93 protein-coding genes and 8 pseudogenes (1 of these 101 only partly in view) are annotated in these 115343 nt (G+C 70.5%); 51 read left to right on the top strand and 50 right to left on the bottom strand.

Annotated elements, in window-relative coordinates; all coding sequences use genetic code 11:
• Both ACIGXJ_RS18695 and ACIGXJ_RS18690 read right to left on the bottom strand, forming a co-directional pair.
• Positions 1-88 carry the start of a hypothetical protein gene (locus ACIGXJ_RS18695; RefSeq protein ID WP_399646358.1) on the bottom strand. Its footprint begins 302 nt before the window's first position, so the window shows 88 of its 390 coding nt (coding positions 1-88); it begins with the start codon at positions 86-88; the stop codon falls past the left edge of the window.
• A 90-nt stretch (positions 89-178) separates the two neighbouring features.
• Entirely contained in the window at positions 179-940 is a 762-nt protein-coding gene (locus ACIGXJ_RS18690) for an aminoglycoside adenylyltransferase family protein (protein ID WP_399646356.1), read from the bottom strand.
• A gap of 432 nt (positions 941-1372) precedes the next feature.
• Here ACIGXJ_RS18690 and ACIGXJ_RS18685 point away from each other — a divergent pair, with 432 nt between their 5' ends.
• Positions 1373-1843 (top strand): protein kilB, encoded by a 471-nt coding sequence (locus ACIGXJ_RS18685; RefSeq protein ID WP_399646353.1) that lies wholly within the window; start codon positions 1373-1375, stop codon positions 1841-1843.
• Positions 1844-1962: 119 nt separating this feature from the next.
• On the opposite strand, the gene ACIGXJ_RS18680 is transcribed toward ACIGXJ_RS18685, so the two are convergent.
• The 5 genes and pseudogenes from ACIGXJ_RS18680 to ACIGXJ_RS18660 all read right to left on the bottom strand — a co-directional run bounded on the left by ACIGXJ_RS18680 (position 1963) and on the right by ACIGXJ_RS18660 (position 4362).
• Complete coding sequence (locus ACIGXJ_RS18680; RefSeq protein WP_399646351.1) at positions 1963-2415, bottom strand: hypothetical protein; 453 nt, start codon at positions 2413-2415, stop codon at positions 1963-1965.
• Positions 2416-2562: 147 nt separating this feature from the next.
• Positions 2563-2706, bottom strand: a complete 144-nt coding sequence (locus ACIGXJ_RS18675) for a hypothetical protein (RefSeq protein WP_399646348.1) — start codon at positions 2704-2706, stop codon at positions 2563-2565.
• Positions 2707-2728: 22 nt separating this feature from the next.
• Positions 2729-3016, bottom strand: a pseudogene (locus tag ACIGXJ_RS18670) (M23 family metallopeptidase); the annotation flags it as partial.
• A gap of 114 nt (positions 3017-3130) precedes the next feature.
• Positions 3131-3403, bottom strand: a pseudogene (locus ACIGXJ_RS18665) (peptidoglycan-binding protein); the annotation flags it as partial.
• An 86-nt stretch (positions 3404-3489) separates the two neighbouring features.
• On the bottom strand, positions 3490-4362 hold the full coding sequence (locus tag ACIGXJ_RS18660) for a peptidoglycan-binding protein (RefSeq protein ID WP_399646346.1): 873 nt from the start codon (positions 4360-4362) through the stop codon (positions 3490-3492).
• 1321 nt (positions 4363-5683) lie between these two features.
• Here ACIGXJ_RS18660 and ACIGXJ_RS18655 point away from each other — a divergent pair.
• On the top strand, positions 5684-6016 hold the full coding sequence (locus ACIGXJ_RS18655; protein ID WP_399646343.1) for a plasmid stabilization protein: 333 nt from the start codon (positions 5684-5686) through the stop codon (positions 6014-6016).
• Positions 6017-6280: 264 nt separating this feature from the next.
• On the opposite strand, the gene ACIGXJ_RS18650 is transcribed toward ACIGXJ_RS18655, so the two are convergent.
• Positions 6281-7561: a zinc-dependent alcohol dehydrogenase gene (locus ACIGXJ_RS18650; RefSeq protein ID WP_399646340.1), complete on the bottom strand. Its 1281-nt coding sequence runs from the start codon at positions 7559-7561 to the stop codon at positions 6281-6283.
• 265 nt (positions 7562-7826) lie between these two features.
• Positions 7827-8195: pseudogene (locus ACIGXJ_RS18645) on the bottom strand (RNA-guided endonuclease InsQ/TnpB family protein); the annotation flags it as partial.
• On the opposite strand from ACIGXJ_RS18645, the gene ACIGXJ_RS18640 reads away from it, so the two are divergent.
• A complete protein-coding gene (locus tag ACIGXJ_RS18640) occupies positions 8101-8319 on the top strand; it encodes a hypothetical protein (RefSeq protein WP_399646991.1) in 219 nt (72 codons plus the stop codon). The pseudogene ACIGXJ_RS18645 and the gene ACIGXJ_RS18640 sit on opposite strands and share 95 nt — an antisense overlap.
• Positions 8320-8323: 4 nt before the next feature.
• Positions 8324-8968: a glyoxalase gene (locus ACIGXJ_RS18635; RefSeq protein ID WP_399646337.1), complete on the top strand. Its 645-nt coding sequence runs from the start codon at positions 8324-8326 to the stop codon at positions 8966-8968.
• 226 nt (positions 8969-9194) lie between these two features.
• Here the strand turns inward: ACIGXJ_RS18635 and ACIGXJ_RS18630 are convergent.
• The 4 genes and pseudogenes from ACIGXJ_RS18630 to ACIGXJ_RS18615 all read right to left on the bottom strand — a co-directional run bounded on the left by ACIGXJ_RS18630 (position 9195) and on the right by ACIGXJ_RS18615 (position 12630).
• A pseudogene (locus tag ACIGXJ_RS18630) lies at positions 9195-9673 on the bottom strand (hypothetical protein).
• 338 nt (positions 9674-10011) lie between these two features.
• Entirely contained in the window at positions 10012-10182 is a 171-nt protein-coding gene (locus ACIGXJ_RS18625; protein WP_067230685.1) for a hydrophobic protein, read from the bottom strand.
• 502 nt (positions 10183-10684) lie between these two features.
• A complete protein-coding gene (locus ACIGXJ_RS18620) occupies positions 10685-11362 on the bottom strand; it encodes a response regulator (protein ID WP_399646334.1) in 678 nt (225 codons plus the stop codon).
• Positions 11359-12630, bottom strand: coding sequence for a sensor histidine kinase (locus tag ACIGXJ_RS18615; RefSeq protein WP_399646331.1), 1272 nt, complete (start codon positions 12628-12630; stop codon positions 11359-11361). Before ACIGXJ_RS18615 ends, ACIGXJ_RS18620 begins: the two co-directional genes overlap by 4 nt.
• Positions 12631-12970: 340 nt before the next feature.
• On the opposite strand from ACIGXJ_RS18615, the gene ACIGXJ_RS18610 reads away from it, so the two are divergent.
• Together ACIGXJ_RS18610 and ACIGXJ_RS18605 are read left to right on the top strand one after the other, a co-directional pair.
• Positions 12971-15202 carry an MMPL family transporter gene (locus tag ACIGXJ_RS18610; RefSeq protein ID WP_399646329.1) on the top strand — a complete coding sequence of 744 codons (2232 nt, stop codon included), beginning with the start codon at positions 12971-12973 and terminating at the stop codon, positions 15200-15202.
• A gap of 297 nt (positions 15203-15499) precedes the next feature.
• Positions 15500-16120 carry a DUF5707 domain-containing protein gene (locus tag ACIGXJ_RS18605; RefSeq protein WP_399646327.1) on the top strand — a complete coding sequence of 207 codons (621 nt, stop codon included), beginning with the start codon at positions 15500-15502 and terminating at the stop codon, positions 16118-16120.
• A 777-nt stretch (positions 16121-16897) separates the two neighbouring features.
• Here the strand turns inward: ACIGXJ_RS18605 and ACIGXJ_RS18600 are convergent.
• On the bottom strand, positions 16898-18121 hold the full coding sequence (locus tag ACIGXJ_RS18600) for a saccharopine dehydrogenase family protein (RefSeq protein ID WP_399646325.1): 1224 nt from the start codon (positions 18119-18121) through the stop codon (positions 16898-16900).
• Between the two features lie 125 nt (positions 18122-18246).
• On the opposite strand from ACIGXJ_RS18600, the gene ACIGXJ_RS18595 reads away from it, so the two are divergent.
• The 3 genes from ACIGXJ_RS18595 to ACIGXJ_RS18585 all read left to right on the top strand — a co-directional run bounded on the left by ACIGXJ_RS18595 (position 18247) and on the right by ACIGXJ_RS18585 (position 20793).
• Positions 18247-18972 (top strand): TetR/AcrR family transcriptional regulator, encoded by a 726-nt coding sequence (locus ACIGXJ_RS18595; protein ID WP_399646323.1) that lies wholly within the window; start codon positions 18247-18249, stop codon positions 18970-18972.
• A gap of 494 nt (positions 18973-19466) precedes the next feature.
• Positions 19467-19952, top strand: coding sequence for a hypothetical protein (locus tag ACIGXJ_RS18590; RefSeq protein WP_399646321.1), 486 nt, complete (start codon positions 19467-19469; stop codon positions 19950-19952).
• Between the two features lie 244 nt (positions 19953-20196).
• Positions 20197-20793 carry a dihydrofolate reductase family protein gene (locus ACIGXJ_RS18585; protein WP_399646318.1) on the top strand — a complete coding sequence of 199 codons (597 nt, stop codon included), beginning with the start codon at positions 20197-20199 and terminating at the stop codon, positions 20791-20793.
• A gap of 135 nt (positions 20794-20928) precedes the next feature.
• On the opposite strand, the gene ACIGXJ_RS18580 is transcribed toward ACIGXJ_RS18585, so the two are convergent.
• A complete protein-coding gene (locus ACIGXJ_RS18580) occupies positions 20929-22998 on the bottom strand; it encodes a carbohydrate-binding module family 20 domain-containing protein (RefSeq protein ID WP_399646316.1) in 2070 nt (689 codons plus the stop codon).
• A gap of 932 nt (positions 22999-23930) precedes the next feature.
• A complete protein-coding gene (locus tag ACIGXJ_RS18575; protein ID WP_399646314.1) occupies positions 23931-24455 on the bottom strand; it encodes a hypothetical protein in 525 nt (174 codons plus the stop codon).
• Positions 24456-24644: 189 nt separating this feature from the next.
• Here ACIGXJ_RS18575 and ACIGXJ_RS18570 point away from each other — a divergent pair, with 189 nt between their 5' ends.
• Positions 24645-25604 carry an expansin EXLX1 family cellulose-binding protein gene (locus tag ACIGXJ_RS18570; RefSeq protein WP_399646312.1) on the top strand — a complete coding sequence of 320 codons (960 nt, stop codon included), beginning with the start codon at positions 24645-24647 and terminating at the stop codon, positions 25602-25604.
• Between the two features lie 119 nt (positions 25605-25723).
• On the opposite strand, the gene ACIGXJ_RS18565 is transcribed toward ACIGXJ_RS18570, so the two are convergent.
• A complete protein-coding gene (locus tag ACIGXJ_RS18565) occupies positions 25724-26575 on the bottom strand; it encodes a LysR family transcriptional regulator (RefSeq protein ID WP_399646310.1) in 852 nt (283 codons plus the stop codon).
• Positions 26576-26679: 104 nt separating this feature from the next.
• On the opposite strand from ACIGXJ_RS18565, the gene ACIGXJ_RS18560 reads away from it, so the two are divergent.
• Entirely contained in the window at positions 26680-27423 is a 744-nt protein-coding gene (locus tag ACIGXJ_RS18560) for an SDR family oxidoreductase (protein ID WP_399646307.1), read from the top strand.
• Positions 27424-27503: 80 nt separating this feature from the next.
• Here ACIGXJ_RS18560 and ACIGXJ_RS18555 read toward each other — a convergent pair whose 3' ends face one another.
• The 3 genes from ACIGXJ_RS18555 to ACIGXJ_RS18545 form a co-directional block, all read right to left on the bottom strand.
• Positions 27504-28469 carry an alpha/beta hydrolase gene (locus ACIGXJ_RS18555; protein WP_399646304.1) on the bottom strand — a complete coding sequence of 322 codons (966 nt, stop codon included), beginning with the start codon at positions 28467-28469 and terminating at the stop codon, positions 27504-27506.
• Positions 28470-28698: 229 nt separating this feature from the next.
• Positions 28699-29232: a 2'-5' RNA ligase family protein gene (locus ACIGXJ_RS18550; RefSeq protein WP_399646301.1), complete on the bottom strand. Its 534-nt coding sequence runs from the start codon at positions 29230-29232 to the stop codon at positions 28699-28701.
• 144 nt (positions 29233-29376) lie between these two features.
• Positions 29377-29718: a hypothetical protein gene (locus ACIGXJ_RS18545; RefSeq protein ID WP_399646298.1), complete on the bottom strand. Its 342-nt coding sequence runs from the start codon at positions 29716-29718 to the stop codon at positions 29377-29379.
• Between the two features lie 147 nt (positions 29719-29865).
• Here ACIGXJ_RS18545 and ACIGXJ_RS18540 point away from each other — a divergent pair, with 147 nt between their 5' ends.
• Positions 29866-30396, top strand: coding sequence for a DUF488 family protein (locus ACIGXJ_RS18540; protein ID WP_399646295.1), 531 nt, complete (start codon positions 29866-29868; stop codon positions 30394-30396).
• A gap of 334 nt (positions 30397-30730) precedes the next feature.
• On the top strand, positions 30731-32134 hold the full coding sequence (locus tag ACIGXJ_RS18535; RefSeq protein ID WP_399646956.1) for an MFS transporter: 1404 nt from the start codon (positions 30731-30733) through the stop codon (positions 32132-32134).
• A 10-nt stretch (positions 32135-32144) separates the two neighbouring features.
• Here ACIGXJ_RS18535 and ACIGXJ_RS18530 read toward each other — a convergent pair whose 3' ends face one another.
• Complete coding sequence (locus ACIGXJ_RS18530) at positions 32145-33752, bottom strand: ABC transporter permease (protein WP_399646293.1); 1608 nt, start codon at positions 33750-33752, stop codon at positions 32145-32147.
• Complete coding sequence (locus tag ACIGXJ_RS18525) at positions 33749-34651, bottom strand: ATP-binding cassette domain-containing protein (protein WP_399646290.1); 903 nt, start codon at positions 34649-34651, stop codon at positions 33749-33751. The genes ACIGXJ_RS18530 and ACIGXJ_RS18525 overlap by 4 nt, the downstream gene beginning before the upstream one ends.
• A gap of 73 nt (positions 34652-34724) precedes the next feature.
• On the opposite strand from ACIGXJ_RS18525, the gene ACIGXJ_RS18520 reads away from it, so the two are divergent.
• On the top strand, positions 34725-35213 hold the full coding sequence (locus ACIGXJ_RS18520) for a GbsR/MarR family transcriptional regulator (protein ID WP_399646287.1): 489 nt from the start codon (positions 34725-34727) through the stop codon (positions 35211-35213).
• Positions 35214-35623: 410 nt separating this feature from the next.
• On the opposite strand, the gene ACIGXJ_RS18515 is transcribed toward ACIGXJ_RS18520, so the two are convergent.
• The gene (locus ACIGXJ_RS18515; protein WP_399646285.1) at positions 35624-36397 is read right to left on the bottom strand and encodes a maleylpyruvate isomerase N-terminal domain-containing protein; all 774 of its coding nucleotides are present in this window, start codon (positions 36395-36397) and stop codon (positions 35624-35626) included.
• 131 nt (positions 36398-36528) lie between these two features.
• On the opposite strand from ACIGXJ_RS18515, the gene ACIGXJ_RS18510 reads away from it, so the two are divergent.
• The gene (locus ACIGXJ_RS18510) at positions 36529-36861 is read left to right on the top strand and encodes a hypothetical protein (RefSeq protein ID WP_399646282.1); all 333 of its coding nucleotides are present in this window, start codon (positions 36529-36531) and stop codon (positions 36859-36861) included.
• A gap of 97 nt (positions 36862-36958) precedes the next feature.
• On the opposite strand, the gene ACIGXJ_RS18505 is transcribed toward ACIGXJ_RS18510, so the two are convergent.
• Positions 36959-37510 carry a hypothetical protein gene (locus tag ACIGXJ_RS18505; protein WP_399646280.1) on the bottom strand — a complete coding sequence of 184 codons (552 nt, stop codon included), beginning with the start codon at positions 37508-37510 and terminating at the stop codon, positions 36959-36961.
• A 371-nt stretch (positions 37511-37881) separates the two neighbouring features.
• Between ACIGXJ_RS18505 and ACIGXJ_RS18500 the strand changes: the two genes are divergently transcribed.
• The 3 genes from ACIGXJ_RS18500 (at position 37882) to ACIGXJ_RS18490 (ending at position 40393) form a co-directional block, all read left to right on the top strand.
• A complete protein-coding gene (locus ACIGXJ_RS18500; RefSeq protein WP_399646277.1) occupies positions 37882-38514 on the top strand; it encodes a LysE family transporter in 633 nt (210 codons plus the stop codon).
• 151 nt (positions 38515-38665) lie between these two features.
• Positions 38666-39388 (top strand): 3-keto-5-aminohexanoate cleavage protein, encoded by a 723-nt coding sequence (locus tag ACIGXJ_RS18495; protein WP_399646274.1) that lies wholly within the window; start codon positions 38666-38668, stop codon positions 39386-39388.
• 588 nt (positions 39389-39976) lie between these two features.
• Complete coding sequence (locus ACIGXJ_RS18490; protein ID WP_399646271.1) at positions 39977-40393, top strand: CBS domain-containing protein; 417 nt, start codon at positions 39977-39979, stop codon at positions 40391-40393.
• Between the two features lie 622 nt (positions 40394-41015).
• On the opposite strand, the gene ACIGXJ_RS18485 is transcribed toward ACIGXJ_RS18490, so the two are convergent.
• Positions 41016-41711: an alpha/beta hydrolase gene (locus tag ACIGXJ_RS18485; RefSeq protein ID WP_399646269.1), complete on the bottom strand. Its 696-nt coding sequence runs from the start codon at positions 41709-41711 to the stop codon at positions 41016-41018.
• A gap of 654 nt (positions 41712-42365) precedes the next feature.
• Positions 42366-44390 (bottom strand): zinc-ribbon domain-containing protein, encoded by a 2025-nt coding sequence (locus tag ACIGXJ_RS18480; protein ID WP_399646267.1) that lies wholly within the window; start codon positions 44388-44390, stop codon positions 42366-42368.
• Between the two features lie 246 nt (positions 44391-44636).
• Between ACIGXJ_RS18480 and ACIGXJ_RS18475 the strand changes: the two are divergent.
• A pseudogene (locus ACIGXJ_RS18475) lies at positions 44637-44891 on the top strand (acyl-CoA dehydrogenase family protein); the annotation flags it as partial.
• Positions 44892-45219: 328 nt separating this feature from the next.
• Here the strand turns inward: ACIGXJ_RS18475 and ACIGXJ_RS18470 are convergent.
• From ACIGXJ_RS18470 to ACIGXJ_RS18445, 6 genes are all read right to left on the bottom strand, one after another.
• On the bottom strand, positions 45220-45660 hold the full coding sequence (locus tag ACIGXJ_RS18470; protein ID WP_399646265.1) for an ATP-binding protein: 441 nt from the start codon (positions 45658-45660) through the stop codon (positions 45220-45222).
• Between the two features lie 158 nt (positions 45661-45818).
• Positions 45819-46748, bottom strand: coding sequence for a carbohydrate ABC transporter permease (locus ACIGXJ_RS18465; protein ID WP_399646954.1), 930 nt, complete (start codon positions 46746-46748; stop codon positions 45819-45821).
• Positions 46749-46750: 2 nt separating this feature from the next.
• Positions 46751-47644, bottom strand: a complete 894-nt coding sequence (locus ACIGXJ_RS18460) for a carbohydrate ABC transporter permease (RefSeq protein WP_399646262.1) — start codon at positions 47642-47644, stop codon at positions 46751-46753.
• 151 nt (positions 47645-47795) lie between these two features.
• Positions 47796-49109 (bottom strand): ABC transporter substrate-binding protein, encoded by a 1314-nt coding sequence (locus ACIGXJ_RS18455; protein WP_399646260.1) that lies wholly within the window; start codon positions 49107-49109, stop codon positions 47796-47798.
• A 38-nt stretch (positions 49110-49147) separates the two neighbouring features.
• Positions 49148-50887, bottom strand: coding sequence for an alpha-glucosidase (locus tag ACIGXJ_RS18450; protein ID WP_399646258.1), 1740 nt, complete (start codon positions 50885-50887; stop codon positions 49148-49150).
• A gap of 86 nt (positions 50888-50973) precedes the next feature.
• The gene (locus tag ACIGXJ_RS18445) at positions 50974-52155 is read right to left on the bottom strand and encodes an ROK family protein (RefSeq protein WP_399646255.1); all 1182 of its coding nucleotides are present in this window, start codon (positions 52153-52155) and stop codon (positions 50974-50976) included.
• Between the two features lie 774 nt (positions 52156-52929).
• Between ACIGXJ_RS18445 and ACIGXJ_RS18440 the strand changes: the two genes are divergently transcribed.
• The 6 genes from ACIGXJ_RS18440 (at position 52930) to ACIGXJ_RS18415 (ending at position 61387) form a co-directional block, all read left to right on the top strand.
• Positions 52930-55260: a family 49 glycosyl hydrolase gene (locus ACIGXJ_RS18440; protein ID WP_399646253.1), complete on the top strand. Its 2331-nt coding sequence runs from the start codon at positions 52930-52932 to the stop codon at positions 55258-55260.
• 79 nt (positions 55261-55339) lie between these two features.
• On the top strand, positions 55340-55789 hold the full coding sequence (locus ACIGXJ_RS18435; RefSeq protein ID WP_399646250.1) for a DoxX family protein: 450 nt from the start codon (positions 55340-55342) through the stop codon (positions 55787-55789).
• An 85-nt stretch (positions 55790-55874) separates the two neighbouring features.
• Positions 55875-56531, top strand: a complete 657-nt coding sequence (locus tag ACIGXJ_RS18430; RefSeq protein ID WP_399646247.1) for a lytic polysaccharide monooxygenase — start codon at positions 55875-55877, stop codon at positions 56529-56531.
• 128 nt (positions 56532-56659) lie between these two features.
• Positions 56660-57160, top strand: coding sequence for a DoxX family membrane protein (locus ACIGXJ_RS18425; protein ID WP_399646245.1), 501 nt, complete (start codon positions 56660-56662; stop codon positions 57158-57160).
• Between the two features lie 81 nt (positions 57161-57241).
• The gene (locus ACIGXJ_RS18420) at positions 57242-57826 is read left to right on the top strand and encodes an ATP-binding cassette domain-containing protein (RefSeq protein ID WP_399646243.1); all 585 of its coding nucleotides are present in this window, start codon (positions 57242-57244) and stop codon (positions 57824-57826) included.
• Between the two features lie 192 nt (positions 57827-58018).
• Complete coding sequence (locus tag ACIGXJ_RS18415) at positions 58019-61387, top strand: CHAT domain-containing protein (protein WP_399646241.1); 3369 nt, start codon at positions 58019-58021, stop codon at positions 61385-61387.
• Between the two features lie 20 nt (positions 61388-61407).
• On the opposite strand, the pseudogene ACIGXJ_RS18410 reads toward ACIGXJ_RS18415, so the two are convergent.
• A pseudogene (locus ACIGXJ_RS18410) lies at positions 61408-61882 on the bottom strand (pyridoxamine 5'-phosphate oxidase).
• A 208-nt stretch (positions 61883-62090) separates the two neighbouring features.
• Between ACIGXJ_RS18410 and ACIGXJ_RS18405 the strand changes: the two are divergent.
• A complete protein-coding gene (locus ACIGXJ_RS18405) occupies positions 62091-62696 on the top strand; it encodes a dihydrofolate reductase family protein (protein ID WP_399646238.1) in 606 nt (201 codons plus the stop codon).
• Positions 62697-62895: 199 nt separating this feature from the next.
• Here ACIGXJ_RS18405 and ACIGXJ_RS18400 read toward each other — a convergent pair whose 3' ends face one another.
• The 4 genes from ACIGXJ_RS18400 to ACIGXJ_RS18385 form a co-directional block, all read right to left on the bottom strand.
• Positions 62896-63519, bottom strand: coding sequence for a hypothetical protein (locus ACIGXJ_RS18400; RefSeq protein WP_399646236.1), 624 nt, complete (start codon positions 63517-63519; stop codon positions 62896-62898).
• A gap of 447 nt (positions 63520-63966) precedes the next feature.
• Positions 63967-65475 carry a DUF4246 domain-containing protein gene (locus ACIGXJ_RS18395; protein ID WP_399646233.1) on the bottom strand — a complete coding sequence of 503 codons (1509 nt, stop codon included), beginning with the start codon at positions 65473-65475 and terminating at the stop codon, positions 63967-63969.
• A gap of 280 nt (positions 65476-65755) precedes the next feature.
• Positions 65756-66577, bottom strand: a complete 822-nt coding sequence (locus tag ACIGXJ_RS18390) for an SDR family oxidoreductase (RefSeq protein WP_399646231.1) — start codon at positions 66575-66577, stop codon at positions 65756-65758.
• Positions 66578-67327: 750 nt separating this feature from the next.
• Complete coding sequence (locus ACIGXJ_RS18385; protein WP_399646229.1) at positions 67328-67711, bottom strand: STAS domain-containing protein; 384 nt, start codon at positions 67709-67711, stop codon at positions 67328-67330.
• Between the two features lie 130 nt (positions 67712-67841).
• Here ACIGXJ_RS18385 and ACIGXJ_RS18380 point away from each other — a divergent pair, with 130 nt between their 5' ends.
• The 5 genes from ACIGXJ_RS18380 to ACIGXJ_RS18360 all read left to right on the top strand — a co-directional run bounded on the left by ACIGXJ_RS18380 (position 67842) and on the right by ACIGXJ_RS18360 (position 72136).
• Entirely contained in the window at positions 67842-68195 is a 354-nt protein-coding gene (locus tag ACIGXJ_RS18380) for a helix-turn-helix transcriptional regulator (protein ID WP_399646227.1), read from the top strand.
• Positions 68196-68315: 120 nt separating this feature from the next.
• On the top strand, positions 68316-68816 hold the full coding sequence (locus ACIGXJ_RS18375; protein WP_399646224.1) for a GNAT family N-acetyltransferase: 501 nt from the start codon (positions 68316-68318) through the stop codon (positions 68814-68816).
• Between the two features lie 289 nt (positions 68817-69105).
• Complete coding sequence (locus ACIGXJ_RS18370; RefSeq protein ID WP_399646221.1) at positions 69106-69663, top strand: PadR family transcriptional regulator; 558 nt, start codon at positions 69106-69108, stop codon at positions 69661-69663.
• A gap of 69 nt (positions 69664-69732) precedes the next feature.
• Positions 69733-71457 carry an acyl-CoA dehydrogenase family protein gene (locus ACIGXJ_RS18365; RefSeq protein ID WP_399646218.1) on the top strand — a complete coding sequence of 575 codons (1725 nt, stop codon included), beginning with the start codon at positions 69733-69735 and terminating at the stop codon, positions 71455-71457.
• A 121-nt stretch (positions 71458-71578) separates the two neighbouring features.
• Positions 71579-72136 carry an AAA family ATPase gene (locus tag ACIGXJ_RS18360; protein ID WP_399646215.1) on the top strand — a complete coding sequence of 186 codons (558 nt, stop codon included), beginning with the start codon at positions 71579-71581 and terminating at the stop codon, positions 72134-72136.
• 157 nt (positions 72137-72293) lie between these two features.
• Here ACIGXJ_RS18360 and ACIGXJ_RS18355 read toward each other — a convergent pair whose 3' ends face one another.
• A complete protein-coding gene (locus tag ACIGXJ_RS18355) occupies positions 72294-72869 on the bottom strand; it encodes a GNAT family N-acetyltransferase (RefSeq protein ID WP_399646213.1) in 576 nt (191 codons plus the stop codon).
• 730 nt (positions 72870-73599) lie between these two features.
• On the opposite strand from ACIGXJ_RS18355, the pseudogene ACIGXJ_RS18350 reads away from it, so the two are divergent.
• The 3 genes and pseudogenes from ACIGXJ_RS18350 to ACIGXJ_RS18340 all read left to right on the top strand — a co-directional run.
• Positions 73600-74361, top strand: a pseudogene (locus ACIGXJ_RS18350) (collagenase); the annotation flags it as partial.
• Between the two features lie 235 nt (positions 74362-74596).
• A complete protein-coding gene (gene uppS / locus ACIGXJ_RS18345; RefSeq protein ID WP_399646210.1) occupies positions 74597-75388 on the top strand; it encodes a polyprenyl diphosphate synthase in 792 nt (263 codons plus the stop codon).
• Between the two features lie 93 nt (positions 75389-75481).
• Positions 75482-76900, top strand: coding sequence for an oxygenase MpaB family protein (locus ACIGXJ_RS18340; RefSeq protein ID WP_399646951.1), 1419 nt, complete (start codon positions 75482-75484; stop codon positions 76898-76900).
• 55 nt (positions 76901-76955) lie between these two features.
• Here the strand turns inward: ACIGXJ_RS18340 and ACIGXJ_RS18335 are convergent, their stop codons facing one another.
• Together ACIGXJ_RS18335 and ACIGXJ_RS18330 are read right to left on the bottom strand one after the other, a co-directional pair.
• Positions 76956-78233, bottom strand: coding sequence for a glycoside hydrolase family 6 protein (locus ACIGXJ_RS18335; RefSeq protein ID WP_399646207.1), 1278 nt, complete (start codon positions 78231-78233; stop codon positions 76956-76958).
• Positions 78234-78323: 90 nt separating this feature from the next.
• Positions 78324-79289: a glycoside hydrolase family 6 protein gene (locus ACIGXJ_RS18330; protein WP_399646204.1), complete on the bottom strand. Its 966-nt coding sequence runs from the start codon at positions 79287-79289 to the stop codon at positions 78324-78326.
• 269 nt (positions 79290-79558) lie between these two features.
• Between ACIGXJ_RS18330 and ACIGXJ_RS18325 the strand changes: the two genes are divergently transcribed.
• The gene (locus tag ACIGXJ_RS18325; protein WP_399646202.1) at positions 79559-80572 is read left to right on the top strand and encodes a LacI family DNA-binding transcriptional regulator; all 1014 of its coding nucleotides are present in this window, start codon (positions 79559-79561) and stop codon (positions 80570-80572) included.
• A gap of 192 nt (positions 80573-80764) precedes the next feature.
• Here the strand turns inward: ACIGXJ_RS18325 and ACIGXJ_RS18320 are convergent, their stop codons facing one another.
• Positions 80765-82375, bottom strand: a complete 1611-nt coding sequence (locus ACIGXJ_RS18320; protein ID WP_399646199.1) for a glycoside hydrolase 43 family protein — start codon at positions 82373-82375, stop codon at positions 80765-80767.
• 312 nt (positions 82376-82687) lie between these two features.
• Here ACIGXJ_RS18320 and ACIGXJ_RS18315 point away from each other — a divergent pair, with 312 nt between their 5' ends.
• From ACIGXJ_RS18315 to ACIGXJ_RS18300, 4 genes are all read left to right on the top strand, one after another.
• Positions 82688-84334, top strand: coding sequence for a glycoside hydrolase family 27 protein (locus tag ACIGXJ_RS18315; RefSeq protein WP_399646196.1), 1647 nt, complete (start codon positions 82688-82690; stop codon positions 84332-84334).
• 59 nt (positions 84335-84393) lie between these two features.
• On the top strand, positions 84394-85848 hold the full coding sequence (locus tag ACIGXJ_RS18310) for a cellulose binding domain-containing protein (protein WP_399646193.1): 1455 nt from the start codon (positions 84394-84396) through the stop codon (positions 85846-85848).
• Between the two features lie 335 nt (positions 85849-86183).
• Positions 86184-86834: a hypothetical protein gene (locus ACIGXJ_RS18305; RefSeq protein ID WP_399646191.1), complete on the top strand. Its 651-nt coding sequence runs from the start codon at positions 86184-86186 to the stop codon at positions 86832-86834.
• A 337-nt stretch (positions 86835-87171) separates the two neighbouring features.
• Positions 87172-87660, top strand: a complete 489-nt coding sequence (locus ACIGXJ_RS18300; protein WP_399646189.1) for a hypothetical protein — start codon at positions 87172-87174, stop codon at positions 87658-87660.
• 6 nt (positions 87661-87666) lie between these two features.
• Here ACIGXJ_RS18300 and ACIGXJ_RS18295 read toward each other — a convergent pair whose 3' ends face one another.
• From ACIGXJ_RS18295 to ACIGXJ_RS18280, 4 genes are all read right to left on the bottom strand, one after another.
• Positions 87667-88749 carry an endo-1,4-beta-xylanase gene (locus tag ACIGXJ_RS18295; RefSeq protein ID WP_399646187.1) on the bottom strand — a complete coding sequence of 361 codons (1083 nt, stop codon included), beginning with the start codon at positions 88747-88749 and terminating at the stop codon, positions 87667-87669.
• 199 nt (positions 88750-88948) lie between these two features.
• Positions 88949-90010, bottom strand: a complete 1062-nt coding sequence (locus ACIGXJ_RS18290; protein ID WP_399646185.1) for a LacI family DNA-binding transcriptional regulator — start codon at positions 90008-90010, stop codon at positions 88949-88951.
• Positions 90011-90481: 471 nt separating this feature from the next.
• Positions 90482-91054, bottom strand: coding sequence for an SMI1/KNR4 family protein (locus ACIGXJ_RS18285; protein ID WP_399646183.1), 573 nt, complete (start codon positions 91052-91054; stop codon positions 90482-90484).
• 80 nt (positions 91055-91134) lie between these two features.
• Positions 91135-92112 (bottom strand): SDR family oxidoreductase, encoded by a 978-nt coding sequence (locus ACIGXJ_RS18280; RefSeq protein ID WP_399646180.1) that lies wholly within the window; start codon positions 92110-92112, stop codon positions 91135-91137.
• 324 nt (positions 92113-92436) lie between these two features.
• Between ACIGXJ_RS18280 and ACIGXJ_RS18275 the strand changes: the two genes are divergently transcribed.
• From ACIGXJ_RS18275 to ACIGXJ_RS18260, 4 genes are all read left to right on the top strand, one after another.
• On the top strand, positions 92437-92844 hold the full coding sequence (locus ACIGXJ_RS18275) for a hypothetical protein (protein ID WP_399646178.1): 408 nt from the start codon (positions 92437-92439) through the stop codon (positions 92842-92844).
• A gap of 336 nt (positions 92845-93180) precedes the next feature.
• A complete protein-coding gene (locus ACIGXJ_RS18270) occupies positions 93181-93861 on the top strand; it encodes a polysaccharide deacetylase family protein (protein ID WP_399646175.1) in 681 nt (226 codons plus the stop codon).
• A gap of 243 nt (positions 93862-94104) precedes the next feature.
• Positions 94105-94794: a GAF and ANTAR domain-containing protein gene (locus ACIGXJ_RS18265; RefSeq protein WP_399646173.1), complete on the top strand. Its 690-nt coding sequence runs from the start codon at positions 94105-94107 to the stop codon at positions 94792-94794.
• A gap of 337 nt (positions 94795-95131) precedes the next feature.
• Positions 95132-95320: a hypothetical protein gene (locus tag ACIGXJ_RS18260; protein WP_399646169.1), complete on the top strand. Its 189-nt coding sequence runs from the start codon at positions 95132-95134 to the stop codon at positions 95318-95320.
• A gap of 320 nt (positions 95321-95640) precedes the next feature.
• On the opposite strand, the gene htpG is transcribed toward ACIGXJ_RS18260, so the two are convergent.
• From htpG to ACIGXJ_RS18245, 3 genes are all read right to left on the bottom strand, one after another.
• Positions 95641-97539 (bottom strand): molecular chaperone HtpG, encoded by a 1899-nt coding sequence (gene htpG, locus ACIGXJ_RS18255; protein WP_399646166.1) that lies wholly within the window; start codon positions 97537-97539, stop codon positions 95641-95643.
• A gap of 107 nt (positions 97540-97646) precedes the next feature.
• A complete protein-coding gene (locus ACIGXJ_RS18250; protein WP_399646164.1) occupies positions 97647-97871 on the bottom strand; it encodes a hypothetical protein in 225 nt (74 codons plus the stop codon).
• Positions 97872-98049: 178 nt separating this feature from the next.
• Complete coding sequence (locus tag ACIGXJ_RS18245) at positions 98050-98445, bottom strand: VOC family protein (protein WP_399646162.1); 396 nt, start codon at positions 98443-98445, stop codon at positions 98050-98052.
• A 490-nt stretch (positions 98446-98935) separates the two neighbouring features.
• Between ACIGXJ_RS18245 and ACIGXJ_RS18240 the strand changes: the two genes are divergently transcribed.
• The 6 genes and pseudogenes from ACIGXJ_RS18240 (at position 98936) to ACIGXJ_RS18215 (ending at position 105069) form a co-directional block, all read left to right on the top strand.
• On the top strand, positions 98936-100927 hold the full coding sequence (locus ACIGXJ_RS18240) for an amino acid transporter (protein ID WP_399646160.1): 1992 nt from the start codon (positions 98936-98938) through the stop codon (positions 100925-100927).
• A 24-nt stretch (positions 100928-100951) separates the two neighbouring features.
• A pseudogene (locus tag ACIGXJ_RS18235) lies at positions 100952-101346 on the top strand (hypothetical protein); the annotation flags it as partial.
• A 37-nt stretch (positions 101347-101383) separates the two neighbouring features.
• Positions 101384-101593 (top strand): hypothetical protein, encoded by a 210-nt coding sequence (locus ACIGXJ_RS18230; protein ID WP_399646157.1) that lies wholly within the window; start codon positions 101384-101386, stop codon positions 101591-101593.
• Between the two features lie 260 nt (positions 101594-101853).
• A complete protein-coding gene (locus tag ACIGXJ_RS18225) occupies positions 101854-102432 on the top strand; it encodes a Type-2Aa cytolytic delta-endotoxin (RefSeq protein WP_399646154.1) in 579 nt (192 codons plus the stop codon).
• A gap of 405 nt (positions 102433-102837) precedes the next feature.
• On the top strand, positions 102838-103050 hold the full coding sequence (locus tag ACIGXJ_RS18220; RefSeq protein WP_399646151.1) for a hypothetical protein: 213 nt from the start codon (positions 102838-102840) through the stop codon (positions 103048-103050).
• A 114-nt stretch (positions 103051-103164) separates the two neighbouring features.
• Positions 103165-105069 carry a protein-arginine deiminase domain-containing protein gene (locus tag ACIGXJ_RS18215; RefSeq protein ID WP_399646149.1) on the top strand — a complete coding sequence of 635 codons (1905 nt, stop codon included), beginning with the start codon at positions 103165-103167 and terminating at the stop codon, positions 105067-105069.
• Positions 105070-105085: 16 nt separating this feature from the next.
• Here the strand turns inward: ACIGXJ_RS18215 and ACIGXJ_RS18210 are convergent, their stop codons facing one another.
• Positions 105086-105655, bottom strand: coding sequence for a hypothetical protein (locus ACIGXJ_RS18210; RefSeq protein ID WP_399646146.1), 570 nt, complete (start codon positions 105653-105655; stop codon positions 105086-105088).
• Positions 105656-105839: 184 nt separating this feature from the next.
• Positions 105840-112067, bottom strand: coding sequence for a DNRLRE domain-containing protein (locus ACIGXJ_RS18205; protein WP_399646144.1), 6228 nt, complete (start codon positions 112065-112067; stop codon positions 105840-105842).
• Between the two features lie 542 nt (positions 112068-112609).
• On the opposite strand from ACIGXJ_RS18205, the gene ACIGXJ_RS18200 reads away from it, so the two are divergent.
• Both ACIGXJ_RS18200 and ACIGXJ_RS18195 read left to right on the top strand, forming a co-directional pair.
• Positions 112610-113005: a nuclear transport factor 2 family protein gene (locus ACIGXJ_RS18200; RefSeq protein WP_399646142.1), complete on the top strand. Its 396-nt coding sequence runs from the start codon at positions 112610-112612 to the stop codon at positions 113003-113005.
• A gap of 214 nt (positions 113006-113219) precedes the next feature.
• Positions 113220-115052, top strand: coding sequence for a cholesterol oxidase substrate-binding domain-containing protein (locus ACIGXJ_RS18195; RefSeq protein ID WP_399646140.1), 1833 nt, complete (start codon positions 113220-113222; stop codon positions 115050-115052).
• Positions 115053-115343: the final 291 nt, after the last annotated feature.

Raw genomic sequence — 115343 nt, 5'->3', positions numbered from 1 at the left:
CGCAGATCACGACGATACGCGGGAGGCTCAGCTGCTTCTTCGCGTCGGCGAGCTTCTCCTCGGGGGTGAGCAGTTGTGGGTGTGACACTGGTTCCTCCTGGTGGTGTGGTCCTGCGCCTTGTGATGGCTACTGGAGCGGCTTGGTCGTATGCGAGCTGCGACGTCGTCGCCGAGCTGTTCACTCCGGGGTGAGGAGCCGGTCGATCTCGGCGAGCACGCGGTACACATGCGGACGCACCTGTGTCAGCAATGCATCGCTCCAGGTCTCCTCGGAGTAATGGCAGTTGAGATAGAGCTGTCTCGCGTGCTCGAGGGCGGCGCGATGCTCGGGCGGGAGGTGGGCGAGGGCCCAGTCGGCGGAGGCGTCCTTCGACTTGATCTGGCCGGTGGCGAGCGTGGTCCAGATGCGGGCGAAGGTCAACAGGACGTTGCGGGTGTCGCTGTCCAGGTCGTCGAGGAGGCCGGGGATGCCCGCCACGCTCGCCCGGACCAGGTCGGCCTGCGGAACCGGGTCGAGGACCTGCGCCGGGCGCGGGCCGGTGAGAGGGTGGTCACCGGCCAGCGCCATGCTGATCAGCAGGGCCAGATCGGGCATCGGTTCCGGTCGGGGGACCTCCCCGGCCTCGTACTCGGCGCGCAGCCACTCGCCGTAGAGGAAGTCGCCGGTCGGTGGGTACCGCCACGGCCTGACCTCGGACTGGACGATCACGGTGAGCTCGACCGGGCGGGCCTTGTTCCGGGAGCCGGAGATCCGCAGCAGTCCACCGAGGAGGGTCCGTCGCTCCTGCTCGTCCATTCGCCGCCGGGAGACAACCAGCACGTCCACGTCGCTGGCCGGCCTGAGTCCACCGAGCACGGAGGAGCCGTGGAGGTAGGTGCCGATGACATCTTGGCCCAGCACACGGCCGACCAGCCCCATGATCTCCTGAACCTGATTCACCGCGCCAGCGTCTCTTGTCATCCGGCCCACAGCACCGCATTTTCTGACTTCGGCTCGTCAAGGAGATGTGGGAATGCCGAGGGCGAGGCCGGGTCGGGTGGTACAGCCGTCGAGGATGTCTGGACGGTACTGGAGACCTTCGAGCCGGTTGCGGACATGCGTTTCCCGGGCGGTCGAGGGCTACGACGGCGGGATTGCCCAGGCTGTGTCCGCAGCAGAGATGACCCTGACAAGCCGAAGCCAGTAGAGGTCTGCCCATGGCCTTCGTCCTGACCGGGGCCGGCCAAGGCCGACGAACGCGAGACCAAGGACATCATGTGAAGATGCAGCCGGGACGTCTTCGCCACTGTCCAAGTTCCCGATGCGGCCCCCTCAGTGCTCGACCGGCCGCGCCGCGGCTTCGAACTGACTGACCGAAAGGAACCTGATCCGATGTCCATATGGCCATCGATCGTCGCCGTACTCGGCACCCTCGCAGGTGCGCTGACCGCCGGTCTCCTCCAGCACCGCTCGGCACTCACCGCACGCGCCGAGGAGCGCGCCGACAGGCATCGTCAGGACCAGCTCGGCGCCGTCACCGACTTCGCGGCCGCTCTGGACGCACATCGCTCGGCAATGTTCCACAGGGAACGTCTGGCCCTGAGCGCAGCAGGTGCCGAGCATCAGCTCGAGGCCCAGACCCGATCACACGACACCCGCGCAGCCGTCACCGCACCCCACATCCGCCTCCAGATCCTGGTCCCCGAGCTGGCAGGCCCCGCCCAGCAGGCCGCAGACGCCACCTACGCGCTGCGCAAGGCGACCGACCGGACCGACCTGGACGCCCGGCGGCACGCCGCCAAGGAAGCATCGACCGCCTTCATCGCCGCAGCCGCCGCGCTGCTGAGCCCCGACATCCACTGACCGGCCGGCGACACCGGACCACCAATCCGCCGGCGACTCCCTACGGCGTCCCGCCGGGCTCGGACGACCAACCAGGGCCGCACATTTCGGCTTCGGTCCCGCCGCCTACCTGGACGGCCTCAGCGCGCGCTGCGCGCCAGCCATGGTGTGAGGTTGGGCTCCACGATCAGTTCCTTGTAGGTCTCGTCCCCCGGGAGCGGCACGATGAGCCACTGGCCGGGCGGGAACAGCCGGCCCTTGGTCCGGGCGAGACCGCCGTAGACGGATCTCAGGAACCCGGGCACGGAATCCCGCGGCACATCGTTGAACTCCACCCCGTCGACGATGATCTGGGCATCGCCCTCGGGGAAGAACCGGATGCTGACGGAGGGCGACCCGCCCAGCTCCACGAAGGCCTCGTGCGGCAGCGAGCCATCTGGGTCGAACACGGTGAACAGCTCGGCCGAGCTGCGGCGAGAGGTCTGGTCGGCACCGACGTCATCGGTGACGCTCATGCTCACCCCGAACTCCGTCGCGAGCTCACGAACCGCCACGACAGCTGACTCGGTGGTCGGCAGATGCGCTCTCTCCATGGCACCGATCATGCCCGACGAGCCCCACGGAGGTCTAGACAACTCTGGCAGGCGAAGACATCCCGTTCACCGGCTTCTCGACATCTCCGTTGTCGACTTCACCGTCTTGTACGGCTCTCATCGGCGGCTCTCATCGACGGCACAGCCCTACGCCGAGCGGGACGGCCAGTCGCGCAGGGCGGCGCGCAGGGCGGCGTCGTCCAGCGCGCGTCGGCCGAAGGGGCGGGCCACGCTGGTGGGCAGGGCTTCGGCCCCGGAGCGACGCGCCTTCCACTGCGTGGCGCGCACCACTTCCCCAGGCTTCTTCGAGGGGCTACCAGGTGGGTCTCACGTCCGACCGGAAGCCGCCGCCGGCCGGGCGCTTCTCGAAGTGGAGGTGAGGGCCGGTGGCGTTCCCGGTCTTGCCGACTTCCCCGATCTTCTGGCCGGCGGTGACCGGACCTCGTTTGACGGTCTGTTCGGAGAGATGGCAGTACCAGTAGTCGAAATGGTGGGAACGCAGCACCAGGAAGTTCCCGAAGCTGGGGTCGGTTCCGCTGCGGACTATGGAACCGTTGAGCACCGCGACGCAAGGGGTGCCCTTCGGGGCCGCGTAGTCCGCGCCGGTGTGATAGCCCAGGCTCCAGCGAGGTCCCTTGACCCGGTAGGCGGTGGTGACGCCGTGATGCGGCACGGGAGACGCGACGCGGCCACCATGGGGAACGGGCGACGGCGCCGGGACGTGGAGCCGGTCCCAGGAGGTCTTGCCCGGCATGCCGTTGGCGTCGGCACCCTTGAATCCGATCTTGCGCTGCCAGGCGGCGTACGACTCCCGGTCCGCTTCGGACCACTCGGGTCCGGGACCCGACTGGTACTTTCCGCACCCCTCCGCCACCAGGCGTTTGCCCATCGAGGTGATCAGCTGGCTGCGCTGTCCCTTGTGGAAGAAGGCCGATCCTGGAAATGGTGCCAGGGCAGGCATGTCCTTTTCCCTTCGGTAGGGGGCCGGATCACTCTCGGTCCCGCCGGTGGACGAGTCCGTCGACGGTCGGGGCGGCAGAACCCCGCAACTCCGGCCGCGTCACTTGGAGTGCCTCAGATGCTGGGGACCTCCAGCCTGTCCCAGCTGACCCGGCCGGGGACCCCGTCGGCGGCGTCTCCCGTAAGACCCAGCTTCTGCTGCCAGGCGGCGTACGACCTCACATCGCCCGTTCCCCACACGTCGACGGCGGCGCCGGACGTGTAGCGGTCGCAGTCCTCGGCGACGAGCCGGCCGTGCATCGCCCCGATGACGGGCGACTTACGCCCCTTCTGGAAGAACGACGCACCGGGGAACGGCTCGAATTGGGGCTCGGCCGGGGACGGCCCGGTCGGCTGGGACACGAATTCCGGCCAGGAACCAGGGTCTACGTGGTCGTTCTCGGGGACATGCGCATGGGCGTACCACCCTCCTCGCGTCCTCCACTTGTCGGCCGGACATGTATTGCGGGACAGGGAGGTCGGGCGGCCCATGGGCCAGACGTCCGGTACGTCCCACGAGCTGATCCATGCGTGGAGCTCGTCCCAGCCCTTGCAGGGAGTGTCGACCAGTCTCGCGAACACCTTGCCGTTCACACGGCAGTGCGGGAAGAACAAAGCCTCGACCTGGATGACCACCTTGCCGGCCCGGTTGGTACGCGTACCACCGGCCTCGTCGAATACGCCTTTGCTGCGGGATGTGGCGGGGAAGAACTGGGCGAACGCTCCGGTGAATGGATCCCAGAGGATGTGCGGCGCCTGGCCTCTGCCGTCGCCGGTGAAGAAGCCCTGGAGATTGGCGAACGGAAGCAGATCCAGAGGAGCCTCGGCGGTGGCCTCCTTCCTGTCCCCCGTGAAGTGCGCTATCGCCTTCGGAGGGAATCCGGGGTCGCACGGGGCGTGGTCACCGAGGTCCACCTTGAGGGCTTGGGGCATCCATGGATGAGGCATGATCGAATCCTTCCTGCCGGCCGGGCGGCGACGATCCGGGACATCGGCTCGAAGGGAGGTCCGGCAGCAGGGTCGTGACCTGCGCGGCCGGAGCATGAGCATGCTGGATCGGGCACACCGTCCCGGCCTGCCCTGTTGCGTCAGGTGCCCACCGGTCCGTGATCGGCTTCCGGTCGGGCCCGATCCGGACGGACGACGAGTCCAGCCCTACGGCCGACCTCCGCACGCCCTCGTCGGCGCCGCCGAAGATCCCGGCGTCGGAGGCGTGCCTGATGAAGTACCGCGGGCGGAACCGACGTCGTTCGGGTGTGCCGCTCATGGGGATTCTCCGTCCCACGCCTGGTCCGACCATACGGAAGCGGTGTCATTGCGGCGTTATTCCGACGTCACCGGCAGGCTCGGCGTGACAGACGGGCGCAGTGGATCCGCGGGGCAGGATCCTAGGCGGACCGTTCACACACGACCGGCTCGTCGGCCGAGGCAAGACCTCGCCTGCACAGCGTCTACGTCCACGGCGGGAGCGCCGACCCGGCGGTCAGCTGCTCACCCGTCGGAGCCTCGTGAGGGGGCAACGCTGAGCGTGCCCCTGAATCGGAGGACTGGCCAAGCTCTCGGCCTGTCGGCGGCAGCTCCCCCGATGACAAGCGACCACGTGAGCGTCACCAAGACGGCCGCACCCCGGCGGCGCGCGGCTCCCCTGGCAGCGAAGGTGGAGACAACAGCGCTTTCGACGATGGGGGAACTGGAATGTATGAGATGCACGTCGGCGCCGCCGCCACCGGTGCCGGCCTGGTGTGGCACGTCGTTGCCCCCGGCCACTCCGCGACCCTGTGCGGGCAGTCCCTGCGCCGTGAGGAGCCCTCGGACACGGACCGTCACTGCACCCCATGTATGACCCGCTTCCAGGATCTCCTGCAAGGCGACGCGCGCAGCTGAACACATGGGCGGTCGGGCGGCCGCTCATCGCCCACAACCGATCGGGGCCATTCCCCTGCCTGTACCGAGGTGTGCACACGGCGCACTCCGCGTCGCGGCGCGGTCGCTCCAGAGACACATGGGGGTCGGTCCTTCGTGCCGGAGCGCGGGGTCGGTCCTTCGTGCCGGAGCGCGGGTGCCGCTGTGCCTCTGGAGTCGGGCTGTTCCGACGATTTCACGTCTCCGGCGGCGTGGCCCCACCCACCGGGACACCATCGGCTCCCCCGCGCTGGCGACGGGCCGACGGCCGTTTCACGCTGTCACGAAGGGAAACTCTTCTCGCACCCATCGAGCCGGCGCGCTTCCCGCACCGATGCAGCGCGCCGGTACCGGAAGGAGACCGATCATGCCGGCAGGGTCCAGCTCCAAGCGGGAGCGCCAGTACGAGCACATCAAGGACAGCGCCGAGGCGCGCGGGGCGTCGAAGGGGCGGGCCAAGGAGATGGCTGCCCGCACGGTGAACAAGGAGCGCGCCCGCTCCGGCGAGGCGAAGTCGTCGAGCAGCAGCTCGACGAAGGGCAAGTCGCCGTCACAGCGCGGCGGGGAAAGGTCGGGCCAGTCCGGCAGCAAAGGATCGGGCCCCACCCGGGAGCAGTTGTACCAGGCGGCCAAGAAGAAGGGGATCGAGGGCCGGTCCTCGATGAACAAGGACCAGCTCGCCAGGGCGCTCGGCCGCTGACCGCCCCTGTCGACGCGCCAGAGGGTGCGGATCCACCTGCTCGGCCGGTGCTCTTCCGCACGACGGCGAGTCGGTGGTCACCGGGCAGCGGAGTGGTCCGCTGCCCGGGCGGCCGTTCGGGACGGAGCTGATGCGCTGTGCCCCCGTCGGCCCAGCGCTCAGGAATTCCGGGCCGTTACCGCCTCGGCGGTGCACCGGTCCGTGCCGTCGAGCAGTGCTGCGCATGCTGCGCAGCACTGACCCCCGGCTGCGTGCGCGCTCCTGCTAGGTGCCCGCGGTGGTGGCGGCTCCGGTCCCGGCCGCCTCACCGAGGCCGGGTTCGACCGACCCGTCGCCGGCCACGCCGAGCGCCACCTTCGTCCAGCCCGCCTCGCGCCGGTCGAAGGTGCGGTAGGCGTCGATCGCGTCCTCGCTCCCGACCCAGCGGGTGATCAACGGGGTCGGGTCGAGCCTGCCTGTAGCGACCATCGACACCAGCTCGGGCAGGTAGCGGCGGTGGTGGCAGTTGCCCGTCTTGAGGGTGAGGTTCTTCATGAACGCCTCACCGAACGGATAGTGCTCCACCTGCGGCGGATACACCCCCACCGTGCCGACCGTGCCCGCCTTCGCGGCCATCTGCACCGCCCAGCGTGCGGCCAGGGACGGCGCGTCACCGGGCAGCCAGGTCTGCCCGTCCGGGTTCTGCTCGGGAGCCGCCTCGTCCCGTTCATGGTCGAACTGCTTCTCCTGGTCCCGCAGCGCGTCGGCCGCCGGCCCGTGGGAGGGACGCTGGGCGTCCACGCCCACGGCATCGATCAACCGGTCCGCGCCGATCCCACCGGTCAGCTCCAGAACGGCTTCGACCGGGTCCTCGGCGTTGAAGTCGACCGTTTCCGCGTGCTGGTCACGGGCCAGCTCCAGCCGGTCGGCCACACCATCGACGACGATGATGCGTCCGGCGCCCTGGAGGCGGGCACAGGCGACGGCGGCCTGCCCGACCGGCCCGGCCCCCAGGATCGCCACGGTGTCCCCGTCACCGATCTCGGCCAGCCGCGCCCCGAACCAGGCGGTCGGGTAGATGTCGGAGAGCAGGATGGCCTGCGCGTCGTCGACCGTGTCCGGCAGCGGAACCAGGCCTACGTGGGCGTAGGGGATGCGGGCGTACTCCGCCTGCAGCCCGTCCAGCCCGCCGGCGGCCTGCGGGCCGCCGAAGAAGACCGTGCCCGCTCGCGGGCCGCCCGGGTTGGCGTTGTCGCACTGCGCGTAGTAGCCGGCCCTGCAGTAGCTGCACGTCCCGCACGCCACCGTGGAGGGCACCACCACCCGGTCACCGGGCCGCAGATTACGTACGCCGGAGCCGACCTCCGCCACGACGCCGACGGCCTCATGGCCGAGGATCCGGCCCTCCTGCATGCCGGGCATGGTGCCGCGCACGAAGTGCAGGTCCGTCCCGCAGATCGCGGACGTCGTGATCCGCACGATCGCGTCGTAGGGGTCATCGATCTTCGGCTCGGGCACGTCGTCCAGGCGGATGTCACCCACCCCGTGCCATACGACAGCCTTCATGCGGACCCTCCGTCCCTGCGCCGGCGCCCCTGCCCCGCGATACGGCCTGGACGGCGGCGCCGATCGTTCCGGCTCGTTTCCCTGCCGGGGTTTCCCCCCGGCAGGCCCTGAAACCGTGACGGCACCCATGGCGTTCGGCGCGATCATGACGACTGCAGGCGCTTCCCCGCGGCTGGCCTGCTGCTCCGCGGCCGAGCGCGCGGCGCACCCGTCCGCAGACGTACCGCCGACTTGCGGATGCCCACTCGTCCGGGGCGAGGGCTTCTGCGGGGCCGGTTTGGATGACGAACGAGGCGAAGTACCTGCCCGCGCTGTCCTTGATGACGGTCACGGTGGTGGGAGTGGACGGCAGGGCGCGCGACCACTTCACTGCCAGGTCGCCGACCTTGGGCAGGCGGAGCTTTCCGCCGGGGGTGATCTTCCATCCGGCGTTCGCGGTGAAGCGGATCGTCTGCCGGGTGTCCCGCTTCGACTTGAACCGGGGCGGCCCCATCCTGGGGCGCTTGCCCTTCAGGGAGTCGAAGAAGTTCCGGTAGGCGGTGTCCAGGTCCCGAAGGGACTGCTGGAGGATCACCGACGACACCGAGGCCCGCGCCGCCGGGCTGCCGTTCGTCACCTCCGCCGAGCTGTCCAAGCAGCTCACGGCCGCGAAGAAGACGCCCGAGCGGGCGTGGCTGGCCGCATGTCGGCGTGCGTGGCGAAGCGAGTGGCGAGACCGGTCAGGAATGGAGAAGCCCCGGCCGGCACTCAGCCCCTAGCGTGATGGTCATGGCAACCACCACCTCCACCGCAGCCCACACGTCCCTTGCGTCCGTCACCCTTGAGGTGGCCGACCTCGAGGCCGCCCGCCGCTTCTACACCGCCTTCGGCGTGGACCCGTACATCCGCCTGCGGGCGTGCGAGGCGCCCTCCACCGGATTCCGCGGGTTCACCCTGGGGCTCACCGTGTCCGGCCCGGCGACCGTCGACGGCTTCGTCGCCGCCGCCGTGAACGCCGGCGCCACGGTCCTGAAGGCGGCCGCGAAGTCGATGTGGGGCTACGGCGGCGTCGTCCAGGCCCCGGACGGAACGATCTGGAAGATCGCGACGTCGGCGAAGAAGGAAACCGGCCCTGCCACCCGCGAGATCGACGAGGTCGTGCTGCTGCTCGGCGTCGAGGACGTGAAGGCCACCAAGCAGTTCTACGTCGGCCGGGGCCTGAGTGTGGCCAAGAGCTTCGGCGGCAAGTACGTCGAGTTCGCCCCGGGGCAGTCCAGCCCCGTCAAGCTGGCGCTGTACAAGCGCCGGGCCCTGGCCAAGGACCTCGGCGTCCCCGCGGACGGCACAGGCCCGCACCGGATCGTCCTGCACAGCACCGCCGACGCCTTCACCGACCCGGACGGGTTCTCCTGGGAGACCGCCGCATAGCTCGTCGTACGCCGTACTGGCTCCGGCCCCTCCACTCCCCCACACAGCCCTGTCGCACCATGGAGGAGAAACCTGCCGTGCCGTCCACGAAGGCGCCCGCCGAGAACTCCGGCACGACCCCCGCGACGTACGACGGATTCACCGCCTGGGAGCGGGCCGCGATGAAGGAGCACGCCCAGGAGCAGGAGAAGGCGGTTACCGATATCCAAACGGGGACGGCGGTGCGCTACCCCATGACCGCACGGGCCGCGTCCAGAAACGCCAGCCGGTTGGCCTCCAAGTAGTCCCGCACGCTCTCGCCGTCGGGCAGGCCTTCCCACACCGTCCGGTTGAGGTCGAGGAAGTAGGCGCGTGCCGCGTCGTGCACGGGCAGGGGGAACTGGATGCGTATGAGCCGCTCCGCGACCCACAGTCTGTTCATGACGTCCTGGGTCGTGATGAGCCAGGCATCGGTGTCCTCCCATGCGGAAGGCCGACCGAAGGCGGCGCGTTCGGCCTCGGCACCCACCTCACGATGAACCGTTCCAACAGCGCCAGCCGTTCCGCACGCCGGGCCTCTGACAAGGTGATCTGCTGCCGTCGCTGTTCGGCTCGTTCCGCCGAGAGTTGAGTCCGGTGCTGGACGAGGTAGGACAACGAGCCGCCGAGGACAACGCCGCCCAGCGATATGAGTGACACCCAGACCTGACCTGACATGGCGGTCATCGTGCCATGCCGCCGACGGGATGAGCCGGGCCATAGCCAAGGAAGACATCGAGGCCATCGGCAGTGGCGAGGTCAGCTGCGTGAGCAAGATACCGAACACCCGTGCCGGCGGCGGGTGTTCCCTGCGCAGCGGCCCCGCAGACAGGAGGAGCAGGTTCCACTGCTTGATCTGCGGGGCCGATGCATGCCTCAAGTACCCCACAGGTCGTCCGATACGCCCGATCCCTCCCAACTGGTGCACCAGAACGGCTTCTTACGCTGATGGGGGCCCAGCCGCCTGCGGCCGGGCCCCCATCACCTCTCACCCGTGACGCGATTCTCGCGTGGGCGTCTTTCCTCTACCAGCGGTACCAGCGGCCCCTGCGGCCCGCCCCGTCCGCGGAACGGACGACAAAGCCCAGCAGCCACACGACCAGCACCAGCACCGCGATCCACCACAGAGCCTTCAGTGCGAAACCCGCACCGAAGAGGATCAGAGCCAGCAGCAGAACCAGAAGCAGGGGAACCATAGTTATCAACCTCCTGGCCAACGGATGCCCTTACTTCAGCCCTACAAGCACACAAAAAGTGAGTTACTTTGACGAAGTCCGGGGCATATGCAGGCGGCCCGCACCACAGCGTGCCCCGGCTCCCGCCCCGCACGCACCGCAGCCAGGCAGGCAGGCAGGCAGGCAGCGGCCTCGGTGCTCCGCAGCACGCGGGCAGCCATCCGGCGGATTCACACGCCGACGGCATGGCGAACCGGTGGATTCACACGCCGACGCCATGACGAAAACGAAGGTTGGCGCTTGGGCATGAACCCCACTCGAGGGGGTAGGCGGTTGCCGCTGGCCGGGGAAGGACCGTGACCTGGGGAGGTCTGAACGGTCCTTCCCCGTTCTGCCTCTCAGGGGCGGACAGTTCACGACAAGCCTTGCCCGGAAGGCGCCGAAGTGGCCGCCTCTGCCGATCGAGACGCTGGCCGGTCCGGTCCGGTAGAGGTCTGGCCGAGGAGCTGAGCTGCCCCGGGTTCTACGTCCCCCGTCGCGCCGTGACCAGGCCCGTCTCGTACGCGGCGATGACCGCCTGGGCGCGGTCGCGGACCCGTAGCTTGGCGAAGAGGCCGGTGATGTGGTTCTTCACGGTGGAGGCGCTCAACCCGAGCCGGTCGGCTATCTCCGTGTTGTCCAGGCCTCCGGCGATCAGCCGCCACACCTCCCGCTCCCGGGGGGTGAGTTGTTCGGCGCCGGGGACGACCGGATGCGGCGACGGTTGGGCAGGGGTCTTGACGTGCGTGGAGATGAGGCGGGTCAGGAGCCGTGGGGCGAGGATCGCCTCGCCTTCGTGGACCACGCGCAGGGCGGCGACGAGGTCCTCGGGCGAGATGTCCTTGGGCAGGAAGCCGCACGCCCCGGCCCTCAGGGCATCGACGACGTATTCGTCCATGTCGAAGGTGCTCAGGGCCAGGACCCGGCAGCCGGGCAGTTCGGCGGTCAGCCGTTCGGTGGCGGCGATACCGTCCAGGACCGGCATGCGGACGTCCATGATGACCACGTCGGGGCGGCACGCGTGGGCGAGGCGGACCGCCTCGGCGCCGTTCCCGGCCTCGGCCACGACCTCGAAGCCGGGTTCGGGGGCCAGCATCAGGGCGAGTCCGCGTCGCACGAGGGGCTGGTCGTCGGCGATGAGAACCTTCACGACCGCGCTCACGCGTAGGCCTCCTGACGGTCGGCGGGCAGGGGAAGACAGGCACGGACGGCGAACCCCACGCCCTCCGGTCCGGCCCGCAGCGTGCCACCGTGCAGGGCGACGCGCTCCCGCATCCCGATCAGCCCGTAGCCCGCTGCGCGGGCGGAACGGCCGGGGCCCCGTCCGTCGTCGGTGACGGCGACCTGCACCTCGCGGGCCGCGCAGGTGAGGCGTACGTCGACGCACGCGCCTTCGCCCGCGTGCTTGCGGGCGTTGGTGAGGGCCTCCTGCACGATGCGGAAGACGGTGAGCGCGACACCGGGCGGGAGCGAGCGGGAGTCGCCCTCGGTGGTGAGCGTGACGGTCAGGCCGGCGCGGCGGCTGTCCCCGACGATGCGGTCCAGGTCGCCGATGCCGGGCTGCGGTGCGCTCCTCGCGCCCTGGTCGCCCTCCCCCGGGCTGTCGTCGCCGGCCCGCAGCACGTCGAGGAGGTGACGCATCTCGTGCAGGGCGGTGCGGCCGGAGCCCTCCAGGGCCACGAGTGCCTCGCGGGCGGCCTGCGGAGACCGGTCCAGGTTGGCCCGAGCGCCTCCGGCGAGCAGCTGCATCGTGGTCAGGTGGTGGGCGACGATGTCGTGCAGCTCGCGGGCGATACGGCGCCGTTCGTCGGAGACGGCCCGCTCGGCGAGCAGCCGCCGCTGGGCCTCGGCATTGCGCTGCCAGCGGCCGACGGCCACAGCCGCCCCGGCCACGAACAGCGCGGACACGGCGTTGGGGGCGAGTTCGATCAGGGACGGCGCCGGCATCCCGGGGTGGACGAACTGGAGCGCCGCGACGCAGCCGGCGGCGGCCGCCGCGCCGACCGCGGCCCTGTGGTGACGTACCGCGGTGTAGAGGGCGACGACCGTGGCCGCCCCGTAGTGCAGGCCCACGGAACTGAACCAGTTGACCGACAGGTTCGCCGCGAGGACGCACGCGAGGACCGTCAGAGGTGCGCGGCGGCGCGCCAGCAGGAACAGCGAGGCGACGACCACGACCAGACACCCGGCCACGGGGACATGGCCCTGGTCCATCTGACTGGTGACGGTGAAGCCCACGAGATCGACGGCCGCGGCACCGACGGCGACAAGGCCGTCGTGCTGGGTCCACAGTCCCGGCCCTGCGGTGCGGTTTCCCGTCGTGGCGCCGATGGGAGGCGTCACGGTGGCGCGGCCCGGCAGCTTGGCGCGGGGCGCGCCGGTCCCGCCTCGTGCCCGACCGGGGGACCCCTCGTTCACATTCCGTCCCATCGTCCGCCCCCTGTGTCCATCCCGCCTCCCCGCGGCCGCCGAAGCGCACCGATGACCTGCGGTTCTTGCGTCGAGTCTCCCATGGTGCCGGTGCCGGCGGCCCACGGCGTCGGCACCGGGAGGGAGCGGGGACCGGGAGCAGGCTCCCAACGCCGGCGCCGTCCGGGGCCCTGCTCCCAGAGGGTTTCTCGTCCTTGGCTCCGAGGTCCGGGCCGCGCGTCGCTGATGTGCTTGACCAGTGCCGGAACGACCCGGCAGGGGCGCCGCCCGGGACGTCCACCGTCCCGTGGCGCCCGTTCTCTTGCGCTCCCGCAGCCCAGTACCTTTCTGGAGGCTTTCCGTGATCCGTTCCCTGACAGGGTTCTCGACCCGCAGACCTTGGCGGGTCATCGTCGTGTGGGCGGTGGTCGGCATCTTCGTGACGCTCATGGGTCAGACGCTCGTCTTCCGCGTGACCGACACCGACAGCGCCGGCTTCCTGCCCGCGCAGTACGACGCGGCCGCGGCGCTGCGGATCGCCCAGGAGGAGTTCGGCACGCGACCGGACGCCAATGCGGTGACGGTGCTGGTGGCACGGCACGACGGCAAGCCGCTGCAGGACGCGGACGAGCAGCGCATACAGGACGTGGCGCGTGAACTGAGCTCCACGCGCCTGGAGATGCCATGGACGGACGAGCAGATACGGGGGCTGTCCGAGGACTACTCCCAGGTTCCCCGTGTGGCACTCATGACGACCGCCCCCGACGAGTCGTTCGCGCTGCTCGGCGCACGGCTGCAGGGCAACTCCACCGACCCGGGCATGCACTCCCTCTACCGGGTCTTCCACGACCGCGCACAGCAGGAGTTCGGCGAGGCCGGCCTGCGCACGGGATTCACCGGCGGCCTGGCGGACGTGGTGGACCGCGCCGATGCCGAGCAGACCACGCAGACGGTGGTCGGGCTGCTGATGGTCGGGCTGATCATTCTCATCAACGTGCTCGTGTTCCGCAGCGTCCTGGCCGCCCTCGTCCCGCTGTTCGCGGTGACCGTGGTGGCGGGCGCCGCCGCCGGCACCGTCGTGGGTGCGGCCCTGCTGACCGGATTCGAACTCGACCCCGGCACTCCGAGCATGATCGGCACCGTACTCATCGGCATCGGCGTCGACTACTTCCTCTTCCTGTTGTTCCGCTTCCGCGAAGAGCTGCGACGGCGCCCCGAGGAGCACCACCGCCTGGTGGCCGCGGACGTGGCCGGGCGGGTGGGCACGGCGGTGACCTCGGCGGCGCTGACGATCGTGGCCGCCTTCGCGACGCTCGGTGTGGCGACGTTCGGCCAGTTCCGGGTGCTCGGGCCGTCGGTGGCGGTGTCGGTGCTGGTGATGCTGGTGGCGAGCCTGACCCTGATGCCGGCCCTGCTCGCGGTGACCGGGCGGAGGATGTTCTGGCCGTCGCGGACCCTCACGCACAAGGCGGGGCGGTCCGGCGCGGCGGCCCTCACCGGCGAGCTGGTGGCCCGCCGCCCGGTGCTGGTGCTCGTGGCGTCGGTGGCCCTCCTCGGTGCGCTGGCGGCCGGTGTGGCGGGCGTCCGCATGGACTTCGGCACCGGCGGCACCCCGAAGGACACGGCGGCCGCCGCGACGGCACGCGAGATCGCCCGCGCCCTGCCGCCGGGCGTGTCCGACCCGACGACGGTGTACGTCACCGCCGACGACGGCCTGATCCTCAACCCCTCCCAGGTGGACACCGTGCACCGGGCACTGTCGAAGGTGTCCGGAGTGGGCAAGGTGGCCGCCCCCGTGTTCGACGCCGACCGCACCGCAGCCCGGCTCGACGCCTACCTGACGGTGGACGCCCAGTCGCAGCAGGCACGGGACCTCGTGGCGGGCCCGCTGCGCCAAGCCGTACGCGAAGCGGCCCCCGCCGGACTCACCACCCACGTCGGCGGGACGGCGGCCGTGTTCGCCGACGTGGCCACAGCGGTCGACCGGGACCTGCGGACGGTGTTCCCGGTCGCGGCGGCGCTGATCGCGCTGATCCTGGTGGTGCTGCTGCGCAGCCTGGCGGCGCCGCTGATCCTCATGCTCGCGGTCGGACTGTGCTTCGCGGCGACGTTCGGCGCCTGCGCGCTGGTCTTCCAGCACCTAGGCGGCGAGGCCGGCGTGACCTTCGTCCTGCCGCTGGTGCTGTTCCTGTTCGTGGTGGCGCTGGGCACCGACTACAACATCCTGATCAGCGACCGTCTGCGTGAGGAGATGGCCCATGGGGGCCCCGCCCGCGCCGCCGTGGCCCGCGCGGTACGGCACACCGCGCCGGCCGTCGCCACGGCCGGCGTGGTCCTCGCAGCCTCCTTCGCAGGCCTCGCCGTGAACGCCGAACCCTCCACCCGCCAGCTCGGCTTCGCCACGGCCCTGGGCATCCTGCTGTCCGCCTTCGTCGTGTCGCTCCTGCTCGTCCCGGCGACCGCGGCACTGCTGGGCCGGGCCATGTGGTGGCCGATGCGCGGAAGCCGGGACCGCCGGGACGGGGCCGGTGGCAGCACCCCACAACCACAGGGACGCCCGATGGACGCCCAGCCGGTGCACGGGCGGCGATGACGGCTCCCACCCCGCCCCGTTGACCAGCACCCCGGCGCAGCCGCACGGCGGCGCCGGGGCATCAGCCGGTCAGGACCGCGGCGGACGGGAACAGGGTGCAGCCCTGCGGGCGGGTGTGTGGCGGGGGGGACGGGCCCTCGACTGATGCGCATGCAGCTGGATGCTCGCCGTAACGAATACTTACGGGCAGTCAAGTGTGAGATCATCCTGTGCCTGAGCACATCGACGGCCACAGCGGAAACCCGCCAGGGCGATACGCAGATCCTGGCAGCCTCGATCAACGGCGGAAGGCCTCTCGTGTTCGAGGCCCCCGCGGATGAGTCCCTCACGGCAACCGTCACCGCCAGCGATCCGGCCGGCATCGATTACATCGACCCGCTGTTGTACAAAGGGCCCGCCTCCGCCCCCACCGCCTACCTCGCAGCAGGAAGCGCGCCGGAGTGCACCGCGGTCAGCGACGCCACCACGCGATGCACGTGGGAGTTCTTCATGAGCCAGGATCTGCTTCGGACCACTGGCGCCGGAACCTGGTACCTCCATGTCAATGCCACCGCCCTCGACGGCGACTACCACCGCAAGGCCGCAGCGTCCCTCAGGGTGCTGCGCGCCGCGAAGGTGACGGCCAACGCTGCTCCCGAGCCGGTCGCCAAGGGCAACCCGATCACCATCACCGGTGTCCTCAGCCGGGTCAACTGGAACGACTCCCGCTACTACCGCTACGCGGGCCAGCCCGTACGCCTGCAGTTCCGCACCCCCACCGGCCACTACGCCACCGTCAAGACGGTCACCGCCGGCTCGACCGGCTACCTCAGGACCACCGTCACCGCCGCCCGCGACGGCTACTGGCGTTACAGCTTTGCCGGCAACACCACCACCGGCCCCGCCAACGCCCCCGGCGACTACGTCGACGTGCGGTAACAGGGGCTATGGCCGCTCCAGGACAAGGACGGACCTGGCGACTGACGTCACGCGGTGGGGGCTGATGCGGTTCCAGCCAGCTGGGCCGGACTGGACGGGGCCCGCATCAGTCCCAGCTCAACCAGGAAACGGACAGCCACGACGGTGGCCGTCATGCGGGTGGGACTGACGCGGGCCTCGCGGAAGACGTGCCGAGACTTCCCTCTCGGACGCTTCCTTCGACTGGCGAGCGGTGCATCGACAAGATCAAGACCAAGCAGTGGCGCGGTCCGACGGCGGTACGCAATCGCCGTGTCCTGCGCTCACTCGTCGAACCACACAACAAGGCGCACGTTGTCGTCGCCATGTTGTTCTGCGAGTTCCTTCATCGCTTCCCAGACAGGTTGCCACTCGCCGGTTTCGGTGACGGCATCTCTGCGGCGGATGGCGACCGATCGGTAGAGCGTGTCCCCGATGAGCCACTCACTTCCGTCGGGCCACTCCCGGTCTTCGCCTGGCTCCAGTCCGACAGCCTCGGCAAACGCCGGACTCCAGGCTCTTCTCCGTACCACTCGGTCAGCTGGGCGAACCGCGCACTCACCGTGGCCGAGGCGTCGGCGGGAAACCCCCTGCCCGCGGCACCCATGCCAGGCATTCTCCCGGCGCTGTCAAAGCGTTTCGCCTGCACCGGATCGCGTTTGCGCCGCCACCGCCGCAAGGCTGCTCCTGCCGGTTACGGTTGACACCCCGCCCGCTCCCTGAACGGCCAGCCCCGCGGGAGTTGCGCCCGCAGGCGGGTCAGCGCTCCTCGCGCAGTCCCCACGGAGCCCCGTACTCGACGAGCAGGTCGAGGAACGGCCGGGGCGGAAGTGCCTCCGGGCCGAGGACGCCGCTGCCCTTCCAGGTGCCGCTCGCGATCAGTTCGAGGGCGATCACCGGGTTGAGTGCCGTCTGCCAGACCACGGCCTGGGAGCCGTACTCGCGCATGGACCACTCGTTGTCGACGACGTGGTACAGGTACACCTCGCGGGCGGCGCCGTCCTTCGTTCCCTTGACCCACGTGCCGGCGCAGGTCTTGCCCTTCATCCTCTCGGCGAGCGTGGCAGGGTCGGGCAGGCACGCGGCCACCACGTCGCGAGGGGAGACCTCGACGGGCCCGTCCGTGCCGGGGACGGAGACCTTCGCCGTGGAGTCCAGGCCCAGCGCGTGGAGCGTCTTGAGCTTGGCGATGAAGTCGTCGCCGAGACCGTACTTGAACGTCACCCGGCGCGCGTCCACCCAGCGGGGCATCAGCAGCACCTCCTCGTGCTCGACGTTCACGCACTCCACCGGTCCGATGCCCTCGGGGAAGTCGAAGACCTCCGGCTCGCTGAAGGGTTCCGTGGTGAACCAGCCGCGGTCCTTCTCGAAGACCACCGGTGGGTTGAGGCACTCCTCGATGGTGGTCCAGATACTGAAGGAGGGTGCGAAGTCGTGGCCCTCGACGGTGAGGTTCGCGCCGTCGCGGACGCCGAGCTCCTCGATCTCGTCGAAGAGCACATCGGCCGCGTACCGTGCGAAGACGTCCGACAGACCCGGCTCCACCCCCATCCCCACCAGTGCGAGGCGGCCGGCTCGCTCCCACTCCGCGGCCCGGGCGAACTGCTCGTCGCCGAGCTTCACCCCGCACTGCTCGTACGGGGCCGTCGCATGAGGCACGGACAGCGACATCGCCATGTCGACATAGTGCGTGCCGACGGCGAGCGCGGCGTTGAACAGAGGCATCACGAAGCGGGGGTCGGTCGCGTTGAGCAGCAGGTCGCAGCGTTCCGCGACGAGGACGCGGCGTACGGCTTCCTCGTCGGAGGCGTCCAGACGGCACGAGCTGAAACGGTTCTCCGGATCATCGAGCGCGGCGACGGCCGCCTGGGCACGGGCGAGGTCGTAGTCGGCGACGACCATGTGGGTCAGGAAGCCGCGGCGGGAGGCGATACGGGTGACGGCGGTTCCGACACCGCCCGCACCCACGAGAAGTACGCGCATGTCACACACCCATTCGTTGAGGCGTTTCCCCGGGAGGGAGCCCGGGAGGTGACCCGATGGAACACCATGCGGCTTGTTAAGGTCTACGGCGTTGGCATAAGGGTGCGGAGAGGGCGGTGAGGACGATGCCCAAGAAGGTGGTGTCGGAGACGGAGCGGCGCAGGCGGCGGCCGACCCGGCAGGGCACCGTCCTGTCGGAGCGGCTGATCGTGCAGACCGCCCTGCGGATGCTCCACGAGCACGGTGCCTCCGGGCTGACCGCTCGCCGGCTCGGCGCTGCCCTCGGCGCCGACCCGAGCACCTTGTACCGGTACTTCGCCGGTCTGGACGGTCTGACCCGTGCCATCGGCGAGGAGCTGATGGGACGGGCCCTGGACAGCTGGAGGCCCACCGGGAAGTGGCGCGCCGACCTGCGCGCCCTGGGCCTGGCCATCCACGCCTCCTACCTCGCCCACCCGCATGCCGCTCTGCTGACCGCCAGCCGCGTCACCGGCCGGCCCCGCGAGATCGAGGTCGACGAGACCATCCTCGGCATCCTTCGCGGGGCGGGCTTCGGCGACACGGACGCCGTCGGCTTGTACCACTCCTTCATCGACCTGGCACTGGCCTTCGCCGCTCTGGACGCGGGCGCACTCGCCATCAAGGACGAGGTCAGGGAGGCGGACGAGGAGATGTGGACCTCGACGTACGCCCGACTGCCGGCCCAGACGCATCCGCACATCGCCGCCACCGCCCACCTGCTGGCCGAGCGGATGAACCACAGCGCCTATCCGGCCGTGCTCGACACGCTCCTCGACCACGCGCAGACACGACTGGCCGCCACACGAATCCAGGCAACCGACACGACGTGAGGGACTGCGCCCGGGTGGGGGCGGGTCGGCTTAGGGCCGCTGCTTCAGATCGCCGCTCCACCACCTGGCCGGACTTGTTTGTCGGGCCCAGGGCGAGATGCGGACATCGTGTGCCCGTCCTTACGCGCGTGCCGAAGCCCAGGTCCGGTGGCGTGGCGCCTGACCACGACGCGCACCGGTTGTGTGAGCACGACTTCCTACGCCTGGGGCAGGGGCGACCGCGCGCGTCCCGACGTAGCCGAACTCAGCCCGCACAAGGGCGATTTCCTGCCGGCCGTACGGACGCACCGGATGTCTCGGGCGTTTCGATGAACGCATCCGGCGCACCGAGGACGTCCGACACGCCGAGCGTGCCGGGCAGTGGCCCTCCCGCAGGTGGACCAGGGACGTCCACCGTGCCGAGCGCCGGTGACGGTGGCCCGTCCACGGGCGAAGTCCCACCGGACGGCGGTGCGACAGGTGTTGATCTCCACAGGTCCGTCCGCTCGTTCGCCTTGGTCGGCGGGCTCGGTGGCGCCGCGGCGTTACTCACGGCCGTCGCCCTTCTCCTCGGCAAGAGCCCGGTGGACTGGTTCGCCGACTCCGGCACCCCGAGCACCACGACGTCGACGCCGGCCGAACCCTCATCGTCGGCTGCCCACACCACTCCCCCGGCCGCCATCGCCGCGTTCGGCACCTCCTCGGTCACGATTCAGCAGCCCACCACGCACGACGGCGAACAGGTCGAGGTCGAACAGTGCCAGGAGTTCCGCGGCACGGCCCGTCCTGCCGACGGCTTCACCCTGTGGCTGGCCGGCCACACGGAAGCGGACCCACGCTACGCGCTGTACACCGAGGCAGCCGTCTCCCCGGCCACCGGCCGATGGACCCGGCGTCCCCCACGCCGAAGGGCCGGTCGGCCCGAGCCACCTCCTTCGCCGTGTGTTATACAGGCGACGCCCGCTACCAGCTCATGGACCCTGCCGAACTCGGCACCATGACCGCGGACCGGCGAACGCGGTGGTCGAAGGTCATCCGGCTCGGCAACCCCGACCACAGCGACAGCGTTCGTCGGCCGTTCCGGGCTGTAGTCGAGCCCTGGCATGTGGGCGAACGTACACGAGACTCGACGGCACGGTGCTTTCTTCGTCGGTCGGATGCCATGATCACTGAGCGGCCTGCCTCGCACGCCATCCGGCTGCCCCCGGCCGCACCCGACGGCATGACCAACGGAAGGGACCCGGCATGCGCAAACTCGTCTACTACATCGCCACCACGCTCGACGGCTTCATCGCAGGTCCGGACGGCGGGGACCCCACCGGTCCGAACGGCTTCTGGCCCATACCGGGAGACTACATACAGCACCTCGTGGCCGAGTACCCGGAGACGCTGCCCGTCCAGGCGCGGCAGGCACTGTCCGTCACAGCGGAGGGCACGCACTTCGACACTGTGCTGGAGGGGCGGCGCAGCTACGAGATCGGTCTTGCGGCCGGTATCCCCGACGCCTACCCCCACCTGCGTCACCTGGTGTTTTCCCGGACCCTGACCGAGAGCCCGGCCCCGGCCGTCGAATTGGTCGCCGACGACCCGGTGGCGACCGTGCGGCAACTCAAGCAGCAGGACGGCAAGGACATCTGGCTGCTCGGTGGCGCTGAGCTCGCGGGCTCCCTCTACGCCGAGATCGACACGCTGATCCTCAAGGTCGGCCCGCTGACCATCGGCAGCGGGATCCCGCTGTTCTCCCACAAGGCCGTCTTCGACCCGCGTACCTGGGCCCTCGCAGACCAGACCGTCCTCAAGAGCGGCGCGATGTTCCTCACCTACGGGCGCGTCAGCAGCTGAGCGCTCCGGGCGGGAGGCGCTTGCGTGAAGCCGGGCGCGGGCGCGCTCAGGGAGTCACGCAGGCGCCACCGCGGGTTCGGCCCGCCCTCGAGCGCAGAGGCCGAGTGCGGGCCGAGCCAGGTGTTTCGGGCGAGGTCAGTTGCGCCAGGTGTCGTTCAGGGTGACCGTGCCGGTTGCCGGGACGGTGGCGGTGCGGTTGGCCCCGCTCTCCCAGGTGACGTTGCCGGCGGAGTCCTTGCGGATGTACTTGTACTCGAAGGAGGTCCCGGCGGGCAGCTTCACGGTGAGCTTCCATACGGGATAGGCGGCCGGGTCGAGCTTCAGGGCGGCGGCGGGCGACCAGTTGCCGAGTGCGGCGTTGTTGCCGACGACGTAGACGTTCTGTCCGGTCACGGTGGTGGCGTTGACGGCGAATGCGGCGCCGGTTTCGGTCTGCTGGCCGTCACCGCAGGGGTTGCCGGTGCCGACGACACCGCCCTTGACGGTGACGTCTCCGGTGCCCAGCGTGTAGTCGGCGCTGTTGTTGTTGTCCCAGGTGCCGGATCCGTTGTTGAAGACGGCCTTCATGCCGGTGGCGGAGCCCAGCGCGACGGTCTTCTTCACCCAGCCGGTGCAGGCGGCCTCCATGGCGACACCGGGGCTGGTGGTCCACTGACCGCCGGCCGGGGCGTAGTGGAGGTTGTAGGCGGACCAGTTCTTGTCGGTGCTGTAGTAGACGGTGGCGCTGTTGTCGCCGGGCTTGTCGCCGCCGGCGCCGACGTGGAGGGCGACGGCGTCGCCGGCCGCGATGGTGGCGGTGAACTTGCCGTCGGCACCGACGGTGTAGGTGGTCCCGGTGCAGCCGCCGCTCGTGGTGGGGTCACCGTGCTGGACGTCGCAGTAGGTGCCGGCCGGGAGGGAGGTCTGGAAGGTCTGGGTGATGGAGCCGCTCTCACGGTTGATGGCGACGAAGCCCTTGGTGCCGCGGCCGAAGGCGATGGCGTTGTTGCCGTTGTCCCACCAGTTGGTGATGCCGGTGCCCTCGGTGGCGTTACGGAAGGCGACCATGTTGGCGATCTGGCGCCAGGCGTGCTGGCAGGACCAGCCGCTCGTGTAGCAGGCGCTGACGTTGTGACCGTTCGGGGCGCCGTCGTCCCTGCTGCCGAACTCGTAGCCGGAGTGGACCGAGGGAGTGCCGTAGGGGTGGGCGAGCATGAAGACGTGGGCGAGGGTGTAACGGGAGCCGTCGCGGTAGTTCAGGCTGCTGCCGTTGCGCTCGGTGTCGTGATTGGCGACCATGCTGCCGCTCTGCCCGGACGGCATGTAGCCCCACGCCTCCCCGAAGTCCTTCAGGTACGAGAGCTTCTCGTTGGTGAAGACGCGCTTGAGGTCGGTGGTGTACCGGAACTCCTGGACGTCGCCGGTGCGCAGGTACTCGTTGGGTGAGACGGCCTCGCCGGCGCCGTAGATCGCTTCCTGGACCCAGTAGATGTCCCGGTTGGTGAGCTTGCTGCGGATGGCGGCGACGTCGTCCGCCGCCATGTGCTTGACGGCGTCTATCCGGAAGCCGTCGACGCCCATCGACATCAGGTCGTTGAGATAGCCGGCGATCTTGCCGCGGACGTAGTCGCTGCCGGTGTTGAGGTCGGACAGGGACGGCTGGCCGGCGTCGCCGAGTTCGCACTCCTGGATGTTGGAGCGGTCGCGGTAGTTGCTTCCGATGGGCTGGCGGCAGGCGTGGAAGTCCTGGTCCTGGTAGGTGCCGGGGTAGTTGTACTTGCTGTAGTTCGTGCCTGCGGTTCCGGTGCCTGAACCGGAGGTCATGTGGTTGATCACCGCGTCGGTGATGACCTTCACGCCTGCCTGGTGACAGGTGTCGACCATGTTCTGGAAGCTTGCGCGGTCGCCCAGGGGGCCTTGGATCTTGTAGCTGACGGGCTGGTAGGCCGTCCACCAGGCGGGGCCCTGGATCCGCTCCTGCGGAGGCGAGACCTGCACGTATCCGTAGCCCTTGGGGCCGAGGGTCTGGGTGCACTCACGGGCGATCGAGTTGAAGTTCCACTCGAACAGGACGGCGGTGACCTTCTTGTCGCCGTTGGCGCTGGGCGCGGCGGTGGCCTCCTGGGCGGGCAGTGCGAGCGCGGTGGCCAGGCTGAACAGCAGACCGGCCCCGGCCAGGGCGGCGGATGTTCTCTTGGAGGCGGTGGCTGTGAAGCCGAGTGGCATGAGAGCTCCTCACGGGCATGCGGGTGACTGCCGCGGCAGGGCATGACCCTGTGAGGGTTCCGACACCACCGCAACTTCTTGCCGTAACTTTCAGCAAGCGGTGAGGAACTTAGATTCGTTATGAGTCAAAGGTCAAGACTTTCAACAAAGCTCGTTACGTTCGGGCAAGTTGGGGCTGCTGTCCGCGAACAAGGGGTTGCGCACCCGGGCGGGAAGGTGCCTAGATTCAGCCTTACGGTCGCCGCGGGAGACCCCCGACGGCACTGCCCTGCGCCGGAACTGACGACGCGACAGGCGGGCGTGTCTGCGGCCGGACGAGGTGGACTCACGCCTCCTGGCCCTGACCCACAGGCACATCCGCCCTGTTGAGAGCCCGTAGCAACAACAACCTTCACAGCACCGGATGTGCGCGGGCACCACCCGCTCTCGGTGCCACCATGCCGGACCGGCGCACTCGGACGATCGCGCTTCGGCGGCGATCCGGCCACCGTCGCCCTCTCGCCCCGGGCGGCTTGGCGGCGAGAGGAGATCGCCGTCCCGCATCGAAGCAATCCGGACATGGTGCGCGGCAAGACCGGGCTCATCCTGTTGATCGCGCCTGAAACTTCTTGCAAGAGTGGCGTCTCGCGGCAGCGCACTGCCGGAGCGGTTGTCGTCCCCCGACAGCAGCCACCGGGCCGGGCCCGATCTGTCGCGGAGGCCGGCGGCAGGTGTCGTGCAGCAGTCGAGGCAGAGCGGGGCCGGGCTGCGGACGGAGCAGGCCGACGGTTGCCGCGGCTGAGACCGTGTCGGGGCGGTGGCAGCAGCCGGATGAGGCCACTGCGGCTGCCACCAGCCGACGAACCGCGTGGTGCTGCGCGAGGGGCACGAGCAGAGGGTGCGAATGCCGGCCTGAGCGGGGACTTGCCCACCGCCCCCGCTCTGAGGGCCGCTCACCCCTGTCGCAGGGCCTGATGCATCCAGCGGAGGCGGTCCAGGGAGCGGCGGCGCATCCACAGGACCCAGCAGCACAGCCCGACCATGCCGAGCGCGAAGACGAGGGGGAAGACGAGGGAACCGCCGATGGCCCCCAGGACGAACAGGCCGACCGCGACGAGACCCATGGCACCGAGCCAGTACGGCAGCCACTTGCCGGCCCGTTCCATCTGGCCGAGCTGCTCGGCGGCCAGCCGTCGCATCGCCGCCCGTCCCTCAGGGTCCTGCGGCACTTCGCGGTGCCGAATCTTCCGGTTCAGATCGGCGAGTCCGCTCGCGTCGGTACCCACCGCTCGGGCGGCCTTGCGGCGCTGGACGGCCAGGACCGCGATGGCGACCCCGGTGTAGAGAGCGCTCTGCAACACCCAGACAGCCGGGTGCTCGTTCCTGCGGATCAGGGCTGTGATGCCCAGCCCCAGCAAGAAGACCAGGATCGCCTGCGCGGTCAGACTGCGGTCGAGTAAGCGCTTGAGCGAGAGCACAGCGCGGACCTCCTCGAAGGGGAGTCGGGACAGCGTCGTCGCTTTCCGGGTACCCCGCGTTCTCCCACTCATAAGGACCGGGCACCACGCCGCTCCCGCTCTCGGCGCTGCTGCAATCGAAGGCAACCTTTTCGCCTCGTGCGGCCACTGGACAGTGCACCATCGGCTCGATCTTCCGAACGGACGGCTATGAAGACAGCGAGGCAGGCCGCGAGGCAGCGCAGGCGCAGACGCAGGCTCATACTGGGCAGCACAGTGGCGGTGACCGCCGCGGGCGTGATCGCCTACCTGGTCATGGGGTTGCTCCCCGACCGGAAGGAGGAGACAGGGCCTGCCACCTCGGCGCGCGTCGAGACCACCCGGGTGACGGCCGCTCCCACCTCACAGCCGCGGGCGAGCACCCCGACCGCGACGGGGACACCGAGCGCGACCGCGACCCCTCGTCCGACGGCCAGTGAGACCACCGCCCCGGCACGTCCGTCAGCCACGGCGACCCCGCAATCCCCCCGTACTGCGTCCACCACGGCGACACCGGCAGGGCGGATCCGGCCCGGCACCACGTACACCGGCGTCGCCACCGCCTACGAAGCCGAGGACGGAAACGGCGCCTGTCTGTTCGGCCCGAGCCCCGACCTCATGATCGCGGCCATGAACGCCACGGACTACGAGACCTCCAGGGCGTGCGGCGCGTACGTGCTCGTCCGCGCGGCCAACGGCAAGTCGATCACGGTACGGATCACCAACGAATGTCCCCTGCCCTGCGCGCCCGGGCAACTGGACCTCAGCCAGGAGGCCTTCGCCGAGCTCGCCGACCTCGAGGCCGGCCGCATCCCGATCACCTGGCAACTGTTGAGCCCCGAGACGTCCGACACGATCTCCATCAGGTACAAGACCGGGTCCAGCCCCTACTGGTGCGGCATCCAGGCGATCGGCCACCGGAACCCTGTCGCCCGCCTGGAGGTCAAGACCGAGGGCGGCTGGCGGCAGTTGCCGCGCACCGAATACAACTACTTCCTCTCCGCGGACGGCAGCGGGTGCGGCAACTCGATCCGTATCACGGACATCTACGGAGAACGACTGACCGTCACCGGAATCGCGTTGCGGCCGGACGTCGTTCAATCGACCGGGCTTCAGTTCGTCCGTCACTGATCTCACCAGGTGACGGCCGGGGCCTGCCGGGCATGTCCGGCGACGAGCACCTCACAGGCAGTTCGGAGGAATCGCTCGCACCGGCTTCGCCCGAGAACGACGCCGATCGGACACGCCCCTCACATGGCGGTGGCGGCCCGGACCAGCCCCGCGACCGCCGTCGAACGGCTGTGGGGAGGCCAGGCGATGACCGTGGTCACCCGGGGAGCGTCGAGGACGGACACGGCGATGAGGCCCTCGCGGAGGCCGGCGCGGCCCGACTCCGGGACGACCGCGCAGGCACGGCCGAGGGCGATGAGCTGGGTGAGCTGGGTATGGTCGCGCACCTGCGGGCCCGGGCCCTCCGGGAAGGATCCGTCGGGACGCGGCCAGCGGGGCAGGGGCAGATCGGGAAGGCCGGTGACCTCGGCGAGCCGCACATGGGGGCGGACGCCGAGGGGATGACCCGCCGGAAGAACCGCGACCTGCCCCTCCGTGTGCAGCTCCTCGGTGTCGAACCCCGCCATGTCGTCGAACGGCCGGTGCAGCAGGGCCACGTCCGCCCGGCCGTCGCGCAGCACCCGCGCCTGCTCCCCCGGCCCGCACAGCATGACGTCCACGGCTACGGCGCCGGGTTCGGCGGCGTAGGCGTCGAGGAGTTTCGCCAGCAGTTCGCCGGAGGCGCCCGCCTTCGCGGCGAGGACCACCGCCGGGCGACCGGCCGCCGTGAGGGCGGCCCGGCGGGTGCGCCGCTCGGCGGCCTCGACGGCGTCCAGCACCGCCCGCGCCTCCCGCAGCAGCACCGCCCCGGCCTCGGTCAGGGCCGCCACCCCCCGGCTGCCGCGCTCCAGAAGGGTGGCGCCCAGGCGCCGTTCGAGTCCTGCGATCGCCCGCGACAGCGGGGGCTGGGCGATCCCGAGCCGCCTCGCCGCCCGGCCGAAGTGCAACTCCTCGGCGACCGCTACGAAGTACCGCAGCTCACGTGTCTCCACCCCGCCAGCCTAACCGGGCTGCCCAGCAGCGATACCCCGGCGGTATCGCTGCCCACCCGATCGGTCTTGGACGCCCCGCCGGGCTCGGAAGCAGCATCGATGCCATGAGCGAGAACAACATCGTGAACGGAAAGAAAGTCGCCCTGGTGACCGGAGCCAACAAGGGCATCGGGTACGAGATCGCCGCCGGGCTCGGCGCCCTCGGCTGGTCCGTCGGGGTCGGCGCGCGCGACGACGAGCGACGCGAGGCCGCTGTGCAGAAGCTGCACGCGGACGGAATCGAGGCGTTCGGCGTACCGCTGGACGTGACCGACGACGCGAGCGTGACGGCGGCGGCGCGGTCGGTGCAGGAACGGGCCGGACGGCTCGACGCACTCGTCAACAACGCGGCCATCACCGGCGGTGAACCGCAGGAACCCACCACCGTCGACGTCGACCGAGTGCGGGCAGCCGTGGAGACCAACGTGATCGGGGTCATCCGCGTCACCAACGCACTGCTGCCGCTGCTGCGCCGTTCGCCGTCGCCGCGGATCGTGAACGTCTCCAGCAGCGTCGGCTCCCTCACGCTGCAGACCACGCCCGACACCGAAACGGGCCCCATCTCCGCCGCGTACGCACCGTCGAAGACGTTCCTCAACGCCGTCACCGTGCAGTACGCCAAGGAACTGGCCGGCACGAACATCCTGATCAACGCGGTCTGCCCCGGCTACACCGCGACCGACCTCAACGGCTTCCGGGGCATACGCACCCCCCAGCAGGGCGCGGCCTCCGCGATCCGGCTGGCGACCGTACCGGACGACGGCCCGACAGGCCGCTTCTTCGACGACGACGGCGAAGTGCCCTGGTGAGGGCCTCCGCATGACCGGGTCGACGACCCTGGCACGCAAGCCGCCGCGCAGGGCGCGGAAGACGCGCCGAAGACATCCGATCACGGCCCGGCGTCAGGGACGGAGCCGCTGAGGACCTGCGTACGGTCCGACGCCCGCAGGCACTCCTCGACGAACGCCAGCACCCTGAGGTGGTACGTGCGCGCGGCCCAGCCGAGGCTGATGTTGTGGCCGGCGCCGGGCAGGCGGTCCACGACCACGCGCGGCGCCCCGGCCAGCCTGCCGACGACTTCGGCGACGTCCTCGTCCCCGTGGCGCCACCACGCCTCGTGTTCCGCGAAGGTAAGCCGGACGGGCACCCGGACCCTCGGCAGCACCTGGGTGGAAAGCCCCTCCCAGCCGCCGACCGACTCGGCCTCGCGTTGCGGCATCGGCGCCACGGCCGCCGCGCCGGCCTGGAAGGTGCCGGAGGGGTACAGGCTCAGTGGTCCCCAGTTGAGCCGTCGTACGCTTCCGCCCTGCCGCACCTGCTCCGGCCCTACGGCGAGCCGGGTGCCGCAGCCGGAGACGTCCAGTCCCAGCAGCCCCTCCGGTGCCTGCTCGGCCGCGAGCAGGAAGGCGAGCTTGCCGCCGAAGGAGTGACCGAGCAGCAGCACCCCTCCGCCCACAGCGCCGTCGGAGGCCAACTGCCGTACGGCGGCGGCGACTTCGGCCGCCTGCTCGGCGAGCGGACGGCCGTGGGGCAACTGGGCGGCGGACACGCCGTAACCGGGGCGGTCGAGGGCGACCACCCGGTAGCCGAGGTGCGCGCCGAGCCTCAGCAGGGAGAGGTCCGGGTGGGCCTGGCCGTCGAAGTATCCCGCGCTCATACCGCCGCCGTGCAGGGCGACGACGAGGGCACGCGGCGGGCTGTGCGACGGCTCGCTCTGGAGCCCCGACAGGGTGACGGACCCCGCCGGCACCGTGATGCGGCGGACGCCCGGCGGGACCGGGACGGCCGGCTGCGTGCCGAGCGTGCGGGTCGGGGCAGCGATGATCTCGGTGGTCAGGCCTTTGTCCAGGGTCACGGCTCTCCACTCGTCGTACGGTGTGGTGGATCTTGCGGCCAGCATCCTTGGGGCGGGGTGGCTGTTCAAGCACCTGCCGTCGCAGGCGTGTGGTCACGTCTGTCCTGCGGGATCACCCCTACGGCGGGCCGGCGCTGGAGAGGGCAGGCAGCCCGAGTGCGTCCGCTGCGCGTCGCGGACAGGGGACACGGCCGCGTTCGAACCGGACCTTCTCCGCAGCGACCGTGGCTCACAGGCGGGGTCCCAGCACCTCCAGGGCGCCGGTCTGGGTGTCGTAGCTGCGCAGGGTGATGAGCTGGGCAGACGGCGGCGGCGCCGGCAGCAGTTCAGGGACCCGCCGGTCGGCGAAGGCACCGGCCCGCCGGGTCCGGCCGAGGGTGACATGCGGCTTCCAGCGGCCAGGCGCGTGCAGGGGGTTGAGAGCGTCGGGCGGGGTGTCCGAGGCGAGCGCCTCCCACACCCTGCGGTGCAAGCCGGCCAGCGCGGAGTCGGCGTGCAGCGCCCAGGCGAGCACCGAGGTGGGCCGCTCGAAGCGGATCAAGCCGGTGAACCGTACCGGCAGCGGCAGGACGGCCGCGACCTCGGCGAGCTCCCAGCGGATCGGGGCGGTCAGCTCCGGGCAGGCGGCCAGAGTGACGTGCGGACTGTTGCTCGGGGAGCGGTGGCGCGCCTGACTGGGCAGCCCCGCGTCCGCGAGCCGTCGCCAGGCCTCCCGGACCGCAGCGTCCGCCGACTCATCCAACAACAGCTCGACCGTGCGCACCGCCGTAGGCTACCGGCGATCAACGGCACCCTCGTGACGCAGGCTCCCCCATCCCACGCTCGGATCGGCCTCGGAAGTCGGAGCCGCCCTGGCCACAGTTTGCGGCCGGAGGCGGTGGCGGTGGCGGTGGCGGTGGCGATCACGTCACTGCCCTTCACGGCTGCCGCGCTGCGCCTCGGCATCCAGGGTCGCAAGCCCCTGCTCCCATCGCCGGCGACGCTCGCCCTCGGACTGCTCCCACCAGGGTGTGCCCCGTTCCCCCAGCGCGACCTTCGCCCGATTCACGCGAGATCGCGCCGTCCGTTCGGCCCTCTCATCCCCCTCGGTCGTCGCAGAGCGCACCGCGCGACGAGCCGACATCAGGTGACGGCGAAGACGAGCCGCGACTTCCTCAGGGATCGATGGATCCGTCGCCCGCCACTTCCGTCCCTTGATCACGACAAAGCGCCCGTCCGGGGTCTTCTCCAGCGGCTGGTCAGCTTCCACGTGGGGAATGGTGCCCGTTTCACGCCGACCTCAGCGCCGTAGCGCCCGGGCAGGGGCTGCTCCGCGGCGTCCGCGGCGGTTGGAGGGCCAGGCGAGGGGAACCCGGCACGGCAGTGCCCCAGTGCGGGACATACACAAGGCAGCGCAATGACAGCTCGCGTCTACACGATCGGACACTCGACCCGCAGCTTCGACGCGGTGCTCGGCATGTTGCGCGGGAACGGCGTCACCTGCCTGGTCGACGTCCGCTCGTACCCCTCGTCCCGGAAGTATCCGCAGTGGAACCAGTCGGCCGTCGTCGACACCCTGCCACCCGACATCGGGTACCGCTGGATCCGTGAGCTGGGAGGCCGCCGTCACACACCGAAAGGCGTGCCGAGCCCCAACGGCGCGTGGCAGGTCAAGGCGTTCCGCGACTACGCGGACTACATGAGCACGGACGCGTTCGCACAAGGGCTCGGCGAACTGCTGGAACTGGCCGAGCACGAGCGGCCCGCGATCATGTGCAGCGAGGCGGTGCCATGGCGGTGCCATCGAAGGCTGATCACGGACGCGCTGATCGTCTCCGGTGCAGAGGTCGTGCACATCATGTCGGACACCTCGGCGAGACCGGCCGCCCTGAGCCCGCACGCTCAGGTCGGCGACGACGGCTCCCTGTCCTACCCTCCGCCCGGCTGATGCGGGGTCCGCAGGACCCCTACGCGGGGCTTTCTCCCCCGGTCACCGGCCGGCGGACCCGCCGGACGGGCGCGGTGGCGGTGGAAGCAGCCCTCGGGAACTGTTCAACTGATCGAGGTGGTGAACGTCGGGTACCCGGCGGCACAGCCCGTGTGCCGGCCGTCTGTGTGCACGCGCCACGACGGGGGAACCTGTTCGGCCGGACCGTGCGAGAGGTGCGAGAGGACTTCATGTGACAGAGCCCGGCGACCAGGGCCCCGACGGCCGGACGGACGACTACCAGCCGGATCCGCACCGCTGGCGCGCCCTCTGGGTCACGTTGGTGGCAGGCTTCATGAGCCTGCTGGACGTCACGATCGTGGCGGTCGCGCTGCCCACCGTCCAGCACAGCCTGCACGCCTCCCCCGCGCAGGTGCAGTGGGTCGTATCGGGCTACACCCTCACCTTCGCCCTCGCCCTCGTCACCGCCGGACGGCTCGGTGACGCCCTGGACCGGCGCCGCATCTTCCTGACGGCGCTCTGCGGCTTCGTCGTCTTCAGCGCCGCCTGTGGTGCCGCCCCCGACATCACCCTGCTGATCGTGGCCCGTCTCGCCCAGGGACTGGCGGCCGGATTCATGGCGCCCCAGAATTCGGCGCTCATCCAGCGACTGTTCCGCGGCGCCGAACGCGGACGTGCTTTCGGCTACTTCGGAGCGACGGTCGGCGTCTCCTCCGCGTCCGGTCCCCTCATCGGCGGCACGATCCTCGGCCTGGCCGACGGCCAGCAGGGATGGCGTTGGATCTTCTACATCAACGTCCCCATCGGCATCCTCGCCGTCCTGCTCGGCCGCCGGCTGCTGCCGCGGAGCCCGCGGTCCGGTCGGAGCCACGTGGACGTGCCCGGTGTGCTTCTCCTCGGACTCGGGGTTCTCGCCCTGATGAATCCGCTGGTCCAGGCGGAGTCGGACGGGTTGCGCCGCCTGTGGTGGATGTTCCCTGTGGGTGCTCTGGTCCTGACCGTCTTCGTCCGCCGGCAGTACCGTCTCGTCTCCAGGGGGACCGAACCGCTGCTGGACCCGCGCCTGTTCACCACCGTGCGCGGCTACGCCGTGGGCGCCGGCGTCGGCACCCTGTACTTCATCGGCTTCAGCGGCGTCTGGCTCGTCTTCGCCCTCTTCTACCAGAACGGCCTGGGTTACTCGCCCTTGCAGTCCGGCCTCGCCGTCACGCCGTTCGCCCTGGGCTCGGCGGGTGCCGCTGTGGTCGCGGGCCGGCTGGTGAGCCGGTACGGCCGCCTGCTCACCGTCTGCGGCCTCGCCGGAGTGATCGGTGGTCTGGGCGGAGCCGCTCTGCTGCTGCGCTTCGCCCCTCTGGGCATGGCTCCCTGGATCGCCGCGCCTGTCCTGTTCCTCGGTGGTGTCGCAGGAGGCTTTGTGGTCTCACCGAACATCACCATGACCCTGCGGGACGTGCCCGTCCACATGGCCGGCGCGGCGGGAGGCGCCCTGCAGACGGGCCAGCGGCTCGGCGCCGCGGTGGGCACGGCTGCCCTGCCCGGCCTCTTCTACATGGTCCTCGGCAGCGGTGACGACTATCAGGGCGCCCTCGTCATCGCCCTGGGCGCCGCCGTCGCGGGGATGCTGACTTCCCTGGCTCTGGCCGCCTTCGACTGGAGACGCGACCGGGGCAGGCGCGGGAAGCACGGGCAGTGCACGGACGATGCGGCCGGCAGCCCGATGCACTCCCGGCAGAAGTGACCCGCGGCTCTCAGCCGTACGCCAGGTCCCGTCGGCGCAGTGCCGCGAGGCCGGCTGCGACCAGGGCAAGCGCGGTCGCGGTCAGGCCGGTCACCGGGCCCCATTCCATTGCGCCGCCCGGCAGCTTCGGCAGGTGTCCGAAGGGCGAGAGGTCCAGGACTGCCTGGGGGACGTCCAGGGCCGGGCCGATCCAGCCGAGGAGGAGGGCCGCTGCGGCCACGGCCCAGGCGGCTGTCGCCGCTCGGGCGGTGACGCCGTGCAGCAGGACGGCGACGCCGCCGACGACCCAGATCGCGGGGAGCTGGACCATGCAGGCGCCGAGCACCGCCGCCGTGTCGCGGCCATGTCCCAGGGCGAGACCTGTCCCGGCGAGCAGCATGATCAGTGCGCTGCCGCCGAAGGCGATCACCAGGTGTCCGGCCGCCCAGCGGAGCCGGCCGACGGGGGCGGCCAGGAGCGGCTCCGCGCGGCCGGAGGTCTCCTCGCCGTGCAGGCGCAGCACGGCCGCGACGGTGTACAGCGAGGCGACCAGGCCGAAGAAGCCCGCCATCGCCGCGAGGAAGGCGTCCGTCAGGGCCGTCTGCCCGCCCATGCGCTGGAAGATCTCACGGGCCCGGTCGTTGTCGCCGACGAGGTCGGCCGCGCCCTCGGTCATCGCGCCGTAGACGGTCCCGGCGACCAGGAAGGCGGCGCTCCAGCCGAGCAGGCTGCCCCGCTGGAGCCGTCGGGCGAGCGCGCCGGCGGTGCCGAGGCGGCCGGTGGCGGGGCCCGGCCGGGTGGGCAGGAAGCTCATGCCGACATCGCGGCGCCCGGCGAGTTCGTAGGCCAGCAGGCCTTGGAGCAGGATCGCCGCGGCGAACAGCAGGAGCACCCACCAGCGTTCGCCGGCGTACGGGCGGAGGTTCTCCAGCCAGCCGAGGGGGGACAGCCAGGTCAGCGGTGACGAGCCGTCGTCGGTCGCCGAGTCGCCCGCGGCGCGCAGTACGAAAGCGGCTCCCAGCACCGCCGCCGTGAGCCCGCGTGCCAGCCGTGCGCTCTCGGTGAGCTGGGCGCCGATCGCCGCCGTGGTCGCGAAGACCATGCCGAGCCCCGCGATCCCCACTCCGAAGGCGATCGCCCCGCCGCCGCCCTGCGACCACAGTCCGCCGGTGATCAGCAGCCCGAGTACGGCGTTCGCGGCGGCCGCGGTCAGCAGAGCTGCCGTCAGCGGGGCGCGTCGGCCGACCATCGCGGACGAGATCAGCTCCTGCCGGCCGCTCTCCTCCTCGTCCCGGGTGTGCCGTACGACGAGCAGCAGGCTCATCACGGCCGCCAGCGCCCCCGCGTACACCCCGACCCGCCAGGCGGTCAGGGCGCCGTACGAGTCACCGAACACCGGGCCGATCATCGCCCGCAGCGAGGTGTTGGTCTCCAGTTGCCGGAGCAGGCCGGCGCGCTCGCCGGCGGTGGCGTACATGCCCTTGAGCGTGTTCGGCATGGACAGCACCATCAGTGCGTTCACGCCGACCCACACCGGGATCGTCACCCGGTCCCGCCGCAGGGCGAACCGCACCAGCGTGCCGGTCCCGGCCAGCGGACGCGCGCCGGCGGCACGTACGGCGAAGGCGAGGGCGGTCATCGTGCGGCTCCACTCAGGTCGTCCTGGTAGTGCCGCAGGAACAGCTCCTCCAGCGTCGGCGGCGTCGAGGTCAGCGACCGCACCCCGGACTCACCGAGAGAGCGCAGTACGGCGTCCAGGCCGTCCGCGTCGACCTGGAGCCGCACCCGGTTGCCCTGTACGTCGAGGTCGTGCACGCCGGGCAGCCGCGAGAGGCCGTTCGGCGGGCCGGCCAGTTCGGCCGTGACGCTGGTGCGGGTCAGATGCCGCAGGTCGGCCAGCGAGCCGGTCTCGACGGTGCGGCCCTTTCGGATGATGCTGACCCGGTCGCACAACTCCTCCACCTCGCTGAGGATGTGCGAGGACAGCAGGACCGTCCGGCCCCGCTCGCGCGCCTCCACGACGCACCGCTGGAAGACCTCCTCCATCAGCGGGTCCAGGCCCGAGGTCGGCTCGTCCAGGACGAGCAGTTCCACGTCGGAGGCGAACGCGGCGACCAGGGCGACCTTCTGCCGGTTGCCCTTGGAGTAGGTGCGGCCCTTCTTGGTCGGGTCCAGCTCGAAACGGTCGATCAGCTCGTCGCGCCTTCGGGAGTCCAGCCCGCCGCGCAGCCGGCCGTACAGGTCGATGACCTCGCCGCCGGAGAGGTTGCGCCACAGGGTGACGTCGCCTGGGACGTACGCGAGGTGCCGGTGCAGGTCGACCGCGTCCGTCCAGGGGTCGCCGCCGAGCACCTGAGCCGCGCCGGAGTCGGCGCGCAGCAGGCCGAGCAGGACGCGGATGGCCGTGGACTTGCCCGCGCCGTTCGGCCCGAGGAAGCCGTGCACTTCCCCGGCCTCCACCTCCAGGTCGAGTCCGTCGAGTGCGTGGGTGGCGCCGAAGGACTTGTGCAGTCCGCTGACGGTGATGGCCTTGGTCATGCTTCAGAACCTACGCTTCATTCAGAAATTTGTGAAGTTAAGGAACTGCATGAATTTCCGGTAGGGTGGCCGTATGTCGGAGTCCAGGGACGCGGAAGCGGTGTCGAGGTTCGTCGAGTCGTTCGCGGCTCAGCTCGTCGAGGCCGGCATGCCCCGGATGCCGGCCCGGGTGTTCGGCGCGCTCCTCGCCTCCGACGAGGGCATGCTGACCTCCGCCGAACTGGGCGAACAGCTGAAGATCAGCCCGGCCGCCGTCTCCGGGGCGGTGCGCTATCTCTCCCAGGTCCACATGGTCTCCCGCGAACGTGAACCCGGCTCCCGCCGCGAGCGCTACCGCGTCCACGCCGACCAGTGGTACGAGGCCCTCACCAACCGCGAGGCCATCCTCAAACGCTGGGAGGACGCCCTGCGGGACGGCGTGGCCAGCCTCGGACCCGCCACCCCCGCCGGCCGCCGCATCGCCGAGACCCTGGCCTTCTTCGAGTTCATGGGGACGGAACTGGCCGCCATGATGGAACGCTGGCGAGCCCACAGGGCCAGGACCTTCGACACGCTCGACTAGGGCTTAGGGCTCTCCGCCGGGGGGTGGCGCACGGTGTGCGTTATGGGGCACCGGGCGCACGAGCTGTATTTGTCGAACGTCCGGGACACCGGCAGGTTCGCAGGTTCCCGCAAGGGGTGGCACTGGCCGTCGAGGGCCAGGTCGCGGCGGGGCCGGAACCGCACCCTGCACGCCGACGGCGACTACGACCGCTACCGGACCCTTGCTGCTCGACCTACGAGGTCAGCTCCAGCAATCTGCACCCCCCGCGTACCCGTGCCCAGTTGAGCGTGAGCCGCCCGCAGGTGCGCCTTTCGCCCTTGAACAGCGGCCCGTAGCCTGCCCGCAGCCGCGCGATGTCCGCAACTCCGGGCCCAGCGGCGCCCGCAGGAGCGCGCGCACAACCGACAGACGGGCCACGCGTGCACGCTCTACGCGTTCGGGTCCCACTCCGCGAGCTGCTCCATCGGCATGGTGTCGCCGGTGATCCGCAGGGCGTCGAGCGGGGCGCGCGCGTAGAAGTAGAGGACCAGATCGCTCGCCGGGCCTCGCATCGTCATGTCGCCCGGCTCCGCGTCGGCGGCGAGGTCGTCGCAGCGGACGCCGTCGGCGTCGAGGGTCAGGCGCCAGGAGCGGCCCTCGGTCGCGTGCAGGTCGATGGTCGCCGGCTTGAACGGCCAGGGGACGGTCGTCGCCGAGACGGTCGTCAGGAACTCGTCCACGCCCTCGACCGCGACGTCCGCCGGCAGCGGCTGTGCGGCCCCCTGGGTGAGCTGGGCGTCGTAGGTGTGGACGGCGATCTCCTGGATCTGGTGCCGGGCCACGGCTCCGCTGGTCTGCGGGGCCTGCGAACGGCCCCACCAGGTCCAGCAGCCGCGGTCCGGGCCGGCCTCGCGCAGCGCGTCGAGCATGAGCGCGGTCGACCCTGCGAGCCAGGCGTCCAGGGCCTCGCGGTCGCGGGGTGCGGTCGGAGCACCCTTCGGGTCCGTCTTCGCCGGGGGCTCGGCGCCCGGGCCCGCGGCGACGATGGCGGCCTGGCGGCGGCGGCCGTCGCCGAGGTGCTGTGCGAGTTCGCGCAGCGTCCAGTCCGGGCAGGTCGGGACCTGGGCGTCAAGGTCGGGGGCGGACTCGATCGCGGCGCGGAACGCGGCCGAGCGGTCTTCGATCAGCCGCAGGACCTCGGGGAACTCCAAGTTGTTTTGCACGTCGGTTGTGTATCACGGGGCTCCGGACGCCGGACAGCGAATTTGTTCGCCGAACACGTCGACGGGCGGGGCGGAGAGCTACTGCTCTGAGAGGGAACATTCCCCGGATGGGCCCGGGATAGCCTGCGCCCGTGAAGGTCTATCCCCTCTGGCACATCAGCCACCAGAACGAGGCCGGCCCCGACGGCGCGACGATTCACCTCGACGACGAGGGCGTGTTGGTCATCGACGAGCCTGACGGCGACGACGTCAAGCTGCTCGGCATCTACTCCTCCGAGGCCGTGGCCGAAGAGCGGGCCCGTCGCGCGCGTCTTCTGCCGGGCTTCGCCGACGAGCCGGACTGCTTCCAGATCGAGGAGTACGACCTCGATGAGGACCACTGGACCGAGGGCTTCGTCCGCGTGCCGGTCCAGGCTTCGGGTGGACGACCGTGCGGGGGCGGGCCGTTCACGCCGCCACGGTGAGCATCCTTCCTCCTCGGCGAAGGCCCAGTTGTACGCCCCAAGCGCGTCCGGTGAAGTGGTCCGCCGGTGGTGGCGCACCAGCGGCGGACCGAGAGACCTACACCGGCGTCCGCGTCACCTTGAGATCGAAGGCGAACGAGGACTCGCAGGAAAGCGGGGTGGTCGTGTCGAGCACCGTGATGGTCAGCGCGGAGCCGAGTTGCTGCCTGGTCCCACGTGCCACGACCACCCAGGAGGGCTCCCGGGTGACCTCGTGGACCCGCTCCGGTTCTCCCGTGGCCGCGTAGGTGCCCTGGATGACGGCGGTACCCGCCGGGCCGCCGCCGGCGCCGTGTGCTTCGACGGGCACTTCGACGGAGACCGAGCCGTTGTCGAAGAGGCGCGACGGGGTTGCGCCACCGCCGTACTCGCCGTCCGGCCCTTCGACGACCACGCCGGCGACGGCGCCGTACAGGGAGTTCTCGTACAGGTCCACGACGATGGATCTGTCACCCGACCGACCCGTGCAGAACAGGTAGTGCCCCTTCTCGTCCGCGGTCACCGCCCCGCCGGCTGTGGCTTCTGGCGTCGCGTGCGCCGTGCCGGGCAGCCCGGCGGCGATCACGGCAGCGCCGGCCAGGAAGACCGTACGCGACAAACGCTTTCTCACGTGATTTCCCCCGTGTGGAGATGGGCCGACGATAGATACTCCAGGCGATCTGTGTGCGCCGTCAACGTCCATGCGTGAACGCGGAGTACACGCCGACTCCACTGTGCGCGGCAGGGCTCGCCAGGGATGTCGCAAGCGGCACGCGCATTGCTTCGCCTGCGCACGGCTGGGTGACCGTGCCCCACGGCGCCGTCTCCCGCAGGTACAGCGGGCGGGACGAGCGACGGTTATTCCCTCGCACGCCGTGTACCGCCGGGCCACAATCTGGCCATGAACCACACCGTTGCCTTCCTGTCGCCGAGCCCCGCCGCACGACGGGCGGCAGGGCAGCGACAGCCTTGCGTCCGCTCGGGGCCGAGCTTCGTCCGCTCGTGACGGCGGCCCTGGTCGCGGGGCTCGCGGCCGGCTATGGCATCGCCATTCCGGTCGGGGCGGTCGCGACGTATCTGGTGGCGCTCTCGGCGCGCACCTCGCTCAGGACCGGGGCCGGTGCGGCCCTCGGGGTCGCCACGGCCGACGGGATCTACGCCCTGGCCGCCGTCGTCGGGGGTGCCGCCCTCACCGGTGTACTGCGACCCGTGATCGATCCGCTGCGCTGGGCCTCGGCGCTCGTGCTCCTCGCACTGGCGCTCCGGGGCGGGGCGGCCGCTGTCGGCGAGTACCGAAAGGGCGGGACGGCCGCTCGTGACGGCCGGACGCCGGCGAGCGCGTTGCGGGCGTATATGGCTCTCATCGGCATCACCGTCCTGAACCCCACCACGATGATCTACTTCACGGCGCTGGTGCTCGGAAGCAGCACCGCGGTGCGCCCGGATGTCGCGCATCAGGCGGTGTTCGTCCTCGCCGCCTTCGCCGCGTCCGCCAGCTGGCAGCTGCTGCTGGCCGGTGGCGGGGCGTTGCTCGGCCGGGTCCTGACCGGGAGGCGGGGACGGCTCGTGACCGCCTTGCTCTCGAGCGCCCTGATCACCGCGCTGGCCGTCCGCCTTCTCGTGTCCGCCCCATGAGAGCTCTTGCCGGGTGTGCGCACCCTTCCCGACGGGTGTAGGGCTCCGGTCGTCGCGGCCCGGTTGCCGGCCGCCGTGTGACGTGCCTGGTCTGCGGGCACGCCCGCACGCCCAGGGACGCTGCGGGCCTCGGGTCTGCCAGGATGGCGTCATGCTGCAGGTCTGTCTCAACGGTGCGCGAAGCAGCGCCGAGTGTTCGCATCTGCCGGTGACCGCTGAGCAGTTGGCGGTGGCGGCCCGTGAAGCTGTCGCTGCCGGTGCCGAGGACATTCATCTGCACCCCAAGGGCCCCGACGGTCAGGACACGCTGGAAGCCGCCGCCGTCGCGGCCGCCGTGACCGCCGTGCGGTCTGCCGTCCCGGGCATCCCGGTCGGAGTCACCACCGGCGCCTGGGCCGCGGCCGGACGTCAGGACCGCGTCGCGCAGGTCCGGGCCTGGAACGTGCTGCCCGACCACGCCTCCGTGAACTGGCACGAGGACGGCGCCACCGAGCTCGCAACAGTTCTGCTCGACCGGGGAATCGGCATCGAAGCCGGTATCTACTCCGGCACTCCCGCGGCACGGCGCTTTCTCGACTGGCCCGGATCCCGCCATGTTCTGCGCGTCCTGGCCGAGATCACCGAACCGGCTGCGCAGGACGCACTCGACGCCGCGGCCGACCTGCTGGAGGAACTCCGATCAGTCTCCGTGCCGATCCTCATGCACGGCGAGGACACAGCCGCATGGCCCGTACTCGAACTTGCGGCCTCGCGCCGCCTGGACACCCGGATCGGGCTCGAAGACGTGCTCCACCTCCCCGACGGCACCCCTTCCCCGGACAACGCCGCCCTCATCCGAGCAGCGCGCGGGATCATCCGGCGTAACCAGCGCTGAGATCCCTGAGGTTCGCGGTCGGCGGCACTGCTCGCGAACGGCCGTACGACCCGTCGTAGACCTGGCCCTGCTCGGGGGCGACTCCCTCACTCTGGTCGGCTACTGGCTGATCGGCCTGCCCGCCGCCTGGCTCCTCGGCCACCTCGCCGGGCTGGAGACCGAAGGCGTCTGGCTCGGTCTCCTCACCGGCCTCGCCGCCAACGCCCTGCTCCTGCTCCTGCTCCTGCTCCTGCCGTGATGACGCACACCCCAGGGCCCGGCCCGCCCCGACTGGCCACCGCAAGCCCGGCCAACCGGGTGAACCACCACGGGAAGAAGGGGTGCACGGTCCTCGGCAGACAGGGATGGCCCCGACCGGCGTACCGGTCGGAGCTGTACCCATGACGGTGTGATCGTGAGGGGCGGTCGCCTGGCGGCGAGAGGCACTGCGGGGCTTCAGCCGCACAATCGTCCCTTCGGGCCATGGTTGCCCATCAGCAAGCGCGTCAGGACTCCGGAACAAGCAAGATCTCCCCCGGCGGGTTTCGCCGTCTCGCCTGCGGGTTATCCGACAGCATCGGAGACATTCGCCGCTTTTCAGGAGGATTCATGACCACCGCCCGAGAGATCATGACCGAGGGTGCGGAGTGCGTGGGCGCCGAGGACACCGTCCTGGACGCGGCCCGCAAGATGACCGAGCTCAGCGTCGGTGCGCTGCCCATCTGCGGCACCGACGACCGCCTCAAGGGCGTACTCACCGACCGGGACATCGTCGTCAAGGTCCTCGGTGCCGGCAAGGACCCGGCGCAGGTCAAGGCCGGAGACCTCGCCCAGGGGGAAGCCGTCACCATCGGCGCGGACGACGACGCCGAGGAGATCCTGCGCACCATGGCCTCGCACAAGGTGCGCCGCCTGCCCGTCATCGACGGCCACCGCCTGGTCGGTATCGTCGCCCTGGCCGACGTGGCGCGCGCCCTGCCCGACCGCGCGGTCGGCGACCTGCTGGAAGTCATCTCCAGCGACTGAAGCACAGTTGACCTGGGGGCCGGAGCCGACGGCTCCGGCCCCCAGGTCAGGCGGCATCCCTTCGCCGTTCGAGCGGCGCAGCCAGCGGCCGGGAACCCGACTCCGGCGCCCCGCCGGGGATGAGCCGCAAATGACGCCGCCCACGAGCATGGCGAGGCACCGAGGGTGGCTCGGAGATCCAGGTCTCCACACGATCCATGGCCCACAGCATCAAGCACAGCGTTGGCAGCACCGCGACGGATATCACGATCATCACGACGCGTCCCTTCCTCAACAGGCGTTCGGGACCGGGTGCCCTCGTCGGCCGTACTACCGATGGATGCCTGTGAGGATCATGTGAAGGGTGTCGGGTGTAGGTGCTGCCCACAGCGTCACCCCGTCTCCGACTCCGTCGAGGTGAGGGGAACATCGGTTCCCCGCGGTCGGCACGGCGGTGCGGTCGCATCGGCATCAGGGGCTGCAGAAATACGGAGGGCATCGCGGCGCCGACTTGACGCCATCGCGCGTCGGTTGACGACCGTCCTAGGCCAGACCTTGCGGGGTGAGACCCATCGGCGCCGCGCTCCTCGACGTGCCGCGGGCAACCGCGGGCGAAGTCGTCAGGGCGCGTATGGGAAACGGGTCAGGCCGTATGGGCGAGCTCGACGAGGTGCCGGGCTGTACCCGCGGGATCGACGATCTGATGCAGATGCTCACCGACCAGGTGTGCCACACGCCAGCCGCGATCACCGGCCTCGGCGGCAGCGTCGTCGTACGGAGGGCTGAACAGCAAGTAGGAACAGGGGTGGTCGTCCCAGGCGTCGGGCACCGGGATGTGCTGCTCGTAGTAGGACAGCGGCAGGGTGGGCTGCTCCTCGGTGACCTTCTGCCGCAGGGTCGGATCGGGGAACATGGGTGCGACGTCCGCCTCGTCCCACCAGTCGGTCCAGCGCGGCAGCCGGCCGTTCACCGCCATGGGGCGGAGGAACTCCAGAAACTCGGACGCGGCCACAGGGGTCGGCCCGACCCGGGCCGGCAGTGCGGCGTCGACGAAGACCGAGCCGACCACCGGGTGGTCGAGGCCCGAGCGGATCACCGGGAGAAACAGTCCTGCGTTGCTGTGGGCCACCAACGTGACGGGGCTGCCGGCGGGGACCTGCCGCAGATCGTCGCGGACGGCGTCCACGACGCGAGGCCAGAAGGGCGGAGCACCGGCCCCGATGTGCAGCAAGGACGGCACCCGCACCTGGTGTCCCGCCGCCGCCAGCTGTTCGGCCACCGGGTGCCAGGTCGAGGGGCCCACTGAGGGGCTGTGCACGAGGACGAAGATCGGTTGCATGTGCCGATCCTCTCCCCCGCGCCATGGCAGCCGTGACAGTCTTGGCTGACAGCAGAACGGGCGTCGACCGCGGACCGAGATCAGTCCAGCCGTGCGGGCCGGTGCCGGCACGTCGTGCCCGAGCCGAAACCGAGGTTCCGGCGCAGATGCTCCTACGGTGTCCAGGTGTGCAGCACGTACAAGATGCCGCACGGTAAGCGTGTCTCCCGGGCCCTGGTTACCAGCCTGTGACTCGAACTGCCATACGGCGTGCTCCAGTCCGCCGGCTTCGTGCCCGAGGACTGCGGCTGTCTCTTCAGACGCGGCTTGCAGTGCCTCGTAGCGGAGGTCCGAGATACCGGCGTACACGGCAAAGGCGCGCAGGTGTACATCCACTGCGACCTGCGATCGACCGACCAGGTTACCGATGTAGTCGCCGCTCTTCGGCCCCATCCCTTTCACAGCGCGCAAGGCGGCACGATTGTCCTGGTGGCCGAGCCACGAGTGGAGGTCGTCCCGGGTATCGACACCTCTGGCGACCAGCAACCCGGTGATGGCGTGGGCCGTTGCCACCCTGGCAGGCGCCTTGAAATTCTGGCGGCGGCAAGGTCTTCCGTGGTCCTCGGCAACGTGGGCGGCTTCGACGTGCGGAGGTGCCGCCACACGTCTGCGGTGTCACGGCGTGACACGGCCCGTTTTGGTGCGGAGCATAGCGGCTGATGCCGCGAGGTCGTAGCCACCTCGCTCATGGATCATTTGCCTGGCGTGGTGCTCCGCCATGGCCTGCTCGGCGCTGAGGTAGTCCTCGACGATCCGGACATCGGTCGAGCGCAGCCAGTCCAACTCCAGCATCCGCTTCAGTACCGCGGCGGCGGTCAGGTGAGGATGCTGGTTCTTGGGCACGGAGAGTTCCTCAAGTCCCGCACACTCCAGCGGTGCTTCCCGGACACGCAGCGCCCCATAATCGGCGTTCAGCAGCGCGTCGGTCTTGCGCCTGTCAGTGCGGTTGCGTTCCGCAACGTGCCAGTAGGCCCCGTCGAACTCGATGGCTATACCTCCGCTGTCATCCACGAACAGCATGTCGACCGATCGGTAGCGGGTGGGGATGCGCGGGTCGGTCAAGCGAACGTTGTGCTGTGTGGTGAAGCCACAACGTGACAGCACGTATGCGAGTTCGGCGTAGAGACGGATTTCGAGCACTGATGTGGCCGACATCTGACAGCGGGGGCATCCAGACCCCAGTCCGGTGCGGTTGCTGACCATGGCCTCCCAGGTATGACCACGAGAACAGCGCCAGGTCACGGACGAGTTGCTGCCCGGCAGCACGTGCTGAGGCAGCAGGGGCCAGTTGGCGGCCCTCTCCCATTCGACCGCGAGATCGGGGTGCTTGGCGGCGAGGTTATTGGCAGCTGTTGCTCGCCTACCGGCGCACTCACCGCATTGCCTGGACCTCACTCGGTTGACGACCTGCTGCTTCCACGTGTGACCGTTATGGCACAGCCAGTGCACTGTGCGCTTAGACCCAGGCAGGACGTCGGTAGGGCGCAGTGCACCATTGAGCACGGGGTGCCAGGTGGCAGCCATGCCCGGATCGACAATGGCGAGATTGCGCTCTGGTGTTGCTCGTTGGCCTGAACAGGACCCACAGCCACGCCCATCGGCCACTCGAGAGGCGACCGTGGCAAGCCATTCGTGTCCGGCATCGCACCGCCACCAGCGCTTCGGCCTCGGAGTACCGGGCCGGACATCGGCGGGTGTGAGAGGCGCATTGCGGGTGGGATGCCACTCCCGTGCGACATGGGGAGCGCGATCGGCGAGTGACTGTCCCGCAGGTGGTCGACGCCGGGTTTGACCGCGTCGACCCACGGAGCACAGGGGACATCCCGTCCCGGCGCGGCTGCCGCTTCCGGCGCGCTCCCCTATGGCGGCCGCCCACACGTGACCGCACGTGCCGCACTTCCAGTTCACCTTGCGGCGGGAGCCAGGGCCGATACCTTCCGGGCGCAGCAAGCCGTTGAGTTCCGCGTGCCACTCCGCCGCCAGATCTGGACGGCGCACCGCGAGGTTGTTCGTGCCATCAATCCGCGAGCCGCTACAGAACGGGCAAGACGGGCGGCGTGTCCGCTGCGAGACCTTTTCCGTCCAACGGTGACGGTTGTCATGGAGGCAGCGCCAGGAAACCAGCGTTGCGGAGAAGGGGGTGACATCTGAGGGTGCAAGGCCCGGCCGGCCAGGGGCAGCGACCCATTCTGCCGCCAACTCCGGGTAGGCGGTGCCCAGATCATTGCCATACCCGACCCGGCGTCCGGAACAGTACGGGCATCCATTGCCGCGCCGGCGCTCGCTCGGCGGCATGTCATAACGATGCCGGTCATCCGTGGGGCAGCGCCACCAACGAGCCGGCGCATTGGACTGGGCGGCGACCTGGGCTGCTGAGACCTCGTTGCGCTCACTGTCCCATTCCGCAGCCAGGTCGGGCCTCAGTTCGGCAATCGATCGTCCCGCAACCGGAAGACGCGAGGAGAGGACCTGCCGTGCGACGCCACAGGTCCGGCAGGTGCGCCCGGCCACGAAGTGCCGAATCTGCGCTCGGTACGGCAATCCGCAACCCCGGCACCGCAGGTACGCGTACTTCGCGCTGCCGATGGTCAGGCGGGTTGGATCCAGTCCTTCGTTGAGCTCGGCCAGCCAGGCATTCATCAGTTCTGGCTCCTCCGAGGCCTTCGGAGAACCGGGTCTGCGCACGTTCGCTCCCGTGGACGATTCGGTTCAAGCCGGAAACGCGCAGACCGCGCGCGCTCCCGACCGGCAGCCACCAACGAGCTGCACAGTGCCGATGAGGACTCTATGTCCGGGGTATGACACACGGCACCGGTCCACAGGGACGTACAGCCCGGCCGACAACCTGCCGGACCGGACGACGGGTGTGACCGGCCAGCGTTGACGATGCCGTCGGTGAACAGGGCGAGCACGGTGTCCTCGGCGAACTCGAACCGCGGCCGGCTCACCGCCGACGTGTGGTTCGAGGACGTCGAGTTCACCGACGACTGCCTGCTCGGCGGCGAGCCGGGACAGGGACTCCGGCACACACTCGTGCCCCTCACGCTGGGCCGTATCGGCATCGCCGCCGCCGGTGTCGGCACGGCGCAGGCGGCGTTCGACCACGCCGTCGCCCACCTGTCGACCCGGGAGGCGTTCGGCCGGAAGCCGGCCTGCCGCGCCGACCTCCTGGCCCGCACGCCCGCCGGCACCCTCTACCTCTACCGAGGCACCGGGAACGCCACATCTCTGTTCGCCACCCGGATCTCCGTCGGGACCTACTTCAAGTCCTACGACATCCTCGCCCGACACCGCGGTCGAGCCGGGAGAACCCGGCCTCCCGCCCCGACGCGTCGTGCCCCACCCGGGTCCTGGGCGGGGCACGGCGCGTATGTGCTCCTGCCGCGTCCGTGCGAGGGCGTTCTCCGGAACCGCCGCCTGGGCGGAGACGGACATCTTCAGGGGCACGGGCCGCGCTATGTGCCGGGAGTCAGCAGGCCGGCAGCAGGCTCAGTCGGGCCCATGCCGTCTTGCCGGTGTGCGTGTGGGTCCACCCGAAGGCTTCGGCGAGGGCACGGACGATGCCCAGGCCGCGGCCGTGGTCCTGCTCGGGGTCGGGGTGGGCCGCGGCCGGGGCGGGTGCGGTGGCGCAGGTGTCGTGGACGCGGATGACGAGCTGCTGTTCGTCGGTGGCCAGGTGCAGGTCGGCGGTGCCGCTCGGGGTGTGCAGGTAGGCGTTGGTGACGAGCTCGGAGATGACGAGGAGGGCGTCCTCGATCACGGGGTGGGGAACGCCCCAGGTGCGCAGGGTCGTTCTCGCGTGGTGCCGGGCGGCTTGGACTGCTCGGGGTGCGCCTTCCAGGGGCAGGTGGCTCGTCCGGTCGTGCGGATGCCGGCGCTGGGTCGCGATCTGGTCGGTGGTGGTCTGCATGGGGAGCCTCGCATCGAGGATGTGCGGTGGGGGGTCGCGGTGCGGATCGGTGGGTTCTCCTTGGTCTGGGCCATGGTGGGGAGTCGGTGGCTGGACCCCGGATCCGGTGGCGGGGCTGCGGTGGTCCGGATCCGGGGTGGCGTGTGCCGCCGGAGCGGTTACTTGACGGCGCCCGCGGTGAGTCCGCGGGTCAGGGTGCGCTGGAAGATGAGGAAGAACACGATCATCGGGATGACGCCGAGGAGGGCTGCGGCGCTGAGTGCGGTGGGGTCGCTGGTGTACTGGCCCTGCATGACGGACAGGCCGAGCGGGACCGTCTGCTGGTCGTTGGAGATGAGCAGGACGAGCGGGTAGAGGAACTCGTTCCAGCTCCAGACGAAGAAGAACACGCACATCACCGACAGGGTGGGCCAGCTCATGGGCAGCACGATCCGCCACAGGATGGTCCAGCGGCCGGCGCCGTCCATGGAGGCCGCTTCGATGAGTTCGCGGGGGAAGCTGCTGAAGACGGAGGAGAGGAGGTAGGTGCCGAAGGCGCTGTAGGTGATGCCGACCAGGACGGTGTAGCCGAGTTTGCCGTCGTAGAGGCCGAGTTCCTTGAACAGGTAGTAGATGGGGTAGACCAGGCCCTCCTGCGGCAGGACGTTGACGCCGAGGAAGAACACGAGGAAGGCGGTGCGCCAGCGGATGCGGCCGATGCCGATGGCGTAGGCGTTGAAGAGGGCCAGGACGACGGCGATGACGACGACGCCGAGGCTGATCTGGATGCTGTTGACCAGCTTCTGGGTGAAGTCGACGCGTTCCCAGACGTCGCCGATGATGCTCCAGTTCCACTGCTCGGGCCAGGACAGGGAGCCGTTGGAGCGGTAGTCGGCGCTGGTCTTGAAGGAGTTGACCAGGATGATGCCGAAGGGTGCGAGGAAGGCCAGGACGAACACGGTGACCGCGGCGAGGACGGCGTAGGAGCGCACTCCTCGGCCGTCGGCCTTTCTCTGCTTCCGGCGTCGCCTGGGTGCGGCATGTCCCGTCGGCGCGGTCTTGCGGAGGGCGGGCGCGGTGGCGGTGTCGTCGTCGGTGTGGGTGATCATGGTCATCGCTCCTCGCGGGCCTGGCGGGTGAGCATCGTGCCGGCGATGATCAGCACGAGGAGGGTGATGGTGCTGGAGATCGCGGAGCCGTAGCCGACGTCGGCGCGTTCGAAGAAGTTCTGGTAGGCGAAGTACGCCGGGACCAGGGTGGAGTTGCCTGGTCCGCCGCCGGTGAGGACGAAGATCTGGGCGAAGACCTTCAGGCCGGCGATGGTGGTGGTGACCAGGACGACGTAGACCTCGGGCCGCAGGATCGGGACGGTGATGCGGGTGAAGCGCTGCCACCAGGACGCGCCGTCGAGCGAGGCCGCTTCGTAGAGTTCGGGGTCGATGCGCTGCAGGCCGGACAGGAACAGCACGAGCGGGTAGCCGAGTTGCATCCAGACCAGCACGCCGAGGACGACCCACAGGGCGAGGTCGGGGTCGCCGAGCCAGTTCTCCTGAAGCGAGGAGAGGCCGACGGTGTCGAGGATGCTGTTGACGGCGCCTTCGGGGGCGAGGATCCAGCCCCACATCAGGCCGGTGACGGCGACGGGGATGACCTGGGGCAGGTAGAGGCCGGAGCGGAAGACTCCGACGACGCCGTCGCCGTGCTTCTTGCCGATGTAGTCGAACAGCAGGGCGGCGAGGAAGAGGCCGAGAAGGGTCGGTACGACCGCGATGCCGACGATGACGAAGGCGATGTTGCGGAAGGAGGCCCAGAAGTCGGCGTCCTGGAACAGGCGGGTGTAGTTGTCGAAGCCGGTGAAGACAGGGGTGCCGATGCCCTGCCAGGCGGTGAGGCTGTAGTAGAAGGTCATCACCAGCGGGACGACGAGGAACAGCAGAGCGAGCAGCAGGCCTGGGGCGAGGAAGACGGCGTAGCCCGTGGACCGCCGGTGACGTGTGGTTTTCACGGTTGCTCCTAGGTGGGCGGGACGGCGGCCCGGGCAGCCGGGGCGCCGTCCCCTGAACGGCGCGGCATCTGGGCCTGACCCGGTTCTGCGCGCGGGTCGGGGCCGTGGGCGATGCGGAGTGTGCGGCGGAGCGGCGTCGGCCGCGGCTCTGTCAGGAGCGGGTGGAGATGTACTTCTCGTACGGGGCGGCGAGTTCGTCGAGGACGGTGTCGGGCTTGCCGCCGTTCATCAGGTTCTGGGTGGAGGCGAGCCAGGTGTCGTAGTAGCCGGCGACCGGCCAGTCCGGGTAGAACGCCAGGCCGTTGTCCGCCTGGTAGGTGTCGAAGGCGGTGATCAGTCCCTTCGACTTGGCGTTGGTGATCGTGTCCGCCTTGGCGGCGAGCGGGACGTTGCCCTCCTCGCCGATCAGCTTCTGGATCTTGTCGGACATGGTGATGGCGATGAAGTCCTCGGCGAGCGTCTTGTTCTTCGCCCGGGTGGGGATGACCCAGTGGTTGCCGCCGGAGCCGAGGGTCTTCTCGCTGCCCGGGTAGGGGGCGGTGGACCAGGAGAAGTCGGTGATGTCGGTGGTCAGGCTGCCGAACCACCAGTTCCCGCCGACCATGATGGGCCGCTTCTGCGAGACGAACTGCTCGGTCATGTCGCTGCCCTTGAGGCCGACGTCCTTCTTCTCGAAGTAGCCCTTGTCGAGCCACTCCTGGTACTTGTCGGCCGCGTAGGTCATTTCGGGACCGTGGAAGTCGACCTTGCCCTTGAAGAGCTGGTAGTCGTCCACCCAGGCGTCGGTGGCCTTGGACAGGGCGAGCAGGTAGAGCCAGTGGCCTGCGGGGTGGTCGTTGCCGGCGTTGGCGAGCGGGGTGATGCCGGCGGCCCTGAACTTCGCGAGCGCCGCCTCGAAGCTCTTGAAGTCGGTGGGCTTGTCGACCTTGTACTTCTTGAACAGGTCGTCGTTGTAGTACGTCAGGACGAACTCACCGTAGTTCGGTATGCCGTACCACTTGTCGCCGCCCATCTCGCCCTTGGCGTCGTAGCGGGCGGTGACGGACGCCCGCTCGCTGATCGCCTTGTCCCAGCCGTGTTCCTTCACCAGCGGGGTGAGGTCGGTGAGCAGGCCCTGCTTGGCGAGGAGGCCGGTGGTGGCGTTGCCCTTGTTGTACTCCATGACGTCGGGCGCCTTGTCGGAGTTGAGGATCATGCCGGCGTTCTGCTGGATCTGCTCGAACGTCTTGCGCTCGAAGACGACCTTGACGTCCGGGTGGGTCTTCTTGAACTCGGCGATCGCCGCGTCCCAGGCCCTGCTCAGGGCGCCGTCCTGCTGCTCGTAGTGCCACAGCCGCAGGGTCTTGCCGTCGCCCGCGCCGGTGTCGGAGCCGCCGCAGGCGGTCAGCGGGGCCAGCAGGGCGAAGGTGGAGGCCGCGAGGAGGAGAGACCTTCTGCGGACGGTACGGGTGCGCGGGTTGTTCATGGCGGTTCCTCGATGTGCGTCGTTGCGACAAGGGCGGGTCAGGCGGCGGTGCGGCGTCGGTGGACGCGGGCTTCCCACGGACGCAGGGTGCAGGTGCTCGTGAGAGGTGAGGTGGCGGGAAGGTTGGCGATGAGCGTGTCGCTGTCCTGCCAGCCGTCGGGCAGGTCGACGGTGAGCTCGGCCGGCCCGAAGTTGGCGAGTACGAGCAGTTCGACGCCCCGCTCCCGGTCATGGCGGGTGAAGGCGTAGAGCTGCTCGTGGTCGGGGTGGAGCATGTGGAAGTCGCCGTGGGTGACGGCGGGTTCGGTGTGCCGCAGCTCGATCAGGCGCCGGTAGTAGTGGAAGACGGAGTCCGGGTCGGCGAGCTGGGCCTTGGCGTTGACCTGCTTGTGGTCGGGGTTGACGGCGATCCAGGGGGTGCCGGCGGTGAAGCCGCCGTGCTCACCGGCGTCCCACTGCATGGGGGTGCGGGCGTTGTCGCGGCCGCGGGCACGCAACCCGGTCAGGATCTGCTCCTCGTCCACGCCGAGGGCGAGCTGGTCGCGGTGGTGGTTGAGGGACTCGATGTCGCGGAAGTCGCCGATGGAGGCGAACGGGGCGTTGGCCATGGCGAGTTCCTCGCCCTGGTAGACGTACGGCGTGCCGCGGTGCAGATGCAGTACGGTGGCCAGCAGCTTGGCGGAGCGGTCGCGGTAGCGGGGGCCGTCGTCGCCGAAGCGGGAGACGACGCGCGGCTGGTCGTGGTTGCTGAAGTACAGGCTGTTCCAGCCGGTGTCGCCGAGGCCGGCCTGCCAGCGGCCGAGGCTGGCCTTGAGGTCGGTGAGCTTCAGCGGGCGGACGTCGAACTTGCCGCCGGGCCCCTGGTCGAGGCCGACGTGCTCGAACTGGAAGACCATGTCGACCTCGCGGCGGGCGGGGTCGGTGAACAGCCGCGCCTGCTCCACCGTGACGCCGGGCATCTCCCCGACGGTCAGCAACCGGCGCGGGTGCCCGGCGAAGACCTCGCGGTGCATCTCGGCGAGGTAGTCGTGGATGCGGGGGCCGCAGATGTAGTGGGCGCTTCCGTCGCCGTACCGGCCGCCCTCGTGCACCGGCCCGTCGGGCAGGCCGGGTGCCTTGGAGATCAGGTTGATGACGTCCATCCGGAAGCCGTCCACGCCCCGGTCCAGCCACCAGCGCATCATGGCGTACACGGCCTGGCGGACCTCGGTGTTGTCCCAGTTCAGGTCGGGCTGCTTGCGGGAGAACAGATGCAGGTAGTACTCGCCGCTGCTCTCGTCGTAGGTCCAGGCCGGGCCGGAGAAGAAGGAGCCCCAGTTGTTGGGTTCGGCGCCGGGTGTGCCGGGCTCCATGCCCGCGCGGGGCGGGCGCCAGATGTACCAGTCGCGGCGCGGCCCGTCCGGTCCGCCGTCGCGGGAGGCGGTGAACCAGGGGTGCTCGTCGCTGGTGTGGTTGACGACGAGGTCCATGACCAGCTTCATGCCGCGCTCGTGCACGGCGTCGAGGAGCCGGTCGAAGTCGGCGAGGGTGCCGAACAGCGGGTCGATGTCCTGGTAGTCGCTGATGTCGTAGCCGTTGTCGTCGTGCGGGGAGGGGTAGACCGGGGAGAGCCACAGCACGTCGACGCCGAGCTGGGCGAGGTAGTCGAGGCGCTCGATGATGCCCTGGAGGTCACCGACGCCGTCCGCGTCGGAGTCGGCGAAGCTGCGGGGGTAGATCTGGTAGACCACCGCGTCGCTCCACCAGGAGTCGGCAGGGCCGGCCACGTTTTCGGGCACGTCAAATCCTCATCGTGGGTCTTGGGTACTGGGTGTTCTTCTTGGGGTGAGCGGGGTCAGGGCCGAGCGGCGCCGACCGGGCGGGGTCAGGCCCGAGCGGCGCCGACCGCGTCCTGGATGACGAGGCAGGCGGCGCCGCGGGCCCAGAGGTCGTGGTGGACGGGGTCCACGTGGATGTCGCAGTCCTGGGCGGCGGTGGAGAAGGCCTGGGCCTGCATCGCCCGGGACATGGCGGGGCCGAACAGGTCGTGGGCGACCGCACCCTCCCCGGCGATGATGATCTTCTGGAGGTTCAGCAGGTTGCACAGGCCCGCAAGGCCCCTGCCGAGGGCGTTTCCGGCTTCGGTGAAGGCGGAGCGGGCGACGGTGCGGGCCGCCTCGGGGCCTGAGCGGGCGAGGTCGATCGCCTCGCCTATGTCCGCGCAGTCCACTCCGGCGTCGGTCAGGTGGCGCAGCACGGCGCGGTCGCCGGCCAGGGCCTCCAGGCAGCCACGGCGGCCGCAGCTGCACATGGGGCCCGCCGGGTCGAGGGGCAGGTGGCCGAGTTCTCCGGCCAGTCCGGTGGCGCCGGAGAACAGGGCGCCGTCCAGGAGCAGGCCGCAGCCGATGCCGGGGCCGACGGTGACCACGGCGAAGGAGTCCACGTCCCTGCCCTGGCCGAACCAGCGTTCGGCGACGACCAGGGTGTTGACGTCGTTGTTGACGACGACCGGCAGGCCGGTGGCCTGGCGCAGGGGGCCCGCCACGTCGACCTTGTTCCAGCCGAGCAGGGCGGAGTAGCGGCAGACGCCTGCGGCCTGGTCGACGTGTCCGCTGACCCCGACCCCGAGTCCGAGCACCCTGTCCGCCGCCTCGGGCGCCTCTTCCAGAAGCCTTCGGGTCAGGTCGGCGACGGCGGACAGGGCGGTTTCGGGGGTGCGGTCGGCGATGGGGGCCTCGGCGCGGGCCAGGACGCCCGCGGCCATGTCGGTGACGACCGCGGAGACCTGGGCCGGGCCGATCTTCGCGCCGACGACGATGTGCTTGTCCGGGTTGACCTGGAGCATCTTCTGCGGCCGGCCCCGCCCGGTGGGGGCGGTGTCCAGTTCGCGGAGGTAGTCGTGCTCCAGGAGCGGCGGCAGCATCCGCGTCACGCTGGAGGGCACCAGTCCGAGCCGCTGCGCGAGCTGGGTGCGGGAGATGGGCCCCGCGGTGAGGACGGTCGCGAAGATCTCCGCGCGGGTCTGCTCACCGACAAGCTCCGAGAAACGGATCTTGGACGGGGTCATCACACATGCCTCCGGAGAACGATCGGTCAGAAGAGGTACCAGCGTGGCGCGGCGGTGGAGCCGTTGGCCAGTGGCTGCGGGCCGGCCGGCGGGAGCGTGGCCGATAAGGCGAGTACGGCGACCGTCATGGCGGCCTCCCTGGGTGGTGTCCCGTCCGTCCAGTGGGCGGGGCGACTTCGGATGACAGGAGTCTGTCCCCCCTCATTTTGTGCGTCAAGAAAGAAAACCCCGTGTTACGTAACCGTGATATGACCCTCCAGGCGTGATCTTGCGCGGCTTTTGTCCACTTATACAACTCATCGGGGGGCCATCTGGTCCGTTCTCAGGAAGAGATCTTGTTCATTTCATTGACACGGCGAAGAAATAACGCGACGTTGTCTCGCGACCGCAGAGCGGCAACACGGTTCCTGTGCGGCGCCGCGGCCCGCCTCGCTCGCCCGCCCCGTATCCAGGGGTGTCCCAGGCCCGGGTGATTGCCGGAGACACATCCCGTCCCGGTCCCCCGGACGACCCGAACGCCTCTGCATCTGCCGGCCCGGCCGGAAGGGAGTTCGACCGACTCACGGGCCCGTAGAGCCCGCTCATCCAGCGCGCGGCTCATCCCCGCCTCCGCTCGCCGACACGAGCCGGGCGGCGCGCGTTCCTGGTCTTCGCACGCCCACAGCACGTCGTCCGGCCTTTCAGAGCGGGCGGGACGTGCGCCGGGCCGAGCGCCCGAGGGCGCTGCCTTTCCAGGCGACCAGCTGCCTTTCCCAACCAGAAGAGGACTTCGTCATGCCCGCAGCAAGACTGAGCAGGCTGGCGGCGCTCGCCGCCGGCCTGGCGCTCGCCCTGGCCGGCGCCGCCGTGCCCGCCGGTACGGCGAGCGCGCGGCCGCTCCCGTCCCAGGCGTCATCCGTCGCGGAGGCCGCGGCCGTCACCACCGCCGACAGCGCACAGCTCAAGACGTGGTGGCACGACAACTACGAGTACAACACCACCAGCCCCGTGGCGAACGACAAGGTGCGCCGCTCCTCGTTCTACGACGTGCAGGTCGCCACGGCCGCCGCTCCCGCGGCCCGGTTCGACTCGTTCGCGTACATGAGCATCCCGCGCAGCGGCAAGGGCAAGATCGGCTACACCAAGGAGGACGGCGCGGAGTTCTCCTCGTCGGCCGGGCTCACGATGAGCTGGTCGTCGTTCCAGTACGCCGCCGACGTATGGGTGGACGTCTCGCTCAAGACGGGGCAGACGATCTCCTCGGCCGACCAGGTGAAGATCAAGCCCAGCAGCCTGAACTTCGCCAAGGAACTCGTCGACGGTGACACCGTCCGGGTCAAGGTGCCCTACAGCCAGGCCGGTCACCGGTTCTCGGTGGAGTTCGAGCCGCAGCTGTACACGGCCTACAACGACATGTCCGGTCCCGCCACGGACGCGGGCAAGCTGACCACGCAGGGCGGGGGCGGCAACCGTGCCGTCCACACCGAGCCCCGCAACTCCATGATGATCTTCGCGGAGCCGGCACCGACCGGCGCGGAGGCGGACCGGCTGATCCCGACCGCGTCCTCGGGCAGCATCTACTACCCGCCGCAGGGCCAGGTCACCAACCTGAACACGATCTCCGAGGAGATCGTCTACTTCCGCCCCGGCACGTACTACATGACCTCCAGGTACCACGCGCTGCTGCCCAAGCAGGTCAAGTGGGTCTACCTCGCACCGGGCGCGTATGTGAAGGGAGCCGTCCGATTCCCCGACGACAGCCAGGGCCTGTACAAGGTGACCGGCTACGGGGTCCTGTCCGGTGAGCAGTACGTCTACGAGGCGGACACCAACAACAACTACGACCACCTCTCGGGTGCGTCGAACTGCCACTCCTCCTGCGTGAAGATGCTCCAGTTCGCCTCCGCGCAGAGCCGGCAGCAGCACCTCGACCTGCAGGGCGTGACCATCAACGAGCCGCCGTACCACTCCTTCGTGGTCTACGGCGACGAGGACACGTTCAGCATGCGCGTCGACAACTACAAGCAGGTCGGCTCGTGGTACTGGCAGACCGACGGCATCGAGCTGTACCGCGGCAGCACCATGAGGAACACGTTCTTCCACGCCAACGACGACGTGCTGAAGCTCTACCACAGCGACGTGAACATCGATGACACGGTCATCTGGAAGAACGAGAACGGGCCCGTGATCCAGTGGGGCTGGACCCCCCGCAACATCGACAACGTCCGCGTGAACAACACCCACGTCATCCACAACCGGATGTACTGGAAGGACGTCAAGTACAACACCTGCATCCTCAACTCCTCCTCGCACTGGGAGGACATGGGCTCGACCACCAAGGCCGACCCGGGCGCGTGGGTGCGGAACATGACCTTCGAGAACATCACCGTCGAGGGCATGACCAACTGCGCCATCCGCGTCTTCGCCCTGTCCAGCACCGAGAACATCCACGTCAAGAACCTGAAGATCGACGCCTGGAGCCAGCTCGACCCGTCCTCCCAGATCAGCCTGCTCAAGCGGTACACCAACTCCGCGGGACAGAAGGTGACCCTCGGCAACGAGACGCGTGACAGCCGCGGGCTGAAGCTGGAGAACTACACCGTCGGCGGCACCGTCATCAACAAGTCCGGCACCAACTGGGCCGCGGACAAGCTCGGCCGGCTCGGCTTCGACGCCGAGAACTGGGACAACTGGAACGCCTGGGGACCGGGCGGCGGCACCGACCCCGGACCGGGCCCCGTCACCGGCGGCAGGATCGTCAACGGCGCGACGTCCAAGTGCGTCGACCGCGCCGCCGGCGGCACCGCCAACGGCACCCGCATCCAGCAGTGGGCCTGCGCCGATGTGCCGTCGATGACCTGGACCCTCGACGGGCAGCAGCTCAAGTCCGGTGGCAAGTGCATGGACGTCGAGGGCGGCGCCACCGCCAACGGCACCAAGGCGCACCTGTGGGACTGCGGCACCTGGGACAGCCAGAAGTGGGCCTTCCAGGCCGACGGCACGCTCAAGAACCTCAAGTCCGGCCGCTGCCTGGACATCGAGGGCCAGAGCACGGCCGACGGCGCCCGTCTGCACCTGTGGGACTGCGGCGGCTGGGCCAGCCAGAAGTGGACCCTGACCAGCTGACCCGCTCCGGTGGCCGTCGGCACACCCGCACCGCCGACGGCCACCACCCGCCCTTGCGCTCCCTGAAAGGGGTACCACCGTGCAGATCTCCGCACGTCAGGAAGCAGCAGTCCTCGCACTGTTCCGCATCGTGACCGGGCTGCTGTTCGCCTGCCATGGCGCAGCGACCCTGTTCGACGTCCTCGGCGGGCCCCAGGGCGGCTCCGTCCCCGCTGCCGGGCAGTGGCCGGGATGGTGGGCCGCGGTCATCCAGCTCGTGGGCGGCACGCTGGTGCTCCTCGGTGTGCTCACCCGGCCGGCCGCCCTGCTGTGCTCGGGGTCCATGGCCTACGCCTACTTCGTCCACCACCAGAGCGACGGCCTGTGGCCGTTGGAGAACGGCGGCGAGAAGGCAGCCCTGTTCTGCTGGGCCTTCCTGCTCATCGCCGCCCTCGGCCCCGGCCGCTGGACGGTGACGAGACCGCTCGCCCACCGCGCGAGCGGACGAGGTACTCCGAGGAAGGAGGCCGTCACCACCCGCGACACCTGAGCCGAAAGCTGTCATGTGCACGTAAGCCCCGGGTCCGGAGAACATCCGGGCCCGCGATCCCCCGAAGAACCGGAGGAACAGCACCATGAACCGCACCCCGGCAACACCCACCCGCCGCGCCGCACTCGGCGCCGGCGTGATGGCCACGAGCCTGCTGTGCCTGCTCCCCCTGGCACCGTCGGCATCCGCACACGGCACCGTGATCGCCCCGCAGACCCGCAACTACGGCTGCCTGCAGCGCTGGGGCTACAACGAGCCCAACGAGGCGCAGGACCCCATGTGCTACCGCACCTACCACGAGAACCCCAACGCGATCACCGCGTGGAAGGCCGTCTACGCCAACAACACCGGGGACAACTACAAGCAGGTCGTCCCCGACGGCCGGATCTGCAGCGCCGGCGGCCAGGGCGAGACCAACTACGCAGCCCTCGACCGGCCCGGCCCCTGGATCACCACGCCCATCGGCTCCAACTTCACCGTGGACCTCTACGACGAGGCACGGCACGGCGCGGACTGGCTGGAGGTGTACGTCACCAAGCAGGGCTTCAACCCGGAGTACCAGCTCATCGGCTGGGACGACCTGCAGCTGGTGAAGCGGACCGGCCGCTACCCCTACCAGGCGCACTACGTCACCGACGTCAGCACCTCCGGCTACAGCGGACGCCATGTCGTGGTCACCGTCTGGAAAGCCTCGCACATGGACCAGAAGTACTTCCTGTGCAGCGACGTCACCTTCAACTGACCGCCGGCCGGCGCAGCTGAACCCGCAGCACGGCACACCGGCCCCGCGAGGCGCACGCCTCGCGGGGCCTTCCCCCACACCCGCCCGCCCGGTACACGACGCCGAACCGGCTCCCTCACGGAGGCCCCATGCATCGCCCCCACCTCCCCACCCCGCTGCCCAGGCGACTCCCGCCCGCCGTGCGTACCACTTCCGCCCTCCGCACGAGGACCGAGTGCGCGGCCGGGCGTTACCAGCCGCACAGCATCGCAGTCCTGCGCGTCAGCGTCGGCGTCGTCTTCTGCTGGTTCGGGGTACTGAAGATCTTCCCCGCCGCCAGCCCGGCCGAGGAGGTCGCGGCCGCTGCCGCGACAAGGCTGACCGGCGGCCTGCTGCCCGCGCAGGTGTCCCTGCCGCTGCTGGGCAGCGCGGAGACTCTGATCGGGCTCGCCCTCGTCACGGGCCTGCTGATACGTCCCGCCCTGGCCCTGTTCTTCCTCCACATGGCCGGCGTCCTCACATCCCTCGTGCTGCTGCCGGAGACGATGTGGCACCACGGCGTACCCACGCTGGAAGGCCAGTACGTCCTCAAGAATCTCGTCCTGGTGGCCGCCGGCCTGGCCGTCACCGCAGACGAACTCACCCGCTGACAGCCCCTCGCCCCAGCGCGGCCAAGCGGCCGGCTCCGCCCGCCCCGCCGGGCACCGCGCGATCTGTCCGGAGAAACCGCCGTGGGCAGCACCATCACCCTGCACAGGCTCAGCAAGACCTACCCGGGCGGCCACCGCGCCGTGCACGACGTCTCCCTGCACCTCCAGGCCGGCGAGTTCCTCGTCCTGCTCGGCCCCTCCGGCTGCGGGAAATCGACCCTGCTGCGCATGATCGCCGGCCTGGAGACCGCCACCGGCGGTCTCATGGACGAACCTCTCTCCGGTCTCGACGCCCGCCCGCGTACGGCTGAGCACCGAGATCCTCTCCGTCGTACGCCGCACCGGAGCCACCACCATCCACGTCACCCACGACCAGTCGGAAGCCATGGCCCTGGGCGACCGCATCGCCGCCGTCATGCGCGATGGCCTGCTCCAGCAGATCGGCACCCCCGACGAGCTCTACGCCCTCCGCACGGACTGCGCCCCGAAGCCCTGCGCATCCACTCAACGACCGCCCCTACGAACGTCCACTCACTGCCACCGTCACCCACGTCGAGGACCAGGGCCATGAAGTCCTGCTCCACGTCACCGTCGGCGCGCAGAGCGCCGACGTACCCCACGCCGCCCGCATCCACGAGGACCGGCCCGCGCACCGCAACGCCCTGACCGCAGCCGCCCGTACCCTGTTCGGCCGTGTCCGCGGCGCACTCCCCCACCGGCCCCCGACCGCCCCGCTCCTCCTGTGCGGTGCGATGGTCACCCGGCCTCCGATCGTCGGGCTCATCGACGCAACTTCCCTTCCATGCATGCGAGATGGGCATACCATCGCCCGGTAGAGGCGGGCGGAGGAGGGTCAGGATGCGTGAGGAACGGCTGGCCGCGGTGCGGGCCCTGCTGCGACGGATCAGCGAGACCGGCGACCCCGCCCTCGCGCTGGAGCCGTCGGCGCTCGCTGTCGCCGAGCAGCTCGCCGCACAACGCCGGGACGACCCTGGTGACTTGGAGGTCTGCCACGCACTCGGCTGGCTCCACTGGTACCAGTTCCAGAAGCTCCCCGAAGATCGATGCCAACCGGCCCTGGACGCGGCGGTGCAGGCGTTCACCCCCTGCTTCCTGACCGGCGTCGACGGCCTGCCCCAGTTGCTGTTGCCGCTGCTCGCCGAGGCGGCCGCGCCGTACGCCCTCGGCCTGCTGAACCAGGCGCTCGCCTCCACCGACCCGGCCCTGTTCACCTCCGGCGTGGACCTGTGGCAGGACATCGTGCGGGCCGCCCCCGCCGACGATCCACGCCGGGCGGGGTACCTGTCCAATCTGAGCCTCGCGCTACAGCTCCGGTTCGGGCGCACCGGGGACGGCGCGGACCTGGACGCGGCCATCACCATCGGACGGGACGCGGTACAGGCCGCCCCCGCCGACCACCCCAACAGGGCTCTGTCCGTCTCCGGCCTGGGGAACGCGCTGTGGGACCGGTTCAGGCGTACCGGGAGCCAGGCGGACCTGGACGAGGCCATCGACTGCTACCGCGACGCGTTACGCTCCACGCCCTCAGACGGCCCCAATCGGCCGATCTACCTGTTCTACCTGGGTCGGGCACTGCGGGACCGTTTCGAGCACACCGGGAGCAGGTCGGACCTGGAAGAGGCCATCACCATCGGGCGAGACGCGGTCCAGGCCACCCCCGCGGACGACCCCGGAAGGCCGGCGATGCTGTCCGGCCTGGCCGTCGCGCTGGCGACCCGGTTCGAGCACACGGGTGACCGTACGGACCAGGACGAAGCCATCGACCACATCCGCGCCGCGGTACACACCACGCCCGCGGACCACCCCGACCGGGCGGGACGTCTGTCCAACCTGGGCGGAGCCCTGGAGCGCCGGTTCGAGCGCGTCGGGGACCGAGGAGACCTGGACGAGGCCGTCGACCGTCATCACGAAGCGGTGCGGGCCACCCCGGCAGACCACCCCGTCCGGCCGGCGATGCTGTCCAACCTGGGGAACGCGCTCCAGCTCCGGTTCCAGCGCTTCGGGGACGGGGCGGACCTGGACGAGGCGGTCAGCATCGGACGAGAGGCGGTCCAGGCCACCCCCGCGGACCACCCCGGCCGTCCGGTGTACCTGACCACCCTCGGGCTCGCACTGCAGGACCAGTTCCGGCGCATCGGGAACCCGGCGGACCTCGACGAGGCCATCGACCGCCATCGCGAAGCGGTGCGGGCCACCCCGGCCGACCACCCCAACGGGCCGGCGACGCAGTCCAACCTCGCCACCGCGCTCCAGCTCCGGTTCCTGCACACCGAGGAGCGAAAGGATCTGGACGAGGCGATCGACCGCCATCGCGAAGCGGTGCGGGCCACCCCGGCCGACCACCCCGCCCGGACGCGGCGCCTGTCCAACCTGGGCAACGCACTGCGGTTCCGGTTCCAGCGATCCGGGGACCAGGCGGACCGGGACGAGGCGGTGTCCGCCTACGAAGGGGCCTGGGGCGTGGCCTCGGGGGCGCCTTCGAGCAGAATTCGAGCAGCATGGGCCGCAGCCGGACTGCTCGCGCGGTCCGAGGCGGGGCGGGCGGCGGACTTGGCGGAAGCAGCGGTGCGGCTGCTTCCCCAGGTGGCCGTACGCCAGTTGGAGCGAGGCGACCAGCAGCATGCGCTCGGCAGCTTCGCCGGGCTGGCCGGGGACGCCGCCGCACTGGCCCTTGCCGATCCCCGGGGGACCCGCCAAGAGCGCGCGGCCAGGGCGCTGCGGCTGCTGGAGGCGGGACGCGCGGTGCTGCTCAGCCAGGCGCTGGACACCCGCAGCGACCTCACCGACCTGAGCCGGCAACACCCCGGTCTTGCCGCGCGGTTCGTCCGCCTGCGCGACCAACTCGACCAGCCCGCGGCCACTTCCCCACCGCCGGCCGGCGGAGACGAGGACGTCGACGTCCTCCGCAGGCGCCAGGCGCGTCTCGGACGCGACCGCCACGAGCTGGCCCGCGACTTCACCCAGACCATGGCCGACATCCGCAGCCTGGCCGGGTTCCACTCCTTCGCCCTGCCCCCCACCGACCAGGAACTCCTCAGCGAGGCCGGCCAGGGGCCGATCGTGGTGTTCAACATCAGCCCCTACCGCAGCGACGCCCTGCTGCTCACCGCCGACGGCATCACTCAGGTCGAGCTCCCCCACCTCACCGCCGAGACCCTGGCGGAGAAGGCCGGTTCCTTCCACCAGGCACTGCGCACCGCCGCTTCGGGCGCGAGCAGAGAACAGCGGCGCGAGGCGCAGGCCGAACTGACCGGGGTCCTGGAGTGGCTGTGGGATGCCGCAGCCGGGCCCGTGCTGGCGGAGCTGGGCCACCACCGCCGGCCGCCGGAGGACGCCGACTGGCCCCGGGTGTGGTGGGCTCCGGGCGGGCTGCTGGGCCTGCTGCCCCTGCACGCGGCCGGCTACCACGCCGGCGATCCGGCCGGCTCCCCCCACCGACGCACCGTCATGGACCGGGTCGTCTCCTCCTACACCCCCACGGTCCGGGCACTGCGCCACGCTCGCACGCATCCCCCGGCCTGTGACCCTCCCGCCCCCGGTCTGGTCGTGGCGATGCCCACGACACCGGGCCTGCCCGGTCAGGGCCGCCTGCCGCACGTCCGCTCGGAAGTGGCCACGCTGCACCGGCACTTCCCCGAACTCGTCCTGCTGTCGGAACCCGACCCCCACGACGGCGGTACCGCCGCCCTCGCGGCCGACACCCCGACCAAGGCCAACGTGCTGGAACGCCTGCCCAGTTGCTCCATCGTGCACTTCGCGTGCCACGGCACGAGCGATCCCGCCGACCCCTCCAGGAGTCGGCTGCTGCTCCACGACCACGCCGGCGACCCGCTCACCGTCGCAAGCCTCGCCCCCGTCCGCCTCGACCGAGCCCAGCTCGCCTATCTGTCGGCCTGCCGCACGGCCGCCGTGGACGCCGCCGAACTGGCCGACGAGGCCATCCATCTGACCTCCGCCTTCCAGCTGGCCGGATTCCCTCATGTGGTCGGCACCCTCTGGGAGATCGACGACCAGACCGCCGTCACCGTCGCGGACGCCTTCTACACCCACCTGCGCACCTCCGCCGGGACCATCGACACCGGCCGGGCAGCCCTGGCCCTGCACCAGGCCGTACGCGGCCTGCGCGACGGCCACGACCTGCCCGGGCAGTACGACCGGACCCAGGTCCCGTTCCTGTGGGCCGCCTACCTCCACGCCGGTACCTGACCTGAGCCTTGGGAGGCCCTTCATTCGTAGCGCAGGCGCAGTGAATGCCGTTCGGCCTCCTCGACCTGGTCGACGGTCAGGTCCGGCAGGTTCAGCTGGGCCGGCGTCACCTCGGCGCTGGTCGGCTGGGAATCGGCAGGCACCCACCGCTCGGGTTGCCAGGCGTCGGCGCGCATCAGCGACTTCGGGAAGTGCCCGCTTGTTGCCGGTCGCGTCCGGGATCACCAGGGTCCGCTCGTCCAGCACCGACACGAACCCGGCCGGGCCGCCGCGCGGCGTCACGTCCGCCCGTCCCTCGGCGTCCGCACTGCCGATGAACACCAGCGACGAACAGCCGATCAGCGCCCGTCTCCCCTCGGTCAGGCGGTCGGTCTCCTTGCGGAGCGAGTGCGGGTTCGGCTGCGGGTAGAGCCGGCGCAGCCGGTCCGGGCCGGTGAGGGCATCCGCCCGGAGGGATTCGAAAAGCGAGCCGCCGTCCCCGGTGTCGATCATCATACGGACGACCCTGGAAGACGACCGGGGCACACCGAAGCGGATCTCCGGATGCAGGCGATCGTCAGGGCGACAAGGCCCTCACCAGGCCACCGCCCCGGGCCTCCGACCGCAGGGCCACCTCCGCCGGGCAGGCGCCATGGCCACGGAAGCTCCCGCCGATGACTTCCGGTCGGTCGGACGGTCTACCTGTCGACGAAAGGAGCGCACCATGCGCAAGATCATCGTTTGTACGTTCCTCACCCTGGACGGCGTCATGCAGGCGCCGGGCGGCCCGGACGAGGACGCCGAGAGCGGCTTCGAGCACGGCGGCTGGCAGAAGCCGGTGGACGACGACGAGGTCGGCGCGGCCATCGCCGGGTGGTACGAGCAGTCCGACGCGATGCTGCTCGGCCGCAAGACGTACGAGATCTTCGCGTCGTACTGGCCGACCGCCGATCCCGCCAACCCGTTCACCCAGCGGATGAACAGCATGCACAAGTACGTGGCGTCCCGGACCCTGACGACCGTCGAGTGGCAGAACTCCACACTGCTGGAGGGCGACGTCGCCGATGCCGTGCGCACGCTGAAGGCCTCCGACGGCGGCAACATCAACGTCGTCGGCAGCGGAGACCTCGCCCAGACGCTCATGCGCCATGGCCTCGTCGACGAGTACCGGCTCACCATCCATCCAGTGATCATCGGCACCGGCAAGCGGCTGTTCGCCGACGGAGCGATCCCGACGGCGCTGGAGCCGGTCAGCGTCTCGACGACGAAGGGCGGCACCGTAGTCGGCGTCTACCGGCCCAACGGCAGGCCCAGCTACGACAGCTACTAGACGCTGCGCGGCTTGCGAGCGCCCGTCGGTGACGGGAAGCGGCACGAGGTCGCCCCGCCGTGGGATCTGCCGTGCAGACATCGGAAGCTTTCCTGCGACGGCGGCCCGGGACGGTCGCTCACCTCGACGGGCCGTTTACGGGGGGCAGAGGCAGGCCGGCCGGAGTCGTGCGCGAGGCAAGGCTCCGGGGCGTGTGCTGTCAGTCGAAGGCCACGACCAGGCGGACAGCCTCGTCACCGAAGCGGCCGGCCAGAGCCTTCATCACGGCGAAGACGTGCGGCCAGTGAGTCTTCGGACCCAGTACAGCGCCCGCGGTCAGAGGTTCGTAGGCGCAGACCAGGTCGCCGGTGGTCCACTCGGCGGGTTCTGAGCCGCTGCGCGCCTCCACAGGCGGCACGCCGACCACGGACAGGACTTCCGACGGCCACTCATGGGATACGAGCCGGCGATGCAGCGTCGACGGACGCGACTTCTCGTGCCAGGTCACCCGGCCGACGAAGTGCTCGGCCCGGGTCGCGGGATCGAGGGAAGCGAGCTCCCCCCAACTGACCCAGCTCGCGCCGTCCAACTCGCCCCGGGCAACCCAGGAGGCCAGGCGCGAGCGCATGGCGCTCGACAGGTCACCGGGAAGGCCGCGACCGGGTGCGAGAGGCTGGAAGCCCGCGTGGTTGCGCACTCCGAAGAGAAGGCCGAAGGCCGTGTGATCGGTCTCGTCGTACAGCGGCCACAGATCCATGGCGGTCACCCACGGTTCACCGTCGTAGTCCTCGGTGCCTGCGTAAGGGTGACGAAACTCGACCCCGCCATAGATGTCCGTGCCCATGGTGGCGCACTTTAACGGCCTTGGTTTCAACCATGCACGTCACTATGTGGTGGTCAGCATCCCCCGGCGCCCGTGACGACCTCGACCTGAAGTTCTGCGATGGGGCCTGCCCCTTTCACTGCGGCATGCCGCTGTCCGAGGCCGAAGAACTCCCCGGCCCGGGGCGCCCGCACCCCGCCATTCGCATGTTGGGACGCCGATGTGCCTCATCGGGAGGGCCGCTACCTCGGTGCGATCTACACGCACAGCGCGTGACTTCGTCGGCGCCCCCGTGGGCGTGGGCGAACCGATCGGCTGACGGCCCTGCGCGGCAGGCCCGGAGTCCGTCCGCGAGCGCCGGGGGGAGGCGACTGTGCCGGTGGGCCGGATGCTCGTCCGGCCCACCGGCACCGACGTCCAAGCCTCCGCCCGCACCCCTCATCCGCACCTGTGCGGAACGGCGGCAGTTCAGTGCTCGCAGAGCGAGAACTCTCGTTCGTAGAGCTGCTCGTTGTGCTCGTCGACGAAGAACTTGCGTTCCTGCATCAGCTGTTCGCGGTACTTCTCGGCCTGTTCGAGCGTCATGGTCGAGGTTTCGGCCCACGGCTGCTGGGGTGGCACATCCGATGTCGAGACGATCTTCTCCGAGGGGTCGACGAGGAAGAACGCGAGGATCTTTCGGTGCCCTGGGCGGGTGGGGTCCATGAGACGGAACGGGCTGACGCGGTGCTGCAGGATGTTCGGGAACGCCAGGCAGCGGCCGGCCGGCGTGGAGACGGATCCCAGTTCCTGGTTCAGCGGGTCTTCGTTCTCCAGGCCGTAGACCTCGCGCACACCGTTGTCGTCGTTCTGCTCGTAATAGGGGTCGTCGAGCGCCGCGCGGAAACTCAGCCGGCTCTCGGTGATGTTCTCGCTGTCCCAGTAGTAGATGCCGGTGGAGACGATCCGCTCGTTCAGCATCCCTTCGACGTGCCAGGAACCGCCGGGGTACTCGGGCTTGTCCGGGGTGAGGTGGATGGTCGCGAGCTTGACGATGACCTGCAGAGCGCGTCCGCGCAGCTCGACCCGGTCGGATACACCGGGTGCCTCAGGCGGGCTGAAGGCGGGGGCGTCCGGAACGACCGGGCTGCGGTTCTCCCACCAGTCGTCCTTGGCCACTTCCCAGGCCCGGACGGCTTCTGCGTGGGCCTCGGCGTCGCTGTAGGCGGACTCGTCCGGGTACACCGGCTCCGAGTCGTACCAGCCGAAAGGATCGGCCTCGATCCGCAGGGGCCGCGGATGACGCAGATCGGTGAGCACGTTCTCCAGGAGCGGTCGGAAGCGCGCGAACAGGTCCGGCAGGACGTGGGCCAGATCGCGATGGGCCTCCGGGTGCAGGTTGTTGACGTACGACCGGAAGGTGACGTCGCCGTCGTCGCTGACGTCGACGTCGGTGGGCAGCCACTGGAACCTCTCCGAGAACTCGTGTTTCGAGTAGCGGTCGGTCGGGTTCTGCCAGGCCCGCTCGGGCGCGCCGCTGACGTCCCGTACAAGGCAGAAGAGCGAGGGATGGACCAGGTCCAGCACCTGCCCGTCGGAGCCGGGATGCCAGTCCTTCTCCTCTTCGGGGACCTCTTCCAGGACCCGGACCGCCTCGCGCAGCCGGGAGTTGAGCCGGTAGTCGACCAGTGCGTCCGAGTGCCACACCCCGTCGACGGCGGACACCTCGATACCGGTGGCTGCGTCTCGCAGGGAGGCGTAGTGCACGAGTTCGTCGAGCACGTAACGAACCTGCGCCTCGGTGAGACCCTGGGCGACCGCTTCCTGCGTCCACCTGGCGACGATGCCGGCGTCGTTCATCTTGTCGAACCACGAAGGCTTCGCCCGGATGAGGGCGCTGAACTGCATCATCTGAAGTTCCCGCAGCGTTCGGGGTGTCGCGAACGCTATGGAGCGGGACGCTTGGAAAGGCAGCGCGAAGGCAGACAGGCCGGTCAACTTGCTTTGTCCTTCGAGTCGGTGTGCGGTGGCGGGCAGGATACTTCAGCGAGGTCGGCACCCGATGGCTCCGCGGAGCCGCGGGACGGTGCTGCCTTCTTCGAACCCGTGCGGCCGGACACCACCTGTGGCCGCCATGGCGGACCTTGCGTGAGCCTTGCCATCACTCCGCCGGACTGGCGCCATCGCCGCTCGGTAAGGGACCGACCGCCACGCCGAGGACGCTCACTTCGACCTCGCTGGACAGAAGCCGTCAGCCTTCCATGTTCCGGCGCCGGGCTCAGGGGCGCCGCCAGCTGTCGTCCGGCAGATGGGAGCCCGCCTGGGGGCCCATCCGCAGCATCCCTCCGTCCACCACCCACGAGGCTCCCGTGACGTAGGACGCGTCCGGACCGGCGAGGAACGCGATCACGGCCGCGACCTCGCGTGCGTCGCCGGGACGGCCGAGGGGTACGCCCGGCCTGCGCTCGTCGGTGACGTCGGTGTCCGTCTGGCCCGTCATCGGCGTGGCGATCTCCCCAGGGGCGACGGCGTTGACGGTGATCCCGTGCTCGGCCAGTTCCAGCGCCATGACCTGGGTGAGGAGTCCGAGTCCGCCCTTGGCCGCACAGTACGGCGCCGCGCCCACCCGCGGCTGGTGCTCGTGGACGCTGGTGACGTTGATGATCCGGCCGCCGCTTCCCTGGCCGATCATGCGGTGGGCGGCGCGCTGCCCGCACAGGAAGGGACCCACGAGGTCGACGTCGATGACCTGTCGCACGGTGTCGTGGTCGAGCTCCAGGAAGGGGGTCATGGTGCCGGTCCCGGCGTTGTTCACCAGCACGTCGATCCGGCCGAGTTCATCGGCCAGCCGGTCCACGACCGCGGCGGCTTCGGGGAGCGTGGTGAGGTCCAGTTGCTCGACCGCGGCCCGGCGCCCGGTCGCCCGTACCTCGTCCGCCGTGCGCAACGCGCCTTCCCGGTCGCTGTGCCAGGTGATGCCGATGTCCATGCCGGCCTCCGCGAGACGTACGGCGGTCGCACGGCCGATACCGGAGTCGGATCCGGTGATCACGGCCACGGGGGTGGTGCGAGGGTCGCGGGTGTCCTGCTGAGAGTGCATCGAAGGCTCCAATGTCGCGTCCTGTCGCCCGGGGTGACGGAGTGCCGGGAGGGAATTCTGTCCGCTTTGGGGGCGGGTCCCGCGTACCCCACGCCGGTCCGGCCACACGGGACTCCCGGCACGCGTGGGCCGGTGCGCCGTCACCCGCCCCACCCGCGGACTCGGCCGAGGCCGACTCCGGGCAGCGCCGCCGTGACCGCTCACGCCACGGCCGCGGCGCTCAGGGCGAGCCGCGTCCTTCGGATGGTTCTCCGGTTCGCTCTTCTCCTCATAGGTCCCTCTGGGAGTCACAGCCTCTCCCCGGCCCCCCACCGGAGGACCCCGGGCATGCACAGCGACGGCTATGTGGTGGCAATGCCTCATGTGACGTATCCGGACACGCGGCCTTCCCGCCGCTGCGACGGCCGGGTGGAGCCCCGCCACGAGGGCTGATACGGGTTCGCCTGCCTGCCGAGGATGCGTACAGGCAAGTCACCGCGTGGCTTGCGCGCCCATCACGTAAGCCGGAGTGCCGGAGAGCGGGAGGACGGTGCGGGCGCCCGACCGGAGTGCGACGACGACGTCGAAGCGGCCGGAAACGGGTGGGTGCAGGCCGGGCCGGTGCCGGGACCCGATGACGGCATGTGGTGGGTCGCGCTGCCGCCGTACGTGTCGCTGCGGTGGTCGGTCCCACGCCCGAGGACGCCACGCTCGGCCAGGTCGGCCGGCTGTGCACCCCGTTCGTACGGGGCCGCCCGACCACGCCGCCGCTCAGGAGACAGCGGCCTCGTCCACCGTGCCGCGGATCTCCAGTAGGCCGTCGACGCCCGTGATCTCCAGGAGCCGCTCGACGCGGGGAGAAGGCGCGGCCACGCGCAGGGCGACCGAGCGGTGGGCGGCGATCAGCAGGTTCAGGAACGAGGAGTCCGCGAACGTGACCTCGGAGGCGTCCAGGACTACCTTCCGGTACGTCACGGCCGCCGAGTGCAGTGCGTCTGCCAGCGGTCCGACCGAGTCCATGTCGTAGGCGCCGTGCGGGGCGATCACGCAGACACCATGCCGTTCGTACTGCCGTACGCCGACGGCCTGCGGGCCGTGGCCGACGGCCTTCTGCGGTTCAAGGGGCCCGTCGGCATGGCTCGCGGGGGTTGGCATGGCAGTTCCGTCCCAAGGCACCTCGGAACTCCTCCCCTGTGGGTCTCGGCAAGAGCACACGACTTCGGTTGCATGAAAACTATGTCATGTATCTGGGTTCTGACAACTCCGGCCCTATAAAATGCCGGCCATGCAGCAAGTGCCCGAACCGCACAGGGGATGGACGTTCATCACCAGCCACGCGCGCGTCCTCGCAGCCATCGCCGACGATCCGAACGCACGCATCCGCGACATCGCTGCCCGTTGCCGGCTCACCGAGCGGGCCGTCGCCAGGATCATCTCCGACCTGGAGGAGAGCGGTTACCTCTCCCACACCAGAGTCGGGCGTACGAATACCTATCGCATCGAACCGGACAAAGTGCTGCGGCACCCTGCCGAAGCCGGCCTGCCCGTGGCGGCCCTGCTGTCTCTCCTCGTACAGGACGAGACCGCCCGCACCCTCGCCCCGGCAGCGCAGACCGACAGACTGCAGACCACCGGCTAGGGCGGCCGCACCTCCTGTCGCGAGGCCTGCCGCAGCGCCTGCCGCCAGGGCTGTCCCGGCGCCGCACCCGGCGAAGGTGGGCCTCAGGGCGCCCGGCCCTCGTCGTGTGATGCTGGCGTCATGACCGATCACCGCGAGGTAGCCGTCGTCCGCTGGCCGGGGCAGACCCCTCCCGTCGAGGGCGGCCTGGCCGCGCTGCTGGCCGCCTATCACCTTCGTACGGAGGCCGAGAAGGGCGTACCGGTGGCCGACGTGGCCGAGCTGCCGCACCGCTACCGGGCGGAGATCACCGACCCCCGGACCGCCTTCGCCGACGATGTCGTACTGGTGGCCCTCCTGGGCGACACCTCTGTGGGGTGCCTCGTGGTGGCCTCCCCCACCAACGGTCGGTCAGAGATCAAGAGGCTGTGGACCGACCCCGAGGCCCGTGGCCGGGGCGTCGCCTCCGCCCTGCTCGGCGCCGCGCTCACCCACGCCGCGGAGCACGGCGTTCACACCGTCCGGCTCTCGGTGTGGGAATGGCGGACGGGAGCGATCGCTCTGTACGAACGACTCGGCTTCACCGTCACCCGGTCATGGGACGAGCGGAAGCAGTTGGTGTGCATGGAGCGCACTCTCTGAGTGGTCGCAGCGCATGCCTCGATGGCCGCGCCGGAGACGATCGCCCCGTAGCGGGCCGCGCGTTGCAGGACGTCTCATTCGGCGTCGCCGAGGCCCGCTGTGACGAGCAGGGCAAGCCGGCGCAAGCGCGGGCCGCCGGGGTGCCCGCCGGTCAGTTGGCGACGGCCCGACACCCGAGGCCACCGGGCAGCAGTGACCGATGTGCGGCGGCGCACGGCCCGCGCAAGGTGAGCCGTGTCTCACCGGGACGGCGTTGCTATGCAACGAGTTGCATAGCAGGATCGGAGGCATGGCGCTCGAGCACGCGATCCTCGTTTCCCTGCTGGAGAAGCCGGGTTCCGGATATGAGCTGGCCCGGCGGTTCGAGCGGTCGATCGGTTATTTCTGGACCGCGACGCACCAGCAGATCTACCGCGTGCTCAAGCGGATGGAGGCGGACGGCTGGGTCGACGTCCGGGATGTCTCGCAGTACGGGCGGCCGGACAAGAAGGAGTACTCCGTCGCCGGGCCCGGACGGGACGCGCTGTCCGCGTGGCTGCGTGAACCGACCGAGCCCGAGAGTGTGCGCCACGACCTGGCGGTGAAGGTCCGGGGCGCCGCCTTCGACGACCCGGCCTCCCTCATCGGCGAGGTCGAGCGGCACCGGCAGGCGCACAAGGACCGCCTCGCCCACTACCTCGCGGGCGAGACCCGCGACTTCGGGGAACCTCCGGCGGACGGCCCGCTCGACGCCGAACGGGAGCTGCAGCACGTCGTGCTGCGCGGCGGCATCGCGTACGAGCGGATGATGATCGCCTGGCTCGACGACCTCCTCGCCACCCTCGCCCGCTTCGACGACGGTCGCTGACCGGCCGAGCGGGCCCCCGGGACCCGTGCCCGGACCACCCTCACCCCTTCCAGCCGAAAGGCGGCATCCATGGCCGACGCGCTCCTCTTCAACCCGCGGACGTACGACCCCGCGCACTTCGACCCGGAGACCCGCAGGCTGCTGCGTGCCACCGTCGACTGGTTCGAGGAGCGGGGCAAGCGTCGGCTGATCGAGGACTACCGGACCCGCGCGTGGCTCGGCGACTTCCTCGCCTTCGCCGCCAAGGAGGGGTTGTTCGCCACGTTCCTGACGCCCGCCTCGGCCGCCGGCCAGGGCGAGGGGGACAAGCGCTGGGACACGGCCCGCATCGCCGCTCTCAACGAGATCCTCGGCTTCTACGGCCTCGACTACTGGTACGCCTGGCAGGTCACCGTCCTCGGCCTGGGCCCGGTATGGCAGAGCGACAACCCCGCCGCACGGGCCCGCGCCGCGGAACTGCTCTCGCAGGGTGAGGTGTTCGCCTTCGGCCTGTCCGAGAAGGCCCACGGCGCCGACATCTACTCCACCGACATGCTCCTGGAGCCCGACGGCGAGGGCGGCTTCCGCGCCACCGGCTCCAAGTACTACATCGGCAACGGCAACGCCGCCGGGCTCGTCTCCGTCTTCGGACGCCGCACCGACGTCGAGGGCCCCGACGGCTACGTCTTCTTCGCCGCCGACAGCCGCCACCCGAACTACCACCTGGTCAAGAACGTCGTCGACTCGTCCAAGTTCGTCAGCGAGTTCCGGCTGGAGGACTACCCCGTCGCCGCCGAGGACGTGCTGCACACCGGCCGCGCCGCCTTCGACGCCGCCCTCAACACGGTCAACGTGGGCAAGTTCAACCTGTGCACCGCGTCCATCGGCATCTGCGAGCACGCGATGTACGAGGCCGTCACCCACGCGCAGAACCGCATCCTCTACGGCCGTCCCGTCACCGCTTTCCCGCACGTGCGGCGCGAGTTGACCGACGCGTACGTCCGGCTCGTCGGCATGAAGCTGTTCAGCGACCGTGCCGTGGACTACTTCCGGACCGCGGGCCCCGACGACCGCCGCTACCTCCTCTTCAACCCGATGACGAAGATGAAGGTGACCACCGAGGGCGAGAAGGTCATCGACCTGATGTGGGACGTCATCGCCGCCAAGGGCTTCGAGAAGGACAACTACTTCGCCCAGGCCGCCGTCGAGATCCGCGGCCTGCCGAAGCTGGAGGGGACCGTCCACGTCAATCTGGCCCTGATCCTGAAGTTCATGCGCAACCACCTGCTCGACCCGGTCGCCTACGAGCCCGTCCCGACCCGCCTCGACGCGGCCGACGACGACTTCCTCTTCCGGCAGGGTCCGGCCCGCGGCCTGGGCTCGGTGCGTTTCCACGACTGGCGGCCCGCGTTCGACGCGTACGGCCACCTGCCCAACGTGGCCCGGTTCCGCGAACAGGCGGACGCGCTCTGCGAGTTCGTCCGCACGGCTGCCCCGGACGAGAAGCAGAGCCGGGACCTCGACCTGCTCCTCGCCGTCGGCCAGCTCTTCGCGCTCGTCGTCCACGGGCAGCTGGTCCTGGAGCAGGCGTCACTGACGGGCCCCGACGAGGACGTGCTGGACGAGCTGTTCGCCGTCCTCGTACGGGACTTCTCCGCACACGCCGTCGAGCTCCACGGCAAGGACTCCGCCACGGAGGAGCAGCAGCTGTGGGCGCTCGGCGCGGTACGGCGCCCGGTGGTCGACGGGGTGCGTTCGGAGCGTGTCTGGCAGCGCGTCGAGGGGCTGTCCGGGGCGTACGAGATGATGCCGTGAGGCTCCGGAACGGCCTGTGACCAACCAGCCGACCGACGTTCGGACATGAACTGGGCCCTGCCTCCCGGAACCGCGCGCATTTCGTGGGCGCGAGTCGACTACTTGGTGGCAGGGTGCAGTCATGCGACAAGTCACGCATGAGGCGGAGGTGTTGCTCCTCGGCGGGCGCGCCGGTGTCGGCAAGACGACGGTGGCGTGGGAGGTCTCAGCGCGTCTGCGCGCCGCAATGGTCGCCCACTGCCTGATCGAAGGCGACTTCATGGGGCAGGTCCATCCCGCTCCGGACGGGGATCCCAGTCGCAGTAGGATCACCGAGCGCAACCTGACGGCGCTCTGGTCGAACTACGCCGAGCTGGGGTACCGCCGTCTGATCTACACGAACACTCTGAGCGTTCTGGCCGAGAACGGGGGCATGTTCCAGCGCGCCATGGGTGCGAACGTCAGGATCGTACGGGTTGTCCTCACCGCCTCCGACGCCACCGCCCGTGAACGGCTGACCGGCCGCGAGCTGGGCTCGGAGCTGGAGCAGGAGCTGGAGAACAGCGCTCGTAAGGCGCGGCTCCTGGATGAGCGGATGCCGCCGGATACGGTGCGGGTGGCGACGGACGGGCGTTCCGTGGTCGACATCGCGCGCGACGTGGCGGGGGTCACCAACTGGCTTTCCCACGGCTCCGATTAGGTCGTCCTGAGCCACTCAGTGCGGGGACGGATGAGGGCGGCGCGCAGCCTGTGGGGCGGTGGCGGGCTCGTCCGTTCGCAGGGCCCAGGCGCACCTCTGCCCGAGTTGGTTGACGGCCCGCCCCCTGAGAACAACGTGGGCGCGGCCCGTAAGACCGCTACTCGCTCGCCGGAGTCGGCACGACCGCCGGCCGCCACTCTCGCCTGATCAACCCGAACACCCACGAGTCGGAGACCTCGCCGTTCACGATGCAGTCCTCCCGCAGCGTCCCTTCCCGCAGGAAACCGATCTTCTCGAGGACCCGGGCGGATGCCACATTGCGCGTATCGGTCTCGGCCTGCACGCGATTGAGGTCCGACGTGTCGAACGCCCATCGCAGCAGCGCGTGCGCGGCCTCCGTCGCGTAGCCGTGGCCCCACATCGCATCGCCCAGGACGTAGCCCAGCGACGCGCTGCGGTAGTCCGGGTTCCATCCGGTCAGACCGCACCAGCCGACGAAGGCCCCGTCAGAGGCACGGTCGATGGCCACCCGCACCCCGGTGCCCTCGTCCGCCATCTTCCGGCACATCGCGATGAACCGCTCGGCACGGGCCGGTTCCGTCCACGGCGGCGAGTCCCAGTACCGCAGTACGTGGGCGCTGCTGTGCAGCGCGAAGAGAGGGCTCGCGTCCGCGTCGGTGAAGGGGCGCAGTCGCAGGCGAGCGGTGTGCAGTGTGGGGGTGGCCAGAGTCATGCGCACCATCTTGTGTCCTCGTGGGGCGAGCAAGAACCGAATATTCGATCCCGGTCCTGGCAAGGCCGACAGGCGGTCTTGGCCATGCACACACCACGCACTGCTGACAGCCGCTGGTCGTCCTCGATGTTTCGCTCCGTACTGGCAGCGTTCAGGACACACCGCCGATGAGCTCGCTGCCGTCGAGGAACCACAGGCGCTCGGTGACTGCGGCCTCGAACACTGACCCGAACAACCCCACGGCAGGACAGCACTGCCCGCGAATGCGGGCGGGCCTGTCCGTCAGGACGGCACTCCATCGCTGTCAGGCAACTGCACATGTCAGTCGGCCGTGGCGGACCCTCGCGGTGTCACCGCCCGGCGCGTGGCCGGGTGGGTTCGGCTCCCACCTTGGCCAGCATCTGGTCGAGGAGGTGCAGGGCCCGTGCTCGTGTCGGGGCTCCGCGTGGGGTTCCGGTCCGCCAGAAGCATTGCCAAGCAATGTGACATGTGCCATTTTACAGCGCAGCCCGTCGCGGACGGGACCCAACTCCCCACCCAGGAGCGAGCCTTGCGCGTCATGGCCGTCACCACTGCGCTGTTCATAGCCGCCTTCGCCGCCTCTCCCGCTCAGGCCTCCCCCGCCTCTCAGGCCGACCCCACGCCGGACCACGTCTTCGCGGACCCGGGCCTGCGCCCGGCCCACGGCAAGGTGAAAGGCGCTTCCGGCGCGACCGGGACCACCGGCGGCAGACTGGAATCGCGCATCCTGCCGATCGTCCACAACTGCAGTCCCTCGCTGCGGATCCGGGCCCAGGAGATGACCGCCGACCAGCTGACGGCGACCTGCGCGAGCCTGGCCGACCAGGACGCCTACTTCCACAGCGTGGTCAAGGACTCGGGGCCGGTGGCCGACGACTACAACACGACCCTGGAGGTCGACGTCTTCAACTCGAGTGCCGACTACAAGACTTACGCGAGGAAGATCTACGGCATCGACACCAACAACGGCGGCATGTACCTGGAGGGGGACCCCGCCACGACGGGCAACCTCCCTCGCTTCATCTGCTACGAGCGCACGGACGTGAGCCCCGGCTGGCAGATCTGGAACCTCAACCACGAGTACACGCACTACCTCGACGGCCGCTTCGACCTGTACGGCGACTTCGACGCCAGCCAGACCACCCCCACCGTGTGGTGGGGCGAGGGCATCGCGGAGTACATCTCGTACTCCTACCGCGGTGTCACCTACACCAACGCTCTGGCCGAGGCCGGCAAGCACACGTACTCGCTGCGCACACTGTTCGACACCACCTACGTCAACAGTGACGTCAGCCGCACCTACAACTGGGGCTATCTCGCGGCCCGCTACATGGTCGAGCGCCACCCGGCCGACGTCGCCACGGTGCTCGGCCACTACCGCACCGGAAACTGGACGGCCGCCCGTTCCTTCCTCATCTCGCTGGACTACGAGAGCGACTGGAACGCCTGGCTGACGGCCCTGACAGCGGGCGCCTGACCCGTACGGCTCCTGCGCCCGGCCTTCTTCGCCCTTGTGCGCCTCCAGCCTCTTCACCCCTTTCTGGACATGCGTCCCAAGGGTGAATCCTCCGGATGTGCGGAACGAGCGGCGCTGATCGCTGCCAATCTGCCGTTGACGAGCGAGGGCGGTGGCGGCCCGGCACGACGGTGTCCCCGCCACCGCGGGGACGGCGTCCGTCTTGGACGCCGGGGGGCTGGGGGCGGGCATGACAGCACAGCGGTCCGGGGGTGACCGGCTCTCCTCCCCCTTGACGGCTGCCGAGGGCACGGTGCTGCCGGGGCGGCGTGAGGTGCCGCGGCACGTGGCGTGTGTGATGGACGGGAACGGCCGGTGGGCGGCGCGCCGGTCGCTCCCCCGGACAGCTGGTCACCGAGCGGCGGAGACGACGGTGATCGACGTCATCGAAGCGGCGCGCGGGGCCGGCGTGGGCTGGCTGAGCCTGTTCGCGTTCTCCACCGAGAACTGGCGCCGCCCGGACACCGAGATCGAGTTCCTCATGCATCTGGTGCGCCGAGTGGTGCGCAAGCACGCCCCGTTTCTGCACGCCCGGGGCATCCGCTGCCGCTTCCTCGGCATGACCGACCCCCGCATTCCCTCCGAACTACGCCAAGACTTCGCCGACTTGATGACGCTGACCGACCTGAACCGGCAGATGACGCTGACCGTCGCCTTCGACCACGGCGGGCGCAGGGACATCGTCGAGGCCGCCCGCTCGCTGATCCGCGGCGGCGTGCCGGCCGAGGCAGTGACGGAGGAGACTTTCGCCGCGCACCTGCCCTTCCCCGACACCCCGGACGTGGATCTGGTCATCCGCACCTCCGGTGAACAGCGCATCTCCAACTTCATGCTCTGGCAGGTCGCCTACGCCGAGTGGGTCTTCCCGCCGGTGCTGTGGCCCGACTTCCGCGCACCCGACTTCCTCCAGTGCCTGCACGCCTACCGGCAGCGCGAACGCCGCTTCGGCGCCGTACTGCCGAACCAGAACGGAGACATCTGAGTCGTGACCACCTCAGACGACCGCAGTTCCCACACCGGCACCGCCGGGGCCACGGAGCACGGCAGCGGGCCCGGTGACGCGGAAGGCGAGCCGCTGTTCGGCCCCGGCTCACAGTTCCACGGGTTCTTCAACGACCCCCGGTGGGCCCTGGCCATGATCCGGGCGACCGTACTCGAAGCCGCGCACCCGCAGATCGGCGCCGCCCTGATCCACAACTCCACCTTCGTGGCGCACCCCTGGCGACGGCTGCGCAACACCTTCGTGAGCATGCGGCGTATGTTCGGCGGCGACGAGCAGGTGCGGCAGCGGGAGGCCCTGCGGCTGAACCGTCTGCACGCACGGCTGCGCGGTACCGACACGGACGGACGCCCCTACGACGCGATGGACCCGGGCGCGCGGGCCTGGGTGGTGGCGACAATGTTCGAGAGCGCCGTCACCATGTGCCGGCTCAGCGGGCAGCCCCTCGAGCCCGAGGCCATGGAGCGGCTGTACGTCGAATTCCGGGCGTTCCTGGCCGCCATGGGTGACGACGCCGGTCATCTGCCGGGAAGTCCGGAGGAGTTCTGGCCCTACTACGACCGGATGGTCGCCGAGGAGCTGGAGAGCACCGAGGCCATGCGGATCATCCTGTACAAGCTCTTCGACCACCTCCCGGCGCCGCCGGTGCTCGACGGCTTCCCCGCCCTGTGGGCGACCGGCCGGGCCGTCGCAGGCCCGGTCATCGGAGCGATCACCGTGGCCTCCCTGCCGGAGCCGTTCCGCCGACGCGCCGGCCTGCCCGAGATCGCGGGGGTGCAGACGCTGATGCAGGGTGTGTACCTGGCCGTCGGGCTGACCCGGTTCCTTCCCGACGGCTGGATCAAGTCCGACAGCATCGCCGAGCTGCTGTCGCTCTCCCCGGACAGCGACGACCCCCGCGCCAGGACGATCACCGCCCTGCGCGAGCAGATGAACCGGGCCGGCGCCCTCATCCGGCTCATTACGCCGCTGCCCCCGGAACCCGAACCGGCAGCCGCTGCCGACGGCGGCGAAGTGCGGCGCAGCGCCCGGGAGTTCTTCGCCGACGTCCTCGACCAGACCGGGGACGGCTATCTGACGTGGCCCGACCTCGCCGCCATGGCCCGCGAGATGTCCAGCCGTCTCGACCTGGACGAGCCGGAGGAGACCCGGCTCTACGACGCCTACGCCGGCTGGTGGCGTGAACTGCAGGCCGCACTCGACGCCGACGGGGACGGCCGCGTCAGTGCCGCCGAGTACGCGGCCGCCGTCCCCTCCATGGCCGGTCCGGCCCTCATCCGGGTCGCCGAGGTCCTCTTCGAGGTCACCGACAAGGACGGCAACCAGCACATCGACGCGGACGAGTACCGCGCCCTCTTCCGCACGGCCTTCCACCGGGACACCCCGGACGCCGACGGAACGTACAGCCGCAGCGCCTTCGTCAGCGACTTCCTGACCTTCATGTCCGGCCGCCGGCGCACCACCCCTTACGACCCCCTGCTCGCCCAGGCCTGAACGGGCGCCTGCCTGGACGAGAGGCGGCCGTCCGTCGGCGCGCGGCCTCGTCCGTTCAGCGGCGGAACGTCAGGGGCGGTGCCGCGTTGCGGGCCAGGGAGTGGGCCTGGTCGGGCCACCAGGTGCCGGCGGGCGGGTCGACGATGCCGTACTCCGGGTCGACCGTACCGCCCGTGTTGCGCGTGCAGCTGCCGTCGGACTCGCCGGGGATCTTGATCCACAGGTAGGCGTCGACAAGGGGCACGCCCGTGTCGGCGGTGGGACGCGGGCCGAGACCGCGGCCGGGGGCGTTGCACCAGATCTCCGGGTCGCCGGTGTACTTGCCCGGCTCGGGCGTCCAGGCGCCCAGGCCGTTGCGGCTGGTGTCGATGACGAAGTGCCGCAGGTCGCCGGCCGGCGGGGTGCCCACGTGCTGGTCGAACCATGCGTCGGTCCAGCGCCAGGTGGCGGGGTCGGTGGAGGAGACGGCGTTGCCGGGGAGGCCGTCGTTGGGCGCGGCCGACGAGTAGTACTGGCCGGCGCACGACTCGGCGTTGCCGCGCGCCTCGGTGGCGAACCACATGCACTTCGCGATCCAGGTGCCGTACCTGGCGTTGTGGTCGGTGGGGTGGGTGTTGGACACGTTCAGGGCGAAGCCGTCGCTGTACCGGACGCCGGCGTCCAGCAGCCGCCGCGCCATCTCGCCGACGGGGCGCCACTGGACGTTGCCCGCGTCCAGGTACACCGCCGTGCGGGGCCTGGCCTTCAGGGTCCTGACGGCGTATGCGAGGTCGGCGATGCGGGCGGCCGTGAGTTCGCCGGTGGGATCGACGCCGGGCCCGCAGTCCTTCGGCAGGAGCGCCGTGCCGTCGGGTTCGACGACGACCGCCGCCTTGGCGGTGCCGATACCGGCGGCGAAGGCGTCGATCCACTGCCGGTAGGCGGCGGAGGACGCGGCGCCGCCGCTGGAGTACTGCGTGCAGTCCCGGCCGGGGACGTTGTAGGCGACCAGGACGGGGGTGCGGCCCACGGCGCGGGCCCGCTGGACCAGCTTGCCGACCTTGGCCCGCACCTCGTCGGGTGTCCCCTCGGTGAACCACTCGGCCTGCGGCCAGCTGGCGAGCTTGGCCATGTTCACCGCGTCCTCGACGTCGCCGTTCCTGAAGTCCGCGAGCGCCTGCTTCGCGGCCTTGCTGTGCGGATCGACGTAGAACCTGGTGGCCGGGGTGATGGTTCCCTGCGCGGGTGTGGCCTGCGCCTGTGCCTGCGTCGCGGTGAGAGAGGTGAGAGCGGCGAAGGCGGTGAGGGCCGCGGCGAAGGTGGCCGTGCGGCGCCGTGACGTGCGTGGTTCCATGACTGCTTCCTGGTCGACGAACTGGTTGGGCGGAGCGCCCGCCGCCCCGGCGGACTGCCGGTCGCCTCTACGGGCGGCGGGAGTCCTGGGTCAGTAGCCGTAGATCATCTTGTAGGCGACCTCGGGGAGGAACTGCCCGGCCGTGGAGCCGGATCCGACGCCGCAGTTGCCGTCGGACTCCCCCGGGGTCTTGATCCACAACAGCATCTCGGCGCCACCGCCCGTCCGGGTGGGCGTGCCGATGCGGCGGCCCGCGGGGTTGCACCACTGGCCGTTGGAGCCGTTGCCGTTGCGGCTGGTGTCCACGACGAACGGCTTGGTGTAGCCGTAGCGAGCACTGAGCTCGCTGTTGACGGCGTTGCCGAAGGCGGTGTTCTCGGCGGTCGTGAAGTAGTTGGAGACGTTGAGCGAGAAGCCGTGCGCCTGGCGGAGGCCGGCTTCGTGCAGGCGCCGGGCCATGGTCGCCGCACTCACCCAGCCGGGGTTGCCGGCGTCCATGTAGACCCAGGTGTTGGGGGCCTGGCGGCTGAACTCGGCGAGGGCGCCGGTGAGCATGGCCTCGCGTTCGTCGATCTGGGCCTGGTTCATACAGCCGTAGTCCCCGAGGGAGTCCGGTTCGAGGATGACGACGGCCGGGCGGCCGGCGATACCGCCCGCGAACTGGGCGATCCAGTTCGCGTACGCGGACGGCGAGGAGGCTCCGCCCGCGGAGTGCCCGCCGCAGTAGTCGCGGTTGTAGACGTTGTAGGCCACGAGGATCGGCAGCTTGTCGACCCGGTCCGCCGCGCCCACGTACGCCCCGGTCGCGGTGCCGATGGTGCCGCTCCAGGAGCCGAACCAGCGGGCCATCGGGGTGTTGGCGATGGCGGAGTTGATCGCGGGGGCGCGGCCGTCGGCGGGGTTGGCGGCCACCCACCGCTTGGCGGAGGAGTCGGGGTCCACATAGAACCCGCTCGTCATGGTGGTGGGGTCGGCCGCGTGTGCGGACGGTGCGGCGGCGAGCGCCAGCGGCAGGGCGAAGAGCGCTGCCGCCAGGGTGCGGAGTCTGCGGCTCATCACAGGACCTCGGTTTCCTGGCAGGGGACTCTGGAGGGGTTGGGAGCGCTCCCACTGGAAGCGGTCCCAATCGTGAAGTGAGGTGGTTCAACTGTCAATGGCTTGCGCAGAGCGTTTAGTTGCCTGGGAGATCAGAGGCTGGCCTGTATGGGAATGTATGGGAATGGAAGCGCTCCGGAGCGGTACCGCTGGTACAAACTGGAAGCGGTCCCAGTCCGGTCCAGTCCTGCCCGGCCGAGACGTTCGCGCCTGTGGAAGACTCCCGGTCCATGGCAGAAGATGCGCCGCGTCGGCAGCCGACGCTCGACGAGGTGGCCGAACGCGCCGGCGTCTCCCGCTCGGTGGCCTCCCGGGCCCTCAACAACGCCCCGCACGTCAGCCGCGCCAAACGCGAGGCCGTCGAACGGGCCGTGCGGCAACTCGGCTACGTCCCCAACCCGACCGCCCGAGCTCTGGCCACACGGCAGACGGGAGCGGCCGCCCTGGTCGTCTCGGGAGAGGATCCGTCGATCTTCGCCGATCCGTTCTTCGCCCAGGTGATCGTGGGGGCGTCGGCCGCCCTGGAGGAAGCCGACCTGCACCTGATGCTGTGTCTGGCCGCTTCCGACCGCGGCCGCAAGCGGGTGGCGGAACTCCTCCGGTCCAGGGGTGCCGACGGCGTCATGCTGATGGCGCTGCGGGAGGACGATCCGCTGACGCGGATGGCCGAGGAGGCGCGGATGCCCGTCGTGTTCGGCGGACGCCCGGTGGGCCCGGCTCCCCGGTGGTACGTCGACGTCGACAACGTCGGCGGGGCACGCGAGGCGACCGAGCACCTGGTCTCACGCGGCCGGAGGCGTGTGGCCGCGATCTGCGGGCGCCTGGACACCGAGGCCGGGCGGGCCCGGTACCGCGGCTACCGGGACGCCATGCTGGCCGCCGGCCTCGAACCGTTCCCGGCGCGGGCGGGGGACTTCACCGAGCCCGGCGGAGCCGCCGCCATGGCCGCACTGCTGGCCCGACACCCCGACGTGGACGGGGTGTTCGCCGCCAACGACAACATGGCGGCGGGCGCGCTGCGTACGCTGCGGAAGGCCGGCCGGCAGGTCCCCGCGGACGTCGCCGTGGTGGGCTTCGACGACCTGGGCGTCGCGCAGATCACCGACCCGCCGCTGACCACCGTCCATCAGCCCATCGAGGCACTGGGCCGGGAGACGGCGCGCATGCTCGTGGCGCTCCTCGACGGGCAGGACCCCACTGCCCTGCTCCTGCCGACCCGTCTGGTCGTCCGCTCCAGCGCCTGACGACCATGGCGGGGCCCCGGGGGGAGCCGGGGCCCCGCCGCCGGTCAGCCGGTCGCTGCTGCGGGGAGGCACCAGGACGGTCGCGGCCGGCCGGCCGAGCGAGGCGGCCCGGCGGGTGCCGAGCCGTTTCAGCGGATTCATCCTTCTCCTCGTGGGGGTGGGAGGACGGGTGGTGCCGTTCGCCGGACCGGTTCAGGGCGTGGACAGCTCGAACCGTGTGACGCGTACGGCTCCGCCGAGTGCCTGTGTGGCGTGGTTGAAGAGGGCGAACCGGTAACCCATGAAGAACCGCCAGTCGTTGCCCATGGAGAAGGCCGGTCCGAGTCGGGTGAACGTGATGCCGTCGGTGCTGTAGGAGAAGGTGCCGGGGCGTGGTGCGCCGGGGCGGATGTCGGCGTTCGCGCGCAGCCAGACGCGACTGCCGGAAAGGGGCGCGCTCGCGGCCTCGTAGCCGGTGCCGGTGGTGTTCCAGTTGGTGTCCATGGTCAGCCCGGTGACCATCACCAACCGGGTGGTGCCGCCGTCGCGTTTGAGGCCGATCCACGCCGAGGAGTCCCTCAGCAGCGCGAGTCCGGCCCGGTCGCCGTCCCGCATGGCGGAGTGGTCGAGCTGGACGGTGGCGGTTGAGGTGGGTCCCTGGATGCGGTGGGTGAGGGTGTTGCGGGCCCAGTACAGGTCGCCGGTGACGGTGGCGGTCCGTAGGGTGAGGCCGTTGCCGACGGACCACTTGGTGTTGTCGGGGTTGTGGTTCCACTCCCATCGCGGCTTGAGGGTCGTGCCGTCGAAGGTGTCGGCGCCGGTCATGGGCGTGACCTGGCGGGGCGGCGGGGGTACGGCCGGGCTGGGGTACGAGGTGCCCCAGGCGCCGTCGACGAGTTGCACCACGGGCCAGCCGTCCGAGGTCCAGGTGACCGGGGCCAGCGCGGGCATCCGGCCGCCGGGGTAGGCGTCCACGAAGGCCAGGTAGTACCAGGCACCGCTCTGCGTCTGCACCAGCCCGCCCTGGTGCGGGACGCCTCCGCCGGGGATCGGCCCGCGCAGGTCGAGCAGGACCTGCCGCATGGTGTACGGGCCGAAGGGGCCGCCGGCGGACTTGAGGATGTACTGACCGTTCGCGGGGCGGGTCAGGAAGATGTAGTAGCGTCCGTTGATCTTGTAGAAGCGCGAGCCCTCAAGGGTGCCGACGCTCGACGGTGTGGTGAACACCTGCTGGGTACGGACCTGGCTGCGGCCGTCCGGCGAGAGCTGGGCCACGCTGATGGTGGTGTTCCCGTACGCCACGTACAGGGAGTCGTCGCTGTCGACGAGCAGCCCCGCGTCGTAGTAGGGCGTGCTGATCGTCGACAGCCTGCTCCACGGGCCCTCGACGGCGGTGGCGGTGTACACGTAGGTCCGGGCGAAGTCGATCTGGCCGAGCCAGTAGAAGGTCCTGTTGCTCGGCCGGTAGGCCAGTGACGACGCCCAGATGCCGCGCACATAGCCACGGGCGCCGTTCAGGTCGTACTTGGCGCCGAAGTCGAGCACGGGTACCGCGTGGCCGGCGATCTCCCAGTTGACCAGGTCGTACGAGCGCAGGATGGGGGCGCCCGGCGAGTAGTGCATCGTCGAGGCGGAGGCGTAGTAGGTGTCGCCGACGCGGATGACGTCGACGTCCGCGAAGTCCTGCCAGATCACCGGGTTGCTGAAGACCGCCGCCTGGGCGGAGGCTCCCGCCGGAGGGAGGAGGGCGCTCGCGGCCAGGCCGGTGGCGGCGGCCAGCACGCGACGCCGGGACAGGGATTGTTGAGTCCATGACATCTGCATGGGGGTGCATCCTCCTCGTGCTTCGTTCACGGGATGACGCTCAATGCCGTTCGGTACTTCGAACATGGATCGACAAGTCGAGCAACTGGATGATGGAGGGACGATGAAACAGCGTCAATACCTTTCGCACAGATCGAAACCGACGCCGAAACATTCGGCGGCTTTCCGGGCTGAATTTCCGCACGTGACCCCGCGCAGCCGCACGACGAGGTGTTGACACACCACACGACATCTCTAACATCCGTGCCATTGCGTTTTCCGAACGAGGATCGAAATTTCGAACCCTCTCTCTAGGAGCCCTAGGAGCCCTTGGTGCTCAGACGCTCACGCGGACGACTGCTCCGCCTCCTCTCAGCCGCCGCCCTGACGGTCGCCGCGTCCGTGACGGCCACCGCACACTCACCCGCCTCGGCCGCGCCCGGCAGCCCCGCACTCACCCCGCCGCTCGGCTGGAACAGCTGGAACAGCTTCGGATGCGGGATCACCGAGGCCCAGGTCCGCCAGGCCGCCGACGCGATGGTGTCCTCGGGCATGCGGGACGCCGGTTACCGGTACGTGGTGGTGGACGACTGCTGGTTCGACCCGCAGCGTGACGCGCAGGGCAACCTGCGGGCCAACCCGACGAAGTTCCCGAGCGGCATGAAGGCGCTCGGCGACTACATCCACAGCAAGGGCCTGAAGTTCGGCATATACCAGGTGCCGGGCGACCGCACCTGCGCCCAGACCGTGGGGAGTTACCCGGGCTCCACCGGCAGCAGGGGCCACGAGGCCCAGGACGCCGCCACGTTCGCCTCCTGGGGCGTCGACTACCTCAAGTACGACTGGTGTTCGTCCAGCGGCACGCGTGACGAGCAGGTCGCCCGGTTCACGCTCATGCGGGACGCCCTGCGCGCCACCGGACGGCCGATCGTCTACAGCATCAACCCGAACAGTTTCCACGCCATCACCGGCGCCTCGTACAACTGGGGCGAGGTCGCGGACCTTTGGCGGACCACCGAGGACCTGCTCGACATCTGGCAGAACGGCAACACCAACAGCTACCCGATGGGCGTCGGCAACGTCCTGGACGTCACCGCGCCGCTGGCGGCGCAGTCGGGTCCGGGTCACTGGAACGACCCCGACATGCTGGTCGTCGGCCGTCCGGGCCTGTCGCTGACCGAGTCCCGCTCCCACTTCGCCCTGTGGGCGCTGATGAGCGCCCCGCTCATGGCGGGGAACGACATCCGCACCATGTCCGCCGATGTGAGCGCCATCCTGCGCAACCCGCGTCTGCTGGCGGTGAACCAGGATTCCCTGGGCGCCGGCGGACGACGGGTGCGTGACGACGGGAACACCGAGGTGTTCGCCAAGCCCTTGGCGGACGGTTCGGTCGCGGTGGGGCTGTTCAACCGGGGCGCGGGCGCGGCGACGGTCACCACCACGGCCGCGCAAGTCGGCCTGGCCGGCGGTCCGTTCACCCTCACCGACCTGTGGACCGGCGCCACGTCGAGCACATCCGGCCAGATCTCGGCGAGTGTCCCCGCGCACGGCGTGGCCGTGTTCCGGGTGAGCGGTGGCAGCCCCCTGGCCGCCACCACCTCGCGGCTGCGCGGCGGCGCATCCGGCCGGTGCGTGGACGTGGACAACGCCTCCACGGCCGCCGGATCCACCGCACTGATCTGGGACTGCCACACGGCCGCCAACCAGCTCTGGACCACCTGGGCGGGCGGTGAGATCCGCGTCTACGGCGACAAGTGCCTGGACGCCTACGACCGGGGCACCGCGAACGGCACCCGGGTGATCATCTGGCCCTGCAACGGGCAGGACAACCAGAAGTGGACCATCGGCACCGACGGCTCGGTCCGCAACGTCCACGCCGGACTGTGCCTCGACGCCCAAGGAGGCGCCACCGCCAACGGGACCCCGCTGATCCTGTGGACGTGCAACGGCCAGGCCAACCAGAAGTGGTCCCGAGCGTGAGCGACCGCGCCCTGTGAAGGAGATTCATGACGAGGACGAGAACCCTCTTATGGCCCGCCGTGGTCGCGGCGCTGGTCGTCCTGAGCATGGCGGGCACGGCACTGGGCCACGGCCGGGGCACGAACGCCACATTCACGGCCGCCGGTACGGCCGCCGGTACGGCCGTCGGCACGACCACAGGCAGGACCGCTGATACGGCCGCCGGCACGACCACAGGCAGGACCGCTGATACGGCCGCCGGCACGACCACAGGCAGGACCGCTGATACGGCCGCCGGCACGAACGCCCATACCGCCACCGCCACAGCTGCGACCGCCGGCACCGCCACCGGTGCGGGCGCCGGCACGGCCGCCGCGTCCGTCAGCACCGCCGCCGCCCCGAGCACCGGTTGCGGCAAGGCCCCCACGCTGACGAGCGGCACGCACACGATCCAGACCAACGGCAAGAACCGCGCCTTCGTCCTGCGGATCCCCGACGGCTACGACCGCAGCCGCCCCTACCGGCTGGTCCTCGGATTCCACTGGCTCGGCGGCACCTCCACCGACGTCGCCACCGGCCGCACGGTGGAAACGGGCACCTGGGCCTACTACGGGCTCCAGCGGCTGGCGGACAACAGCACCGTCTTCGTCGCGCCCCAAGGCCTGAACAACGGCTGGGCCAACGCCGGCGGAGAGGACGTGACCTTCGTCGACGACATGCTCAGGCGTATCGAGGCGGACCTGTGCGTCGACACCACACAGCGCTTCGCCCTCGGGTTCAGCTACGGCGCCGCCATGTCGTACGCCCTGGCGTGCTCCCGCGCGACGGTCTTCCGCGCGGTCGCGGTCCAGAGCGGCGGGCTGCTCAGCGGATGCAGCGGCGGCACCCGGCCCATCGCCTACCTCGGGGTCCACGGCCTCAGGGACAACGTCCTCGGCATCTCCGGCGGACGGGCGCTCAGGGACAGGTTCGTGACCAACAACGGCTGCACCCCGCAGACTCCGCCGGAGCCCGCACCGGGAAGCCTCACCCACCGCATCACGACCTACTCGGGCTGCACGGCCGGGTATCCGGTCGCCTGGGCGGCGTTCGACGAGGGGCACATCGCCGCTCCTCAGGACGGAGCCCCGGGTGACAGCGGCTCCAGGACGTGGCTGCCGGCGGAGGTGTGGAAGTTCTTCACCCAGTTCCAGACCTCCGACCCGGCACCCGGGACCGCGAGCTGCCGGGTCACGGTCGCCGTCAGCGCGTGGAACACGGGGCTCACCGCGAACATCACCCTCACCAACACCGGCACGACGGCGGTCGACGGCTGGGCGCTCGGCTTCACCCTGCCCGACGGCCAGACCATCACCTCCGGCTGGAACGCGGAGTACTCCCCCACCTCCGGCCGGGTGACCGCCAGGAACGTGGCCCACAACGCCACCATCGCCCCCGGCGCCTCCGTCGACATCGGCTTCCAGGCGTCCCACACCGGCACCACCGCCCCGCCCGGCTCCTACGTCCTCAACGGCACCGCCTGCACGTCCGCCTGACCCGGCCTCCGGCCAAGCCGTACGCCCCGGCCGGTGCGGGCCGTCACGACGAGCCGGCCAGGCGCGGCCCGCTCGGCCCCGGTCGAGCGGGCCCACCGGCGGCCCGTCCAGCCGCCGGCCCCTCCCCCTCCCCGGCGGCCTTGCTCCATCGGGTGAATCCCGCTCGGCAGCCGGTGTTGCGGCCCGCCTCGGCCAGTCAGCCGCTCGGCATACATCCGTGATGGGGAGTAGGTAGCAGGTCATGAGCGTCGGAACGATTCTGATGGCGGCCCGGGAGACGAACGCGGGCGGCGGGGCTGCCGCGGAGCAACTGAGGCGGACCGGAGAGGAGTTGGATGCTCACGGGCTCCAGGTGCGGTGGGCGGCCGACGCGCGAGACGCCCAAGCCGTGCTGCGGACGGAGGCGGGGCCGCGCCTGCCAGGACGGTGTGCTGCCGCCGTTCTTCAAGGCGCTGCGCCGCTTCGACGACGCGCACCAGTACTCCTGGCACACGCCCGCGCACGCCGGCGGGGTGGCGTTCGTGAAGTCGGCGGCGGGACGTGCGATCTTCGACTACTACGGTGAGCGGCTGTTCCGTACGGATCTGTCGGTCTCGGTCGGTGAACTGGGCTCGCTGTTCGAGCACAACGGCCCGATCGGTGAGGCCGAGCGCAACGCCGCCCGGGTCTTCGGCGCCGAACGCACCTACTTCGTCCTGCACGGCGACTCCACCGCGGACCGCATGGTGGGTCACTTCAGCGTCATGCGTGACGAGATCGCCCTGGTGGACCGCAACTGCCACAAATCCGTGCCGCACGGCCTGGTGATCTCCGGCGCACGCCCCGTCCACCTGGTGCCGACACGCAACGGGTACGGGCTCGCGGGGCCGCTGCCCCCGGCTCGCACCGACGAGGACGCGGTACGCGCGCGGATCGCCGGCCACCCGCTCACCGCCGGTGCGCTCGCACCCGGGGCGCAGTACGCCGTGCTCACCAACTCCACCTAGAACGGCCTGTGTTACGACACGGTGCAGGTGGCGCGGACGCTGGCGCCCAGCACGCCGCGGCTGCACCTCGACGAGGCATGGTGCCCTCGAAGCCTTCGACCGCGCGCTCCCCGGCTTCCACAGCGAGACCCACGGCGTCACCCTCGACCCCACCACCGGCGACTACCCATCGAATGCGTGCTCCCGCAACCGGAGAACACCCACGCCTGAGTGCCTTGTGGCCCCGGGCCGGTACCCCGGCGATCGCCGCGACCGGGGCTTTCGCCGGGGCAGCGCTGGTTCTCCCTTGTGCGGACCTCCCGCGGAGGTCCGCACAAGGGATTCGTAGGGTCGTCGGGTGAACTGGCTGACGCTTCTCTCCACACTCCTCGGTGCCGTCGTCGGAGTCGGCTCGACCCTGCTGGCCGACCGGGCCCGCTGGGGCCGCGAGGTCCAGACCCAGGCGCTGCAGCACAGGCGCGCCCTCTACGGCGATTTCCTCACCGCCCTCAACCTCGCCCAGGAATCGCTGTTCGCGGTTGCCTACGGCCGCCACTCCAGCGAGCTGACACGGGATCTCGCCGCACGCGCGGCTTTCGGCGAGCACCAGGTCTACGCCGTCAGGGAACGCCTCGTACTGTCGGGCCGAGAGCCCGTCGTCGCCGCCGCGGACCTGGCGTTCAACCGCTTGAAGGCGTTCCGGGACGTCGTCGGCTCCGGGGCCGCTCCCGACTCTCCGGAACTGGCCGACGCCATCCACGCCTACGGGGCCGTCCTGCGCGACCTGCGTCACGCAATGCGGGACGAACTCGGGGAGCCACGCCTGGAGACGGACGTGTCCAACTGATGCCCGTCAGGAGGCGTGCTCGGCCGCGAGTGCGTCGCGGATCGCGTCGTAGGCGGGCTTGCGCCGCAGGTCCTCGTCCCAGGGCAGGGCCGCTCCCTCACCGGGGAAGACCGCGGGGATCCACGAGTGGCGGTCCGTGTAGCCCCACAGCGTGATGCCGACGCAGCGCCTCACGGCCAGGCAGGCGTCGGTCACCTGCCCGTACCAGTCGGCCTGCTGGGCGAGCTTGGTCTCGTCCGTGGGCAGGAGCATGCGGATGTCGAGCTCGGTGACGGCGACGTCGACGCCGAGTCCGGCGAAGCGCTGCATGTTCTCCTTGAGGCCGCCGGGGAAGCCGTACTGGAGGGCGAGGTGGCCCTGCATCCCGAACCCGTCGATCGGGACCCGTTCCTTCTTGAGCTGCTTGATCAGGGTGTAGTACGCGTCCGACTTCGGGCCGAGGGCCTCGACGTTGTAGTCGTTGAGGTAGAGCTTGACCTTGGGATCGGCGGCGCGGGCCCAGCGCAGGGCGTCGGCGACGTAGCCGGGTCCGAGGGTCGTGTAGAAGATGTTCTCGCGGTAGGTGCCGTCCTCGTTCATGATCTCGTTGGCGACGTCCCAGGCGAAGACCTTGCCCCTGTAGTGCTTCACCACCTTCGTGATGTGGTTCTTGAGGATGGAGCGCAGTTCGTCGGCGGTCCAGGTGCCGTTGGTGAGCCAGTCCGGGAGCTGGGAGTGCCACAGCAGGGTGTGCCCGCGGACCTTCATGCCGTTGGCGCGGGCGTAATCGACGATCTCGTCGCCCGCTGTGAAGTCGAAGACACCGCGCTGGGGTTCGGTGGCGTACCACTTCATGCCGTTGCCAGGGGTCGTCTGGCCGAACTCGGTGCCCAGCAGGTCGGCGAACTCGGTGTCCGCGAGTTCCGGGTTGTCGACGGCGGCGCCGAAGTAGCGGCCCGACTCGCGGGCCAGCTGGTGCAGCGTCTTCGTCTTGCCTGCGCCGTCGGTGCCGGCCTGGGCGGCGGGCGCCGCGGCGAGGCCGAGCAGCAGGGCCGCGGACGCGGCGAGCGCGGCGGATCCGGCGCGGGCACGGCGTGCGGGTGTGCGCATGGTGCGTCTCCTCAACTGGTGAACGGGGCGGTGCGTCGGTGTGCGTGGGGCCGGTCAGCCGGCTCATGACTGACCGGCCCACCTTCCGGAAGATTTCCGATAACTACGCGGGGACGGCCAGGAAGCTACGGGCATGCAAGGGGGGTGTCAACGGCCTTGACAAAAAGGACCGTCGACACCCCCGGAGCGCTGCCTCCCCTTATGCCCGGCGTGGCGGTGCGGTGCTCGCGCGGACCACCAGCTCGGTCGCCAGCTCCACCCGGGGTGAGGCCGGTTCGACTCCACGCGCGAGGTCGAGGAGCATCCGGGCGGCCAACTTGCCCATGTCGGAGAGCGGTTGGCGAACCGTGGTGAGCGGAGGCGCGCACCAGCGCACCTCGGGCAGGTCGTCGAAGCCGACGATGCTCATGTCCTCCGGCACCCGAAGCCCGCGCCGCCGTAGCGCCTCCATCGCCCCGAGCGCCATCTGGTCGCTCGCCGCGAAGATCGCGGTGGGCGGTTCGTCGAGGTCCAGCAGCCGTTCCGCGCCGGCGAACCCGGACTCGTGGTAGAAGTCACCGGGCACGGTCAGGGCGTTGTCGACCGCCACCGCGGCCACGTCGAGCGCTGCCCGGTAGCCGTCCAGCCGGGCGCGCGAGCACAGCAGCCTGGGCGGTCCCTCGATGAACCCGATCCTGCGGTGTCCGAGCTGGAGGAGGTGCTCGGTCGCGGCCATCCCGCCCGTCCAGTTGGTGGCGCCCACGGTCGGCGCCTCGCCGGCCGGCGATCCGGCCGGGTCGATCACCACCAACGGCACGCCCAGGCGGCCGAGTTCGTCATGGATGCCCGGTTCGAGCGCCGACGTCACCAGGATCACGCCGTCGGAGGGGCGGGCCCGCAGGTTGGTCATCCACTGCCGCGCGGCTCCCGCCCGGTCGTGGATGGCGGAGACCACCGTGCCCACACCAGCCTCGTGCGCGACCTCCTCGACGCCCCGGATGATCTCGACGGCCCAGGGGCTGTCCAGATCGTTGAAGACCAGGTCGAGCAGGACCGCCCTGGTGCCGGACGCGGCCGGGCGGCGACGGTAGCCGTGCCGGTGCAGCAGGTCCTCGACCCGGGCACGGGTGGCGGGCGAAACGTCCGAGCGCCCGTTGACGACCCGTGAGACGGTCGGCACCGACACCCCGGCCTCTCGCGCGATCTCGGTGATCGTCACCTTCGGCGCCTTCTCCGGGCTCCGCGTGCCTGTCTTGCGCTGAGCGCCTTCCCCGGCCACCATCCCCACCTCCCTGGCTGTCCGCCCGGAAGAGCTCCAGGCATTCTTCCGGAAACCGTAGGTCATGGCCCCGGCCACCCGCCGGTCACCCCGCGCTCCCATCGGACGCTCGGCCACATCGCGCACGTCGCCCGCCGTCTCAACTGCCACTCGGAGTGCGCCACTCACCTGTCGACCCGTCCCGCTCACGGCTCCTGGGCGCCGGGCCGCGGCGGCCCGCCAAGAGTCGACGAGCGCCGCGCGAACCGTTGACGGGCGCTCAGGTCAGTCGTATGGTTTGCGACGCATTCGTAAATGAGATCGAAACATTCGAAATGAAGGGCACCAGCCACGCTGCGCACCGGCAATGCCGCCCGGATGTCCGCAGAGACGGAGGAACTGCTGACGTCACCGGCCGCCCGCCCAGAAACTGCTCGCCTTCTTCCAGCCGGGCTGAGTCACCCGATCCGACCGGGCGCACCCCCTGTCACCGCCCTAGGCGTCGGCGAACCACGAGCGGCCCTGGGCCCAGTGGGTCACCCACCCCGCGAAACCGGGCGTCCCCGGCATCAGGCAGGTGCCCGGGCAGGAGCCGAAGGGGATCGCGCCGTTCTCGTCGATCAGCCAGACGTGACCGCGCTGCGGGCCCGTGACGATCAGGTGCCAGTACATGCCGCAGCCGTCGGTGCCCAGCAGCAGTGAGCCGTGGTCGAACACGGCGGCCGTGCGCGCCTCGGCCTCCTGCTCCGACAGTGCCTCCTCGTCCTCCTCCCACAGCCATGCCGCCGTGAGCGGAAAGGGCTCGGCGAGCAGCCGCGCGGGGCGGTCCCGGCCCCAGTCCGAGGGCGTCTCCGCGACGAGCAGCAGACCGTAGAACGGCGGTCCCGCGCGCAGTCCGTCGCACACCTCCGCCACGAACGTGCGGTACGGCTCCGGAAGCACGATGCCGTGCTCAGCCTCGAAGGACCGCACCGCCTCCCAGCCGGCCGGCGGCGCCGCCTCGGGACGGGACGCGAAGATTTCGCGGAGGGCGGCCGGCTCGGCCGGGTCGCAGGTTTCCGTGTTCATGCCGGTCATCACGCAAGATCCGAATGAGCGGGCCTACGGTGAGGTCCCGCGGAAGCACCGCCCGCCGGTGCTCCAGCCGCTCACCGCGTCCGGGCACGTCGTGCGACGCCCGCCGCCGCGCAGGCCAGCACGGTGGCGGTGGTCAGCCGGCGCATCGCGGTGCGGCGCCGGCCGCCCCACCCGCCGTGGGCCGCGCCCGTACCGGAGGCGGGCACGTGGAGGTTGCCGTGGCCGGCCGGGGCGGGCTCCTTCCGGGACAGATGGGCCTTGTCCACCTGGCGGGCCATCATCCGCTCCACCGTCCCCGGCATGATCCTGGACTCCAGCACCATGGAACGGCCCATCGGACCGACCACGACCTCACGACGTGGCGCGCGCACCAGGTCCAGGATCGTCCGCGCCACGCGCTCGGGGCTGTACACCGGCGGCATCGCCAGGGCCTTGCGGCCCGTGTAGTTCGCGGCGTGCTCGAACAGCGGGGTGTCGATGGTGGCCGGCAGCACCGTGCACACGTGGATGCACTTCGCCCCGTCGAGCCGCAGTTCCTGACGCAGGCTCGAGCTCAGCGCCCGGACGGCGTGCTTCGACATGCCGTAGGCATGGGTGTACGGCTGACTGACGACGCCCACGATGGAGGAGACGTTGACCAGCGTTCCGCTCCCCTGGTCGCGCATGACACGCAGGGCGGCCCGGGCGCCGTGGACGTAGCCCATGACGTTGACGTCGAGGACCTTGCGGATGTCCTCCAGCGGTGTCTCCTCGAAGGGCCCGAACACGGTGACGGCCGCGCAGTTGACCCATACGTCGATGCGGCCGAAGCGCTGCAGCGCCCGACGGGCAAGGTTCTCGACGGCAGCGGCGTCCGTGACGTCGGTCGGCACGACGAGGGCCTCGGCATCACGGTGACGCTCGCACTCCTGCCGGACCGCCTCCAGCGCCTCGGCCCGCCGCGACGCCAGCACGACAGCGCATCCCTTGCGGGCAAAGGCGTGGGCAGTGGCCCGGCCGATGCCGCTGGACGCGCCGGTGATCACCACCACGGAATGACGCACTCGCATGGAGACTCCCCTTCTTCCGCCCCGTCGGGAGCACCACTCAACCACCGGACCGCTGGCTCCACCGCTCGGCGGGCGCCCTTCGGGTGGCCCGGCGCGGGACGGGTGGTCCCGCGGGTGCCGTCGTGTCGCCTTCCGGTCCAGGCTCGTCGTACCGAGTGCGTTACACCGGCCGCCGGACCGGCCGGTCCGTGCTCACCTGGCGCGAGGTCGCCGCGTACGTCCCCGCCCAGGTCGCCGGGGCGATCGCCGGCGCGGTGCTGGCCGACGCCCTGTTCGGCAAGCCGCTGGTGCGCTTCTCCGGCCACGACCGCTCGGCCGGGCACGGTGGCTGGGGGAGGTCGGGCCACCGCCGGGCTCATCCGGCTGGTCTTCGGCCTGGCCCGCGCGGTCCGCGCCCATCCGGCACGGCTGCTCGTCGCCTCCTACGTCGGGGCCGCGTACTGGTTCACTTCCTCGACCGCCTTCGCCGACCCGGCCGTGACGATCGGCCGGACGTTCACCGACACCTTCGCCGGCATCGCACCGGCCTCCGTGCTGCCGTTCCTCGCCGCCCAGCCGGCCGGCGCCGCCGTCGGCCTGGGGCTGGTCGCCGTCTGCTTCGCCCGCCCGGCCGCCGTGGACGAGGAGGAGGTCGTCGTCACCCATGACGGCGGCCGGCACTCCGCCGTTCCTGCCCCTTCCGCCCCTTCCGCCCCTTCCGCACCTTCCGCCCAAGAGAGCACCCTCATCTGATGAGCACCTCCGCTGTTCCCCCCGTCGTTCCCCCCGCCAAGCCCTCCGTGCTGTTCGTCTGCGTGCACAACGCCGGCCGCTCCCAGATGGCCGCCTCTTTCCTGGGCAAGCGGTAGCCGCGGGCAGGTGCTCAAGGCAGGGGCGCAGTCGGCCGATGGCTGGGTCATGCGCTCGCTTTCTGTGATCACGAACCGCCGCCGTCTCGTCTCGCGCCTGCTCGGTACAGGTACCGGACTGTCCGCCGTCCTGCTGTGGGCCCTCTCGCAGGGACCGGTGGCCCCGCCGGCCGAGGCTGTCGAACCGCGAGGTCCTGTGGCCCCGCCGACCGAAGCTGTCGTGCCGCGACCGGCGCTGACCGAGGACGGCAAGGGACTGCGGGCGCTGTTCGGATCCGAGAACCGGGTCATCCGCACGAGCGAGCGGGTGATGGCCCTGACGTTCAACGCGGCCTGGAACGACGCCGGCCTGGACAGCATCCTCGGCGAACTCGCCCGCCGTCGCGCACCCGCCACGTTCTTCCTGACCGGCGACTTCGCCGACCGCCACCCCGCTGCGGTGAGGAAGATCGCCGCAGCCGGCCACGGGCTGGGCAACCACTCCTTCAGCCACCCCTACTTCAAGGACCTGACCGAGGCCGGACGACAGCGCGAGGTACTGGCGGCCGACCAGGCCCTGCGCGCCGCCGGAGCGGGCCGGTCCATGACGCCGTTCTTCCGGTTCCCGTACAGCGAGACCAGTCCCGCTCACATCGCGGAGGTCAACGCCCTCGGCTTCGCGGACATCGAGTTCACCACCGACACCAACGGGTGGAAGGGGACCGAAGGCGGCATGACCGTGGACCAGGCAGTGGACAGGGCACTGGACGCCCTGCGTCCCGGAGCGGTCCTGCAGATGCACGTCGGGGCTTCGCAGGGCCGCACCGAGGTGATCGACGCCCAGGCACTCCCCCGGATCCTCGACGCGGTCACCGCCCGGGGCTATCGCGTCATCGACCTGCGCACGCTGCTGACGCCCTGAACCCGGGACACGGCGGGCCTGGTCGCGCCGCCGCAGCCACCGCGGCCGGCTGAAGCTGCGCTCAATGAACCCCGCAGGATCGCAGCACACCCGCCGCGCCGGGTCGGGTCCAGTCGGGTCGGGGCGGGTGGGATTGCGGGTCCCACGGGAGAATCGGATCGGAGCCGCTCGGAATGGCGGCCGGCAGCCGGCGTGAAATGCTGGATGCGAGATCTGTCCGCGCAGCGCAGCGATGGAGGACAAGTGGACTGGTCCCTGTTCGCGCAGCAGATGGCTTCGATGGCGCGCGATCTTCTCGCACAGGACTCCGTGGACGCCACCCTGGAGCGGATCACCGCGTCCGCGACCGAGCTGGTGGAGGGCTGCGACGCGGCAGGAATCCTCGTGCTGCACGACCACCACGTCGAGAGTCTCGCCCCCACCGAGCAACTGGTCGTCGACAGCGACCGGCTCCAGGAGAGCCTGGGCGAGGGACCGTGCTTCGACGCCGCCCGCAGCTCGGTGGGAGAGCGCGTCTTCCGCATCGCCGACCTCACCGGCAACAGGCAGCGCTGGCCCGCCTACGCCCCGCAGGCCTACGAACTCGGCGTCGGCAGCATGATGGGGTTCCTGCTGTACACCGAGGACGAGGAGCTGGGCGCGCTGAACCTGTACTCCCGCAAGACCGGCGCGTTCACCGACATCAGCGAGACCGCGGGCTGGCTGCTCGCCTCCCATGCCGCGGTCGCCCTGGCCAGCGCCCGGACCCACGCCCAGCTGGAACAGGCCGTCTCCACGCGGCATGTCATCGGCGAGGCCATGGGCATCATCATGGGCGCCCGCCGGCTCACCGAGGAACAGGCGTTCGACGTGCTGCGCCGGTACTCCCAGGAGAACAACATCAAGCTCCGCGAGGTCGCCCGCCGCGTCTGCGAATACGGCCGGCTGGACTGACTCTCCCCCTGACGAACGGCTCCCCTGGCACGCTGTCTGAACCAGAGGAACCTGAACCGGACCGGCCCCATGGGAATGCCGGTCTCTCGGTCTGTGCTCCAAGTCCCCCGAGCCGGGGCTCCCATTCCCTTCACGCGCCACGGGTCACACCGAGTGCCGAAAACTTCGCCGGCCCCGCCCTCAGCGGCCCGCCACGACATGATCGGGCAGCGCTTGCCGGTACCGCGGGCGCCGGCCGAGTGCCACGGCCGCGAGACCAGCGGTCACCTGTTCATCCGGTTCGGCCCGGCCGAGAAGATGAGGGACGGGAGTGTGGCCGGCCTGCACGGCCACCCCTGTGACCAGCCATGACGCAGGGACGGCGCGCTCCCGCACGTACGCCGCGATCTTCGCGGCCACCCGGTACCGGCCCGGCGGCGCGTCCCTGGGCCTCGATCCGGGCGAGACGTCCGGAGTGCCCCTGGAGGGCAGGGCAGGACCCGTCGGCGGCTCCCTGAGCGGGCGTATCGGCGGAAGCAGCCGGTAGGCGTGTTCGGCAGCGCGAAGATCGGCCCCGATGGCAACGAAGGGAAACCCGGCCTCGATGTCGACGCGCTGGGCCCCGAGCGGGTGCAGGGGACAACCGACGAGATCCGGTCCCGGCTGGAGGCCTCCGGCGCCGGCCGGGTCGTGCACCGGCAGCTCGCTGCCCCGAGGGAGACACCGGCCGGGTCCTGCTCTCCCTGTACCGCCCAGGCCGACGTCAGCCACCCGTTCGCGTTCATGCAGACGGTCGGCGCCGTCGTAGCCCGTCCCGGGCCGCCCGCGCAGTCCTCGCGGGCGGCCCGGGAGCCGGAGTGCCCGGCGTTACAGGGTGCGGGCCAGCCGCTCGGTGACCAGCTGCACGAAACGGGCCGGTTCCTTCGGCCGGCCGCCCTCGGCGAGTACCGCGAGGGCGTGCAGCAGCTCGGCGGTTTCGGCGAGTTCGCCGCGGTCCCCGTTCTCCGTGTAGGCCTGGTTGAGGGCCTTCACCAGCTGGTGCTCAGGGTTGAGTTCGAGGATCCGCTTGGTGGCCGGCACCTCCTGGCCCATCGCGCGGTACATGTTCTCCAGCGCCGGGGTCAGGTCGTCGGCGTCGGAGACGATGCATGCCGGCGAGACGGTGAGGCGGGAGGAGAGGCGGACCTCCTTGACGTCGTCGCCGAGCCGCTCGGTCATCCAGCCGAGCAGTCCGGCGTACTCCTCGCCGCTCTTGTCCTTCTCGGTGTCCCCGTCGGCGTTCTCCCCGGCGCCGAGGTCGACCTCACCCTTGGCGATGGAGCGGAGCTTCTTGCCCTCGAACTCGCCGACAACGTCCACCCACACCTCGTCGACGGGGTCCGTGAGCAGCAGGACCTCGATGCCCTTGGCGCGGAAGGCCTCCATGTGGGGGGAGTTCTCGATGCTCTGCCGGGAGTCGCCGGTCAGGTAGTAGATCTCGTTCTGGCCTTCCTTCATCCGCTCCACGTACGCCGCGAGCGTGGTCGGCTCCTCCGCGTCGTGCGTGCCGGCGAAGGAGGACACGGCGAGGATGGCGTCGCGGTTGTCCGGGTCGGTGACCAGGCCCTCCTTGAGGACGGTGCCGAACTCCCGCCAGAACGTGCGGTACTTGTCCTGGTCGGAGGCCATCAGGTCCTTGACCGTGGAGAGCAGCTTCTTCGTCAGGCGGCTGCGCATCATGCGGATGTGGCGGTCCTGCTGCAGGATCTCGCGCGAGACGTTGAGGGAGAGGTCCTGCGCGTCGACGACGCCCTTGACGAAGCGGAGGTAGGGCGGGAGCAGTTCCTCGCAGTCGTCCATGATGAACACGCGCTTGACGTAGAGCTGCAGGCCGCGCTGGTAACCCTGCGTGAACAGGTCGTGCGGGGCGTGGGACGGGACGAACAGCAGGGCCTGGTACTCGAAGGTGCCCTCGGCCTGGAGGCGGACGGTCTCCAGCGGGTCACGCCAGTCGTGGCTGAGGTGCTTGTACAGCTCGTGGTACTCGTCGTCGGAGACCTCGTCGCGGGGGCGGGCCCACAGCGCCTTCATCGAGTTCAGCGTCTCGGGCTCGCGCTGCTCGCCGTCGTCGCCCTTGCCGGGGACGAGCCGGACGGGCCAGGTGATGAAGTCCGAGTAGCGCTTGACGATCTCCCTGATCTTCCACGGGGAGGTGTAGTCGTGCAGCTGGTTCTCGGGGTCGGCGGGCTTGAGGTGCAGGGTGACGGCGGTGCCCTGCGGCGCCTCGTCGACCGTCTCCAGGGTGTACGTGCCCTCGCCGCGGGACGTCCAGCGGGTGCCCTGCTTCTCGCCGGCGCGGCGGGTCACCAGGGTGACCTCGTCGGCGACCATGAAGCCGGAGTAGAAGCCGACGCCGAACTGGCCGATGAGCCCGTCGGCGCTCGCCGCGTCCTTCGCCTCGCGCAGCTCCTGGAGGAACTTGGCCGTGCCGGAGTTGGCGATGGTGCCGATGAGCCGGGTGACCTCGTCGTACGACATTCCGATGCCGTTGTCCCGGACGGTGAGGGTCCGGGCGTCCTTGTCGGCCTCGATCTCGATGTGCAGGTCGGACACGTCGACGTCGAGGCCGTCGTCGCGCAAGGAGGCGAGACGCAGCTTGTCGAGCGCGTCGGAGGCGTTGGAGACGAGCTCCCGCAGGAAGACGTCCTTGTTCGAGTACACCGAGTGGATCATCAGTTGGAGCAACTGACGGGCCTCGACCTGGAACTCAAGGGTTTCGGTCGGCATGGTTCGCGAGTACCTCACTGGGTCACGGTCGCCTGAACTGATGTGTTCACTGTAGAACAGCCTGTCACCCCGGCGTGACACACGGGCACGACGAGTGCGAGGCCGCCTCAGAAGTCCGCGTCGACGCCGAGGGTCCGTACGGCCGGCACACGGTCCACGGGTGTCACGAGCTCCCGCCGAGCGACGGCGAGGAGCTGAGCCGGCGACAACACGAACGTCACGTACGGCCATGTCCTGCTGGTCACTCCGACCTCCGCCGGTTCGTTCGTCGCCACTCCGGACGTCCACGCCGACGGCATGGTCTGGTACGGCAACCGGCTCTTCGTGGCCAACGGTCAGGAGCTCCCTCAGCCTCGACCGCTCCGGGACCCTGGGCTCCGCAGTGGGGCCGCCTGTGGGGCCTCAACGAGAGAATCGACACCGCCACGGGCGACCGCGTCGTCTTCTCCATCGACGTCACGCCCTGATCCGGCACGTGAAACCGCTGACCGCCTACCACTCGTCTTGTGGTCAGCCCGGGGCAGCCCCCCCGCGGCGTCGGCGGGCCGGGATCGGCTGGGTGAGGTTCACCGGGTTGCCGTCCGGGTCCTTGATGTGGGCGACGCGCTGTCCCCAAGGCATGTCCTTGGGGCCGCTGCCGACCGAGCCGCCCAGCGCCTCCACCCGGCCGAGCGTGTCGTCGACGTCGTCGACACCGATGCTGAGCAGGATCCGTGGGGCCGCCTCCGTCCCGGGTTCCTCCTTGGCCACCAGCCCGAGGTCGGTGTCGCCGACGCGCAGGCCCAGATAGAAGGCCGGTCCTTCCTCCGGTACCCGGAAGAACTCCTCAGCGCCGAACAGTTTCGTGTAGAAGCCGAGCAGGACGTCCGGGCGGGCGGTCAGGATCACTGGCTGGATGACGGACATGGCACTCCTGTCGAGAACGGTTCGTGTCGCTGGTAGACCGTTCGACGACGGTGAACTCATCGGCACGAGGTGCCCGGCCCGGGCGCCACGGCGAGGTCAGGGGACGCGGCGTCTCCTCAGCTCCGCGAGCCATTGCCGTACCTGCTCGTCGTCGTGCGGGTAGCCGCCGTTGCCTCCCGCCGGAAGGTCGATCCCGTGGAGGAGGTTCAGCGCCCACCAGGACAGGTCGTCCCAGTCGGTCCCGTCCCGCGTCAGCCACCCGGCTGCCCAGCGGTCGGCCTCGTCCCGGGACAGCCGGCCCGCGACGAGTGCCGCGAAGCGCTCTTCGATCTCGTCAGAGCAGGCCGGGCGACGGCATCCATGCGTCGACCGTACAGGTGGCAGGACCGGTGTCGGTCCAGAAGTCGGCCGGCCGCATACTCGGTGATCGTCGCGCGACGAGCGGGCACACGCCCCCTACGTAGACGTGACGCACGAGCGGAGAGGGCTGATGGGGGACATGGGAGACGGCGACGGGATGGCTGTGCCGGAAGAGGTGCCCAGTCCGGCGCTGCGGCGGCAGCCGGCCGGCAAGGTGGCGCGGTGGTTGCTGCGCCACCGGGTGCAGCCGGTCGGACCGGCGGCCGGCGAGGGACACACCGAGCCGCAGGCCTGGTGGAAGGTGATGTGCCTGACCGGCGTGGACTACTTCTCCAGCCTGGCCTACGTACCGGCGATCGCGGCACTCGCCGCGGGGGCGGTCTCCCCGCTGGCCACGCTCCTGATCGTGGCGCTGACGCTGCTCGGGATGCTGCCGATGTACCGGCGGGTCGCGCGGGAGAGCCCGCACGGGGCCGGGTCGGTGGCGATGCTGGAGGATCTGCTGCCGTTCTGGTGGGGCAAGCTCTTCGTCCTGGTCCTGCTCGGGTTCGTGGTGACGTCGTGGATCGTCACGATCACCCTGTCGACGGCGGACGCGTCCGTGCACGTGATGGAGAACCCGTTCTTCCCCGCCGCCCTGCACGGGCACGAGGTCGCGCTGACGGTGGCGCTGCTGCTGGTGCTGGGCGGTGTGTTCCTGCTCGGGTTCAGTGAGGCGGTCGGTATCGCCATCCCGCTGGTCGGGGTCTTCCTCGTCCTCAACGCGGTCGTCATCGGTGTGGGCCTCGCCCATGTGTTCACCACCCCGGGTGCGTGGTCGGACTGGACCGACGCGCTGGTCGGCGGTGGGACCGGCGTGGGAGACCTGCTGGGGCCGGCGCTCATGGCTTTCCCGTTGCTGGTGCTGGGACTGTCGGGCTTCGAGACCGGGGTCAGCATGATGCCGCTGGTGGCCGCCCGGGGCGACGACGACGAGCAGCGCCTGCGCTCGCGGATCCGCAACACGCGTCGGCTGCTGACCACTGCGGCGCTCGTCATGAGCGTCTACCTGCTGTCGGCGAGCTTCGTCACCACCGTCCTGATCCCGCAGCGCGAGTTCGAGCCGGGCGGGGCGGCCAACGGCCGTGCGCTGGCGTGGCTGGCCCACGAACACGTCGGCCAGACCTTCGGCACGGTCTACGACATCAGCACCATCCTCATCCTCTGGTTCGCGGGTGCCTCCGCCATGGCCGGGCTGATCAACATCGTGCCGCGCTACCTGCCCGACTACGGCATGGCCCCGGAGTGGGGGCGCGCCGTCCGTCCCGTGGTGCTCGTCTACACCGCCGTCTCGGTCCTGATCACCTTCGTCTTCGACGCCGACGTCGAGGCGCAGGCCGGCGCCTACGCCACCGGAATCCTGGCCATGATGGTGTCCGGCGCCTTCGCCGTCACCGTCTCCGTCGCCCGCGGGCGCCGTCGTGCGAGCGCGGTCGGGTTCGGACTGCTCACCGCCGTGCTGTTGTACGCCCTGGTGTACAACATCGTCGACAAGCCCGACGGCATCGCCATCTCCGGTGCCTTCATCCTCGGCATCGTCGTCGTGTCGCTGGTCTCCCGGATCTCCCGCACCACCGAACTGCGCGCGGACCGGATCGTGTTCGACTCCGAGGCCCGCCGGTTCATCACCGACACCCTCAGGCACGACGACGCCATCAACATCATCGCCAACCGCCGCCAGGCGGGCGACCGGGCGGAGTACAGCGCCAAGGAGCGGGAGCAGCGCGGCACCAACCCGGTGCCGGCCCCCGCGGACGTGCTGTTCCTGGAGATCGACGTCGTCGACCCCTCGGACTTCAGCGACACCCTCACCGTACGAGGGGTCGAGGTCGACGGTCACCGCGTCCTGCGTGCCGATGCCCCGGCCGCCCCCAATGCCATCGCGGCGATCCTGCTCGTCCTGCGGGACACCACGGGCCGACGGCCGCACTGCTACTTCGCCTGGGCCGAAGGCGGCCCGCTGAAGCACATGTTCCGCTACTTCCTGCTGGGCCGCGGCGACACCGCACCGGTGACCCGGGAGATCATCCGCCGTCACGAGCCCGATCCCGACCGTCGGCCCGGCATCCACGTCGGCGGCTGACACCGTGACGGGGACGGACAGCCGCTGGCCTACGACGCGCTCGTCGCGCTCGCCCACGCGCGCTCGCCCACGCCGACCCTGCCGTCGTCGGCCTCGTCCTCAAGGGGTCCCGCGCCCATGACGGCATGGTCACGCCGCAGTCCGACCCTGACCTGTACGTGGTCGTCGCAGACGGCGCCAGGACCGAGCCGACCCGGTTCGCGGGCTACCGCAGCGCCGAGCTCGACCTGGTCGTCGTCACTCTCACCGAGTGCCGCGGAGCAGGGACACCTGACCGGGAACTTTATGCCCTCGCCCGTGCCCGGGTCGTCCTCGACCGGCTCGACGGGGGCATCGCCCGGAAGCGGCGATGTTCGGCGGGGACACCGCTGCGCTGGACCGGTCCGAGGACATTGCGATACGCCCCCCGGCTTCGCCGACAGGGACGCGGGCGACTTCGAGCAGGCCCGCGAGCGCTTGACCGAGCCGGTGAGGCTGCGCCGCGAGATCGGCTTCCGGCCCGGCGAGGCGGCCGGACTCGTGGCACTGGCCTACCTCACCGCCGAGACCGGCGACCCGTCGGCTGCGCTGCGGTACCTCGACGAGGCCCAGTCGGTCGCCGAGGGCTGTGGCGCCGAGGCCGTCTTGAAGTCGGTCGAGGAGGCCCGCACGCACGTCCGCTCCTGACGGACGAAGAAACCACAGGGGCAACGGCCGCACGACGCCCACCCACTCGCCGTACGGGATGCCGAGCAGGGCGCCCCGGTCGTCCGCGCTCACCGCGACCCCACTCCCCCGCGTCCGACAGGACGGCCAGGCGCCCCGCCCGCGGCCTCGGGTCCGCCTGTGCCGGCGGCATCTCGGCCACCTGGCCCGACGCGCGCCCCTCCCACCGGTACGGCATACTGACGCCTCACCGCTGCAACAAATTGTTGAAGGAGTGGGAATTGGCAGCCAGTTTCAGGACGCTCACCCGGGTGGGAGAGGCTCACCTCGCCCAAGCGGAGGCGCTGCAGCGCGCCTTCCAGGAGGCGATCGCGCCCGCCACCGTCGACTACGACTTCGGCCACATCCGCGATGCCGCCGCCGCGCTTCCCGACAGCGACATCGTCAGGATGGTCCGCGGCTGGGGGCTCCAGGAGGAGGCGCCGATCCTCGTCATGGTGCTGTCCCTCAAGGAGGCGGTCCGTCAGGCGCTCCCGCCCGAGACGGCCCAGGCGTCGTTCTGGGAGACCATCGAGAACGACCTCGTCGACGCCTTCACCGGCCTCGCCGAGCAGGAGGGCGAGGCCGGCCTGGCCTTCTACGAGGAGGGGCCGGACGGGACCAGCTACTACCGCGACCTGTTCTTCGCCCTCCAGGACGAGGAGACGGGCGCCCACCTGTACGCCGTCGCCTTCTGCACCGACGTCACCGTCGGCTTCGACAAGGCCCGCGTGGGGACCCTGGGCCTCACCGACACGGCACCGTTCGCGGTCCGGCTCAACGCGATCGTCATGCGCCAGAAGCTCGCGAACGGCGCCTGACACCCGGGCACCGCCCGCCGTTTCCGCCGCCTCCGCCAGGGCCGTCCCGCGTTCGCCGTACGGCAATCCTTACGGAGGCCCTCACCAGCCGTCGCGGCCCGCCGTCCCGGGCCGCCGCCGCACAGGCCCGTACCCCTGTTCAGCGGCTCCGGATCCACAAGGTGAGCAAGGCCGACAGCGCCGCTCCCCCCGCCGAGGCGAAGCCGCGTACGGTGCTGGACATCGCGGCACGAACGAGCCGCCGACCGGTGCTGTTCCTGCCCTTCATCATCAACAACTCCCTGACGTGCCCGGCCCTTTGCCGGGGCGCACGAGCAAGAGCCTTCAGCAGTCGGGCCACTCGTCCGGAAGTGCGGGCACACGCGGCAAAGTCGCCCTCAACTCCCGGTCGGAAGCCTGCCCGCGGTGCCCGCACCGGGCACGGACACGGCCGGGCGACGCCAGGAGGACGCCATCGTCACAGGGGACGCCCGCAGGCTGTACGACGAGATGCGCGCACTGAAGGGCCGGGCCGGCGAGCGCAGGCGCAAGAGGGGGCAGCCGTCCTCGCAGCGCGCGGTCGAGAAGGCGCTCGAGAAGCCGCCCCACTCGCTCGAGTCCTTTCGGCATCGGGAGTGAGGCACTCAGGCCGCCTGACACAACGTCAGGCCATTTGGCGCGTTTCCGACTCAACGCCTCGCGCGTCCCGCCCCTCTTCCCCGGTGGCAATCGTGGAACGAAAGGACGCGACAGGTGCGCAACAGACATGCCGGACGAGTGGTCCTCGCCCTCACCGCGGCGGGAGCGGTGCTGGCGCCGCCCGCCCTGGCCCGGGCCGCCGAGCCCCTCCGGGTCGACCTGCGGGCCGACACCGACCGGAACGGAACCGTCGAGGTGACCGGCACCGCGGACCAGGACGGGGAGGACACCTGGTCCGTCGCGCGCGGGGCGCTCTTCCTGCCCAACATCGACGACGACGCCCGGCGCTGCCGGGCCGCCCTCCGTCCCGGTGCCTCCGACGCCGTGCTCGCCCGCTGCAACGACGCCGCCGACACCCGGGTCAACGGCACCGCGGACGCCGCGGACCTGGCACGGGTGCGCTCGGTGCCGGCGGTGGACCTGCCCGACGACGCGACCGGGCGCGTCCAGGTGACGGCCGGCGCCGCTCAGGTGCGGGTGTTCGTCAAGCGGGCCGGCGCCTGGACGCTCGTCACCTCGCAGACCCGGCTGACCGCCGACGAGCTGCGCGCCGGCGTGGAGTTCGGCGTCGAGGGCCGGGACGTGATCCGCGACAGCCGCGTCTGGGACGGGCGCGCGGTCGTCCGGCTGACGGTGACCTCCGCGGCCGGCACCGCGAGCGACGACGTGACGCTGCGCGCCGCCCCGCTGCTCACCCACCACAACCTGCAGAACACCCAGCGGGTCCTGGTCACCGAGGTGAAGGGCGACGACCCCTGGGCGCGCCGCCAGCAGAGCTTCGTCAGGACCCTTCAGCAGCGGGCCCAGGACGCCGGGGTCACCGCGTCGGTGGTCAAGTTCACGTCGTACGGCGACATCTGGGCGCAGGACTTCGTGGAGCCCGCGTATGTGAGCATGACCGGGCCGGACGGCCGGCAGCAGGCGATACGGGTCATGCTGCGCTCGGCGCAGGACCGTCCCGCCGGGCGGGAGCTGTACGCCAGGCTGCGCGGCCCCGGCATCGGCGTGGTGCAGGCGCGGGGCCGGGACATGCAGGGCTGGGAGACGCTGAACTCCTACGGCAACCTGGAGACCGTCCCGCCGTACACGCACAACGGCCGCTCCTACCCGGCCGGGCGGATCATCATGGGCGAGCGCAGGGACGGCAGCGGCGTCCGGCCGTCGAGTGAGATCCGTACGCTGCTCAGGTCCCAGGGGATGCAGAACCCGCTGCTGCTGGACACGTCCTGGCTGCACGTCGGGCACGTCGACGAGTTCGTGCAGTTCCTGCCCGCCGACACCCCGCGCGGCTGGCGCATCGGCGTCGCCGACCCGAAGGCCGGGCTGGACCTGCTGCGCAAGGCCGCGCGGGAGGGGCACGGCGGGACCAGGATGTTCTCGGTGAAGCCCTTCGACGGCATGGTGGGGCCGCAGGAGACCATCGCCCAGGCCCTCGCGTCCCGGAAGCTGCTCGCCGACAACAGCCTGGCGGCCGCCCGGATCGAGGCGAACCTCGACATCCTCAAGCGGGAGACCGGCGTCACCGACGCCGAGATCGTGCGCGTGCCCGCCCTGTACACCCGTGGTATCGACACCACGGTCACCGGCACCCGGATGCCCCTGCTCCAGCGCATCGGCGGCACCGTCGGCGCCGTCGGCGCCGTCGAGGAGCACGGCCAGCAGCGGCTGCTCGCCCGCGACGGCGCGGCCGCCGCCCCGACCGTCCAGACCAGCGCCTACGTGCCCGGGGCGGTCAACGGCATCCTGCTGGCCCGCGACCGCTACCTCGCCCCGCGTCAGTGGGGCCCGGTCGTCGGCGGCAAGGACATCTTCACCGCGGCGGTGAGCAAGGCGTACAACGACGCGGGGATGAAGGTGTCCTACATCGACGACTGGTACACGTACCACCTCGGCATGGGCGAGGTGCACTGCGGCACCAACACCCTGCGGGACACCTCGGCGCCCTGGTGGGGGGTCTGACCGGTCCGCGCGGTCGTCAGTCGAAGCAGCCGGTCTTCGCCCCGTCCGTCTCGGAGCCGACCTCTATCTCGAATCCGGAGCCCGAGTCGAACTCGGGCCCGGCCTCGTAGCCGTGCTCGATCTCCAGCTGGCGGGCCGTGGTGAACTGCACGGTCAGCAGCAGGGCGTCGCCGTCGCCGCCCTTGGTGAAGCACAGCCCGGCCGTCGTCTCGGGGGCGCTCTGGTCCGCAGGGGCGGTCTGCAGGTCCCAGCCGTCCGCCTCGGCGGTCGTCCGGTAGAAGTCCACGACCTTCTGCCGGGGGCCGGGGAAGGCGTACACGCGGTCGGCGTACAGCCAGGCGTCGCCGCTGTCGTCGACGCAGCCCGCGTCCACCGCGGCCAGGTCCTTCGGTACGGTCGCCCCTTCCGGGGCGGAGCGCAGGATCGGCTGGGAGCGCAGCTCCTTCACCCGTGCGGCCGTGTCGTCACAGGAGTTGAACGGGGACAGCGCGGAGCAGCCGGTCAGGCCGGCCGCGAGCAGGGCGGTGGCCAGGAGCAGCGCGCCGGGCAGGGCGAGCGGCCGGGTGGGGTGCGTCCGGGGCGGCATGGGGTCTCCCGAGGGTCGGGGCGGGGTGGGGGGTTCACCGTCTGGTGGGAAGAACGGGCTGAGCGAGAAGAGAGAGCAGAGAGTACGGCGGTGCCGGGACCGGCCCCACGAGGGGACCGGCCCCGGCACACGGTTGCCGGCTCGACCTGTCACGGGACGCGGGCGCCCCACGGCAGGTCAGGGATCACCTGGCCAGGTATCCGTTGCTGTAGAGCCAGCTGCCGGCACGGTACAGGTACTGGAACAGATAGCCGCGGTTGGCGTAGTAGCGCATCCAGGAGCGGTTGTAGCTGCTGGCGACGAAGTTGCGCGCCACCCGGTTGTTGTACTGGTCCTTCCGTGAGTCGCGGCTCGTCTGCCCGTACTCGTGGGCGTCACCGAGCCGCTTGGCGGCACGCCAGCCGAAGAAGTAGGTCAGCGCCGCCATCCAGATGAAGTGCCGCAGGGCGTTGTTGCGGGACTTGCTTCCGGGGAGCTTCCACAGCAGGACTCCGGACAGCATCGTCGCGAAGGCGCAGCCGCCGGCTCCCAGGCTCCTGCAGGCCTTGGCTTCCTCGTACTTCTTGCGCCAGGCCGAGACACGGCCGTCCAGGTCGAACTGGTTGACCGGGTCGGCGTTGGCGTAGTCGTAGGCGTTGGCGCTGCCGCCGCGGACCGGGTCGAGGGACAGGAAGCGTCCGATGGCCGGGTCGTACAGGCGGGCGCCCATGAGCTTGAGCCCGGTGACGGTCTCCGACGAGCGCTGGTGCGCGCCGAGCCAGTCGTAGCGGGTCTCCGCCTGTCCCGGCCGGGGGTTGCCGAACTCGTCGGCGTCCAGCACGGTCGGGGCGACCGCCGTGTCGGCCGGCAGCTGCAGGGTGATGTCGCCGTGCAGATCGGCCAGTTGGAGGACCGTGCCGCCGGTCTTGGCGGTGGTCGCGGCCAGGTTGCCGTCCGGGCCGAGGACGTTGCGGGTGACCGCGCCGCCGCTCGTGCTCTCCACGATCCAGCGGGGGCTGTCCCCGTCGGAGTCGTAGTGGTTCAGGCGCGAGGCGGTCTGGGCCCAGGTGCCGGAGGTGTTGGCCTCCGTCGTCCAGGACCGGTAGCGCAGGGCCGCGTCCAGCGTCCAGGTCTGCCGTTCGGTGCCCGCCGTCTGCTGCTGCACCAGGTCGTTGACGTGGTACGCCAGCGTGGTGCCCGGCTTGGCGGTGGTGCGGCCGAACGCGTCGTAGACGTAGCCGGTGGCGATCAGCCGGTCGCCGGTGTCGTAGGTGTACGACGTGGTGGTGGCGCCGGTGAGGGTGCAGTCGGCGTTGACCGCGGCGGTGGCCGTGGCGAGCGTCTTGCGGTTGGAGTTCTTGTCGAAGGTGTAGGCGCGGGTGGTGCAGACCGCGTCGGTGGCGGTGTCCTGCGCCTGGGTCAGCCGGCCGGCCTTGTCGTAGGTGTAGGCCTGGGAGGCGGTGACGCCGGGGGTTCCGGCGTGGGTGGCCGTCTGGCCGTGCACCGTCTCGGTGACGCTGTCGGCGATCACCACGGAGTTGTCGCTGTCGCGGGTGACCGTGCGGGCGGTGGTGGTGCCCGCGGGGTCGATGACGTCCTTGGTGGTGTAGCCGCCGGGCAGGCCCTGGGTGACCAGTTGGCCGTCCTCGTCGTAGCGGGCGGTGAACGTGCCGGCCACGGAGTCCGTCATCGAGGTGAGCAGGCCGCGCGGGTCGACGGCGGTGTCGTAGGTGTAGGTGGTGGTCGACGGCACGGTGTCGGTGACGGTCGTCGGCCGGTCGAGCGCGTCGTACTTGGTGGTGGTGACGCCTCCGTCCGCGTCGGTGTACGTCAGCTGGCGGCCGAGCTGGTCGTAGGTCCTGCTGATGGTGCCGCCGGTCGGCGACGTGTTGCTGACCGGCAGGCCGGTCGCGGCGTCGAAGGCCGTGGTGCTCACGGGGACGGCCGCGCCGACTCCGCCCGAGATGGTCAGGGTGGTGACCCGGCCCGCGGCGTCGTAGCCCGTCGTGGTGGTGCGGGTGACCCCGTTGGCCGTCTCGATGATCTTGGTGGCCTGGCCGAACTGCCCGTACTCCAGGACCTTGGTGGGCAGTTGCGCCGGGTTGGAGCCGCCGCCGGTGATGTCGGCTGCCGGGGCGAGGCGGCAGATCTGGTCCGCCCACTCCGGCCTGCCGCCGCAGGTGCCGGTGCCGTCCGCGGTGTAGTAGGTGACGACCGTGGTGCCGGCGTCGGAGCCGGTGGACGCGGGCTGCGACTCGCGGATCACCCGGCCCTGGGCGTCGTAGCCGGTGGTCGTGGTGATCGCCAGGCCGCCCGGGTCGACGGTGGAGCTGGTCGGCTGGCCCTTGACCCAGTCGTAGGCGGTCGTGGTGACCCGCGGGTCCGCCGTCAGGGTGGGCCAGGACCGGGGCTGGGCGCCCACCGTGACCTTGGTGACCTGGTCACGGACGACGGCGGTGCCGTCGGTGGGACGTCCCGAATCGTACTCCCGCACGGTGTGCCGACGTGCCATCAGCTGGGTTCCTGCGGCGGCCAGCGTGGTGGTTCCGCTGGTAAGGTTCGCCGCCAGGGTGACGCGGTGCAGCGGCCCGTAGGTGTCGGTCTCGCGCTCGCCACTCGCGTCGAACACCGAGACGTCCGACAGCAGTTGGGCACGCTCGGCGGAGGCCAGGGAGCCGATGCCCAGTTCCGTCAGCCTGTCCTTGAGCGCGGTCGTGGCGCCGAGGGCGAGCTCGCGGTTGGCCGCGGACAGGGTGCGGACCACGTTGCCGAAGCGGTCGTACTCGGTGACCGACAGACGGTGGCCCGGCTCGGCCTTGTTCACCGCGCGGCCGCTGGCGTCCAGGTAGTGGATGCCGGCCCGGCCGTAGTCGGCCGCGGTGAGCGAGGAACCGTCGTTGGAGGCGGGCACCTGGTCGGGCGGGAAGACCGCCGTGGCGTCGGTGGGCGTGTCCGACTGGCCCCACGAGGCCGTGGCGGCGGCGCCCAGGTTCTCCGGCGCCGCGGAGCCGGTCAGCGGCACTCCGTAGACGACGTTGGTGGTGGCGGTGCCGTTGGTCTGGTCGGCGCTGCCCGGGGTGAGCGTGGCGCGGGAGACCTTGAGCAGCATGCCGGGGCCGGACGCGGGGCTGGAGCCGGCCTGGCCGTAGGTGAAGGACCACGGCAGCTGGCCCGGGGGCTTGAGCGAGGTGACCCGCCCTGCCGTGTCGTAGCCGTACGCGGTCTTCAGCGCCGGGGAGATCCGCGGGTCCCAGGTCTCGCGGAGCCGGCCGTCGGTGTCGTAGGCGTACTGCGCGACCGTGGTCGCGGTGGACGCCGAGCCGCCGGGGGCGGTCGCCCACAGCCTGATCGAGGACACCTGGTCCTTCACGTCGCCGAACGCCGAGGACGTGGCGGTGGTGGAGGTCGCGTAGACGAACTCCAGGACGCGGCAGCCCTTGAGGCTGGAGTCCGCGGCGCAGGAGGAGTTGGACACCGCCGAGTTGCCGGCGATGATCTTCTTGGGCCGGGCGAGCTTCGTCTCGCCGGCCGTGATGCTCTCCGAGACCGTGGTGGTCGTGGAGTTGTCCACGCCCTCGACCCAGGTCGTCGCGGCCCGCCAGGTGCTGCCGCCGGCCTCGACGGGGACGAAGGTGGTGGTGCCGCCCTCGGTGCTCCTCAGGACGAAGTCGCCGCCGAAGCCGCCGGTGAGGGTGTAGTCCTCGGAGCCGGGCTCCGCGATCCACCCGGTCTGCGCCGCGTCGGCGGTGAAGTGCATCTCGCTGTCGTCACCGGCGAGGCCGATGCTCAGCGAGGTCGCCGAGGTCTTGTGCAGGTACGAGAACGGGGTGGTGATCTGGTCGGCCGCGGCGCTGTACAGCCACTCCTTGCCGAAGATCGGGGCCTGCTCGTTGGCGGCGCCGGCCTGCGGGGAACGGGAGGAGGCGCTGCGGGTGACGCTCATGCCGAAGAACGAGGCGTCGCCGCCGGGGAGCGTGTAGTCACCGGTCAGCAGGTTGACCGAGCCGGGGCCGATGCTCTCGCTCGCCGCTCCGTCGGCGTTGCGGTCCACGACGACGTCGACCGGGTCGGAGGCGCCGGTGGCGCCCGCGGGGCCGGTGAACTGCGCGCGGAGCTGGACGACGCCCTCGGGGTCGACGGTCGTGGTCGCGTTCCAGGTGAGCTGCGGGGTCTTGCCGGCGGAGAGCGCGAGCGGCCAGGAGGCCACCGGGCTGCCGCCGGAGGTCACGTCGCCGGCCGGGAGGTTCGCCCAGGCGTCGGCGTCGCCGCGCCGCCACTGGAAGGTGACGCCGTCGAACTTCGGCGCCTCGGCCTCCGCAGCCAGCGGCACACGGGCCGCGGTGCGGGTTCCGTCGTCGGGCAGCGTCACACCGCCGGGGCCGACGTGGAAGGTGTAGGAGACCGGGTCGGACTTGTTCTCCGCCTTGTCCGTGGCACGGACCTGGAGGACGTTGGTGCCGGCCTTCTCGGGTGCCAGGGTGATCTTCACCGGGGTGGTACCGCTGGTCGGGACCTTCTCCCAGACCGCGCCGTCCAGCGACCACTCGATGCCGTTCTGGTCACCGGACGGCGGGGTGACGGTGAACTCGCCGCTCTGGCCGACGCCCTTGACCCAGGCGCTGCTGGGGTAGTCGGTGGAGGTCACCGCGGTGGGCGCGGAGGGGGCGCCGGTGTCGACGGTGAAGTACGCGTAGGCGGACCAGCCGGTGTTGTAGTGCTGGCCGTCGTACGGCGACGTGCGGAACTTGTACGTCTTGCCGTTGGTCAGCAGCCCCGCGGGCACCTTCACCGCGGCCGGCTGGCCGGAGGCGACGAAGGGCGAGACGAGGACGTCGCCGACCTGTGTGCCGGTGGCGTTGTCGAAGATCTGGAAGGTGCCGTCGACCTTGTCGTTGTTGGGGTCGACGAAGGTGTCCTGCAGGGTCGGCGTCGTGGTGTTGACGAACCAGGTGCCGCCGGCGTCCTTGAAGAACGGCGGGCCGGCCTGCTGGTCGGTGCCGGTGCGCGGACGGTAGTTGTAGTTCACCGTCAGCTTGGGCGGGTTCGACGCGGCGTTGCCGGAGTTGACGCGCTTCCACTGCCCGGTGACGTTCTCGTCGGAGGCGCGCAGGCCCAGGTGGGACCTGGCGGCCTTCGCGGAGGCCCACTCCTGCACCAGCGTGGTGACGTTCGCGTTGATCCAGCCGTCCGGCTGGGTGCTGCAGGAGGCGTTGCCCCGGGTCTCCGAGGAAGTGGCCTTCGACGCGATCCACGCCGGCTGGGCCGTCCACCGCGAGGAGGTCGACGCGGCCCCGGTGGACCACACCTCCCACGGCTGGTTCGGGCAGGACGAGCCGGTGTAGTTGCCGGAGTGGAAGTTCCACAGCGACAGGGTCGCGCTGTTGATCAGGGCGTCGGAGATCGGCGAGGTGTTCCAGGAGATGAAGGAACGCGCCGTGCGGAAGGTGCCGTCGGCGTTCTTCGTACCCGGGTTGCCGAGGTCCAGCTCGGTGTCGTTGGACCAGTCGACCGTCTCACCCTGCTGCACGTACGTGTCGAACACGTTGGACAGCGCGGACGTCGAAGGGTCCACCGTCACCGGGTACTTCGTCCTCGGGTCGGCGAGGAACTTCGCGTCCGGGGTGACGACCAGGTCGATCGTGCCGCCCTTGCGGACCACCTTCATACCGACCTCGACCCGGCGGGTGTGCTCGCCGGAGACGGGGTCCACGGTGGAGTCCCACATCACCGGGGCGGGCATCACCGCGCTCTTCTTGCCGTCCCGGCCGGTGAACAGCACGCTGCCGTCCGCCTGGAGCTTGGCCTGCAGGCCCTTGGCCTTGAGCGGGAGGGTGTAGGAGAAGCCGTCCTGGGCCGGCCTCTTCTTGATCTCCACGAACTGCTCGAAGCCGGTCCGCGTCGCCTCGACGACGACATCGGCGCCCGGCACGGCCTCGGTGTACTCGGCGCGGGTGCCGTCCAGCTTCGGCTCGGGCAGGCCGCCCTTCCACTGGAGCGTGATGCCGTTGTCGCCGTCGCCGAGGGTGACCAGGTCGACGGCCTTGGCGCCCTGGGCCGCTTCGAGCGAGCGGGCGGGGGTGCCGGTTTTGCCGGAGATCCGCAGACCGCGCGGGTGGGCCTTGGGTACGACGGCGCCCGAGCTGTCGGTGACCAGGTCCAGGTCGACGGTGCGCCAGTCGCCGCTTTCCCCGTCCTTGAAACGGATCGGACCGGCCGTGATCTCGGTGGTGAGCGAACCGTTCGCGTTGGCCCAGGTGGTCGAGGTCTCGGTGCGCTCGGACAGCGCCTCGACCCGCTTGCCCGTGAGCCGCGCGGCGATGCGGGCCGACGGGATGTCCGCCGCCTGCGTCGCGGACGGCTTCGGCGCGGACTCGATCCCCTGGCGCCCGGCGGCCAGCGCGACGCCGGCGCCGTCCAGGAGTGTGACGGCCATGACCAGGGCTATGCCGCCGGCGACATACCGGCTGGGCCCTCCACACCAGGCCTGTTCACGCCATCTTGGCGCGAACGAGTGGTTTCTCATGAAGTTTCCGATTCTCAAGATGTGAATCAACACGCCGCATGATCAAAACTGCGGCTCTCGCGAAACTTACAGAGCGTCAAAAAGGCTAAAAAACAACGTTAGTTGATCAAGTCCGAGCTCGACTTCTCAATTCCGGAAGTGATTTAGCTCACGTTTCAGCGGCGATTGCGGGGCTTTCGCGGCGGTCGCTGGGGGGATGTCGCCAAAGCGCAGACGACACAGCACGAGGGCGACCGTCATGACCTGTCAGGCCATCGGGGGACAGCGGGCTACGGTGACGGCGTGGCGCCGGGTCCATCCCAAAACGCCATAATCGGCATGCGGCCGAAATCCGTGATTTCGTCGAACGCAAATCAAGCAACCGCAAATACAGCAATCACACGCTCGGCAACCGCACCTTCAGCAACCACACATTCAGCAACCACACGTTCAGCAAGCGCAAGGAGACGCCTGTGTCCGAGACCCTCGCACCCCTCGCTGCCGTCGATGCGTACCTGGCGTTCTGGAACGCCCACGACGAGGCCCGGCAGAGGGAACTGGCTTCCCGTGTCTTCGCCCCCGATGTGCGCTACACGGCACCCGTCGGCGTACTGGAGGGGACGGAGGCCCTCATCGGCTTCCACCGGCAGTTCACCGGGCACATGGGCAAGGTCGACTTCGCGGCGCGCACGGCGCCGGACGGCCACCGGGACCGGGCCCGCCTGCAGTGGGAGATCCGCCTCGGCGACGGCACGGTCTTCGCCAAGGGGACCGACATCCTGACGCTGGACGGCGACCGCATCGCCTCCGTGACCACCTTCCTGGACCAGGCGCCCGAAGGCTTCACGCCGCACGACGACCAAGCCTGACCCCGCACCGCCTGCGGCCCGGGCAAGCCCGAGGGCCGGCCACCGGTACAGCAGGAGTGCCCGCGCGAGGCCCGTTGACGTGATGTTCACCCGATTACGTGAATCGAGCGCACGTACGACGGCAGACCCTTCACCGCTGCGTAACGTGCGTGCTCGGCCGGCCGACCGGCCGACGAGAGCCGGTGCGGAGCGAGCAGGCGGAGGGGTTGCGGCGATGACAGATGGTCCTTCGAACCGAGGCGGCGGGTTGTCGCGGCGCAGGCTGCTGGCGTCGTCGGCCCTCGCGGGCGGCGCCGGCTGGCTGCTGCGCGGGCTGGCCGGGCCGGACAGCGCCCACGCGGCCTCGGCACCGCCGCCGGGCTTCCCGGCCGGGATCGACCTCCACCAGCGCGTCTACGAGAACTGGGTCGGCGAGATCCGCACCGACGAGCTGTGGACGTGCGCCCCGCGCAGCCCGCAGGAGGTGCTCGACGTCGTCAACTGGGCCCACGGCGCGGGCTGGACGGTGCGCGCGCAGGGGCGGCGCCACGGCTGGTCTCCCCTGACCGTGGCCGACGGCACCCCCGCCGCGGCCCGGGTCGTCCTGCTGGACACCACCGCACACCTGACCTCGATGTCGCTGGAGCAGCGGTCCGGCGACGGGTCGGCCGCCGTGCGCGTCCAGGCCGGGGCCTCGCTGGAGGCGCTGCTGGCGTTCGCCGGGGCCGGCGGCCACGGGGTCACCGCCGCACCCGCACCCGGTGACCTCTCCGTCGGCGGCGCACTGGCCGTCGGCGCGCACGGCACCGCCCTTCCCGCCGCAGGCGAGAACCCGTCACCCGGCCACGGCTACGGCTCGCTGAGCAACCTGGTCACCGAACTGACGGCGGTCGTCTGGGACACGGGCGCCGGACGTTACGTCCTGCGAACCGTCGGCCGGGCCGAACCCGACTGCGACGCCCTCCTCACCCATCTCGGCCGCTCACTCGTCACCGAGGCCGTCCTGCGGGTGGGCACCGACCACAACCTGCGCTGCCAGTCGTTCGTGGACATCCCCGCCACCGAACTGTTCGCCGCGCCCGGCGCCGCCGCCGGCGCACGGACCCTGGCCGGCTTCGTGGACCGCACCGGCCGGGTGGAGGCGATCTGGTTCGCCTTCACCGACCGTCCCTGGCTGAAGGTCTGGAGCATCGCGCCGAACCGGCCGCCCGTGTCCCGCGCGGTCGACGGGCCGTACAACTACCCGTTCTCCGACTCCCTCCCCGAGCCGGTCGCCCGGCTGGCCGGCGACCTGGTCTCCGGAGCCTGGGCGAGCGCGCCGCTGTTCGGGAAGGTCCAGTACCTCCTGGCCAAGGTCGCACTGACCGGCGACATCACCGACGTACTGCTCTCGGGGACCCTCGTGCGGGACGTACTGACCGCTGACGTCCTGACCCATCTGCTGGCAGGCGGCCTGCGCTCGGACCTGTGGGGCGCCTCCCGCAACCTGCTGCAGTACATCAGACCCACCACGCTGCGCGAGACCGCCAACGGCTACGCCGTCCTCACCCGTCGCGCCGATCTGCAGTGGGTGGTCAGCCGGTTCGCCGACTACTACCGCACGCTGCTCGCCGAGTACGCGGCGCGCGGCGAGTACCCGGTCAACGGCCAGGTGGAGATCCGGGTGACCGGCCTGGAGAACCCCTCCGTGTGCGGCGTCCCCGGCGCGCGGCCCCCTCTGCTGTCCGCCGTGCGGCCGCGCCCCGACCGGCCGGACGTCGACACGGCCGTGTGGATCGACGTCCTCTCCCTGCCGGCCACCCCCGGCCTCGACCGCTTCTACCGCGACATCGAGCAGTTCCTGCTGACCCTGGACGGCGAGCGGGCCACCGTCCGCGTGGAGTGGTCCAAGGGCTGGGCCTACACCGGCACCGCCGCGTGGTCCGACCCGGACGTCCTCACCCGCCACATCCCCGACAGCCAGCGCGCCGGCGGCGGTCCCGGCTGGGACGAGGCCGTCGCCACCCTCGACCGTCTCGACCCGCACCGAGTGCTGTCCAGCCCGTTCCTCGACACGCTGCTGCGCTGAACCGGAGGGAAGCCGGCTCGCCGCGGCAACGCCCGGCAGCCGGCTTGCCGAGACGAGCCCAGGCAGCCGGCTTGCCGAGGCGTCCCCCCGGCACCCGGCTTGCTTGAGGCGACCCCCGGCACCCGGCTTGCTTGAGGCGACCCCCGGCACCCCGCTTGCTTGAGGCGACCCCGGCACCCGGCTTCCGGTTCGCGGCACATGGCCGGCGCCGCGTCGGTTCAACCGTCCCGTCCGTTGACAGAGCATCAACTCTTTCCCATCATGGGAGCGCTCCCATCACGCGCCCATAAC

The sequence above is a fragment of the Streptomyces sp. NPDC053367 genome, from assembly GCF_044545925.1.
Taxonomy (GTDB): Bacteria; Actinomycetota; Actinomycetes; order Streptomycetales; family Streptomycetaceae; genus Streptomyces.
The sequence above is the reverse complement of the archived record's forward strand: the minus strand, read 5'-3'. Positions and strand labels throughout refer to the sequence as shown.

Bases quoted from the DNA above. Each gene is read 5' to 3' on its own strand.
- ACIGXJ_RS18685 (WP_399646353.1), top strand. From the start codon at position 1,373: ATGTCCATATGGCCATCGATCGTCGCCGTACTCGGCACCCTCGCAGGT.
- ACIGXJ_RS18680 (WP_399646351.1), bottom strand. From the start codon at position 2,415: ATGGAGAGAGCGCATCTGCCGACCACCGAGTCAGCTGTCGTGGCGGTT.
- ACIGXJ_RS18660 (WP_399646346.1), bottom strand. From the start codon at position 4,362: ATGCCTCATCCATGGATGCCCCAAGCCCTCAAGGTGGACCTCGGTGAC.
- ACIGXJ_RS18655 (WP_399646343.1), top strand. From the start codon at position 5,684: ATGCCGGCAGGGTCCAGCTCCAAGCGGGAGCGCCAGTACGAGCACATC.
- ACIGXJ_RS18650 (WP_399646340.1), bottom strand. From the start codon at position 7,561: ATGAAGGCTGTCGTATGGCACGGGGTGGGTGACATCCGCCTGGACGAC.
- ACIGXJ_RS18635 (WP_399646337.1), top strand. From the start codon at position 8,324: ATGGTCATGGCAACCACCACCTCCACCGCAGCCCACACGTCCCTTGCG.
- ACIGXJ_RS18625 (WP_067230685.1), bottom strand. From the start codon at position 10,182: ATGGTTCCCCTGCTTCTGGTTCTGCTGCTGGCTCTGATCCTCTTCGGT.
- ACIGXJ_RS18615 (WP_399646331.1), bottom strand. From the start codon at position 12,630: ATGGGACGGAATGTGAACGAGGGGTCCCCCGGTCGGGCACGAGGCGGG.
- ACIGXJ_RS18600 (WP_399646325.1), bottom strand. From the start codon at position 18,121: ATGCGCGTACTTCTCGTGGGTGCGGGCGGTGTCGGAACCGCCGTCACC.
- ACIGXJ_RS18595 (WP_399646323.1), top strand. From the start codon at position 18,247: ATGCCCAAGAAGGTGGTGTCGGAGACGGAGCGGCGCAGGCGGCGGCCG.
- ACIGXJ_RS18585 (WP_399646318.1), top strand. From the start codon at position 20,197: ATGCGCAAACTCGTCTACTACATCGCCACCACGCTCGACGGCTTCATC.
- ACIGXJ_RS18580 (WP_399646316.1), bottom strand. From the start codon at position 22,998: ATGCCACTCGGCTTCACAGCCACCGCCTCCAAGAGAACATCCGCCGCC.
- ACIGXJ_RS18570 (WP_399646312.1), top strand. From the start codon at position 24,645: ATGAAGACAGCGAGGCAGGCCGCGAGGCAGCGCAGGCGCAGACGCAGG.
- ACIGXJ_RS18560 (WP_399646307.1), top strand. From the start codon at position 26,680: ATGAGCGAGAACAACATCGTGAACGGAAAGAAAGTCGCCCTGGTGACC.
- ACIGXJ_RS18540 (WP_399646295.1), top strand. From the start codon at position 29,866: ATGACAGCTCGCGTCTACACGATCGGACACTCGACCCGCAGCTTCGAC.
- ACIGXJ_RS18535 (WP_399646956.1), top strand. From the start codon at position 30,731: ATGAGCCTGCTGGACGTCACGATCGTGGCGGTCGCGCTGCCCACCGTC.
- ACIGXJ_RS18530 (WP_399646293.1), bottom strand. From the start codon at position 33,752: ATGACCGCCCTCGCCTTCGCCGTACGTGCCGCCGGCGCGCGTCCGCTG.
- ACIGXJ_RS18525 (WP_399646290.1), bottom strand. From the start codon at position 34,651: ATGACCAAGGCCATCACCGTCAGCGGACTGCACAAGTCCTTCGGCGCC.
- ACIGXJ_RS18520 (WP_399646287.1), top strand. From the start codon at position 34,725: ATGTCGGAGTCCAGGGACGCGGAAGCGGTGTCGAGGTTCGTCGAGTCG.
- ACIGXJ_RS18495 (WP_399646274.1), top strand. From the start codon at position 38,666: ATGCTGCAGGTCTGTCTCAACGGTGCGCGAAGCAGCGCCGAGTGTTCG.
- ACIGXJ_RS18490 (WP_399646271.1), top strand. From the start codon at position 39,977: ATGACCACCGCCCGAGAGATCATGACCGAGGGTGCGGAGTGCGTGGGC.
- ACIGXJ_RS18485 (WP_399646269.1), bottom strand. From the start codon at position 41,711: ATGCAACCGATCTTCGTCCTCGTGCACAGCCCCTCAGTGGGCCCCTCG.
- ACIGXJ_RS18480 (WP_399646267.1), bottom strand. From the start codon at position 44,390: ATGAATGCCTGGCTGGCCGAGCTCAACGAAGGACTGGATCCAACCCGC.
- ACIGXJ_RS18470 (WP_399646265.1), bottom strand. From the start codon at position 45,660: ATGCAGACCACCACCGACCAGATCGCGACCCAGCGCCGGCATCCGCAC.
- ACIGXJ_RS18465 (WP_399646954.1), bottom strand. From the start codon at position 46,748: ATGATCACCCACACCGACGACGACACCGCCACCGCGCCCGCCCTCCGC.
- ACIGXJ_RS18455 (WP_399646260.1), bottom strand. From the start codon at position 49,109: ATGAACAACCCGCGCACCCGTACCGTCCGCAGAAGGTCTCTCCTCCTC.
- ACIGXJ_RS18445 (WP_399646255.1), bottom strand. From the start codon at position 52,155: ATGACCCCGTCCAAGATCCGTTTCTCGGAGCTTGTCGGTGAGCAGACC.
- ACIGXJ_RS18440 (WP_399646253.1), top strand. From the start codon at position 52,930: ATGCCCGCAGCAAGACTGAGCAGGCTGGCGGCGCTCGCCGCCGGCCTG.
- ACIGXJ_RS18430 (WP_399646247.1), top strand. From the start codon at position 55,875: ATGAACCGCACCCCGGCAACACCCACCCGCCGCGCCGCACTCGGCGCC.
- ACIGXJ_RS18425 (WP_399646245.1), top strand. From the start codon at position 56,660: ATGCATCGCCCCCACCTCCCCACCCCGCTGCCCAGGCGACTCCCGCCC.
- ACIGXJ_RS18415 (WP_399646241.1), top strand. From the start codon at position 58,019: ATGCGTGAGGAACGGCTGGCCGCGGTGCGGGCCCTGCTGCGACGGATC.
- ACIGXJ_RS18405 (WP_399646238.1), top strand. From the start codon at position 62,091: ATGCGCAAGATCATCGTTTGTACGTTCCTCACCCTGGACGGCGTCATG.
- ACIGXJ_RS18400 (WP_399646236.1), bottom strand. From the start codon at position 63,519: ATGGGCACGGACATCTATGGCGGGGTCGAGTTTCGTCACCCTTACGCA.
- ACIGXJ_RS18390 (WP_399646231.1), bottom strand. From the start codon at position 66,577: ATGCACTCTCAGCAGGACACCCGCGACCCTCGCACCACCCCCGTGGCC.
- ACIGXJ_RS18385 (WP_399646229.1), bottom strand. From the start codon at position 67,711: ATGCCAACCCCCGCGAGCCATGCCGACGGGCCCCTTGAACCGCAGAAG.
- ACIGXJ_RS18380 (WP_399646227.1), top strand. From the start codon at position 67,842: ATGCAGCAAGTGCCCGAACCGCACAGGGGATGGACGTTCATCACCAGC.
- ACIGXJ_RS18375 (WP_399646224.1), top strand. From the start codon at position 68,316: ATGACCGATCACCGCGAGGTAGCCGTCGTCCGCTGGCCGGGGCAGACC.
- ACIGXJ_RS18370 (WP_399646221.1), top strand. From the start codon at position 69,106: ATGGCGCTCGAGCACGCGATCCTCGTTTCCCTGCTGGAGAAGCCGGGT.
- ACIGXJ_RS18365 (WP_399646218.1), top strand. From the start codon at position 69,733: ATGGCCGACGCGCTCCTCTTCAACCCGCGGACGTACGACCCCGCGCAC.
- ACIGXJ_RS18360 (WP_399646215.1), top strand. From the start codon at position 71,579: ATGCGACAAGTCACGCATGAGGCGGAGGTGTTGCTCCTCGGCGGGCGC.
- ACIGXJ_RS18355 (WP_399646213.1), bottom strand. From the start codon at position 72,869: ATGACTCTGGCCACCCCCACACTGCACACCGCTCGCCTGCGACTGCGC.
- uppS (WP_399646210.1), top strand. From the start codon at position 74,597: ATGACAGCACAGCGGTCCGGGGGTGACCGGCTCTCCTCCCCCTTGACG.
- ACIGXJ_RS18335 (WP_399646207.1), bottom strand. From the start codon at position 78,233: ATGGAACCACGCACGTCACGGCGCCGCACGGCCACCTTCGCCGCGGCC.
- ACIGXJ_RS18330 (WP_399646204.1), bottom strand. From the start codon at position 79,289: ATGAGCCGCAGACTCCGCACCCTGGCGGCAGCGCTCTTCGCCCTGCCG.
- ACIGXJ_RS18325 (WP_399646202.1), top strand. From the start codon at position 79,559: ATGGCAGAAGATGCGCCGCGTCGGCAGCCGACGCTCGACGAGGTGGCC.
- ACIGXJ_RS18320 (WP_399646199.1), bottom strand. From the start codon at position 82,375: ATGCAGATGTCATGGACTCAACAATCCCTGTCCCGGCGTCGCGTGCTG.
- ACIGXJ_RS18305 (WP_399646191.1), top strand. From the start codon at position 86,184: ATGCTCACGGGCTCCAGGTGCGGTGGGCGGCCGACGCGCGAGACGCCC.
- ACIGXJ_RS18295 (WP_399646187.1), bottom strand. From the start codon at position 88,749: ATGCGCACACCCGCACGCCGTGCCCGCGCCGGATCCGCCGCGCTCGCC.
- ACIGXJ_RS18290 (WP_399646185.1), bottom strand. From the start codon at position 90,010: ATGGTGGCCGGGGAAGGCGCTCAGCGCAAGACAGGCACGCGGAGCCCG.
- ACIGXJ_RS18285 (WP_399646183.1), bottom strand. From the start codon at position 91,054: ATGAACACGGAAACCTGCGACCCGGCCGAGCCGGCCGCCCTCCGCGAA.
- ACIGXJ_RS18280 (WP_399646180.1), bottom strand. From the start codon at position 92,112: ATGCGAGTGCGTCATTCCGTGGTGGTGATCACCGGCGCGTCCAGCGGC.
- htpG (WP_399646166.1), bottom strand. From the start codon at position 97,539: ATGCCGACCGAAACCCTTGAGTTCCAGGTCGAGGCCCGTCAGTTGCTC.
- ACIGXJ_RS18245 (WP_399646162.1), bottom strand. From the start codon at position 98,445: ATGTCCGTCATCCAGCCAGTGATCCTGACCGCCCGCCCGGACGTCCTG.
- ACIGXJ_RS18240 (WP_399646160.1), top strand. From the start codon at position 98,936: ATGGGGGACATGGGAGACGGCGACGGGATGGCTGTGCCGGAAGAGGTG.
- ACIGXJ_RS18210 (WP_399646146.1), bottom strand. From the start codon at position 105,655: ATGCCGCCCCGGACGCACCCCACCCGGCCGCTCGCCCTGCCCGGCGCG.
- ACIGXJ_RS18205 (WP_399646144.1), bottom strand. From the start codon at position 112,067: ATGGCCGTCACACTCCTGGACGGCGCCGGCGTCGCGCTGGCCGCCGGG.
- ACIGXJ_RS18195 (WP_399646140.1), top strand. From the start codon at position 113,220: ATGACAGATGGTCCTTCGAACCGAGGCGGCGGGTTGTCGCGGCGCAGG.